The sequence below is a fragment of the Acinetobacter nectaris CIP 110549 genome, from assembly GCF_000488215.1.
Lineage (GTDB): Bacteria > Pseudomonadota > Gammaproteobacteria > Pseudomonadales > Moraxellaceae > Acinetobacter > Acinetobacter nectaris.
Map to the genome: position 1 here is coordinate 222,308 of NZ_KI530723.1, position 115,343 is coordinate 337,650.

Sequence of the window (115,343 nt, forward strand, 5' to 3'; positions counted from 1 at the left end):
AATTCAGAATACTCTAGAAGTCCCTATCGTCTAGAGGCCTAGGACATCGCCCTTTCACGGCGGTAACCGGGGTTCGAATCCCCGTAGGGACGCCAAATTCTAAAAAAGCCACTGAGTCTTCAGTGGCTTTTTTTTATGTGTGTTTTTAATAAGAAGCCCTAGCAACTTGCTAAGGCCTCTTTGTAAACTTAACTAGAAATCAAATGACGTTTGCAAGAATACTGTTCTTGGCTGTCCTTCATATTTCCCATATATACTGTCAGATGAGCGCGTAAAATAGTTGGTATCAAATACGTTTTTAATACCTGCTGCAACTTTTAACCCTTTTAACTGCTGGCTAAAATCATAGGCTACTCTTACAGAAGCTGTTGTATAGCCCGGTATACGCCCAAAGCGCCCTTTATCATCCTCAATAACAAGGTCATCTTTATTTGTTGCAATTTGGCTAGATTGAGCAAATAAGTCTGTATTCACAGTCCATTGATTCACCTTATAACCTAAACCAAGGTTAGCCACCCAACGTGAATAAAGTGGAATATCCTTACCTTTACGTATGCCTGCTGCGGCTGTTGCATGCGTATACGTTAAATTACTATAAGCAGATAGCCCGTGCAGTACATCATACATCTGACCAAAGTCATAATTTACACCAAGCTCAAAGCCTTCATGTTTTGTAGCACCTAGGCTACTCCATTCTTCTACACCATTAATTTTTGAACGCTTCAACTCTTGATCAAAGTCAATATAAAATGCAGTTAGTTCAGCTTGTAAACCGTTTCCTAAGTAATGTGTTCCAAGCTCATAGTTTTTTGCCTTTTCAGGTCTTAGACCTTGAGTTTGAGATACTGCTGTGTCCCCATCAATTTTTGCCATTTGGCTATATTGTTGTGGTCCAAATGAAATTCCATAGTTTGCAAATACATTCCACTGATCATTAACTGCATATTTCACTGAAAAATTTGGTAAAACTTCATTCGACTTTACAACAGGGGTAATAGAGCTTTTTACACTATTATTGGCATTTAAACGGTTAAAGTTTTCTGTGGTTTTAATTGACTCAAAACGCACACCCGGTGTCACAGACCAACGACCAATATCTGTTCTATTATCTAGATATACAGCATGTGCTGTTGTTTTACCATTGGCAGAAGAGTAACCATCTAATTGTGTAATTACAGGACTATTGGGCGCATAAAATGCACTACGTCCAATATATTCTTTACTGGTTTCATGCAAATAACGATATCCAACAGAAATTTCATTATTTACGTTACCTAATGCATAAGCATGAGAAAAACGAGGTTCAATCGCAGAGACTTGATAAGTCCTTGGCGCATTTCTTAACTGCATTTCCAACTTCTTGGTTTTTGCATTTTGTGCTTGATTTTCCATTACCGCATTACGGTAGGTATCTGTGTGATAAGCCAAAACTTCAAAAGTATTTACATCATCTTGATGAGTATACTTTAAAGCACCATCTGTACGATGCCCTTCAAAAAAGTCATTCTTCATCACAGATTGATTTGGATTAACCGCATACTGCTGTGGTGTCAAACCACCTGGCATACCTGCCTTTGCATCATAACGATGTAAACTAAATTCAAGCTTATCTGCATCGGTAAAGCTATACGCCGTTTTTAAGATAACATCATTAATATTGTTATGATCATTATCATCTCTATAACCATCACCTTGCGTACCTGAGTACATTAAGGCAATACCTAAACCATTTTCAAAGGTTGTACCAAGAAATGCATTCGGGCTTAACTTAACATTGCCATTTTTAGCAAACTCAGTTGTTAGCCCCACTGTACCTTTAAAATCTTTTGGAATCTCACGCGTATTAAAGTTAATAATACCACCCACATTTTGAGGTCCGAAGCGAACAGAGCCCGCTCCACGAATGACATCAATCGATGAAATATTACCTAAACTGGTTGGTGCCAATGAAAGCTGTGGCTGACCATAAGGAGCAAATGCCAGTGGTACACCATCCATAAGAACTGTTGAACGTGGAGAGAAACGTGAGGTTAAACCACGAACACCAAAACTTAAAGATAAATCACTACCTGCTGTTCCTGCATTGTCTTGGACTTGGACACTAGGAACCTGTCTTAAAGCATCTTTTAATGTTGTCGAAGCTGTTTCATCTAGTTGCTTACGATCTATAATCGTTCTTGCACCTGCATGCTCAAACACTTTTTTTGCTGTTACATCTTCAAGCCAATTTCCTTGTGCACGTAATTGAATTGTATTTAAAACTGCTGTTTTTGAAGAGTTTTCTTCTTCAGCATATGCAAATGAGGTAAAGCCAAATAAGGCAAGAAAAGTTGCAATAGCGACTTTCGATTGCTTAAACGAGTGTGTAGATACAAAGGACTTCTGCTGCATTTAAAATCTCTTGAAGTATAATATATTTAAAAATATGACATAAAATAATATTTCTTAATAACAAAAACAATAATTATTCGCATTTATGTTGATCGATATTTCTTGTAAAAGTCGAAAGAAGATAGGCAATAGACTTGAAAGTTTTTTATTTCGATATTATTTCGCTAGAATATACTTAAAATTATTTTGGAGTTTTCATGCAATACCGTTGCCCACAATGCCAAAGCCAAAAAGTCATGCCTATTGCCCAAGCAGGCAATACAACACGCCCAGATGTACCTAAAAGTCTTATGATTTTAGTCTTCTCTATTTTTCTACTTTTACTTTTAGTTATTTCTAATATTGCGATGTGGATTTTTAGCAAAGGCGCAGGCACAAATTTACAAATTGCAACTGCGGTTGTATTTGCTATTACTGCCATTTCAGGCGTTTTATTTTGGCGTGACTTACCAAACTTTAAAATTTCTATGCAAGCATTTATGCAATCACAGAAAGTGTGGAAATGCCGCGACTGTAATCATCAATGGCAAATTTAGACTTCAATTTTATTCATGAGTATGCCCATGTGTATGCTCATGATTCAAATGTTCATCTTCTTCAATTTACAAAGTTATTTCAGTAATACCATATTGGTGAGATAACATTTCTACAGCTTCACGATATAGCCCTGTTCTATCCTCTTTATGTGGTACAAATACATGCGCCGTTAAGTGAATATTTTTTGATGTAATTGCCCATATCTTTAGCTGATGTATACCCTCCACGCCATCTATTTTCAATAAACTCTGACGCAAAGCCTCTACATCAATTTCATCGGGTACACCTTCTAATAAAATATTTAAACTTTGCTTTAAGAGTATCCATGTTCTAGGAATAACCCAAATACCAATTAGAATTGCGACAGCAGTATCAACCCACGCCCAACTTGTCCAGTAGATAATAATTGCACCAATAATAACGCCTAAAGACCCTACAGCATCACTAAGTACTTCAAGATAAGCACTCTTTATATTTAAATTATGGTTTGCTCCTGAAACTAAAATTTTCATTGAAATTAAGTTAATTACCAAACCAAGTATTGCAATGATAAGCATGCCAATACTATGTACTTCAGGCGGTTGAGTAAATCTTAGATAAGCCTCATATAAGATATAAATTGCGACAATAAATAACATCAAGGCATTAAATAATGCTGCCAATATTTCAAAGCTTTGATAACCAAATGTCCGTTTATTATCTGCGGGTAACTTTCCTATTTTTATTGCAGCTAAAGCAATTGCAAGCGCGGCAACATCTGTAAACATATGTGCTGCATCTGAAAGCAATGCCAAACTTTGAGTTATAAACCCTGCAACAACCTCTATAACCAAAAATACTATACTGAGTATTAATGCTATTTTGAGTTTATTAGCATTTCCCTCAATATCTATTGCATGATGATGATCATGGCCACTCATTGTTGTTTCCTTATTCTATTTAATCTTTATATATCTATTGAAACTTCATAACAATTAAATAATAATGATTATCATTTAATTGTTGTTGTATTTTTAATTTACTATGAAAAAATTTATTTTACTTGGTTTACTCATTTCATCATCTTTATATGCACATGAACCTTTTGTCAGCACACCAACAAACATGACTACAAATAACCGTGTTCTAGTCACTTCAGGATATACTGAAGAAGCTCTCAATACAGAAGTTGCACTAAAAAATGTCACTTTTAATGTTGTTGAACCTAATAATAATATTCAAACTATTACACCTGAGTCGCAACTCAAATCTGCTACTGTTTTTGATCTTCCCCTAACTATAGATGGAACTTATCAAATTAGTTCAAAAATTTCTAAGCAACTTCAATATACTTATTTCAATCATGAATGGCGCCCATTTTTTGATATTGCTGCCGATAAAGTTGCACCTTTATCAGAACGTACATTTCTAATTCCGAGTGACTTTAAAACACCTCCACAACTCAGTGAGGTTACAAGAGAATGGACCATTCAAAACTATCTCTCTAAAAAACATAGCTCTGCTATTACCTACTCAGTAAACAACGCCATTGGAGTTCAATTTAGTACCAATCCAACAGAAATTAAGGCGCACCAACCTATTACACTAGATATTTCCTATGATGGAAAGCCATTAAATAATGCAAATGTGACATTAAGATCAGTTGGACAAACAACAAAACAAGCTCAACACTTTGTATCTGATATAGCAGGGAAAATTTCTATTACATTTCCTCAAGCAGGGCAATACTTGCTATCTGTAACACCAACAGTAGATGGAAAAGTTAAACCCTCTACTCAACGATATACGCTCATTAGTTTAACTGTTCAGTAAATATAAATACAAAAAAGCCAACTCACCTATGAGTTGGCTTTCTCTAAATCACTAATTAAAATTAGCCACCAATTTTTCTATATTTTTGGCGCTTTGGTCGAGCTTCATCACCTAATTTTTTCTTACGGAATGCTTCATACTCTGTGTAGTTACCGTCGAAGAACTCAGGGCCTTCATCTTCAAAAGCAAGAATATGCGTTGCAATACGGTCTAAGAACCAACGGTCATGCGACACAACCATTACTGTACCAGGGAAAACTAAAATAGCGTCCTCTAGTGCACGTAATGTTTCAACATCAAGGTCATTTGATGGTTCATCGAGTAAGATAACGTTTGCACCTTGCTGAAGAATTTTTGCAAGTTGTAAACGGTTACGCTCACCACCAGAAAGCTCACCTACACGTTTTTGCTGGTCTGAACCTTTAAAGTTGAAGCGGCCAATATATGCACGAGAAGCAATTTCGTAATCACCTACACGTAAGATATCTAAACCACCTGAAACTTCTTCCCAAACAGTTTTATTATCATCCAAGGTATCGCGAATCTGACCAACATAAGCCACTTTCACAGAGTCACCAACACTTACTGTACCTGTAGATGGCTCTTGCTCACCTGTCATCATACGGAAAAGTGTTGTTTTACCTGCACCATTTGGCCCCACAATACCCACAATCGATGCTGGTGGTACAGAGAAACTTAAGTTTTCGTAAAGTAAACGATCACCAAATGATTTACTGATATTGTTAACTTCTACAACCTTGTTCCCTAAACGAGGGCCAGGTGGAATATAAATTTCTGAAGTTTCATTACGTTCTTGGAATTCTTTAGAGTTTAACTCTTCAAAACGTTCCATACGTGCTTTATTCTTCTTCTGCTGACCTTTAGCATTTGAACGAACCCATTCAAGTTCTTTTTTCAATGCTTTCGCAAAAGATTCTTCTTGCTTATTCTCTTGCTCTAAACGTGCGTTCTTTTGTTCCAACCACGTTGTGTAGTTCCCTTGATAAGGAATACCATGTCCACGGTCAAGTTCTAAGATCCACTCAGCAACGTTATCTAAGAAGTAACGGTCATGGGTAATCGCAACAATTGTCCCTGCAAAGTCTTTTAAGAAACGCTCAAGCCAAGATACAGATTCTGCATCTAAATGGTTTGTCGGTTCATCAAGTAACAACATGTCAGGCTTAGATAAAAGTAAGCGGCAAAGTGCAACACGACGGCGCTCACCACCAGAAAGCTTATTTACATCTGCATCCCATGCAGGTAAACGTAGCGCATCTGCTGCTTGCTCCATTTGGTTGCTTAGGTTATGCGCATCCCAAGCATGAATAATTGATTCAAGCTTTTCTTGCTCTTTTGCAAGTGCATCAAAATCTGCATCTTCAGCAGCATATTCAGCAAATACTTCATCTAAACGTGCTAATGCATCTAGAGGCTCACGTAAACCATCTTCCACGTTACCACGAACATCTTTATTTGGGTCTAAAGGTGGCTCTTGTTCAAGATAGCCAATTTTAATACCAGGCTGTGCACGTGCTTCACCAGAAAAGTCTTTATCTACACCCGCCATAATGCGAAGTAGCGTTGACTTACCCGCACCATTTAAACCAAGTACACCAATTTTTGCACCAGGGAAAAATGATAAAGAGATATCTTTAAGGATTTCGCGCTTAGGCGGAACCATTTTAGATACTCGGTTCATTGTATAGATATATTGGGCCACGCGGACTCCTCAATTAAATAATGTACAGCTAAAAATCTTTGAAACTATTATACCTAAAAGTCTTCAGAAAATAAGGCTCTTGCCTTTTTATTATCATTGCTTGTTAGAGACAATGTAAGTGACCTTATTGTTCAACTTCATTGTGACAAAAGATCGTACCGTTTTCAAATCTGTTTAAAATATTGACAACTCGCAAAATAAGCCAATATTTTTCATATTTCGTCATTATCTTCTGTTTCTTTTTACGATATGCTTTGTTCGTTTTTTGATGAGGTACACTTCATCAAAACCATTATTACACCAAAACACATGCGCCAAGGTATCCTCTTGTGAAAAAAAAGTTAGAACACCTTTTTCAACAACGCGTTCAAGGAAAAACTGCTCTCATTACAGGTGCATCAAGTGGCATTGGTAGAACCATTGCCAAGCGCTTGGCCTCCGCAGGTGCGCATGTCTTATTGGTTGCACGCACAGAAGAAAATTTACGTGAAGTACAGCTAGAAATTGAAAAAGATGGTGGTCAAGCCTCTATTTTTCCATGTGACTTAAATGATATGGATGCTATAGATGCATGTTCTAAAAATATTTTAGCAAATGTCGAACATATTGATATTTTAATTAACAATGCAGGACGCTCTATTCGCCGTGCCGTTGAAGAGTCACTAGATCGCTTTCATGACTTTGAAAGAACCATGCAGCTTAACTACTTTGGTGCAGTACGTTTGGTACTAAACATATTACCGCATATGATTAAACGTCGTGATGGGCATATTATTAATATTAGCTCGATTGGTGTTCTGGCAAATGCCACGCGATTTTCTGCTTATGTTGCATCTAAAGCAGCACTCGATGCTTTTAGCCGCTGCCTCTCTGCAGAAGTTCATGCACATAAAATTGCCATTACTTCCGTGTATATGCCGCTTGTACGCACACCCATGATTGCACCTACAAAACTATATAACTATGTGCCAACCCTTTCTACAGATCAGGCAGCAGACCTTATTGCTCATGCCATTGTGAAGCGTCCAAAGAGTGTCGCAACCAATCTAGGTCGTTTAGCGTCTCTCACTTACTCTATTGTTCCAGATTTAAACAATAAACTCATGTCTATTGGCTTCAACTTATTTCCAAGCTCGAGTGCTTCTATTGGAGAGAAAGAAAAATTAACGCTTATCCAACGTGCTTATGCAAAGATTTTTCCCAATAATCATTAAACAAACATAAAAAAGCCTCCTAATTAGGAGGCTTTTTTATGTGAGTCAGTTATTTTGACCCTTTAATACCTGCTTGTAATAACAATGCACCTAAACCACCAATTTTTTGCTCTTGTGGTTTGTCTTGCTTCGCACGTTTAGGTTGATCTTTACGTGGTTGTGCTGGGCGTTTGTGTTGTGGCTTACGTTGCTCATCTTGCCCCTTATGCTCACGACGTGGTGCACGTTGTGGCTTCGCAGGCGCTTGTGAGCCTTCAGGACGCATACTCAAGTTGACACGCTTACGTTCTGCATCAACTTGAATAATACGCACTTGAACGATTTGACCCGGTTTCACAATCTTTTGCGGATCAGCAACAAATTCATTTGCCAATTCTGAAATATGCACTAAACCATCTTGATGTACGCCAACATCTACAAATGCACCAAAATTAGTTACATTTGTAACAACACCTTCAAGTTCCATACCTTCATGTAGATGCGCAACTTCAGTCACATCTTCACGGAATTTTGCTGTACGGAATTCAGGGCGAGGATCGCGTCCTGGTTTTTCGAGTTCGCTTAAAACATCTTTTACCGTTGGCAAACCAAACTGTTCATTTACAAACTGATCAGCATCAACTTGACGAAGAATTTCGCTGTTACCAATAATATCTTTTATCGTTGTCGATTTTTCAGCAACAATACTTTCAACTAAACCATAAGCTTCTGGGTGAACTGCTGAAGCATCAAGAGGTTGCTCACCATCATGAATACGTAAGAAACCTGCTGCTTGTTCAAAAGTACGCTCGCCTAAACGTGGCACTTGTTTTAATGTTTTACGATCATTAAAACGACCATGCTCTTTACGATACTCAACAATCTGCTGTGCAATCGCTTTATTTAAACCTGCAATATAGCCCAATACCGCAGGAGATGCGGTGTTTACATCAACACCAACCGCATTCACACAATCTTCAACAACAGCATCAAGTGCTTTTGCAAGACCTGCTTGATTGACATCATGTTGGTACTGACCCACACCAATCGACTTAGGATCAATTTTCACAAGTTCAGCTAGAGGGTCTTGTAAACGGCGGGCAATTGAAACAGCACCACGAATTGAAACATCAAGTTCAGGTAGCTCTTGTGAAGCAAGCTCACTTGCAGAGTAAACTGAAGCACCTGCTTCACTGACAGTAACACGTGTCAGTTTAAGGTCACTGTTTTCTGCCATCATTTCAGCAATAACAGTTTCTGTTTCACGACTTGCTGTACCGTTGCCAATGGCAATAAGGTCTACTGCATATTCACGACATAAACGTGCAAGTTCTTCTTTTGCACCTGCTTTATCTTCTTTTGGTGCAAATGGGTAAACGGTGCTATGTGCAACAACATCACCTGATGCATTCACAACAGCAAGTTTAACGCCTGTTCGTACACCCGGATCGACACCTAAAGTACAACGACCACCCGCAGGTGCTGAAAGTAACAAATGACGTAAGTTTTCTGCAAAAACTTGCATTGCTTCAGCTTCTGCTGCAAGACGCTTTTCAGTCAGCAAAGAGTGTTCGATTTGTGGTCTGATTTTACCTAACCAAAATAATTTTGCAGTTTGCTTCAAGAAGTCTTGACGTGCTTGCGGCTGAATACTGTCTAAAGCGTATTCTAATTCAACGCGTGAAAGTGGTGCTTCATCTTCACCATCTACTTTTAGACCCAATACGTTTTCTTGACGACCACGAAGCATTGCAAGTAAACGATGAGAAGGTACTTTATTTAGATTTTCTGAAAATTCAAAATAATCTTTAAATTTCTTACCAACTTCACGCTTTTCATCTGAAGCAACAGCACTTTTTAACACAGCCGTTTTAGCAAAAATTGTTTTTAGCTCAACAGACAATGCAATGTTTTGTGCCCAAGTATCAATAATAATATGTTGAACAGCATCAAGTTGACTTTCTGTATCTGCATAATCTTCATGAGCAAAACCATCAAGCGCAAGCGTTGGCTCTATTTCTTCTTGCAAAATACGATCTGCAATAGGCCCTAAACCTGCTTCTTTTGCCTTGAAAGACTTGCTTGTGCGCTTTGGACGATACGGCGCATAAATTTCTTCTAATGCATTTTTTGTTGTTGCAGTATTTACACGTGTAAGTAAATCATCACTCAATTTATTTTGTTCAGTTAAAGACTGAATGACTTTTTCACGACGCTCGTTTAAATCACGTAAGTAGCTCAAACGTGTGTCCAGCTGACGAAGTTGCGTATCATCCAAGCCTTGCGTCACCTCTTTACGGTAACGTGCAATAAATGGAACACTTGCCCCTTCATCAATTAAACGAATTGCGGCTTCTACTTGGTTCGGACGTGCGGCAAGCTCACTTGCCAACTGCTGAACGAGGTCAGTCATCGTATGGAATCCTACTTAAGGAACATAAACTAAAAGCAGAGATTATAAAGACCATGCTCGTAAAATCTACAGGTAGAAGCAGGAAATTTGAAATTTATCGCAATAAATGTGCACTTATTTTGTTTTTAAATGTATTTATAGGCATGTTTGCCTTGAATCTTGTTACTTTAACAACCATCTAAAGACGTATAATGGAAATCTGTCAAACAAATGATGTCACTGTAGATATTTGTAAAATTAGACAAATTAATACATAGCCAGACGTCGCTTGAAAGCATTATACTCGAATTATCTAATATTAAATAAATGATTAAAAAGGGAGCACTTTATGAGTTTAGTGGTACCTGCTGAAAACACGGAAAATGTTGTAGATACAGACCGTGTTGAACGTATTTTGGTAGTCGATGATGACGTACGCCTTCGCACACTTTTACAACGCTTTTTAGAAGATAAAGGCTTTGTTGTAAAAACAGCACACGATGCAACTCAAATGGATCGCTTACTACAACGTGAGCTATTCTCATTAATTGTTTTAGACTTTATGCTTCCAATGGAAGATGGTTTAAGCATTTGTCGCCGCTTACGTCAGTCAAGCATAGACACTCCTATTATTATGCTTACGGCAAGAGGAAGTGACTCAGACCGCATTGCAGGTTTAGATGCAGGTGCAGATGACTACCTACCAAAACCGTTCAATCCAAATGAGTTACTTGCACGTATTCGTGCCATCTTACGTCGTCAAGTACGTGAAGTGCCGGGTGCACCAAGCCAGCAAATGGAAGTGGTTAGTTTTGGCCCTTGGTCTTTAGACCTTTCAACACGCGCTTTAACACGTGAAGGTCAGGTTGTTACACTCACAACTGGTGAATTTGCTGTGCTCAAAGCACTTGTACAACACCCTCGTGAGCCTCTAACACGCGATAAGCTAATGAACCTTGCAAGAGGTCGTGAATGGGGTGCAATGGAACGTTCTATCGACGTACAAGTTTCACGTTTACGCAGACTTGTTGAAGATAACCCTGCGCGCGCACGTTATATTCAAACGGTTTGGGGTGTTGGTTACGTTTTTGTACCAGATGGTGCAGAATAATTGCCGTCATTATATTCAAAGTACGACTAGGAAACCTCAGTGACACTTGATCCAATAGACCCTAAAGAACTTGTTGACTCATCTGGCTATTACGCCCAAAAGCGTACCAAAATGGAAAAGCTGCTAGATAAAGTTAAACCACGTTCTGCTGCCATGCGTACAACAATTTTGGTTGCATTTGTGGTGTTCTTTAGCCTATTTATGTCGCTTTGGTTTTTCTGGCGAACATTGTATTTGCCTGAAATACAGCAACATGCTCGCTATCTTGCGATTGAACTCGACATCATTAACAATCCAAACTTTAGTATTTCTCATCATGGTAAAGATATAGATGTAGACACATGGCTACATCGGCGCTTAGGTGTTGAATACATTACAGACCCTAAAGAGTACCCTAACGTACAAGAAAAGCTAATCGCTGACTTTATTACCAGCCGTATAGAAAAGCGCCTTGCACAAGAGTTACAAGTTAACCGAGAACAAGTCACCGTTTATTTTAAATTTAAACCATCTCCAACAATTTGGGTGCAAACTCCCGATATGCATGGGCATTGGTTAAAAGAACCACTAACGACTTATGCAGATTACAAACCAGAACTCATTTTTGGTTGGCTATTTGGCATACCTATTCTTGCTTTTATTATTATTCTCACGCTTGTTCGTCAGTTAAATAGACCATTAAAACGTCTACAAAATGCAGCAAACTCATATAGCCAAACAGGCAGTGCACCATACCTCACCACCAACCACGGTCCACTTGAAATTCGGGAAGTAAACCAAGCATTTAACCATATGGTTTACAACTTAGAACAGATTGAAAAAGACCGTAAAATTATGTTGGCAGGTATTTCCCACGACCTAAGAACACCTCTTACTCGAATTCGTCTAACTGCTGAAATGTTGCCAGATGAGTTTTTAAGAGAGGGGCTTGTATACGATGTTGATGATATGGATGCCATTCTAAATCAATTCATTTCGTATATGCGTGATGGTTCTGATGAAGTACTATCAGATACAGATATTAATTGTCTATTACAAGAACTCATCGTTCAATTTAACCCACTTGAAATTATATTTACACCTCAAAATATTCCTATTATCCAAGCACGTAGTTTGTCACTCAAACGCCTTATTGGTAATTTAATTAACAACGCTAAACGCTATGGTGCAGAGCCTATTGAAGTCTCGGCAGAAGTCAATAATAAACAAATTGAAATTAGTATTGCAGATAATGGTGAAGGTGTTCCAAGTGATCAAATTGAAGCACTCATGCAACCATTTGTCCGCGGTAATACTGCACGAACCATTCAAGGTAGTGGTCTAGGATTGGCTATTGTTAAACGCATTGTAGACATTCATCAGGGTAAGCTTACTTTGAGAAACCGCCCAACAGGCGGCTTTGAAGTAATTATTGCTTTACCCATCTCGACAAAAAATACAAAATAGACATATATTATTGTTTTAAATAAATTATTTAAATACTTTAATAAGCATTAATATTTTTAATACTAATATTTATTTTAGATTATTAGACCTTAGACTAAGCTATTAGCAAATACTTATGTAGCAGAGTAGAATCTTTGCTACAGGAAAAAATAATGTTTGAAGGGATCAACATGTCATCTAATTATATTCGTTTTTCAGCACTTCAAGAACGTGTGATTTCAGCCGAAGAAGCAGCTTCCTTTATTCAAGATGGAATGGTCATCGGTATGAGTGGTTTTACTCGAGCAGGTGAAGCAAAAGCAATACCTTTAGCACTTGCAAACCAAGAGAGAAAATCCCCTCTAAAAATCACACTCGTCACCGGTGCAAGTTTAGGTAATGATCTCGATAAAAAACTTACAGAAAAAGGAATACTTGCTCGGCGTATGCCTTTTCAGGTCGACAGCACCTTAAGAAAAGCCATTAATCATGCAGAAGTCATGTTTATTGACCAGCATTTGTCAGAAACTGTCGAACAAATGCGTAACTTCACATTAAAACGTCCTGATATTGCCATTGTTGAAGCTGTTGCAATTTCTGAAGATGGCTTTATTATTCCGACAACATCTGTAGGTAATTCAGCAAGTTTCATCGAGTTAGCAGACAAAATTCTAATTGAAATTAACACCTCAGTGAACCCTGCATTTGAAGGGGCTCATGATGTTTATATTCCAGAAAAACGTCCAAACCGCGCACCTATTCCACTCACCCATGTAGATGATCGCATCGGTACCAAAGGAATTCCTTTTGACTCTGAAAAAGTCCTAGGTATTGTGTTTAATGACTTACCTGACTCACCATCTACAGTGACAGAGCCTGATTTAGAAACGCAAGCCATTGCAGATCATCTTATTCGCTTCTTTGAAAATGAAGTAAAGACAGGTAATTTACCCAAAAATCTTGGTCCCCTACAGGCAGGTATTGGGTCTATTGCAAATGCAGTCCTTACAGGCTTTAAAGATGCGCCATTTGAAGACTTGGTCATGTACTCTGAAGTTCTACAAGACAGCACCTTTGAGCTTATAGATGCAGGGAAAATGACTTTTGCTTCAGGCTGTTCAATTACACTTTCTAAAAAATGTAGTGACCGAGTATTTAACAACTTAGATAAATATAAAGATAAATTCGTCCTACGCCCGCAAGAAATTTCAAACCACCCAGAAATTGTACGTAGACTTGGCATTATTAGTATAAATACCGCTCTCGAATTTGACATCTATGGCAATGTAAATTCAACGCATGTAGGTGGTACAAAAATGATGAACGGTATTGGTGGTTCTGGCGACTTTGCAAGAAACGCGCATTTGGCTATTTTTGTGACCAAATCAATTGCTAAAGGTGGTGCTATTTCTTCCGTTGTACCTATGGTTAGCCATGTCGACCATACAGAACATGACACAGATGTTTTAGTCACAGAACAAGGGCTTGCAGACTTAAGAGGGCTTGCACCAAGAGAACGCGCAAAAGTGATTATTGAAAATTGTGTTCACCCTGACTACAAAGATGCTGTTGCTGACTATTTTGAGCGTGCATGTGCAAAAGGCGGTCATACACCACACTTGCTTAAAGAAGCTATTGAGTGGCATACCAATTTTGAAGAACATGGAACAATGCAACCAAAATCAATCTAATCATGAAAAGCTGCTGTAAAAGGCAGCTTCGATTTTTTAAATACACTTATTTTATGATGTGACAACTTATGTTTATCATTAGACCTATCGAAAATAGAGATATAGATACCGTTGTTGAACTTTGGGAAATCTGTAATATCACTCGGCCATGGAATCATCCTGAAACAGATATTTTTAGAAAAATGAACCAAAAAGATGATCTATTTTTAGTTGCCGAAAAAGATAGTCGAGTAATTGCATCTATTATGGGTGGTTATGATGGTCATCGAGGTTGGATTCATTATCTTGCTGTTCAGCCTGAGTATCAACGCTTAGGTATTGCAACCGCACTCATGCAAAATATAGAAAAACGTTTAATCGCAATTGGCTGCCCCAAAGTACAGCTTATGGTTAGACCTGAAAACACATCTGTGATTCAATTTTACGAAGAATTAGATTTTGAGGAAATTGAAAGCGTCTGCCTTGGCAAACGCCTCATTCAAGACTAAAGCTTAACTCAATAGTTTCTTAGCAGTTTCAATAATCAATTGAATATTCAAACCAATTAATAATGTTGTTGATAAAACCCCTAGTGCAATTGTCAACTTAGAGTTCACAAACTCGCCCATCCACTTTTTATTGGATGTAATCCAAATCAGTGGAATCATAGACACTGGCAACGCAATACTTAAAAATACTTGTGAGTAAATAAGTAGCCCTTCTATCACATCCTCACGATCTCCCCAAAAGTAAATCGCAAGAATGATTGGAAGTGTTGCCAACGCACGCGTAATAAAACGGCGTAGCCATGCGGGCACTTTTAAATGAATAAACCCTTCCATGACAATTTGACCTGTCAGTGTTCCTGTAATGGTGGAATTTTGCCCTGATGCAAGTAATGCAACTGCAAATAAGGTTGCCAATAAACCACTAGCAATACTCCCCACAATCGCAGGATTCTCTAAGGCATGGTAGAGCTGAGAGAAACGTCCAAGCTGCTCAGGGTCATGCCCAAAAAACAGAGATGCACCTAAAATAAGTAATAAACAATTAATCACAAAAGAGAATGTTAACTGTAAATTTGAGTCAAAAATTGAAAACCGAATCGCATCTTTAATTCCCTCTTTTGTTTTACGGTCGTATTGACGGGATTGAACCAAAGAAGAATGTAAATATAGATTGTGCGGCATCACTGTGGCACCCACAATACCCAAAGCAATGAGCAATGCAGAGTCTTGACCCGATAAAGATGCTGTAAATATTTCTTTTTGTGGAATGAATCCACGCACAATATCGCCCATTTGCGGTGATGCAAGCATGACTTCATAAGCAAAAATAAGAAAAATTGTCAAAATAAGCGTAAAAACAAAGGCTTCAATTTTACGTAACCCAAAAGACATACAAAGCAGCAGTAAAAAAACATCCAACAAAGTAATAAGCACACCTAACATGAGGGGCATACCAAAGAGCAAATTCAGGGCAATTGCTGTTCCAATGACTTCAGCAACATCTGTTGCCATAATTGCAAGCTCAGCAATGACCCATAAAATAAAAGACCCTTTTTTACCCGTCAAAGTCCTTGTTGCTTGAGCTAAATCCATGCCCGTCACAATACCAAGCTTGCTACACATTGCTTGTAATAACATTGCGATCAAGCTAGAAAGTAAAATTACTGATAGTAAAAGATACCCATAGAGTGCTCCACCCTGAATTGAGGTAATCCAATTTCCGGGATCCATATATCCTACTGCAACAAGTGCACCTGGCCCTGAAAATGCAAACAGTTTTCGAAAAAAAGAAGCATTTGAGCTGGGTATAGGTACTGTATTATTGACTTCTTGAAGACTTTTAGCCATTTTTTCTCGCATTCTCATCAATACCTTATATATACCCATTAATATATTTGAAAATGATTATCATTTAAATAATATTCTTGTATTTATCGCCTTATATTCGTATGTTTTTAACGATACTGACTATTTATAATTACAATAAACATAAAAAAAGCCCTAGATAATATCTAGGGCTTTTTTGAATATGGTGGCGTGAGGCAGGATCGAACTGCCGACACACGGATTTTCAATCCGTTGCTCTACCTACTGAGCTATCGCGCCGATGTGGTGTATTAAGCCTGAAATCTTAGATTGAGTCAACAAAAATTATTAGTATTTCAAACAATTGAACAATGTTTAGGCAAAAAAAATCCCTGATGGGATCAGGGATTGAAAACACAAATTTTGGTGGCGTGAGGCAGGATCGAACTGCCGACACACGGATTTTCAATCCGTTGCTCTACCTACTGAGCTATCGCGCCAATGTGGTGCGTATTAAACAACTTAACTAGCTAACTGTCAAGACTTTATTTAACTATTTTTCCATGTGCATAGAATTTATGCAAAAACATATCACTTTATGCTATTTAATCAAGACGCTGTAATATTTTATGTATGGCACTACATCCCGGTATAAATATGGTTGCCTTATTATCGAGTCTCTCCATACGACAAACCTCCGAAATCAGCCTTTGGGCAATACCCCTGCCCCGATTTGACGGATGAACAACTATATATTGTAGTTTACTTTCGACCTTTGCAGACTCTATGTTTCTAAAACACCAAATTGACGCAATAATCTTAGTATTAAATTCTGCAGTATATAATAATGTTTGATCACCTATCGCTTCTTTTAACTGTTCTACGGCATCTAAACCACTCATAAACTCAGGACTAGTCATATAAAGTCGTTCAAGTTGGGCTTCAATTTCTTTATTTTCTAAAGAAGAATAGGCATGAATTGTGATAGGCATTGATTAACCCTCCTGAGCAATCTAATATTGCTATAGTAAATACAGCCATTGTTATTAAAACCAGCCATTTATTAAGGAATGTGTCCATGACTCAACGTATCAGTGAAGTAGTGAGAAACACCAACGAAACCAAAATTCGCGTTCGTGTAAACCTCGATGGTACAGGTCAAGGAACATTAAACACTGGCGTTCCTTTTTTAGATCATATGATCGATCAAATCAAGCGACATGGTCTATTTGATATAGATATACATTGTGATGGTGATCTTGAAATTGATGACCACCATACGGTAGAAGACTGCGGCATTACACTTGGACAAGCTTTTGCTCAAGCGCTTGGCGATAAAAAAGGTATCCGTCGCTATGGTCACTTTTATGCGCCACTTGATGAATCTCTTTCTCGTGTTGTAGTAGATATTTCAGGGCGTCCGGGATTATTTATGGACATTCCTTTTACACGTGCACGTATTGGAACATTTGATGTAGATTTGTTCTCAGAGTTCTTCCAAGGATTTGTAAATCATGCATTGATGACACTGCATATTGACAATCTAAAAGGTAAAAATAGCCATCATCAAATTGAAAGTACATTCAAAGCATTTGCACGTGCTTTACGCATGGCATGTGAACAAGACCCACGTGCCGCAGGTACCATTGCATCAACAAAAGGAAGCTTATAAATGACACGTATTGCTCTTCTCGACTATGGTATGGGTAACCTTCACTCTGCTGCAAAGGCTTTAGAGCATGTAGGTGCAAACGTAGATGTAACCAATGATCCAAAACTCATTGCACAAGCCGACAAAATTGTTTTCCCCGGTGTAGGTGCAATGCGTGACTGTATTCTAGGTATGCAAGATGCAGGAATTGATGAAGTCATTAAACATGCTGCTTTTAATAAACCTGTTTTAGCAATTTGTGTAGGTATGCAAGCACTATTACAGCAGTCAGAAGAAAATGGCGGTAGTGATGCGCTTGGTATCTTTGAAGGAACCGTAAAGCGTTTCCCAGATATCGATCAGCTCAAAGTACCGCATATGGGTTGGAATCAAGTTCATCAAAACGAACCTGATCACCCAATGTGGAAAGATATTGCACAAGACTCACGTTTTTATTTTGTACACAGCTTTTATGTTGAACCGAAAGACACTGCCAATGTTGCTGCAACGTGTCATTATGGTTTAGATTTTTGTGCAGCAATTCATAAAGAAAATTTATTTGCGACACAATTTCACCCTGAAAAGAGCCATACGGCAGGCTTACAACTACTCAAAAACTTTGTAGAGTGGAATATCTAAACTCTACCTAAGGGGTCAAAGTTATTTGACCTCTTTTATTTTGTAAAAAACATCACATATAATTAAAAAAACACTTTAGAGATAACAAAAATGACTTCACCTTTTCCAGAAACACCACCACCTTTAGCACCACAACAGCAACCTAGCGTTTTTAGTGCACAAGGCCGTATGGGTAGACTCTCTTTTGCTGCTTGGAATGGTCTAATTTCAATATTTCTTGCTATAGCCATTGGTGCTCTTGCCTTTACCAATAATATTTCTTTGACAGATACCTCACAGTATCCTTTAGTATCTTCAATTATTGTTTTAATTATATATATTGCCTACATTTATTTTTCTTTTGTTTTTACTATAAAACGCGTACATGACTGTAACCAAAGTGGTTGGATGTCTTTACTTAGCTTAATTCCTGTTATTAATTTCTTTTTTTCAATTTACCTTTATTGTGCTGTTGGACACGTTCAAACAAATGATTATGGTATGCCACGTCATACACCTGCGTGGGAAAAAATAGTAGGTTGGCTTTATATTTTAGTTATCCCACTTGTAATTATAGGTGTTGTAGCTGCACTGTTACTTTCACCAGATACAGCAATATCACAGTTTTACCAAAATACCTTTTTTAGTGAAATTTCAAACATGGCATCTTCTACACATTAATGAAGATAAGATGCTAAATTATTTTAACCTATATACGCTTTTTCATAGACAACAACAGATAGTTTGTTAATATCAAACCGTATTTATGACTTTAACTGATAACAAGGTGCGACAGCATGTTAATCATTCCTGCGATTGACCTCAAAGATGGAAAGTGTGTTCGACTCAAACAAGGACGTATGGAAGACGATACCGTTTTTTCTGATGATCCTGTAGCAACAGCAACACATTGGGTAAATGAAGGTGCACGTCGTCTCCATCTTGTTGACTTAAACGGTGCTTTTGCAGGTACACCTATTCATAAAAATGTTGTTGAAGCTATTGCAAAAGAACATCCTGAACTTCCTATTCAAATTGGTGGTGGTATTCGCTCTTTAGAAACCATTGAACACTACTTAGAAGCTGGCGTATCTTTTGCCATTATTGGTACAAAAGCTGCAAAAGAACCTGAATTTGTCGAAGAAGCTTGTAAACGATTTGCTGGACATATTATTGTTGGTATCGATGCAAAAGAAGGCTATGTTGCTACTGATGGTTGGGCAAATGTACTCGATGTAAAAGCAACCGATTTAGCTAAACGCTTTGCTGATGCAGGTGTTTCAAGCATTGTATACACTGATATTGCACGTGATGGCATGATGCAGGGTGTAAACATCGAACAAACTGTTTCTCTTGCAGATTACTGCGGTATCCCTGTTATTGCTTCAGGGGGAGTAACTAACTTAGATGATGTACGTCAGTTAAAAGGTCAGCGTGGTATTTTAGGTGCGATTACAGGTCGTGCAATTTACGAAGGCTCACTCAACTTACGTGAAGCTCAAGTAATTCTCGATGAGAATAAACTCTAAATCTATTCAATAAAAAAGAGGTCTAATGACCTCTTTTTTATTTAGGAAATGGCTTTATTGTCATTCAAAACAATTAACCCTTTTATGGCTCTATAAATAATCCATATCCATGCAATAACCACAACAGCAATCCAAATAACTAGACCTATAGATGTAAATGCAAGATCAGTCCCTTCTAAGGGTTGAGGTATATCATTGGTTGTAAATAGAAATACAAAAAGCGGAACACCGCCCAAAATATTCCATAACAAATACAACCATACCGTACGAATTTGCCAACCAAAATGGCTTTCAAAAATTGTACCTTTTACATCGCTACGCTTTACATAGTTAATAATAAGTGCAACGACTGCTAAAATTCCCGCAGAGAAAATGGCAGCAATATATAAAACATAAAGTACAAACGTGAGTGTTTTATCTGACTTAAATTGTGCATCAAATGACATATGTCCCTCTTCTATTGTTCTAATAAGATGAGCATACCTATAGTAAACAATATATTGAGTATAACCGTACAGAAGAAAATCTTTTTAAATGGTTGCTTTTGTGTTTTATGCCGAAACTTTTGTTGTGCAAACCATGCAAAAGACCAACCACCTAATATAGCAAGAAGATGGAAAGTCAATTCAGGAATACGCTGTAAGCCAAATTGTGCCGCATTTTTATCACGGCGATATGCAAAATAAGTCAGTGCATTTACCAAGATTAACCACAAGAAATAAAAATGTGGCAATTTCCCAACATTTAATAGAATAAAAATAACCAACCAATAGAAAATAATTCCTATAGTCATTTTATCTAAATTCGAGTTTTGCTTAGAAAATGATTCGATCCGCGTATCAAATTTTTTCTGTGTTTGGGATGCTTTTAAATAGATAACATCCTTCGCACGAATACGCCCATCACTATCGACAGCAACAGTGTAATCCAATGCACATCCAACCAAAGGCCGTGGTCCTTTTTTTGCAAAGTCTTGAATATGCAAAAACACCTTATGTTCTTTATGGTGGTCTGACTGAATAAAGCCATAGCCTTTTTCATCAAACCATTCAACCAAACGACCTTGATCTCTTTTCATTTTTACAACTCAGTCACATGTGCTAAACGTTCAACCAGCATTGCATGCATTTGAGCAGGGTCTTTTTGGAAAACATCATCTCCCCCACGCCCTTCTAAACGGTTTAGTCGTGCAACATTTAAACGTAATAACCAAAAACGACATGCCATCATGGCTAAATAGATATTCATACACATTCGTTCATCTTCAGTCAGTGTACGTACCGCTTCATAGGCAGCAAGGTAGGCCGCGACACGTGATTCGTCTAAAGTGACACTTGGATATTGCGTACAAAAGTCATTAATTGTAATCGCAATATCAAACAGCAGCTCATCAAAATTCAATTCAAAGAAATCTAAAATTCCTTGTAAATTATCCCCTTGGAACAATGTGTTATCACGGAAAAGATCTGAGTGAACCCAACCTTGTACACGATTTGGATACTGTTGCTGATATTCAGCAAAAATTTGATAAACACGTTCAAACAATGCAGCATTTTCTACAGACATTTCTTCTTTCTGTAGTGTTTCTCCAATCTCTGTCCAATAGACATGTCCGCGACTATGGCTACGTTCGAGTGGAAAATCTTGTAGTGCAACATGTAACTTTGCCTGTGCTGTCGCAATCTGTTTGACTTGCTCTACAGTTGTAACTTCAGGATGTTCTCCCCAAACACGTGGTGCAATTTGTGCAGGCTTACCTACTAAGTAGTGAATGGCTTTACCACTATGTTCTAATGGTGCAGCAACAGGTACGCCATATTGTTGTAATTGTTTTAAAACAGGGACTAACTCACCCGCACTTTGTTCGGTTTCATTTTCAAAAACCGTTAAAACATATTGCGTCTCATCTTTACAAATAATAAAGTAGTTTGTGTTTTGAATACCACCTTGAATGGGAACAAGTGCAATAACATTTAAACCATAAGCCTGAGCGAACTGCTGGACTTCATCAACATTCAACGGTGTGTAAACAGACATAGAAAACCTGCGTGAAACAAAATAAGCTTGATAGAATACATGAAGTTTATCAAGTTTGTAGCCCTTCACGGGAACTTTATTTATAGACCATCGGACTACCATTATGCTTGCAAAACGAATCATCCCTTGTTTAGACGTAGATAACGGTCGTGTTGTTAAAGGCGTTCAATTCTTAGACATTCGTGATGCAGGTGATCCTGTTGAAGTTGCAAAGCGCTATAACGAACAAGGCGCAGATGAAATTACTTTCCTTGATATTACAGCAACGCATCATGGTAGAGACACAACTTACCGTACTGTAGAACGCATGGCATCTTCTGTATTTGTTCCACTCACTGTAGGTGGTGGTGTACGTAAAGTTGAAGATATCCGCTCACTTTTAAATGCAGGTGCAGATAAAGTCAGTATTAATTCTGCTGCTGTTTTTAACCCTGAGTTTGTACAAGAAGCTTCTTCACGCTTTGGTGCACAATGTATTGTTGCAGCAATTGATGCAAAGAAAGTTGCAGATAACAAGTGGGAAATTTTTACCCATGGCGGTCGTAAAGCAACAGGAATTGATGCCATTGATTGGGTTGTAAAAATGGCAGATTACGGCGCGGGTGAACTACTCATTACAAGTATGGATGCAGATGGTACCAAAGCAGGCTATGACATTGCGCTTATGCGTGCAATTAATGACCGTGTTTCTATTCCAACCATTGCATCGGGCGGTGTAGGTAACTTACAACATTTAGCAGATGGTATTTTACAAGGCGGTGCAGATGCTGTACTTGCTGCAAGTATTTTCCATTTTGGTCAACACACAATTCCCGAAGCAAAAGAATACCTTGCCGCACAAGGGATTGAAATGCGAATTTAAAAATCAAATGCCATAACAATAACTGTTATGGCATTTTTTTAGCGTGTTACTTGACACTCAGTATCTTGCACTTCTTCAATCGAACCTAAATTCATTTCTAACACATTAAATTTTGTTGCAAGCAATATCGCTTCATTATTCTCTACTGAAACCATGGCTAACCCATAATCACCCATTTTCGCCTTTGGCTGTGTTTTTACATACTGCCCTAGCTGTAAAAATGGACTTTGCTGATCCAACTCAGATATCTTAATTTTTTTAGCAATATAGGTATGACCCAACAGTTTATTTGGTAAAACAGACCATTGCTCATAGATATCATTACGGTACTTTTGAAGTTCTGTATAAACATTTTCCTTTAAGCATGATGAATGTATATGCAGTTGGTCTTGAGTCCGACCATGCTGAGAGTTCACAGAAAAAGATAGATACTTCGGATCAATCTCTCTCTTATTTTGCTGATTCAAAATCTGTGCATTAACCCAAGCATCATGAAAATAATTTGGTGTTTGTACATTCAGTAACTGTGCATCTTCAATTCCCGTCACTTTATGTGTAGGGATAATTAGCGTTTGTACAGGTCCTTTAATATCGCGCAATACCACATAGCCTTCTTGTTTGTTTACAACAAGACAGTCACCTTTCACATCTTGGTTTGTGCCACAACGTTCACTCACAATATGCCAAAGTATATTTCGCTTTGACGTCGGTTTAGAAATTTGCTGACACCCGATCAGACTTATACATGCAATACTAAATATTGCACCAACCCATGTTTTATATTGCATCATTTACTCTTTTGTAGGATTCACTTTTATATACTGTTTTTGAATATCTATATCTTGTGCATAGGGACTTGTCCAAAGTTGCGCATATAGCATATCTAGACGCTTTGCCATTCGTTCATCATTCATTACAACTTCTAAATTGCGAGAATGGTCAAAATACCCACCACTCCAATTCGATGTTCCCACCCATGCAGTATGATGATCTATCGTCATATATTTACTATGCACAACACGTGCAAAAGGAATAAAACCCTGTTTACTCTTGGGAATCGTCACAATTTTAATATGAATATTGGGTACAAGTGCCAAACTTTTCAACCATGATAAATCTGGCTCTTTCACATTCCAATCAGCAACCATTAAATTCACTTTAACGCCTCTTGCTGCTGCTGCACGTAAACTGTCATCAATTAATGGGTAAAACTCTCTTTTCCCCTTGGTCTCTGTAAAGCTTAATGGAACATACTGCATCACTTGTATATTTATTTCCGATGCTGCTGTTGCCATCAATTTCGGAAATGCATCTTCTGTTACGTACGTTTCACTCGGCGTCACTTGTGCAGGGCTTGAAAGTAAATATGTACCATCCTTTGGCTTTAACAATGTTTGATGCTGAGAAAAGGTATCAATCGGCTGTTGCTGAGCAAGCTGTGCTTGATTGTGCCAGTCAATATTAAAAATATGCCCAATTTGTTGAACAATTTTAGGTTGATGAATCGCTAAGCCTGTTTCATGGATATGCGCTAGTGCGCGCCAGTCAAAATTTTGACTACCCACAAAAGCATGCTTATCATCTACAATAAAGTATTTTGCATGAATAATTCCATTTTCTATTTTAGAAAAATCCATGATACGTAGTTCTAAATTAGGAATTGCTTTAATTTGTTCAATGGTGGCTGGGTTAGATATACCCACCCCTTTTTGGTCAAGTAAGAATCGGATTTTTACACCACGCTTTCCTGCGTCATACAATCCATTAAGTACCCGATCCAAACTAGAGTTCGGCTGGTTATAAACATAAAATTGTGCAATATCTATGGTCTTTTTTGCAGAAGAAAACATCTCCTCCCACACAGGTGCAGCACTGCGTAAATCATCATTCGGCAATTGTGTTTCTACAGGTGTATTTACAACAAGTTCCATACCCTCAGACTCAAATTGTGCATGGCTCATCTGTGCAATAAGCATAGAAAAAAGACTAAAAAAGCCCAAACGACAGAGTCGTTTGAGCTTTTGTGGTTGATTTAGCTTAAGCATAACGCTTATCACTAACAACTTCTGGCTTTGCCAATTTTTTCTCTTTACTGACTTGAATCAGTAAAATCTTAGAAAGCTCGTTAATTTTTTCCATACGACTTCCTAAGAAGTTATTTGCAATCAATGCAATCAGTGCAATCGCAATGCCTAGTCCTGTAGCATACAGTGCTGTACCCATACCACCCGATACCTTACTTGCATCCGATGTACCCGATGCAGCAAGAGCATGGAATGTATCTACAATACCAAGGATTGTACCCAAAAGACCCAATAAAGGTGCAGCAGTCACAATCGTTTCTAAAATCCAAATCCCTTTATTTAATGCACCCTTACTTTGTATGTATTGTTGCTCAACCATATCTGATTTTTCATTTTCAGAAGAAAAGTGAGCTGTAAGTAATGGTTGAACCAATGCATATGCAGGATTTTTATCCTTTTTCTCGACATGCTGTTCATCAATTTTTGCATCACGTTGTAGCTGATCATTGAGTTTCTTGCTTTGTTTCAATGTCCAAGAAAAATAGATCACTCGTTCAATAAAGATGACAGCCAATAAAACTAAAGAGGCATACATCACGTAAAAAATAAGATTATGGATCAATTCAGCATTCATTTTTAAGTCGCCTTTTTACATTTTTGCAGATAAAGAAATTACAAACGTACGCTCTTCACCAATAATATATTGCGGCGATGAACCTTTAGCTTGTCCGAGAGTTTTAGAGTTTTGTTTTACAGATTGTGTCGATGCTAAGTATTCTTTATCAAACAAGTTGTTTACACCAAAGCTAAGCGTTGCTTCTTTAATAAATTTCTTATCAACGGGTAAATGCACACCTGCCGAGAAGTCAAATACAGTACGGCCTGCGATTTTTTCATCGTTGGTCATATCACCATAAAATGGGCCTGTATAGTTTCCTTTGAAATTCCATGTCCAACGGCTGTCATCGTAGCCAATACCTGCTGTAAGCGCATTCTTAGATGTATTTGGAGACTGTTTACCACTTGTTGGTAAAGCAGCACCTTTAACCATTAAGTTATCTTTTTGCTCAGAATCTGTATAACTATATGATGTATAATAATTTAAGTTATATGGTAGCTTCCCACTCCACTCTAGCTCTAAGCCACGAGCGTCTACCGTTCCACCATTAATCATAATATTGTCGCCAGATATATTTTGCGTAGAAACCTGGCGGTTTTTATAATGCAAATTAAATACTGTCGCACTCACTAGCATTTTTTCTGTTTGGTAGCGCCACCCTAGCTCATTATTTAAACTAATTTCTGGCTTCAGACTTAAAGAATCATCTGCGTTATACAACACATAGTTTTGTGGTGCACGCATGTTTTTTGAGATGTTATAGAAGAATTGATTCTGCTCATTGAGCTGATACTTCGCGCTAAAGTTTGGTAAAAGCTCATTATATTTTGCTTGTTTTTGATATGTCGCTGTTGACAAGCTTCCTCTATTTTCACCTTTACGTTGTACACTCTCCCAAGCCAAACCACCTGCTAACGTTACCTTTGGAGAAACATACCAAGTATCTTGTAGCCAAACACGCTGTGCAGGTGTAGTCGTAAATTGATTACGTCCTTGCACAATATTTCCTTTTGCATCTACAACTTGGTTTGAAGCTGCCCACACATCTGCTGGCACACCATTATTTGCATAGATATATGGCTGTGTTTGTAACTGACGTGCACGCTCATACCAATAACCTGCCGAGATACTATGTTCATCCGTCACATCCCATTTTACTTTTGTAGTAATACCCGGACGCCACGTCGTGGTCATTGATGGTCTATAGTATGGTAGAGATCCTGTTAAATTACTTAAATCATATACATTCGATTTATTGGATGAGTTCGACAAAGTAGTAGATCCAATTGCACCACCACCATTACCCCAATAGTAGTATGGCTGAATCGTTGCTTTCAGGCGGTCGCTTAAAATCAGGTCTTGTGTAAATGAAATATTTAAATTTTCAAATGGGTTACGTGCATATTGATAGTATTGAGATTTCGTTGGATCTGATGAGAAATCAGCTTTATGTCCTGTTGTCCCATCTGAAAGCGCAGCATCATAATTCGCTTTTGTAATCGTTCCATACTGGTAATTATTTTGCTTATTATATTTAATAATTAAGCTACTTGTATTGCCATTATCTGCTTTATAAAAGGCATTTGCTTCAACTTTATTGCCCTCAAGATTACCAAGACCTTTCCACTTATCTGCTTCTGTATGAGATGCAGACAACCATGCACTAAAATTACCCATTTTGCCCGTTTCTAAACGTGCAAAGCTTTTTCTTAAATTATTACTACCAAATTTCTGCTCTACAAATACACCCGCATCACGGTCTGGGCGCTTGGTGACTAGCCCAATGTTACCGCCACTTGAACCAATATGTGGGCCATCTGCTTCAGATGAACCTTGAGTCACAAAAACTTGGCTTACATTTTCAGAATCGCCCAATAAATTTGGATAAACTGCATAGTTGCCTGAGTCATTGAGTGGAATACCATCTGCAGATAAACCAATTTGGTCTGCACCCATGCCACGCATCGTGTAGTTCAAACCGCTAATACCTGTCGAGTCATTACTCGTCATTTGCAGACCGGGAACATTTGCAATTTTATCGAGTGCATTCCCTGCACTTGGATCACTGTTCATCGCTTCTGCTGTAACCACAGAACGTGCTTTCGGCGTATCTTCCTGAACCATTAGGCCACCACCAAGTGACTGACCTTTGACACTGACTGTTCCTACATTCACCGCATTACTTTCGGCATGTGCTGTCACTGACATTAAAATAGATACGATAGAAACAGACAAAAGTTTCTTTTCAAACATTTTCATAAATTATTTCCCTAACGCAGGCAACATCAAGGTGCGCTATAGTTTAATGTGGCAATAAATTTTTTCTGACTTTCCCCTGCAAAAGCTTCTGCAGGAAATGGCTCAACTTGTTTAATATTTTGCAAACTTGATAGAGCTGCTCGGTTCAACAACATACTTTTCGATTTTTCTGAAATTCCTGAGTCTAAAACTTTCCCTGAACGGTCTACCTGTAACCACACCACTACATTTCCTTCAGGACGATCTAATGATGCTTCTCTCCCTGTTGGATAACGCTTTTGTTCTTCAACTGCAGCACGTACTTGTTTTAAATACCCTGCTTCAGCGGTAGGGTTCCCAGCAGCATGTTCAGCAGGAGGGGTTGGCTTTGGTTTTTCTACTACAGGTTCAACTTTTGGCTTTTCTACAACATCTGCTTTAGGTGCTTCAACCTTTGGGGTCTCGGTCTTTTGTGCAACTTCAGGCGTTGGCTTTTCAACCTCTTTTTCAACCTTCGCTTCAGCTTTTGGCTCAACCTTTTTTACTTTTGGTTCAGGTTTTGGCTTAATCGGTTCAGGTTTTGGCTTAGGTTGTTCTACCTTCACTTTTGGTTTTGGTTTGACCTGTTCAATTGCATCTTCAACTAGCACTTCTGGTTCGGGAGCAGGTGCTTCCTCAGGCTGTACTTGAGGCTCAATAACTTTAGGTGTTGGCTCAGGCATCGGTTCTGCTAAAGAAACCTCTATGGTTTTTTCATCATATTTCGGCTGAACTTTTAGCGCATCAGGCTGAGTTAAAAAAAGTAAATATGCCCCCATAAGAACAGCAGGACACCAACTTAAAATATGTCTGTTTTGGTAAACAAAGTATGTACTCATACTTAAGGTTTCCGTGCTGCTAAAGACACAGAGGTAAAACCATCGGCACGTAAACGATCCATGACTTGAACAAGTTGTTCTACAGCAACACCCTTGTCACTATTAATAATAATTGAAAGGTTTTGTCCTTGTTGTTTTTGACCTTTTAGATTCTGCAACAGTTGATCTATTGTTAATTTTTGACCATCGAGCTGAATTGTATCGGGTAATAACGTCACAATTGCTTTAGTTTGTGGTTTTAAAGCTTGAGCTGTTGTCGCTGAAGGGAGCTGTGTTTTCAATCCTTGCGAAGGAATAACATTCAAACTAATTAATACAAAGAAAACCAATAAAAACATCATCACGTCAATCATAGGAATGAGTTCTATATGTGGTTTTGCTTTTTTAGATTCACTCCAACTACGCATGAAATAAATACCTCACCATTCGATTCACGAAATGGTATAGGCAAATTATGACATTTAAGTGATGAATATATTAACATTACATTACTATATTTATTTTATTTTTTTAATTTATAAACAATATCTTATAAATAAGTTTATTTTATTTTTTACACAATTTAACTTTTAAACTTAAAAACAAATTACTTTTTAAAATAATGAATGTAAAAGAAAATATAAATATTTAAATAATAAAGTGAACTGAATTTTAAATATAACCCTTATAAGTTTATAAAATCATTAATTTATAAAATATCCGTATACAGGTTTACTCTTTAGATAAATGTATCTTTATTTTTTACTTTTTATTTTGATTGGTTATTTTTTAGCTTGACGTTTAGTATAAATAATATAGAATAGCCCCACGTTGCCGACATAGCTCAGTTGGTAGAGCAACTGACTTGTAATCAGTAGGTCCTCAGTTCGAATCCGAGTGTCGGCACCAACGAATTTTAAAAATCCTCTCATTTATTGAGAGGATTTTTTTATGCCTACTCTTCTAGATTGAGTTTCTCTGAAATTTCAGACCATGGAACATATTTAAAGTTTTGATGGTCTTCAGGCATAACCTTATGCCCATCTTGAACAACTAACATTCCTTTTTCCCAAACCCCGCCCAAATTATGACTCGTGACATCTAAACCATCCGTTTCAGATACAGCATCTATTTGCTCTACTGAGTTCATGACAATTTTAAAACTACCACGATAACGATACGGTGCATGTGCTTCCATCACGGCATAACTGTTATTGCCTTGGCTTGATACAACCAAATAACTTTGTTTTTTCCCATGGTACAGCCCCATACCTTCAATATCATCTTGAATTTGATTTTTCCCAACAGTCGCAACCTCTTGCAAATTACTATTATTTTGCAAAAGACTTTTTTGCCAAACTGCACGGTCTTCTTCACCAAGAAAAATTTGGTCATTTTTATCATCAACCACACAACCCTCAGGTTGAGTTTTTACAGAAAACTTTTGTATTTCTTTAGCATTTACTTTGTTTTTTAAGGCACTTAAATGGTATTGAATAAATGTTCCATCTTTATCATTGGGAATTGCATAAATATCACCTTGTTTATTTTGATATAAACATAAACCATAAATGTCTTTAAGTGATGTCTGTGCTTGGCCAATTTCTGAAACATGCCCTGTTTTCTTCTCAATCGCAAATAAATGCAGACTATTATGATCTCTATTTGTTGCAACAGCCAAGTCTACACGTTGTCCATCCCAATTAAAGTTTGGTCGAATATCCACATTATTGAGTCGCCCAACTGCTAAATATTGCTGCTCATTGCCATCCAAACTATAAACCTGTAATCCACCTTGTTTATCTGTACCTAATATTCTTGAGGCTGTTGGTATTTCTTCGTTATACCAAATGGCAGGATCATCAGCAGCATCACCTACATTAGGTACAGGTGTAGTTTGAACTTTTGCCTGAACAAATTGAAAGTGTTCATCTTTTTTCTTATCCTGATGAGCGGTTGTGTATGGCAACGATGCTATTTTCAATTTGTGATTATCATTTAATAATAGCTGTACTTTTTCCCCTTCTCTTTTTGCACTTAACTGCTCAGGTTTCTTTAATTCAGCTGTATTTAACTGATCGGAAATCTGCCAGTTTTTTCCATCATGAATATACTTATAAATAAAAGGTTGCTGCGTATCTACTACAAATAGCATATTATCTACTTGAGTAAATGCTCCAGGACTTCCCTCTATATGACCATAAGGTTTCACCATATCAACAATTTTTCTTTTAAAAGGTTGTTCAGCATCTGTTAAATACTCCCAAATACCAATTCCCTCTTCATTAATAAGCAATCGCTCCTGCTGATCTTCTACAACACAAGATTTACTACCTATTGGTATATTCAGATTTCTTACAAGCTGCATTGGCTGTTTTGCATTAGGAGTAGTATTTACTGCCCATTGCTGTGCTGAACCTTGCCCACCAATCACAAATGAATAAAGCTGCTGACTTTGATCTTGATACAAACAAACTGCAATCTTAAATTTTGTTTTTTCTAATAAAATAGAGGGCTGCCACTGTTTTGACTTCATATCAAAAATCAAAAGCGTTGGACGCTGTTGCTTTAAATCGACACTCTGTATAAATAGCAAATTATCTTTAATACGATAATCAATATCCCCAAAAGCACCATCAATAGACTGTAAAACATGATTTTGTCTGTTTAAAATCTGCAACCCTTGTGTCTTACTGGTTTGTATAAGATGTGCCTCTGACCAGTAAGGAATTGATAAAAGCTTGGCAGACTGTACTTTAAATACATCCTTAGTTCCATTAATAGAAATAGATTCAAACTGAATAGTCCCATCTTTAGATATAACTGACTTTTCAGGTACAGGCATCGTCTTTTGACCACACCCCATTAAACCCAATAAAACAATACTGACAAAACAAGTTTTTTTCAAAAAAATAATATTCATTATTTAAACCCTAATTACGCATAAAATTGAAGGCATCCATGCCCTTTAAGTTAGAAATTGGTATAGGTGATCCCTAACTTATAGGTTGGACCATACGTTTCATATTGCGCATTCAATGCTTTATTACCCGTATATGCATAATATTTTTCATTTGTAATATTTGCGACATCAAACTTCAATTTAAGATTTTTAGTCATATTAAAATAACTGCTAAAGTCGACAAATAATTGACGATCATTATAAATATCTAAATTTGGTTGATTTACAGCAGCAAGTTCATACAGCGCTGGTGTTTTATAATTTGCTGAGAACTTTAATCCTAAATGCTCGCCTTCCCAACCTAACATTGCATTGCCTACAAACTTGGCTTGGCTTGGGAAAGATGTTGTACGCTGGCTTCCCATTTCTTTAATTTTCTCATCTGAATGGCTAATAGTTGTGTTTATCCCCCAAATAAGACCATTCCATGGCGCACTTAAGCCATCCATTTTTTGAGAGTAAGCAAACTCTAAACCATACAAATTGGCATGTTCACCATTTTTATAGGTTTCTGCCTCTTCAAAATCACGCCAGACACCTTGCCCTGCAACATCCGTTTTATAAATAAAATTATTTATTTTTTTATAGAAAATATTTGCTGAGATTGTACCTGCTGTTCCAAAATAACGTTCAATGCTTAAATCTAGGTTGTGCGATGTAAGTGGCTTTAATTGTGGATTTCCAAATTCTGCTTCAAGCATATCGACTTTCATACCCGGTGAAGACTGAGCAAATGTTGGTCGAACTACTGTATTGGTATATGCCGCTCGTAAAAGCGTCTGCTTATCTATTTCATAACGTAAACTAAGGTTTGGTAACCAATGGCTGTAGCGTTGTTTTGCTGTTGTTGGGCTAACGTCACCATCTTTATATGCAAAACCATTGGCAGATTTATGCGTATCCTCAAAACGTAAACCTGCAATAATTCTCCAATCATGAATATCTATACTATTCATGAAATAAGCAGCATTAATATCTTCTCTACTCTTAAAGTCATTCACAACAGAAAGCTGACGGTCAATATTTTGATCTGAATTTAATCCTTTTAAGCGATCTTCAACATTACCCGTATTAATGAAAGGGCCAAACTGACCTAAGCTATAATCAGCATTTCCGTAAAAATCGGCACCGCCTTTTAACTTTTTATAGCTCCATGCATTTTCATCATTTGTTTTTTCTCTTTGGCTAACTTTTGCACCAAATTTAAACTGACTTGAATAGTTGTAAATACTGTAATCACGAGTAAAATCAAGTTTAATATTCTTTTCTTTATCTCTTGAAGATTCTTCTTTTTCCTTAATACTATTTAATGCAAAGCTCTTAGGATCATATAAAGAAGCATCTGCAGAAAATACTGGCTTCACCGTATCTTGATAACTTAGATTTTTAAACTTGCCTGTATACTCTGCTGCTGAAATACCACGAGGATCTTTCTCTTCTGCTTGACTATAAGCAATCTGCCCTTCAGCAACCCATAAACCAAGTTGTTGCTTACCACCAAAAACATACGATTGAATATTCTGCGCTTCTTCACGTGATTTTAGTGCTCGCGTTGCTTTTCCTGAACAAATCGCATTGGCTAAACATGAATTATCAAACTTTGCATTTAATGCATTTCTCGTTTCTGTATCTACAAAACGACTATATAAAGTTCTTAAGTAATATTGGCTAGACTCATTACGCCAATCAAAGTTTAAACCTGCGCCAAGACGCTCTCGTTGAATATCATAATAACGCATCGATATTTTATCTAATGCCTGTCCATTCCAAGCACCACCGGTTTCAACATTATCTGAACCAAATTTTCGATTTTGATAACTCAGTGCTGCTGCAAACCCAAAATTGTCTTCACCACCGAATATGTTAAAACGATTGCTAATTGCCCCTGAAAATTTAGGGCTATATTTATTTCTTAAATCATTATAAGCACCTTCTGCTGAGCCTGTATAAAACAATCCTTTATGGTCAAATGCAGAGAGGCTATTGACCTGAACAGTACCACCGAGTGAGTTGGCATCTAAGTCAGGTGTAAGCGTTTTAATTACAGCTAAAGACTGTACAAGCTCAGAAGGAAGAACATCTAAAGCAACTCCTCTACGCTTTGCTTCTGGTGCTGGCACTAACGTACCATTTATGGTTACTGCGTTTAAATCTGCATCTAAACCACGTACTGAAACAAATCGTCCTTCGCCTTGGTCACGCTCAATAGATACACCAGGCAAACGCTGTAATGCTTCTGCTGCATTATCATCTGGAAGTTGCCCAATAGCATCGGCATGTACAACACTACTAATTGAATCTGAAGCTTTCTGCTCACGAAGTGCAGCATTCATACTTGCTGCTTGTCCAACCCCAACTACCTCAATTGTACCAAGTGACTGTGCATCTGCGCTTTGTGCATATACATTGGACACCGCTGCCATTGCTAAAATAAGTGCACTTGGTTTTAATAAAATACGTACTGTATTATTTCTTTTTTTCACCACAATGTTCCCAAAAAATCAAAGATTTATTGGCAAGAACAATAGTAATTAACTATGAATAATATATGACATCATATTATTTATATATTTAATTTAACCTATTAAAACACAGAATTGAGCTCATTTGACCCCCAAAAAATAAATCAAAATCTAGGGTATTCATACCTTTTATCACTCTAATTAATGTTTTTTTAAATATTCATTATTATTTAAAAATATATAATGAACTTATTTGACTCAGTAGTCATGCCATCGAATTGTCACAAAAAAATGCTTATCTAGTGAAATTTTGAATACTCACTCATATATTTATATGGATACCTATTTTAGAAAGCCTTTATCTTATCTTTACTTCATTCTATTTATTTTTTGCACTATAGGATTTGGACTTTTTATCTATTTTGGCACCGCAAAACCACTCACCGAGTGGAACTGGATCGATATTTTAGGTGAAGGTCTTTCAACTATTTTTGTTGGTATTTGGCTAAGCTATTTAGTAAAAAGTCGACCATCAGGTCATATTACCTACTACATGTTCATCGGATTATCTTTTCTATTCTTTCATCTATGGATTGATACATTAGATGAATTTATTCGACTACCTAAATCTTCAGTTTTACATTCAGTATTAGAATCTGTTCCATTTCCAATTGGTATAATTATTTTAACCTATGGTATTTTTCATTGGCACAAAGAGCAAACTCTTATTTCTAAGCATATGATGAAACGTGAATGGAACTTTAGAGACTATCGTCTTTTCGATCTACTTACACCGCTTGCAAATGCACATTATTTTAAAATTCAACTTGAAGAACACATTCAATATAAAAACTTAGATCAAACACATGCTGTTCTAATTAATCTTACTGCCTTCAACGAGGTAAATAAAAACTATGGATTCAAAGAAGGTTCATCTGTTCTAAAATACATCTCTCAGGTCATTCTGTTAAATATTCGTCCTTGCGATTTAGTATGTAGGCTTGCTGGAGACCGTTTTGTTATCTTACTTCCTAAAACATCTAGACAACAGGCAAATCATATTGCGCAAAAAGTAATTCAAGCAATTCAATACTCACAATACTACGGCACAAAAAATACTACGCCTATTCCAATTAATGCAGAATATGTCCTGACTGACTTAAATCATGATAGTCCACAAAAACTATTAATTTCCCTCCAACAGCAATTAGAACTGGCCAAAAGGAGTTCAGCTCATTCCGTAGAGGTGACACCATGAGTTATGAAATTGATCATGAAGTCATCCCTGCACACCACCAACTTTCACTACTTATTGATCTTGCTGAGCAACATGGTATAGACCATCACCAACTTTTAAATGGCAGTCGTGTTTTTTTAGAAGATATTCTATTAGGCAATAAGCTAATTTCACAACTTCAACTCTATAAAATTGCTCATAATGCTTCATTAACAGGACAGCACTTACAATTTTTATTTGGCAAGGAGTGTTTCACCACTCCACTCAATCATGCAATTTCTTCACTTTTATATGCTAAAAATTTTGAAGAAGTACTCTCTCGCTTAACTGAACTCCATATTCTCATTTGTCCGTGGCTAACGCCTAAAGTTATGCGAACCAATGACCAGATCACTATTTACTGGTTAAACAGTAAGCCTATAGAGCAACTTTATTTTGTTGAAATGACAATGAGTGCAATTACTGCTCTATCTAAACACTTATTTCAAGAAAAACTTCCATGGAAATATGAATTTAGTACCACTGAGCCTCAATATATAGAACAATATTTAGGATATTTTGGTAGTCAACTCTCATTTAACTGCCCAATTCATTGTATGAAATTATCCTCTGAATATTTACAACAACCTCTCAAACAATATTCAGCAACTATGTCTTCAGTCCACTACGCACAGGCACAACACTATATTCAAAACCATAATTTACAAAAAAGCTTCTTAGAACACATCAATCTGTACCTTACTGAACATATTCAAGAAAATATCTCTCTTGAGAGTATGGCTCATGCTTTTTCAGTCAGTCCTGCAACACTAAAACGACGTCTTAAAAAACATTTAACACATTTCCAAGCGCAACGAGATCAAAGCCGACTACATACCGCATTAAAACTTCGTTATGTAGATCATTTTAATACAGAACAAATCGCAAATTACCTTGCGATTCATGACCGCAATAATTTTCGACGAGCATTTAAGCGTTGGACATATTATTCTTTAATTTAAACCATAACATTTTGATGTTGCGACATTCTGATCTGTTTCTGGGTTAGCAGGATAAATAAAACAGAGTAAGAATTTCTTTCCTTGCTGTAATGTAAATATTGGTCCACGCTCACCCATCTGTGTATTGATAATCTTAGCGCCATGATTTAAAAAATCAGTCATCGATTTTTGTTGACCACTTAAAGTAGTCGGATACTCAAGTGCATTTCCAACAACTTTTGCACCTGTTTCAGGTGGCCAAGAGGTTGCTGCGAAACCAGTCTGTAACCCTAAACACATCACAGCAAAGCATAAAACTCGTTTATTCAACATTTTTTAATACACCTATTTTTTCAAAATATTTAAAGCTCTTTATATAGAATTAGCCCCATTCTTACGAGAAACTCTACAATAAAACAGCAAAATACACCGATAATTTAACGTTTAAGATTTACTGCTCCCACTTAAAAATATATTCCAAAAAATAACCAATATGCTATAAGTTTAATAAAAGATAAAATTAAAATCATATAGAAAAAGGAATCCTCTATGACACCAAAAGATATTTTTTTGGCAATCATCATTATTTTTGCATGGGGATTCAACTTTGTTATTATCAAACTTGGTGTTCATGATATTCCACCTTTTTTATTAGGTGCATTACGTTTTATATGTGTGGCCTTTCCTGCAATTTTATTTATTCCACGCCCAAAAATACCACTACACCTCATCGCATTTTATGGACTTACACTCTGTTTTGGGCAATTTGCATTGCTTTTTTTAGCCATTCATCTTGGTATGCCAGCAGGTGTAGCTTCATTAGTTCTACAGTCACAAGCATTTTTTACTATTTTACTCAGTTATCTGTTTTTAAAAGAAGCTATAAAACTGCCACAAATAATAGGTATGTGTGTTGCTTTACTTGGTTTAGTTACATTGGCATCTAGTCAATATATGCAACATACACAAACGATCATTCCTATTTTTCCATTCTTTCTTGTTTTAACTGCAAGCTTTTCATGGGCTATGGGTAATATTTGCAATAAAATTATTCTCAAAACAGGTCAAACAAACACGCTTTCATTGGTTACATGGGGTGGTCTGTTTCCAATTATTCCGTTCCTGCTCTGCTCATTTATATTTGAAGGAAAAGCACAAATCTTACATAGCCTTAGTCATTTTTCAGTCAAAGACCTCATTATTGTGCTTTACCTTTCAATGATTTCATCTTTAATTGGCTATAGTTTATGGGGATACCTACTAAATAAATATGAAACGTGGAAAGTTGCCCCACTTACGCTACTTGTACCCATCATCGGCTTATTTTCTGCTTTTATATTCTTACATGAAGTGCTTTCAATACAACAACTCATCGGCACTTTTATTGTTATCTTTGGGCTTTGTATCAATGTATTTGGCAGTCGTATTCTTCAAAAGTTTAAGGCAATCTATGGCTAACCACTTGCACATAGCCCACAATTCCCGCTTTAAAAAGTTGATGGCATAACTTTGCTGTCAATTTAATTTTAAGTCCATCTATACCATAAATCGCATGATTTTCATGCTCTCTATGCTGAATATAACTTGAGAATCCACCAAACACAGGTTCAGTCAGTATTTTAATATTTGTATGATGCCAACCAGCGTTTTTAAGGACTTGGCAAAGCTGAGTTTGACTATATAACGCATTGATCTGAATATCTGCAAGAGCAAGTAAATATTGATACTTCTTTCTTTGCACAAAAGATAGTTTTTCCCACTGTGCTGTAACAGTTAAATAATGAAAACCTAAACGCGTTTTTTTATGTGCATTTACTGAAATTGAATTTAAAAATTGAGGTAGTGAGTGATGATATAAAGCATCTATACATAGAATAACATCATGTTTTAAATTCAAAGAAAGTGCTTTTAAATTTAAAAATGAACCTTGATAAAACTTCACGGTATTCAAACAATCTTGTGTTTTTAAATAACTTAAACAGCCTGTTTGTAACTCAACGGCGCTTATCTGCCGAACTGCATATTGCTCTTGCCATAAATTTAAACTTGCTCCCCAACCACACCCCAAATCTAATACTGCATCATCGCTTTTTAAAGCCAATGCTTCAGCCAAAGATATTGCTAAATTTTGACATGCTTCAGGATAAGTGACATGGGGCGTATGCCATAGACCTAAATTCGTCCATGGTAAAGCTGTATCATCTCCCAACATAGATGCATTAATAGCATACTTATGTTGAGGGATTTTTGTTTTTTGGCGCTGCATTATTACAATTCAGCGAGCTTAGTAACCTAACTCAGGTGCAACTTCTACTTTTGGTTTTAAACCTACAAAAGGTAAAGGTGCGCCCAAGTTTTTAGCAATTTGCATTGCAGATGTCACCGCAGACTCTAAAATTGGTAAACCATCACAAGACCATGAACCACAGAAATAAACTTTGCGATCGACTGCTTTTTGACGGCGTTGTAACTCATTATTTAACTCTACCGTTTGCCAATTCACCACAGCACGACTAAGTTTAACGGTAGATACCACTTTTTTCGGATCGATTGGTGTAACAGGACGCCATGTTTGGAATACCGCTTCCTTTCCAACCAATGTGGGTTCTACGGCATTCATCCATACCGTAAATTGTTGCTTGGTAAATTTACGATCCATCATATAACTTAAAACAGACCAATCTTTACGGCGAGGAGGCATCACACTTGAATCTGTATGAATAACTAAGTCACCTTCCTCAAATTTGAACTGCTTCAATAGCTCAATATCTTCAGCAAACTGGTCTTTATCTAAGAAATCTTCAAGCTTATTTGTTGGTGTTGCAACAATTGTACGGTCAAACAGTTGCTTAAAACCTGCCTCATTTTCAACGTAAACTTTTTCGCCTTGAAGCTCAACTTTTGTTACTGCCGAACCACTCTGAATGTCTACACCTTCAATCAGTTTATTTACAAAAGCAGGCGTACCACCTTTTAAACGGAGAAGCTGATCACCATTGGTTAATTGCTGTAAAAACACCAACAATGGTTTTGCAGGCCATTCACCAATCGTTTCAGGGTTACACGTACAAATGGTATAAAGTACAGGCATTACTGCACCATGCCAGAATACTTCTTCAATTTCATTTTTATTAATAAATTCAGTCAGCGTAATATCTTGATGCTTAGACTTAAAAAAACGATAAATCGCGCTTTTAAGCTGTAGCATGCCTTTAACTAATCGAACACCATACTGCTGTAAACCTTTACGGTTATTAATAATTGGAAAATTACCAATAGGCGCGCGAGATGTGGTCAGCCATGTTTCTGTTTTTTCTTCAAATAGCCAACTACAAGACATATAAGTGCGTACTGGGAAAGTATCTATGCCCAAGTGCGTTGCAAGACTCAGCGTGTTTTTCCATAAATACGGATTCATTACACGCAAAGGCACATCAATCATGCCACCATCAAACTCAATTGTGTGACTGTCCATGCCACGACCAGGAAGTGCTTCAAACACGGTTATATTGTGTCCTGCATCTTTTAGAATTCGTGCCGTAGCAAGTCCTGCCATGCCACTACCAATGACTGCAATATCCAATTTCTTATCCATTTTCAAAAAAGTTTTTTTTATTATGCGTGATAATGCCATGAAAAACTTTATTAAAAACTACCATTATTCATTGTTGTGTATGGTTTTCTTAACTCATATCGAGCTGTGCAATCATCAAATGAATACGCTTTCAAAAATAATTTTGCATTTTTATTCGTAGAATAAAATAATTTCAAATACTTAAATATATAATAGGCTATTGAAATCAATAGCCTATTTTATAGCAAGATTATTTAGAACTTAACCTGTAAATGTGCCCAATAGTTACGTCCAATATTATTGATTTGTTCTGTACCAATATTCCCTGCACTTGCAGCACCTAGCTTATTTAAGTGTTCTGTATAGTTACGATTCAAAACATTGTCTATGCCTAATGCCAAACTCATATCAGTGGTGATTTGATATGTTCCATTAATAGACAACACCCCAAAACCTCGACTCGAACCAAGGTCATACCCGACGACATTTCCTTCATTTTCACGATAACGATGCTGTGCATAAACCAAACGCCACAATGCGCCAAGACTATACTTTTCTGTGACATAGTTTAAATTCACACGTGCTTCAAATGGTGCAATTTGCGGCAAAGCCGTACGGTTCGTTGTATTTTCTCCCCAAGCATACATACCGCTCACATCTGCTTGAAGATGGTCTGTAAACGCATAATCCACCCCAAACTCGCCACCTGCAATACGTGCATTTACATTCATAACACTACGATTGGGTGCATAGCGCATCAAAATAAAATCATTCACTTGCCCAACATAAGCAGAAACCCAATGTGACAGCGCACCATGTTTATATTGATATCCTAAATCAATCTGCGTTGTTTTTTCAGGTTTTACACGATTAAAGACATCTTTCAATCCATTGGTTGCCATACTCATAGGCGAAAAGATTTCCCAATAATCTGGCATACGTTGTACATGTCCAATTCCAATATAAGTATTGGTATTCAGCTCAGGATATTGACTTTCTAAACGTAAAAAACCACTCGGTAAAATCGTATTTCGTGTTTGATTGAATGCTTGAGTTTTTGCACGAAAATCTTGTACTTGAACAGCATCAAAACGCGCACCAGATACTATTTTTTGATGATCGGTCAGTTGATATCTTCCCTCTGCAAAAGCACCATAAGACTCAAAAGTCATATCTTTTTGCCTTGGTATACTTGCATAATTCAGCCCGCCACGGCTTGTATGTGTATTATGCTGACTATCTACTCCTGTAAGTACTGTAAACCGATCTGTCCATATGGTCGTGAATTCCAAACGGCTATTTAATGTTTCACGTGCAACATTAGATAACATCTTCATCCCTTTCACAGGACGCATACGGTAGTTATCCATAATGTGATCATTAAAGTTATAATTCACTTGTGCATCAATTTTTTGAATAAACGTATTAATATTCTTTTTTTGAAGATGTAGCCCTAGACTTTCTCGCCCAAACTTGGTGCCATCCATACCACGCCCTGCGTAAGCAGCTTCACCATCGGCTTTTCCTGCTATTGCTTCAATCCATGTATCTTCATCGGGTGTCCAACCTGCCGATATATCTGTATTCCATTTCTCCCAATTTGAATGCACATTATGACCCTGACCATCTTTATAATCATTTGAAACAGAGCGATTTGCATTCACTCTCAAATACTTGGTACTGTCACCCATCGTAAGGTCTAAGTTATGATCCCATCGACCAAATGAACCCACGACTGTACTTGCCTGACCTTCAATATTTTTTCCTTCAGGCAAATGTACAGCATCTCGCTCAAACATCACCGTCGCTGCGGAACCGGGATTGGCAAATCGAACTATTTCAGGGCCCTTCACAACTGTAATTTTGTCAAAACTTTCTGGTGAAATATAAGAGGTTGGTGAGTCCATACGCCCACCACATGCACCCAGATTTTCAGAGCCATTGGTAAGCATTTTTATTCTTGAACCAAACATCCCTCTAAATGTCACATCGCTATTGGCTAAACCTGAGCTTTTCACTGCATTAAATCCCATAATGCTTTGTAAATAAGATGCTCCATCAATCGCAGGAATTGGTTGTATAGGTTGTTTTGGGTCTTTAACAACCACTAGCCCATTGGCTTCATTGCCTTTTTCTGCGGTAAGTACAATCGGTACTAAATGATGTGATGTATCCTGCTGTATATCTGCCATACTAGAGCCAGAATAAAGAACAATAGAGATGGCTACAGTCAATCGCTGCATAAAAAAGTTTGCATTTAACATAAATTACTCAAATTTCAGATAAAACAATGCTATAGGCACTTCAAAGCCCATAAAAATTAAATTTTCTGTGGTTTAAGTAAAAAGAGGTGGTGCGCGCCCTTGAGGAATTAAAAAGAGTCGTTGTAGTACAAAATAGATATGCTGAAATGCACGTGCAAATGCCAGTAATCTAATCTTTAAACGATCAAAAACTTCATCTATGCCTAAATCAACAAATGGAATAATATGATTATAAACAGTACAGAAAGGACATTGATGAGATGCATCATGGTGGCTGTTTTGATGTGTTTCTACCATATGCATTGACGTACTCATATGCATATGATGATCAGACATATTGTCACTTTGATCTTGCATTAAAGCAGTTGTGATTTGCTCACAAACAAGTGCAACCTGATATTGCTGAGGCAAAAAAGGCTGTAGAAAAACTGCAAGTTGTAAGATGATTGCTCCGAAAGAGAGAGCTAAACCAGACTTAAACAAGAGCATCACATGAATGAAATAATTGCGAAAATCATAGCATATACTGTCATAATTTATTCATAAAACTTTAACAATTTTCTCTATTTATTGATTTTTTTCATCTCATTTCTCATTGTATAAAATGTAATTATTGATAGAAACAAGGTACCTTATTATAAATAAAGTACCTTGGTTTTTTTCATTCTACATAAAACTAGAACTGATAGTTCATTGTTAAAAAGAGCTCACGCGGATTGCCCGGTGTCACCCAAAGGTCTTTTAAGCTTGAACTATAATATGTTTTATTCAATGCATTATTGAGCGTCATTTGGAAGCGTAATTTTTCATTAACTTGATAATAACCATTCAAATTGACCAAGGTATATGCAGGCAACTCAAAACCATCATCTGCCACATTACCAGAACGTGCAGACACATATTGAATATTACCGCCTATACCAACTTTTTGTGCACCTGATTGCCATACATCATACATTGCGAGTAAGTTTGCAGTATGCTTCGGTGTATTCAATAAGCGTGCTCCCTTATTAATTCCTTGAGAAGCATCACCTTGAGTCACAGCAGCATCTATATATGTATAGGCAAGTTTTACATTTAAAGCATCTGTTGGCTGTGCAGTCAAATCCAACTCTAAACCACGGCTTTTTTCGGCACCAGTCGTGGTCATATATGCACTATTATTCATATCTGTGCGTGCTACATTTTCTTTTTTCACGTGGAACACAGACATGCTTGATGTTAGCTGATCGTTAAACAATTTTGTTTTTAGACCAACTTCATACGTCCATGCTTTTTCAGGGTCAAGTGGTTGGTTTTGAATATTTAACCCCGAATTCAGATGAAAAGACTGCCCTACACCTGCAAAGACAGAAAACTGATCATTGATTAGATAGTTTGTTGCAAACTTAGGACTAAAGTGATTAAAGTCTCTAGAACCTGAAATCTTTTGTGATGACTCACTATAAGACTGCTGATAGACATCAAATCGTCCACCGAGCGTAACAGACCACTGATCGGTAAAATCAAGCATATCTGTAACAGATAAACCTAAATTTTTCTGCTTTTCGCTTGGGCTAAATGTTGGTTTAACATTCGGCAATGCACTGCCATATACAGGATTATAAATATTGACAATATCTACGGAGTTTGCACCTCTGACACGATATCGTTGTAAATTATTTTTAACATCTAAATAACTTGCTGTTGTTCCAATCACAAGTTTATTCGGTATACCCCATGTCTCAAACTGCCCCAATAAGTCATGATTAATTAAATAGCTTGTTGTTTTATAATCACGGTAACGGCGTTCTCTATTTAAGTCACCTTTTGAATTTAAAAGCTGAAATGCCTCAGAAGAAAAACCTGACCAATCATTTTCTTTATAATTAAAAGCGGCTTGGCTTGTCCACTGGTCATTCCATACCTGTTTAACACGTACCTGTTGTAAATAGTCTTTCATGATCATTAAACCATCAGCCTTTTCACCCAAAAAACGACTATTTGGAATAACACCTAATTGTTTATTTTGTGCCAAAACCCCACGATCAAACATGCTTCTTGTAAAAGAATATTCACTGTCATAATCGACTTGTGTGTTATCGGAAGGCTGCCATGTCAGTTGTGGTGCAAAAAATAAGCGGTTATTTTTTACATAGTCACGAAAACTATGGTTATTTTCATAAGCAAGACCAAAGCGATAAGCAACTGTATCAGTTAAAGCATTGGTTGAATCCACTGCCGCACGATATTGGTCATACGACCCACCACGCAGTTGTAAGCTATGCTGTGGCTCAAACTTCGGCTTCTTCGTAATCACATTGAGTGTACCGCCCGGATCACCAGCACCATACATTGCAGCAGCAGGACCTTTTAAAAACTCGATTTGTTCGATATTAACCATGTCTCGTGCCGCACTCATTCCCAAATTCGAATTAATGCCATTACGTAAACTTGAAGCACCTATGGTCTGGTCAGTATTAAAGCCTCGAACTGAATAGTTATCCCATAATCCACCCATTGGATTAAGTGCCGACACACCACTTACTATAGCCAATGTATCATTTACACGTTGTGCATTGGTGTCTTCTAAAACTTTATGACTAACCACATCGACCTTTTGAGATGCTTTCATTGGATCAATTTCAAACTTGGTTGCAACAGATGAGCTTTTACCTACATATGGTGCGACCACACTACCCGATGAAAGCTTAATTGTTGACAATGTTTCAACCGATTTGTCTTCGGCATTAGATATAGGACTGACGAATAAAAGTGCTAAAGGCACAACCCCTAAAGAATACTGTTTCATAGTAAAATAAAAACCCAAAAAAACCGTTATGTTATAACATTATTACACAATCGGTTTTTATTATTTATATTTTTAAAATATAATTTTTAAGAATATAAATAAAGCATAGCCTCTAGAGGTAATATCAGATACGAAAACAACCCTAATGGATTACTCTCATTCGCTATATATTTTTCATTTGTAAATATCTATTTTTCCAAAAATAAAATATGTCATATAAATTTTTAGTTTTTGATCTAGTCATCATTCTATAACAAAGCTGCAACATAATAGCGCCTTTTTTAGATTAGACTCTCTATATAACCACGCAACATGTCTGTTTAATATTTAACCAAATAAAAACATTTAATTATCAATTTTTCAATAAAACACCACCTAGAAATAATAACTTCTACGAATCACCACAGATCAAAAATAAAATATAATATCTATATATAATATATTTTTTAATAACAACTATTTTTAATTTTAATTTATAAATTAGTCACCTATAAAAATAGAAAAAAACATTAAAATGAAAAATCAAACTACTATTAAATGAATCTTAATTTATTTATATTTTTCAACTATATTTATTTTATAAGCAACTGTTTTAAAAAGAGAATTTAATAATATATTTCAAATAATACCGTCATCTAAATGTAATAAATAACTTCTAATTTAAAGTCAGTTTCGTCTAATACCATTCCTATATTTTTATCACCTAAAAATGTATGGGAAATAGAAAGTATCCACTTTGGGGAACATCCATGGCTTACCGTACAAAAAGACTTTTCAAGTCATCATTATTGGCTTTACTTGCACCACTTGCACTTTCTGTATCTGTCGCTCAAGCAGCTGAAATTACAGGTGCAGGATCAACTTTCGTTTATCCAGTATTATCTAAGTGGTCTGCTGCTTACAATACAAAAACTGGAAACAAAGTGAATTATCAGTCTATCGGTTCTGGTGGTGGTATCGCTCAGATTAAAGCAGGTACAGTTACTTTCGGTGCCTCAGATATGCCATTAACACCACAAGAGTTAAATACTGCGGGCTTAAAACAGTTCCCAGTAATTGTTGGTGGTGTTGTTCCTGTTGTAAACATTGATGGTATTGCACCAGGTTCATTACATTTAACAGGTGCCGTGCTTGCAGATATCTTCTTGGGTAAAATTACAAAGTGGAATGACCCTGAAGTTCAAAAACTTAACCCAAGCTTGAAATTACCAGATCAACGCGTTTCTGTTGTTCACCGCTCTGATGGTTCAGGTACAACATTTAACTGGGCAAACTACCTTTCAAAAGTAAGCCCAACATGGAAAAGCAAAGCAGGTGAAGGTACTTCAATTTCTTGGCCTACAGGTGTAGGTGGTAAAGGAAACGAAGGCGTTGCTGCATATGTAAAACAAATTAAAGGTTCAATTGGTTACGTTGAGTTAGCTTACGCTTTACAAAACAAAATGAGCTATACAGCACTACAAAACAAAGCTGGTAAGTTCGTACAACCAAGTACAGCATCATTCCAAGCAGCAGCAGCTGGTACAAATTGGAACCAAAACCCTGACTTCTACAACATTATTACAAATGCACCAGGCGAAAACTCTTGGCCAATTACTGCAACAACATTTGTAATTATGCACAAAGTACCAAAATCTGCGAATGAAAGCCGTGAAGCGCTTAACTTCTTTAAATGGTCTCTAGAAAACGGCCAAGCAGATGCGAAAGCACTTGACTATATTCCTTTACCAAGCAACTTAGTGAAGGAAATTGAAGGTTATTGGTCTAAGAACATCAAGTAATCCATGTTTGTTATCTCCCCAAATCCAACAAAGCAATTTTGTTGGATTTATTTCTTTTAAAAATGAAGCTCTTCGATGATGAAACAAAATAGTAATTCTGATTTTAAAGATCAACGTAACGATAAACTCTTTCATTATACCGTCAAAAGCTGCGCTGTTTTTGTTCTTCTCATTATGCTGGCTGCTTCTTTCTCAATGATTTGGGGAGGTAAAGAGGCATTTCAAACATTTGGTAGTTCATTTGTTTGGAGCAGTGCATGGGATCCTGTAACAAAGCAATTCGGCGCACTTGTTCCTATTTATGGAACATTGGTCACATCATGTATTGCCATGCTTATTGCGGTACCTGTAAGTTTTGGTATTGCTATTTTTATTACTAACCTTGCTCCCAACTGGTTAAAAACACCAATCTCAACTGCAATTGAGCTATTGGCCGGTATTCCTTCTATTATTTATGGTATGTGGGGACTTTTTGTTTTCGTACCATTTATGGCAGACCATGTTTACCCTTGGGTAGATGAACACATGGGTGCTCTTCCCCTAATTGGTCAACTTTTTCAAGGCCCGCCTATTGGCTTAGGTATGCTTACCGCAGGCATTGTACTTAGTATTATGATCATTCCTTTTGTTTCATCAATTATGCGTGAAGTATTTTCAACTGTACCAACACCGCTTATTGAATCAGCTTATGCTGTCGGAAATACTACATGGGAAGTCATTTGGGATATCGTTTTACCTTATACAAGATCATCTGTACTCGGTGGTATTTTCCTCGGTCTTGGTCGCGCACTAGGTGAAACAATGGCCGTTACCTTTGTACTTGGTAATGCACACCAACTCAGTATTTCTTTACTACAACCGGGCAACTCTATTTCAGCAACTATTGCCAATGAGTTTACAGAAGCAGATTCAAGCTTATATCTTTCATCGCTTCTTGCTTTAGGTTTTATCCTATTTGTCGTTACATTTATTGTGCTTGCTTTAGCACGATTCATGCTCGGCCGCCTAGCACGTCGTGAAGGAGCATAATCATGTCAAATATGCTTTGGAAAACTCGCCAAATTAAGAATGTTCTTGCAAAAGTATTCTCTCTCACAACGGCTGTAATTGGTTTATTTTGGTTAGTTTGGATTTTATGGACAACACTAACCAATGGTCTACCTGCAATAAATATGCACCTCATTACTGCAATGACTCCTCCACCTGGCGAATCAGGCGGGATGCTCAACGCAATTGTAGGTAGTATTATTATGAGTACAATTGCAATCTTAGTGGGTACACCTATTGGTATTGCAGCAGGTACTTATCTATCTGAATATGCAAGAGAAACTAAGCTTGGTTTCTGTGTGCGTTTCATTAATGACATTTTACTTTCTGCACCATCTATTGTTATTGGCTTATTCGTATATGAAGTTATGGTGAGACGTATGGGGCACTTCTCTGCTTTAGCAGGGTCAGTCTCGCTTGCATTCTTAGTACTGCCTGTTGTTGTGCGTACAACCGATGAAATGCTACAACTTGTACCAAATACAATGCGTGAAGCAGCACAAGCACTAGGTATTCCTCGTTGGAAAATCGTAAACCAAGTTTTATATCGTGCTGCGATGTCAGGTATCATCACAGGTATACTTCTTGCGCTTGCACGTATCTTGGGTGAAACAGCACCGCTACTATTTACAGCACTCAATAACCAATACTGGTCAACAGATATCATGCAACCAATGGCAAATGTCCCTGTGGTCATTTTCCAATATGCAATGAGTCCTTATGATGACTGGCATGCACTTGCATGGGCAGGCGCATTGGTTATGACATTATTTGTTCTCATTCTCGGCATCATTTCACGCTCACTCTTAGTGAAAAAGGAGAAATAAGATGGATATCAAAGAAGCAACAACTCCCACTGCAAATGCGAACCATCAGCATATTTCTACTCCTCCACATTCAGATATCATCCTCGATTCTATGAACACGACAAATCCGCATACTGAAAAAGCAAAGCTTGATGTACGTAACCTCAACTTTTATTACGGCGACACTCAAGCACTGAAAAACATTAATATGGTCATTCCTGAAAACCGTGTGACTGCACTTATTGGGCCATCAGGTTGCGGAAAGTCTACTCTATTACGTATTTTTAACCGTATTTATGATATTTACCCAAAGCTACGTGCTGAAGGTGAAATTATTTTTGATGGAAAAAATATCTTAAAAGATCAAATTTCAATTAACCAACTTCGTGCAAAAATTGGGATGGTATTCCAAAAGCCAGTTCCATTCCCAATGACTATTTATGAAAACATTGCTTATGCAATCCGTCATTATGAAAAACTTTCTAAGTCCGAAATGAATGACCGTGTTGAAAAAGCATTGCGTGATGGTGCACTTTGGGATGAAGTTAAAGACAAACTACATAAAAGTGCTTTAGGACTTTCTGGTGGTCAACAACAGCGTTTATGTATTGCGCGTGCTGTGGCACTTAAACCTGAAGTATTATTACTCGATGAGCCAACATCTGCACTTGACCCAATTTCAACTGCAAAAATTGAACAGCTTATTGAAGAACTAAAACAGCAATATTCTGTGCTTATTGTGACGCATAACATGCAACAAGCGGCACGTATTTCTGACTATACTGGGTTTATGTTTATGGGTGAATTGATTGAATTAGATCATTCAAATAACATCTTTACCAACCCACAAAAACAACAAACAGAAGACTATATTACTGGTCGTTTCGGTTAAGTCTCTCTTTTATGGAGTAAGTATCAACTTGCTCCATTTTTTCTCTTCTCTAGCTTATCCTTGGTAAATTCACTGCTTTAAGCTTCCAAGCCAGCCCATCTCTAGCAAAGTGAAAATATACAGGTTCATCCTGATCACCATTTTGTACACAAACAGAAAACTGATTTAATGAGTCATAATGTTTTTCATAAAGAACATCTGTGGTTGTTGGAATTTGTGCCTGAAAGAAAGAAAATTGATGATCAATCACATCACGATTTGTTAAGTAATGTCCCATCATCAGTAATGCTATATTTTGTGGGGTAAGGACTTGCTTAACTAAGTTATAAGTATATGAAGATGCAATCATTGAACCAAGATTTGCAAAGTTATTGTCTCCCGTCCCTTCTCTAGAGAGCTGATACATTAGATCTGTATCTATTTGGCTTTCCATATTTTGTTGTAAATCTGGCAGACTCATACTTTGAAATATTGCATTATAATTCCCCTGCCCAATCGCATGTTGTAACTCATAAAACATCACATACGGTGAAAAATACAAATAACCGAAACACAATAAACAGAACAAAATCGCAATTTTTTTTAGCCTTATTAGAAACACAGTTTCACCTATTGTTTTTTCTTGGCTTTATTAAACTGAGGCAAGCTTAAATTCGACCCAATAGATTGTTTATTTTTTGCTACTCTCACCTACTTATTTATATCTGCGTAAATATAACTTTTGCATTCAAACCTGATAGAACATCAGATGGCATAAATACAAGTTCACCATCAACCAATTTCAAAGCAGCATCAACAATAGATAAACCTAGACCACTACCAACCACTTGGTGTTGTGTATTTTCTAAACGTACAAAGCGTTGTTTTACACGGCTTAAATCATGTTGCCCAATACCTGGACCTGTATCATGAAACTCAACAATCGTTTGATTCGATGTACTATATACTTTAATAATAATTTGACCGAGCCGATTGGTATATTTCACTGCATTATCCAATAAATTTATAAAAATCGTTTCTAAAATTGCTTGAGTTGCAAATACATTTGCCTCACCACTTATCGTATTCATAACACATTGTATTTGAATACTTTTTTCTTTCGCACGTACATCTAATTGGCTCATTGAAGATCTAAGCACACCAATAACATCTATTTTTTCTAAAATATCTACTGCCATTTTATCTTGATGTGCAAGTTTCATTAGCTGATCAACAAGCCTTGTCATGCGTTGTACACTCAACTGAAGGTCATTTAGATTGTCATCATAAAGCTCTGTATGCTGATCAACTTTACTCAATAATTTAATTTGTAAATTAATTGCTGTCAGTGGTGTTCTTAACTCATGTGCAGCATTTGCAACGAATGCTTGTTGTTGTTCTCTTGCTTCTTCAATACGTTTAAATAGATAATTTAACTCATTAATTGCTGGCGTAATTTCTGTTGGCAATTGATGAATATATATCTCAGATAGATCTAAAGGATGACGCTTCGCGAAAGTCTGTTTCAAATCATATAACGGTCTGAGATGACGTCGAATAAGCTTATATAATCCAAAAATTCCAAAAGGAACAAACAACAAATAAGGCAATAACATATTAATTGCCAACTCTTTTGCAAGGCTCACTCGAACATGGTTCAACTGACTAATCTGTATTTGTTTATCGCCTATTGCTTTCGTATAGATAATCAGTGTGCCGCGTTCTGTTTTTGTTTTAGTGAATGAATTTGAATGACTATAAGGCATTAAATAACCATTTGTTAAACCTGATGTATTTAATGCCTTACTATCCACAATATCTATAAAAAAATCTGCTTCTCCATAATGACGTTTTGGATCAAATTTTGAAACTTTTAATGTCTGATTATGTACTTGCAAGAAGTCGGCCATATGCTGCATTTGACCATTAATCACTTCCTGAGATTCTTCAAGTGCAATTCTATATGCAGAAAACCCAAGTACCACCAATAGAAAAACACTGAATACAGATATTGACCATGACATCTGCGTACTTAATGATTTTCGTTTATAAATACGGCGAACTAGGATGCCAAGTGAATACATTGAGCGATTTCTACTCACTTTGGTTAGCACTTCCCATACAATACCCTAGTCCTCTCACTGTACGAATTGTAGTTTTTCCCAATTTAGAACGTAAGTTATGAATATGGACTTCAATCGTATTACTCTGAACGTCATCATTCCAATTATATAATTTTTGTTCGAGCATTTCTCTTGAAAAGATTTGATTTGGATACATCATCAATGGCTCTAAAATTGTCCACTCTTTCATAGAAAGAACAACGGGTTCATTTGCTTTCAATAACCGATGAGTACTTGGATACATCACCAGATCACCTACGGAGAAAGAAACTTCTTGATGACTATAATTGGCACTCCGACGAATAATCACTTCCATACGTGCTAGCAACTCATCAAAATCAAATGGTTTCACAAGATAATCATCTGCACCTAACCTCAAACCCTGAATTTTATCTGTGGTCTGATCTCTAGCACTAATAATGATAATACCCATTTTATTGAGTTCAGCTTTATGACGAATATGCTTAAGAACATCTAGACCCTCTAGCTCAGGAAGCCCTAAATCCAATAAAATTAAATGATATGTCTGCTTAAATAGATAGTCTAAAGCCTCTAGTCCTGTTCGTGCCCAGTCCACCTCATAGTTTTCATGTTTTAAGAGTTGAAAGGTTGTTTTACCAATCATTAAATCATCTTCAACGAACAGAACTTTTAGCACTTATTTTTTCCTAGGAAGTATAAATTGCAAAATATAAAAGCACATAATGCAAATAAAACAATATGCTACTATTTATCATAAGGTGAATATCATAGATATTATTCAACATTATATAATTTGTTATGTTTTTAAATAACTAATCATTTCTTCATATTCAAATAATTTAATAAATATATTTTTAATTAAAAAACAATCACTAAATAAGATAAATGATAGCTAAAACGCTCCTATAATGATCATTTTGTATTCTTATATATAAATCTTAATTCTTCAATTGCATGCTCTAGACCTTTCTCTGCAGCCTTGTAAAACCATGAATAGGCCGTTAAATAACTTTGCTCTGTACCTAAGCCATTTTTATACATCAATCCTAAATTATATTCAGCCTGATCGAAGTCTTGTTTAGCAGCCAAATAAAACCAATAGAATGCTTTTTGATGATTTTTCTGAACACCCAGTCCTGAAACATACATCATTGCAATACTATTTTGTGCCTCTGGTAAATTTTCCTGAGCAGCCTTATAAAACCAATAAAATGCTTTTCGATTACTTTGCTGTATTCCTAAACCTTCTTTATACATCAATCCTAACTGGTATTGTGCTTGGGCAAACTTTTGTATTGCTGCTTTATAAAACCAATGAAATGCTTTTTTATAATCTTGTTGTATACCAATGCCATCACTATACATTGCACCAAGGTTATACTGTGCTTGGTCTAAACCTTTCTCCGCAGCCTTATAGAACCAATGAAATGCTTGCAAATCATTTTGCTCTATATCTATACCATCCCTATAAGAGACAGCTAAGTTATATTGTCCAACTGCATTTTTATTTGAATATTCCTCAAATATATTTTTTTTATTCATGAGCTGTATCCCATGTCATTGTAGATTATTTTTATATTCCTATCCTTAGTCTAAACCAAATAGATACCATCAGTCTCGTTTTCCAAAAATATTTTTTATGCATATAAGTTACTAAAATTACGAGCTAAGTGAATTTTTGTAGCGCCATACATTACTTTTATATTAGGAACAACGCACTATTAATGATTGATATATCCCCTATATCATTTACAACAAATACAAGTCATATATTTACTTAGTTTTTATTTATCAAATTATATTTTAGTTATTCAATATGCCAATAATAAACATATATTAAATACAACTAATATAAATCATAAAAACAGTTTAAACCCATAATTCAAAATTAAATCTATCCCTTATTTATATACAATATCTATTGCATCGACTGAAAAACCGGGGCTTAAAAAATCTTGACCTTGTTGACCACTGATAACGCTAAGTTGTAATTGATTTTCCCCAAGCTTTAAAACATCTTGAGGGATATTAAATATAAACATTGTATTTTTTCCTCTATATGTACCAACCGTTGCAGTTCTTGTTTTCGGTTGCTCACTCATAGGTTGTAATTGACCTTTCCATCCATTTAATACAATAGCGGGACGCCCTCCAAACCAAGCATTCGTAATACCTATACGTAATTGAGAATTTTTAGGAACTTGCTTTAAATTAAAATGCAGCGCTATAGGAGTATTAACACTTTTCCACAAATAAGCAGGAAATTCTCTATCTGACTGTTGTCCAATCCTAAAATCTGTAACATGCCAGTTTTGCATTCTGAAATCACTAGGATGCATCCATGTAAGCTGACCACCATTTAAAAACTCTGTTGGCTTACCATCCCAATATCCTATTCGCCATAGAGCACTATCTTTTTCAGGATCATTTTCATTTTTAAAAGGTAAAAGTGTTGTTACTTTTTCAGGTAAAACTTCAACAGCTTGTGTAGCGACTGCAAGCTCTCCTTTATATAAAGTTGCTATATAATTCCCCGCAATAATATCTTTAATTATTGCATGACCTTGTAAGTCTATATCTCCCCAATACTGTGCTGTCGCATTATTCAGTGCCAAAGTCAGAGGTCTAGAGTCTTTGATGTTATCTACCGTATTGAAGGCAAGTTCTCCACGCTGATCTTTAGCAATATAATGGTCTAAGCCCATTCTTCTTAACCAAGATACATCTAACCCCAAAGGTGGTGCACCATTCGTAAAATAGAGTGTGTATTGATTTAATGTATTCATTCTAAATGGCTCAGTTTGTGCTTCACCATAATTAACAATATATGTGAGCTCCTGATCAGATGCACCTTGCATTTTTAAGCTTCTATAAAAGGGGCCACCTGAGCCACCCTCATTATTGTCTCTGATCATCCAAATACCGACATTCTTTCCCGTTGCACCAAAGTAAATCCAATCTTTTAAACGACTATTCGAGTAGTGTTTTGAATGAATTTCGCCATCTGACATCTCAAAAATATCGTGTGCTTCAACTGTTTTTATATTATTAGTAATCTCTGAACATTGTGCACCATTTGGCAGTTTGTTGTGTGGTACACGTACTACAAAACGAACTAAGTTAGGAATAGGCTCTTCACTAAATGTATCTGCCATAAAAATAGCAGGAACTCCCTGTCTAAATAGATAGTAGTGTTTCAATTTTCCTGCGTTTACAACCACTTTAATATGATTTTTATCTACATAACTTGCTGTTACTGTTGCAGGGTTCTGACTTGCATAGAGCTGATTAAAACCTGAATTAATTTGACTGCCTTTTAATGAATTTTGATATTCAACACCATGGTAGCGCATTGAAGAAATATCACCTGTACCTATATGTGTACCAAGTCGATTATGCTTTTGAACCTCAACAACAAGCCCTGCTCCTGTATTAATTTGATAAAAATCATTGGTTTCTAACAGTTGAAAAGGTGCTTCCTGTTTTATTTTTTCAGGCTCTCCAAACATTTGCATTGATAGTGGTGTACTCACAGCTAAGTCATGACCATCTGAAGCATTTGATGTACACATTTCAGCAGCATTTTGCAATGCAAATGCTTGCGTGTGAACTAAGGCTAGAGTAGCAATCAATATATAATGAAAGCCCTTTTTTTTCAGTTTCAGATCAGGAGAAAATACCATACAAATTGTTCTTTTACAGTAAGTATATTTAGTCTCGTGTATTTACCTTAATTTATGCTTGTCATATGAAATTGAAAAAAAATTTTTATTTATTTTTCACAATTTTATTTTTTATACCCTGTAATATTCTACGGCGGATTAAACCACTTATAGGCCGAATAATATACCAATATACTCTAAAGCGTTTATAGGCTTGACCATCTAAACACAATACTCGTGTTTCAGTCATAAGTTCTGTTTCTTTATCACTAATCTCTTTCAACTCAAAGACTAAAATAAGTTTGGCATAGCTTGGTTTTTTAAATTGATGAAATTCATCTGCATTTGCGATAGCTACCTGACCATAATTAAGCTTCCAAAACTGACCGACTAATCCGTAGACAATTTCATTTTTAGATGCCTCAAGTAATGTAAAGTTATTTAGACCAAAGGCTTCATTATTTGAAGAACTCTGCCCAAATAACTTTAAGACTCTCATTGGAAGCTCCCGTAACATAATCATATAACGGAAAAATTGATCATCTGCGGGGTCATAACTACGCACAGCGAAAAATACATCATCTATAGAGGCTTGAATAACCTTTCGATGAATTTCTTTAAACTGATAATGAGAAAGGTATTGATCTGCTGAACACATAAAGCGTACTTATTTTTATATAAAGAAATCACAATCTAAGCCACCAAGTTATAAAATACAAACCAATTGCTTAGATGTGATTTCCCATCACATACTACTTATTTTGTGTTGCATGCTGTTTATTATGAGAAATAGAAGAAAGGGTTGACCACCCTATAAAGAAAATACCAATAAGTCCTGTCACAACCTCAGAAATATGTAACCCTGTGCTTGCTGAAAGCATAATAAAAGCTAAAGCACCAATGGCATAGTGTGCACCATGTTCTAAATAAATATAGGCATCTAAAGTGCCTTTTTCAACAAGGTATACGGTAAGTGAACGAACAAACATCGCACCTATTGCAAGTCCAATCATAATCGTTACAACATCAGTGGTTACAGCAAATGCACCAAGTACACCATCAAAACTAAAGGAAGCATCTAAAATTTCTAAATATAAAAACCCGCCCATTCCACCTTTTACAATGGTTTTTCCTAGGTCAGCATTGGCATTACTATCAGAGTTTTCTTCCAATAAAGAGCTTACAACTTGCACACCAACATAAACCATAACGCCCCATAGCCCTGCCATAGTTACCGTATGATGAGCAGCACCAGTTACATGCTCACTTAACACCATTAAGCAGGCAATTGCGATAAAAATTGATATCGCAGGTGCTCTTCCTAAATTAGATAAATGTGATTCAATCCATTTAAACCAATGTGTATCTTTATTTTGATCAAAAATAAAATTCAGAAAAACAAGTAAAAGAAACATTCCACCAAATGCCACAATTTCAGCATGATGAAGGGTAAGCTGTTTTGAATATTCAATCGGATTATTTAATGCAAGCTTTGCAACATCTACCATTGCCATATCTGCTGTGAAACCAACAATTAATAATGGAAATAGAAGGCGCATACCAAATACAGCAACAAGTACACCTACTGTGAGAAAAAGCTTTCTCCAAAACGGATTCCAGTGCTTGAGTACAGATGCATTTACAACGGCATTATCAAAAGATAAAGAGATTTCCATGACAGCCAATAACAGAGTAATGGCAAGAACTTTGAACATGCCAGCAAAACCAGCATTTGCACCATGTGTATATCCCCAATATGCAGATACCACAAGACATATCAATGTAAAAAGAAGAGAAAATCGGAAGTGTTTTAACATGATGATGCCCTTTAGCTAGCATAAAACCAACGACTTACCTCCCCTGCTAGCCAAAGTGTTCTAATGCAGAGAGATAAATCAAAGGTCTTGCCAACAAAGGACTCTTGGTCTTTGCTATGATGGCCATGTTTGATAAAACAATTATGTTGACCATCACCCGTTTACCTAATGTAAACAGCGGCTACTCCCCAATGAAGTAGTCCCATTATATTTAATTTTTGGAAGGTGTCAAAATTTAATATCGAATATCAAATTTGATATATTTATAATCTTGCTTAAGAACCTACATACGACCATATTTATATTAAAAAAAAGAGAACCTAATTTTATTAGATTCTCTTCTATAAGCTTTATAAAACTACATCTCCAGTATGTGTCAAAACGGTAGATCATCATCTAAGTCATTTGGTGCAGGCGATGCAGGTTGCTGAGGCTTTTGCATTCCATTCCCTTGACCACCACCATTTTGTCCAGCAAAACCATTAGAGTTATAGCCTGTATTTTGTGGAGCAGCACCTTGGTTTCCATAACCACCACTATTTTGTTGCTGTGGCTGTTGGTTAAAACGCGGCTGTCCATATCCACCTTGGTCACCACCAAAGTTCTGAGCCTGATCACCCATTTGGCGAGAATCTAACATTTGCATTTGATCACCACGGATTTCCGTCGTGTAACGCTCTTGACCATTTTGGTCAGTCCACTGACGTGTACGCAAAGAGCCTTCAATGTATACTTTTGAACCCTTACGCAAATATTGCTGTGCAATTTCACCAAGACGGTTATTTAAAACAATACGGTGCCATTCTGTATTTTCTTTTCTTTCACCTGTATTTTTATCTACCCAGTTTTCACTTGTTGCAATAGAGAACTGAGTAATAGACCCACCATTTGGGAAACTTTTTGTTTCAGGATCACGCCCCAATGTACCGACAAGAATAACTTTATTTACACCACGCATTTCTACTGCTTCCTATATCTTTCTAAGGTTCACTTTATAAGAATTATACCTAAATAACTAGCTCTTTCCCAAACAACTGCGTTAAACGCTGTCGCCCATCTTCATCAATAACCTTCTTATCTAGCTTCACATAAGCAACTTTTTGCTCAGACATGATTACAACTTCTTCAACACCTTTTATTTCTAACAACTCTGTTGTTAAACCCTGTGTTGTCTGTTCCGCACTATCTTCTTCAGGTAACCGTATAATCAAAGATGATAAATAACGAGGTTGTTTTAAACCAAAGCCAATAATACACCAAAGTATAGCTATGGCTGTTAAGATTGCCCAACCTGTCGATGTACTATGTAATGTTAATAACTGCCCACCAAGTGTACCTCCCACAAAAGCACCTAAAAACTGCGCACTTGCATTCACACCCATAGCTGTTGCTTTTGACTGAATTGGAGCAGATTTAGACAACCATGAAGGAAGCAATGCCTCCATGACATTGAATGCAACAAAGAACAGCCCTAAACCAAGCAGTAAAAGATATTTTGATGTTGCTCCAAAGGTTAAAACAACCAACCCTAAAATAACACCAACAATCGCTGTAAGAAAAATTCCACGCATTTTGCGATATTTTTCTGCCAAGATAATACTTGGGAATGAGAAGATGATACCAAGGAGCAATAATGGCAGATACACCAAGCCATGTTTTGCTAAAGGAATACCTGCATACTGAATAAGCTGTGAAGGCACATAAATAAACATTGCTGTGAGCAACAGATGTAACGAGAAAATGGATACATGCAATCGATTTAAATCTGGCATTTGCAGTACTTGTTTAAGCTGATGCAAATAACCCTGCTGAAAATTACGGTGATGACGTGTTGTTTTTGGAACCAAAAGTAACGTAAAGATTGCCAAGACACCCATAATTGCAGTTACCCAGAATAACCCTGAAATACCCACAAGACCTGTCAACCAAGGACCTATACTAAATGCAACAACAAAAGAAAGCCCAATACTCATACCCATCGCAGCCATGGCTTTAGTACGATGCTCTTCACGAGTTACATCTGCAAGCAGTGCCATAACAACAGCCGATACTGCACCACCTCCAGCAATGGCACGACCAATAATCACACCATAAATTGTATGTGACATTGCAGCAACAGCACCACCAATTGCAAAAAGTAATAAGCCTAAAACGACTAAAGGTTTACGGCTAAAACGGTCTGCCCATAAGCTAAATGGAATTTGTAAAATAGATTGAGATAAACCATATACCCCCACTGCTAAACCAATGAGCGCTGGCGTCGCGTATTCATACGATTGTCCCTCCACAGCAAATACAGGAATAATCATAAACAACCCGAGCATACGAAGTGCAAAAATACTACTTAAAGCAAAGGTTGAACGGCGTTCTAAAGCATTCATCATATTCATTCTATCAGTGGGTTATGTCTTTCAGAGGCATTATAAGATGGCACATTGGCTGTCTATATATTTAAAAAAGAGGAAAACATCTACGTTTTCCCCTATATTCTATACAATTTCCTGAAAATTGACTTAATCTAATTTCTAATTGTGTTAATAACTATTTTGAATGTTGTCGGCTATAGCGACGAGAAGCAATGACTGACCAAATAATAAAAGCAATACCAATGAGTCCTGTTGCGACCTCAGGAACATGCATGCCCGCACCTGTCATAAACATAATGACTGCCAATGCACCAATGGCATAATGGGCACCATGCTCTAAATAAATATATGACTCAAGGGTCCCTTTATCTACAAAATAAATGGTAAGTGCACGTACAAACATCGCCCCAATGGCAAGACCTAGCATAATAATGACCACGTCTGTAGTAATTGCGAATGCCCCAATCACACCATCAAAACTAAATGAGGCATCTAGAACTTCTAAATATAAAAATCCACCAATCCCTGCTTTTACAAGACCTGAGCCCGCTTTACTCTCAGTTGCTTCAGATGCATCAATTTCAGGCTCTCCACCAAGCAAATGACCAAGTAGTTGTACACCAACATAAACCACGATACCCCAAATGCCAGACATAACAACAGCAAGTCGAATATCATCTGCAACATAATGAGACATAATTAAAAGCGAAATAAGCGTTATAAATACAGACATTGCAGGCACACCTGCTAAATGTGTAAGCTTTTGCTCTAACCATTGAAACCAATGGGTCTCTTTTCCCTCATCAAAGAAAAAGTTTAAAAACACCAAAAGTAAAAATGCGCCCCCAAAAGCTGAAATCTCAGGATGATGTGCCATTAACCGTGCTGAATATTCAGTAGGATTATTCAAAGCCAATTGAGTCACATCATACATACTCATATCTGCAGTGACAGCAACGATCACGATCGGGAAAACCAAGCGCATACCAAATACGGCAACGATCATCCCAACAGTTAAAAAAAGCATCTTCCAAAAATGATTCCAAGTCCGCAAGATTGATGCATTCACCACGGCATTATCAAATGAAAGAGAAACCTCCATCACTGCAAGCACTGCTGTAATCATGACCGCATTGAGCATGGCTTCTATTCCTGCATTTGGGCCATGAGAATATCCCCAATATGCGGCAACAACTAAGCATACGAATGTAAAAAAAATAGAAACCCGAAAATGCTTCATGAACTGACCTATACATATTAGAAGCCACTCGCTTCCAACATAAAATGAACTGTAATATAGTGAAATAATAATTTAATTATTATACCTTTTTTTAATTTGTCTCGCATAAGATGACTTTGCAAGAATATACACTACACCATAATTTTTTGGATTCACCAATGACATTTACACATCAGTTGTGGCAAAAAAATCTTGAATTATATGGGAAAATTCAAAACCACCCTTTTAATCAAGAACTTGCATCGGGCACATTAAAACCCGAAATTTTTCAGCATTATATTATTCAAGACTCACACTATCTTCTAGCATATGGAAGAGCTCTTGCTGTCGCTGCGGCAAAAGCATTTGAAGCAGATGATGTAATTCAATTTTCAGAAGGTGCAAAAGTTGCAATTATTGTTGAGCGTAGCTTACATAGCGACTTTATGACTCAATTTGGTATTACTAAAGAACAGTTTGAGCAAACACCGCTTACTCTGGCTTGCCATCACTATACATCTTTCCTCACAGCAACAGCATGGTCTGAAAGTTACCCTGTAGTGCTTGCCTCTCTGCTGCCTTGTTTTTGGATTTATGCCGAAATTGGGAAAGAAATTGTGCAGCATAGCCAAGAAAATAATCCGTACCAAGCATGGATTGATACCTATGCAGGGGAAGAATTTAATACGGCTGTGAACAATATTATTGCCACAGTTAACGATGTTGCTGCTCAAGCAGATGAACGAACACTCGAAAAAATGCATCAAGCATATCGTCGTGGTGCTGAATTAGAATGGTTATTCTGGGACAGTGCTTACCATCAACGCCAATGGCTCGGTTTAGATTAAAAGCGAGAAAGCCATTTTTATAAAATGGCTTTCTCTCAAGTTTCTACGCAGAAATGAGGTTGTCAAACCCACCTAATGCACGTGAAAACTCAACTTCAATCAGCTCATAATCTGCAATGGCTTGAAAAGGGTCTTGTTTCAATATATCTTCAATTTGTTCTTTTGCCATCGACTTTACAAGAATAACTCCACCTGTTCTCGGTACTTTTCTACCTGCGGCAATAAAGTCTTCTTGTTCAAAATGTTGTAATAACCACGCAATATGACCTTCTAAATAATTATCCACTTCATCTAAAGGTTTTGTATATTTTAAATTGACAATAAACACCGTATATATCCATTTTTATTTTAGCTACTTTTCAGATACTAACATGATTTACTCAGTAGTTATTAAAAAAACCGACAAAGCATTAATTAAATTAAAATATAAACCTAAGTTAATGTTAATTAAATATAAAATTATTAAAAGCTGGATAAATAATTTCAGCTAGACCTTTAAAATAAAATATGTAATGATAATCATTATTAAATAAGTAGCAGACTATAAATCCTATGAAACAACAACATTCTCAAGGTAGTGAAGCTCTCAGAGCAATGGTAACTTTACGCCAATGCTGGTTAGAAAATGAAGAAATTTATATCAATAAGGGCTGTCTACATTGCGGCTCAGCAGCCACCTATCTCATTTACTTTACCAATAAAAATATCCAAAACATGATGCTCGATTTTATATCGCGCTATAACTGCAATCATTCTAGTCGCTTCGACTTACTTGACATCGTACATTTTGAAAAAAAGTATGAGCAATTTTTATCCTCTCTCGAACAAGAGATTATTCACTATGCTTTTAAAGAACAAAAAAATCCTCGTAAACATATATTTGAAAATATCGAATCTATCTTTGAAAGAGAATTAAATATCGCCTGCTAAAGTAATTGATTTATATCAAGGAGAATCATTCATTTTTTGAATTCATAGTATGATAATAATTAACAATTCATCACGTAGTGATAAGCCCAAATTTCAGGCATATTGATATACACTACTTAAAGCTATTATTTATCAAAATTTAGGATTCTCCTGTTTATGAGCCAAAGTCATATCCGTATCCGAGGTGCACGCACACATAACTTAAAAAATGTGTCACTCGATATTCCACGCGATAAATTTGTGGTCATTACGGGGTTATCAGGCTCAGGAAAATCTTCCTTAGCATTTGATACTCTGTATGCCGAAGGGCAACGTCGCTATGTAGAATCCCTTTCTGCCTATGCTCGCCAGTTCCTATCACAAATGGAAAAACCTGAAGTCGATTCGATTGAAGGACTGAGCCCTGCAATTGCGATTGAACAAAAATCGACAAGCCACAATCCACGCTCTACAGTCGGTACAATTACTGAAATCTACGACTATTTGCGACTCCTTTATGCACGTGTCGGTACGCCATATTGCCCAGAGCATGACCTTCCTATGGTGGCACAGACCATCTCTGAAATGGTAGATGCTGTCAAAGTGCTTGAAGAAGGTACGGCGCTCATGTTACTTGCGCCTGTTGTTCGTGAACGCAAAGGTGAATACACCCAACTTTTTGAACAGCTACAAGGTCAAGGGTTTGTCCGTGCCCGTGTAGATGGTGAAATTATTGATATTGATACACCTCCTACACTCGATAAAAAGAAAAAACATACCATTGAGGTCGTGGTCGATCGCTTTAAAGTCCGAGATGATTTAGGTAATCGTATTGCGGAGTCTTTTGAAACTGCACTACGTTTGGGAGGTGACATTGCCATACTTTCTTGGATGAAAGGCGAACAGCCCGATCGTGTATTTTCTGCAAAACACTCATGTCCTGAATGTGACCGTGCTGTTGGAGAGTTAGAGCCTCGCCTATTCTCATTTAACAATCCATTTGGTGCTTGTCCTGTATGTGATGGTTTAGGAACACGCAGTCACTTTAGCCAAGAAAAACTTATTCCAAACCCTGAGCTTTCGATTAGCCAAGGAGCAATTCGTGGTTGGGATCGTCAAAAACCTTACTACTATGCCATGCTACAAAAAGTGGCTGCTCATTTTGAGTTTGATCTTGAACAGCCATGGCAGTTTCTAAGTAAAGAGGTACAGAAAAAGTTTCTTCAGGGCACAGGTCGTGAAAAAATTGACATGAGCTATACCGATGAACGTGGTCGTCACCACAACCGTGTTCAGGTCTTTGAAGGAATTCTGCCACATCTTGAACGCCGTTACCGTGAAACAGAAAGCAACTACGTACGCGATGACTTAGCTCAATACCTTTCAAATGCGGCCTGTGATGTATGTGATGGCTCTCGTCTAAATGAAATTGCACGTCATGTTCGTGTCAAAGATAAAACCATTGCCAACATTACACAAATGTCGATTGGCGATGCCGAAAACTACTATCAAGACTTGAACCTGATAGGTGCCAAAGGCGAAATTGCAGATAAGATTTTTAAAGAGATTCGTGAGCGCTTACACTTTCTTGTTAGTGTCGGACTCAACTATTTAAGCCTTTCACGCTCTGCAGAAACACTCTCTGGTGGCGAAGCACAACGTATTCGTCTTGCATCACAGATTGGCGCAGGCCTTATGGGTGTGATGTATGTACTTGACGAACCTTCCATCGGTTTACACCAACGCGATAACGACCGCCTATTACAAACACTTATTCGCCTAAGAGATTTAGGAAATACTGTTTTAGTGGTCGAACATGATGAAGATGCTATTCGTGAAGCTGACCATATTATTGATATTGGCCCAGGTGCAGGCGTACATGGTGGACATGTCATTGCAGAGGGTACAGCTAAGCAGCTCGCGAAAAATAAAAACTCTTTAACAGGGCAATACTTGGCAGGTAAGCTAAAAATTGAAGTGCCTAAAGAGCGCCTTAAACCGAGTGACCCTGAAAAAATGATTCAACTTATGGGTGCACGTGGTCACAATTTAAAAAATGTGGACCTCAAAATTCCACTTGGTATTATGACCTGTGTTACAGGCGTTTCAGGCTCAGGTAAGTCAACGCTGATTAACCGTACATTACTGCCATTAGCTGCAACACAACTCAATGGTGCAACAACACTTACACCTGAAAAGTTTGATTCAATTAATGGCTTACAATATCTAGATAAAGTGGTTGATATTGATCAGAGCCCTATTGGACGTACACCTCGCTCTAACCCTGCAACGTATACAGGTTTATTTACGCCAATTCGTGAGCTCTTTGCACAAACTCCTGAGGCAAAAGCACGTGGTTATGCTGCGGGTCGCTTTTCTTTTAACGTCAAAGGTGGACGCTGTGAAGCATGCGAAGGTGATGGCATGATCAAAGTCGCAATGCACTTTCTTCCCGATATGTACGTTCCGTGCGATGCGTGTCATGGGAAACGTTACAACAGAGAAACGTTAGAAGTAGGTTATAAAGGTAAAAATATTTCTGATGTCTTAGAAATGACCGTTGAAGATGCGGCCGAGTTTTTTAGTGCAATTCCTGTTATTCACCGCCGTTTAGAAACACTAACACAAGTTGGTCTTGGTTATATCCGTCTTGGTCAAGCTGCAACGACACTTTCGGGTGGTGAGGCACAACGTGTCAAACTAGCAAGAGAACTTGCAAAACGAGATACAGGACAAACCCTATATGTGCTTGACGAGCCAACAACGGGTCTACACTTCCATGATATTGCAAAACTGCTCGATATTTTGTATGAGCTACGCAGTAAAGGTAATACCATTGTAGTGATTGAGCATAACCTAGATGTTATTAAAACTGCTGACTGGGTTGTCGACCTTGGTCCTGAAGGTGGTTCAGGTGGTGGTCAAATTATTGCAGAAGGTACACCTGAAGAAGTTGCTCAGGTTACAGCATCTCATACAGGTAAATTCTTAAAATCAATGCTTCAATAAAACGAAAATCTACTTTATTGCGTTAGCCATTATAGCTAACGCAATAGCCTCCCTAAGCTAAACCTCATATTCATTTTATATAGTTTTAAGTGCATCAATCCTCAGAAAAACTCCATTAAAAAATGTTTTATAATTATTTTATTTGTCATAAAACTAGGTAATAATGTAACGCTTGAACTCGAAAAAAGTATATAATTTAATCAAAATTTCAAAAAATTAACAATCGATTACATAAAAATAAAAATGTAAAATTAGCTCAACTATTGATCAAATTACTTTCACCAAAACTTACAGTATAATTTTTATCATATTGTTAAATAATTATTTTTTTCTACCAATTAGAAATATTATTATTCTAAAATATAAAGATTATATTTTTTTTCTATCAACATAATCTAAAATCACGTCAATAAGATCATTGACTAAATATTTTGTAACAATAGAATAAATACCATTATCTACATAGATAACTTTGGACATTTATTATGAAAAAAATCGGTTTAGCAACAGCGGTTCTCTTAGCCATGACCGGCGCTCATGCCTACCAAGTAGAGCTACAAGGTCAATCTGAATTCCTTAAACAACATGGGGCTGAAGATACTTATACTGGCGATGCTCAAGGTACATTCTACTTCAAAGATGTAGACGCTTCTAAAGGCCCTCTAGCTGAAGCTGCGTTTTTAAACAAAGCATCTAATGTAAAATTAGGCTATCATTTCGATCGTCAAAAAGAGTTTAATAACTTTTCTACAAGCGATAAGACTCAGTCTTATGGCGCAAAAGCTGAAGGATATTATGAAACTTCATACATTCCTGTACCTGTGTACGGAAGTGTTTCATACAACCATACAGATGTAACATCGAAATACCAAGGCGATAAAGATAAAGACCACGGTGATCGTTACGCATTAGAAGTTGGTGCTCTACCAACAAACAACTTCTTAGTTGCTGTAGGTTATACAAACGTAACAAATGCTTATTCTTTAGATAACTTCAAAGCATTTAACAACGGTGTATTAACTGCACGTAATGAAGCTGCAACTGCAAATGCTCGCTATAAAACTGATGCTGTTACCGCACGTGCAAAATACGTAGGTAACATCGACAACACAAATATGGCTGTTGGTTTTGAAGTAGACAGTATTTTTGTACATGGTAGCGCAGCTTATGGTTTAGCAACTGATCTATACCTAACGCCACAACTTAGCGTTGGTGCAAACTATGCAGATACATCTGCGTTCAAATCAGGTACTGACCATATTTGGGGTGGTAACGTAAACTACTTCATTACACCAGCTATTTCTGTAGGTGCTACTTACACTAAAGCAAATGCTAAAGATAATGAAACTGATGATGCTCAAACAATTGGTTTAAACACACGTATCCGTTTCTAATCTAGCATTAGATTGATACACCAAAAAGGACTCAAATTGAGTCCTTTTTTTATTATTCTTCACTTTCAGGTACTGATGCCTTATGAATGTACTGTAGCGCGATTAAACGTGAAACAATCGTCGCCAAGTACATCACACCAACAAACATCTGTAAAATGGACAATACCTTTACAGCAGGTGCAAGAGGCAATAAATTAGAGAGTCCCGTTGCAGACTGCAAACTAAAACTAAAAAATAAAATGTCTAACCAAGATTGGATACTTGTTGGATGTATAGAATTACTAAAACTGTTCGGCACTAAAAGCTGACAAATATTATAAGCGTATGCAAAAGCCCAAGCGAGTAATGTAAATACAGCACCAGCGGCAAAAAGCTCATCCTTTGTTAAATAGCGATCTGCAAACATATATCTTAGTAAGCTGTATGCCGCAGAAATATATGCCCCTATTTCAAATATATGTGCCCCAACCTGTAAATATATGTTGTACCCTCCAACCATCATTAAAATAAGGCATAGAACAGCACCACCAATAAATAGCTTACCTAATGTATGAAAAGAAGCTGTCTGCTTAATTACTCTTGCTATAAGCAGCAATGCAAGTACACCACTCCCCCACATCACCAATTGATAATATAAATGGTCTACTGGTAGAAAAGTCATCATTAAAATAATAAGTTGAAATACCAACAACCATGCAGATGGCAATTGTTTCCAATGCTTTATAAATCGTTTTAAAGGAGAAAATGCCATAATGGGAAATAGCCTTATTATTTAACAAATATATTAAAATAAATACGTAAAGCGAATAGAGGTTTACGCTTTTAATATCATCCTCTTTTTTAAATATGCTAAATATAATATATCTATGAATCACTATTTTTTTCGTTTCAAAAGGTATTCTTATGAAATTATATCGCACGATTATTTTATTGAGCTGTAGTATTCCACTTATCGCCTGTGCCCAGACCAATAGTATTTTAAAAGGACAAGAAAACTTCATTGGACACTGGAAAGCGCCACATAGTGAAATTGTTGTTGACCGTAACGGTACATTTAAATATAGCAGTGCATATCAAACTGAAAATAAGACAGCAAACACTTTTGAACAGAGCAGCTCACAATCTAATATAAGCGCACCAATTAGCCAAATTAATAATCAAAAAATTCAAGTTGGTACTGGAGACTTCTCTACTACATTTAATGTAAACAAACCACCATACCAACAAAATGGGGCATGGCATATGACAATTAATAGTGAAAATTACTCCAAATAAACTTTAATCGTTAGAAGATTATTTCTATATTTTAGAGAATGCTAAAACAGCCTATAAAAATATAGACTTTTGTTACTGACTTTAGCGACATAGACTGTTAGCATTTTAGCGATATTATAACTTCTTACGACATATGGACATTATTAACTTCATCCTCCACATAGACCAACATTTACTCGATTTCATTCATCAATATGGTCGTTGGATTTATGCTATTTTATTTATGATCATCTTTGTAGAAACAGGGCTTGTTGTCATGCCATTTCTACCTGGTGATAGTTTATTACTTGCGGCTGGTGCATTAGCAGCATCTACAGGTGTGATGGAGCCCATTACGTTAATTGCTGTTTTATCTGTAGCTGCGATTTTGGGGGATACGGTGAATTACCATATTGGAAAATATATTGGTCCTCGTGTTTTTGAAATGGATTCAAAATTTGTAAAAAAAGAACACCTCCTAAAAACACATGATTTCTTCCAAAGACATGGTGGTAAAACCATAATTTTTGCTCGATTCCTTCCATTTATTCGTACATTTGCGCCATTCATTGCAGGTGCAGGTGATATGAACTATCGTCACTTCTTATTTTTTAATATTGTTGGTGCGCTTTTATGGATTAGCTCTTTGGTCACATTGGGCTACTTATTCGGCAATATACCCATTATCAAAGATAATTTTTCTCATGTAATTATTGGTATTATTATACTAAGTATTTTACCTGCTATTTTTGAATTTATCCATAATAAAATTAAATCAAAACAATAAACTACTCATTCCCCTCCATTTCATAGATATTCGATTTGGAGGGGAAAACCATACTACCTTTTTACAATTTGCATTGGACAATTTTTAAATTTAGCAGCTTGCGCCATTGCATCTTGTTGCCCTAATAGCTGTGATATCTCTGTGCGTTTTGTATTGGAAAATTGTCCCAAGTTAAATGAGATAGAAGGACCAAAACCCCATCCTCCTCTTCCCCAGCCCCCCCCCCAGTCCTAACCCAACCCCCATACCTGTTCTTTTAGGTGTTTCTACACCCTGTACCAAGTACTGTTGAATCCTATTATATTCAGCTTGTAACTGCATACAGTTAAAGCTCTGATACTGTGTTGGAGAGACATAAGCAGGTTTAACAGGCAAACTACTACACGCTGTTAAGCTTAAAATAGCAAAACATGGAAAGAAAACTTTCAATAAGTGCATATCAATTATCCTTTTGTTGTTTTTATCAGCCAAAAATAACTTACTTGTATTTTTGGCTTTTTTTATAGGGATAACAATTTTAATTTGTAATAGCTTACTAAAATAAATTTGGCTTAATTGTAACTAAAGTAAGTATCGCAACGAATGCAATCCAAGCAATAATGATTCCTCCTCGACGTTGCACCAGTAATATATTTTCAGCTTTTTTGAAAGCTTTAATGACAGAAGACAAGAGCACAATAAATAAAATTACTTTTGCATAAAACCAACTTTGTACATTAAATGATTTTAAATAAAGCAACCAACCACCTGTGATTAAAAAAATGCTAAATGTACTATGCTGTGCAATTAAAAGCATTTTTCTACTTTTCAAATGCGCAACATCTACGTCTTTATTCTTAAAAAGAATAATTGTCTGAATTACCAAAGTAATTAAAAGAATACAAATCGCAACGCCATGTAGTATTTTCAGTAATGTGAATAAAGTCATTTGCCTACAACCTACTTTTATTTAATTTTTTGGAGCATGTGCACATTCGGGACTATTAGGAAAATGCCCATCCCAATCACCTTCACTATATGTATGAAGTGCTAAAGCATGAATACCACCACCACCGGCAGCGAGTAGGCTTTGCACAGCTCCATAGACTTTTTGATGTCTTTGGACTGCACGCATACCTTGAAAAATTTGACTAACAATAATTACTTTAAAGTGAGACTCTTTCCCTGGATAGTAGCCACCATGATTGGCAGATTCATTAATAATTTCTAAATGACTTGGATTTAAAGTATCTAGACGTTCCATTAACTGTTGCTGTAAATTCATGCGATTCTATACACTATCTAAAATATACTTTTATTATAACCATAATATAATCTTGTAGATGTGAGTAATTTATTTATCCAAACTGTATATTTTTACAGCTAAATATTTCATTTTGATTTTATTTTACTCAATCAAAACGATTTTCTTCTTTTTTTTATTGATTCAAATAACATTTCAGGTATTATACATCTCACGCGGAAATAGCTCAGTTGGTAGAGCATAACCTTGCCAAGGTTGGGGTCGGGAGTTCGAGTCTCCTTTTCCGCTCCAGTTTATTTTTTAGTGAAAGTTTTAGTAAAAACTACTCAATATGCGGAAATAGCTCAGTTGGTAGAGCATAACCTTGCCAAGGTTGGGGTCGGGAGTTCGAGTCTCCTTTTCCGCTCCAAATTCTAAAAGCCCTCATCGAAAGATAGGGGCTTTTTTCTTGTTGATTTATATCAACTTTTAAGGCGGTTCGCCTATTTTTATTTTCAGCCACACCCTATATCATTTAAAGTATAACACTGAGGTTGTGACCAAGATGTGACCATTTAGTGCCCACACCTTGGAAATAACCTTAAACGACTTTAAAATAGCTTAATTTATATACAAAAATAATCAGCAAATAATATTAACGTAAATACAATAAAGTCTGCTACAAATAGATTGTGACCAAATACATTTTCTATGTGACCATTTGTGACCAAATAAATTTTTAAGTTGTTGTTTAATATATATTTAAATGAAAAATCAATGGTGACCACATAATTATTAACAAAACCTAAATAGCCAGTATTTTTGATTTTTTCACGCTCTAAATTACTAACAGCATACCTATTAAGTGTTCACAGACATGTTTAAAATCAAACTTCTACAATAGCTCTAGATCCGATCACTCTTTAGTCTCTTTATATTTATTAGTATTGTTGAATATCAATAAGTCACCAATTTCAACATCTAGTGCAATACATATTTTATCAATTGTATCAAAATCAATGCGTACAGACTCATCATTATAAAGCTTATGCAATGTGGATTTATTGATACCTGTACTACGTACCAGATCAGCAACTTTTAATTTACGTTCTGCTAGCAAAACTGCCAAGTTTGAATTAATCATATTTTTTCCTATTTAAATAATAAAAAATACTTGAAAGATCGTAAAAATATGATAAATTACGTTTATGGAATAAATATTCCTACTTTCCTAGTAAATATTATAAGGCTTTATTATGTCATACACTTACCTTACAACCCAGCAGTTGTCTGAAAAAATTCAATATGATGCTAGAACTATTCGTAACCAACTAAAAGACAGCGTATTCATCGAAGGTGTTCACTACATCCGCCCTTTTGGTGGTCGTAAAATTCTTTTTGTATGGGAGCGTATCGAGACAGAAATGTTAAAGCTTACAGGCTTAAGTATGGGTGCATTGCAATAATACTTTTATGAGGATTTTAATATGGCAACAATACGTGAACGCAGTGGAAAGCTCATTGCCGACTTTCGTTACATGGGTATTCGCTGTAGAGAAACGACCAACCTAGAAGATAGTACATATAACCGTAGAATTCTAAAGAAACGTCTTGAACAGCTCGAGGCAGAGATTACTTTGGGAACTTTTGATTATGAAAAATATTTCCCTAAAAGTAAGCGTATAGAAGAATTCAAGAAAAAAAAGCATCAACAAATATCGGTACAAACAAATGTGCCATTATTTAAAGATTTCTGTGAACTATGGTTTAAACAAAAACAAATTGAATGGAGAACATCTTATCAACAGAAGGTTTTAATCGTAATGAGGAACTACTTAATTCCAGCTTTTGGCAATCAAGTAACCTCTAAGATTAAGAAATCAGACCTGTTGAACTTCCGTGCCTCTCTCGGCAAAGTGACTCACGGAAAAGCTCAAACAAGTCTGAAAGCATCACGGATCAATCAAATCATGACACCTTTACGTATGATACTAAATGATGCGGCTGAGCGATATAGTTTTGACTCACCGTACAAGAATATTAACAATCTTAAAGAAAATAGGATTGAAGTCACTCCTTTCTCATTAGAAGAAGTATTTTCAATACTTAAGGTTGTTCGTGAAGATTTTAAACCGTACTACACAATTCGATTTTTTACGGGTATGCGCACAAGCGAAATAGATGGCCTACAGTGGAAAAATGTAGATTTACAACGACGTGAAATTCATATACGTGAAGCGCTTGTAAATGGGGTTTTAGGAGAAACAAAAACTTATGGCTCTAATCGAACAATAAACATGAGCGATCGCGTATATGATGCTTTCTTAAAGCAAAAAGACTTAAGCAAATCTAGATCTGCATTTGTATTTTGTAATCGAAAAGGTGATCCCTTAGATTACCGCTTGGTTAATAAGCGTGTTTGGCATCCTTTGTTACGTCACTTAGGCTTAAAACCTCGTAGAGCCTATCAAACTAGACATACTGCAGCAACGCTATGGCTTTCTGCAGGTGAAAACCCTGAATGGATCGCACAACAACTTGGCCACTCAACGACTGAAATGTTATTTCGAGTTTATAGCAGATATATCCCGAATGTAACACGAAGAGATGGCAGTGCTTTTGAAGACATGCTCAACAACCTAAATCAAGAAGGGGTTGAATTATGAATAAATCTTTCTTTGGTGGTGTCGTTGTCAGTGCAGAAGCCGATGCTGTTGCACGTGAATTGATTCAGGAATGGCATATCCCTAAGCTCTATAATTTAGCTTTTTTACTCAATATTAATCGTTGTTTTGATGATCACCAAGTCTTACGTCTTTGGGTTCAAAGCCTGATTGATAATGAACAAGTTGACTTAACTGATCTCTCTCAATATGCACGACTAAGACTCTCTAGCCTCGTTGCTTAATTTTCAAAAATACATAAGGTCATCGACTCTAAGGTGATCTTCCCCCCTTATACCTTCTGAAAGGTGAAAATAATGAATCATAAAATTTCAATTTGGATGCCAATTTACATTGGTGATTTACAGGCTAAATTCGCACGCATGACGTCAGAGCAAGTTGGTGCAACATTATTATTAATGATGGATTTTTGGAAAAATGGTGCAATTCCTCATGATTTAGCAACTGTCTGTAGTATTACAAAATTATCACAACGTACTCGAGCAAAAGCTCTACTGCAAATGCTTGTCACACTCAAATTATTTGAAGTTAGTAATGATCAAATTAATTCAGTATTTTTAACAGATTTAAAAAATCAGGCTTTACAGAATCAACAAATGAAATCAGATAAAGCTAAAAATGCAGCTCAAGCAAGATGGGGGAAATCCACAAGCAATGCTCAAGTATTAAATAAGCAAATCTCTAGCAATACTCAAGTATCGAACGAGCAGAGCTTAAGTATTACTCAAACTAAGCCCAAGCAATACCCTTCATCTTCATCTTCATCTTCATCTTCATCTTCATCTTCATCTTCATCTTCATCTTCAAAGTTTGAAGAAAATCAGAACACTTTGTTAGAAAACTCAAAATGGATTTAGGAGCATCACCATGAATACAATGTTTGAAATACTCCAAACTAAATCAGTAGAAACAGAGGCTTTTTGCCCAATCCATGATAAACCTATAGTCGAAATTGCAGGAATACGGATCTGTAAAGAATGTGCGAAAGAAACACTTGAAGAAGCACATTTGATTTATGAACAGGAGTTGAAACAACGTCTATCAAAACAGAAAATTAAAAACTCTGGGCTAACACAACGTTATCAAAATTGTGGATTTAAGAGTTTTGATATCACTTCTCCATCACAAGAAAATGCCATAAAATTATGCCAAGCATTTGCCCAACAAATTATTTCTGGTCTATCTCCAAATCTATTACTTGTTGGTACACCTGGTACAGGTAAAACACATTTAAGTGCATCTATCATTCGTAATATTTTACATAACAGCATGAAGTCTGCACGTTATTACACAAGTGCTGAAATTTCTCAAAAACTGATGGACACGTGGTCTGATCCATCACGTTCTGAAAGTGAACTCATCCATCACTTTACTAGCTTTGATTTACTGGTAATTGACGAGTATGGCTTGCATGATAGACATGAAAAGAGACTAGAGATGGTCCATAAAGTTTTATATAGTCGTTATGACAATATGAAACCTACAATGCTTATTTCCAATTTCACATTACAAAAAATGCAACAAAATTTAGGGATTAGACTTTGGTCACGCCTTCATGAGAACAACTTGATTGTTATTCCTTGTTATTGGGATGATCAAAGATTAATAGACTAGTACTAGCTCAGATTTGAGCTGACAGTTACCCATTTTTTAATGGTGACTGTCAGTTTAAATTTAAACTAAATTCTTCTAGACGCAAATTTATTTTCCATCAAGTAAATCATAATTTATAATTTCTCTTCACACTAGGTTAAACGATACCGATCACATTCGGCTGCTTGATTAGAGCCACAGGCTTTTCGATAGGTTTTGCAAAATACAGGTAAACCATCGCTATAATTGTAATTATCACCACTATACTTACACAAAAAACAACTCTTGACTGGAACCCTTTTCTCAACCGCCAGTTGTAGTTGAGTCATAAACATATCTCCATGTGCATACCCCATTAACACATTTGAATTTTCAAATTTTAGATCTGTTTCAATAATATTGCTATATTCAATTTTATCTTTATATTTTGATAGCTTAGCTTTAATATCAGACAAATATTCTAAGCCTAACCACGCCTTTCCTGAATCCCAAACGATAAACAAAAAATACCTTTTGTTCATACACTTGCAGTCAGCATCTACAATGGGTGCACTTTCTTGATTAAACCCAATAAAAAGAGCATCATTTTGTTTTAAGTCTGCCTTATAGATTTTTTCAACGTCTTCCTCACAATCCAATGGTATTTCAATAATTCGCTGACCTGAGCTTTCCTTTTTTTCACTTAAAAAATGAGTGACTGCTATTTCAATATAGATACTATCTTCAATGTTCATTTGGCGAGTCAGTAATATGTCTGGAATAAAAGAGTCATGCCTTTTTTCAACTTGTATTTTAGAAAAGTAGCTTGTTAAATCAAAGCATTTCTCTGTATATCCTAACTCACAATGCTTACGAATGATTCTTTTAAATTTGTGGCACTTTTTAGGCACATTAAAAGTAATATAAAATGGCGTATTATCAGCTAAACATTTTTGATAGGTCTCAAAAAAAGCGCTTTTACCCAACCGATGTAAATACGTTTCACCATTACACTCTAATAGAGTTTTATGGGCAAAATGTGGTTTTTTAATTTTTCCATTTACCTTAGCAATTAATGGATTATCACAACCCAAGCAAAGGTAGTCTATTCTTTCTTCTCGGCCAACTAAATCAACTGCTTTGACAATTTCACCATGTTCATTTTTTGCGTATTGATAACGTGCCATTTTTCTCACCTATAAACTTAACCCTTCCACATCAAATAATTATTTTCCTTCCCTTGGCTATACGCCCACTCAGCAACCTTATGTGACCGCTCTTTGTCAGTGAGAAAGCCAAGTATAGCTATACGGTCTATAATCATTAAATCGTGTTCGTGATTCCGCTCTTTCCACTTATGCAAAAACTCATTCGATGCAAGTAAATTACTTTTTTTAGAATTACAACGTATATCTGCAAGTACAAAATTATGCCCTGTATCCGAAGGATACATTGACCATGGAATAAAATGATCTACAGCATAACTCCCTTTCTTTATTGGCTTATTACAGTAAAAACATCTGCACTCTTGTAACTCAGCCAATACATTTGAAACGGCATTTAATTGATTTCTACTCGGCTCAAACATAAATTTCTCAAGGTTTGGTAGTTGATTCAGAATAGGTGCATTTATACTATTTTTACGAATATAGTCGATCCAACGTTTCTGACATAACTCTTCGATCACTTCATTAAACTGTCTTAAGCAATACATAACATTTGGTAAAAGATTTAGTTGTTTTCCACATCGATCAAGCTGATATAAAAACTCAAAATTTTTACCATTAAGGTTTTGTAAATATCGAACTGGCATATCTTTTACAGTTTTTGCAACATCTTTCAGTAATCTTAACCATACTATTGAGTCTCGTCTCAATAACCCAAGAGATGAATAATTTTGTCTAAACTGAAGGATTCGATTGACAATAGCAGCTTGCTTACCATTGTTCTGATTCAAAATGAGTTGATCTTCATGATTAAAGGCATATGGTACTGCTTGCTTCCAATACAACTCAATAAACTTCTCTGCAATATCTGTATATTCTAATGATAAACACTCACTAGAATCTTCTCCTCTTTCGATGGCCAATCGACTAAGACTCATCAAAAGTGCAAACTTATACGTGCTACTAAAGCTACCCGATTGTAAAATAAGTTGAATATTTTTCAGAAATTTTAATTGCTCTTGAGGGGTAGGAATACGATTATCCATGTTTTTTCCAAAGTAGATTAAGCCATTTTTCTTGATGATCTGACCTTTGATCTAACGTCACCCACTGCCTTAAAAGCTCTACATTGGTAAATTGACCTAACAACTCCTGTGCATAATCTTCATCTAAGTCTGTAAACGTTCGACCATTTTTTTCACGATCTGTATTGCCATACTTAAATGACATATACAACACACCCAAAGGTTTAAGTGCCTGAATCAACTTTCCAATAACTTCTCTAAGACGATAACGTTCGCAATGTAGTAATGATGCACATGCCCAAACCCCATCATACTTAGCATTTTCATCCAACTCATAAAAACTTTCATGGCGAACATAAATACCAGTCAGCTCCCTTGCTTTTTTCACAAGCTCAATAGAATAATCGATGGCTGCAACTTGGTAGCCTAGACTCTTAAATGCTAAAATATCTCGACCAGAACCACATCCTAAATCTAAAATTACAGCACCATCTGTTAGATGAAGAAGAAATGGAATATAAAGATTCTTCATTTCAATATCATAGGTATTGTCAAAAAAAGCCTGTGCATGTTCATTATAATAATTTGATTCTGTACTCATGATTGATTTAACTCCTTTTAGCTCTACTAAAAACCAAGGGTTTACACAGCAGTCTACTAAAAATCAGTTTATGCAGATTTGTGTATCACACTGTATATTAATTGTAAATCATTGATTATCTATGATAATTTTATATTGTTTCTTCTTTCTAAAAGCGCTAAAAACAACATGTAGCGTTATTTCTTCTTTGCTGTAATTTTTTATTTGCGGGGTGCTCATGATGAGCAACGTTATCAATTTTAGTACTGAATTCGGTATGTATAAAGAATCCGATTGCAAAAATTTTGATAAAATTAACTTGAGTATTCATCCAACATTTAATGGCATTTTTTACTGCTTTCTTGAGCTCTATAAAGGATTACAAGCAAATATTTCGCAAGTAATACAAAACCAAAAACTAATAGTATGGAAAGACAAAGATACCACCGGCTATCTCATTGCAAATTCAATGCATTGGTATTTATGTTTTAGCAAAAACCCTCCAGCTGATGTCACTTTACTTGTGTACCCATACCCCAAATCCCACAACAAAATTGAGCAATTAAAGCAAATTTCAAGTGATGAGTTTATTCATTTTATCTCAAGCTTTAGGTTTGATATCAACCAGATCAATCCAATAAAGTTACAAAGACTAATAAATGCACACATTTCATTTCAGACTATTCTTAAACTAAATAAAGAAAAATCGCAAAAACCACACAGCCAAATGAGTTTAGAATTGCTTGCTCAACTACTTCAATGTTCTCGCAATCAACTCAATCAACGAATTAAAAAAATTAATCAACAGCGCACACATGTTTTAAATGAATTATCACTCAATAGCAGCTGTGTAAAAGAGCTTATTGATCACCCTAATACAAGTCTAAATACTGAAAAAATTTGGAGATCATAATGACCCATAATTTAAATAATTATGTTGATCCATCTGCCATTTCACTCAAAAAAACGATTGAAAAATTATTCGGTGATGAGCAAGTTCAACGAGCAGAACATATCAACTATGTAATTCAACTATTGTTATCAGAGCCTGATCATAATTTTTTAATAGATTTAAATCTCGATTATTTTGACGTTGATGTAGAGTTTCTCCCAAATCTCAAAAAACCATCCATCATCTCTTTTTCTAAGAAAATTACAATTAGTGACCTTCCGGTCACGTCATACGTCAACTCAATTGTGCAATTGCAGGACTTCCAAGCTCGTGCATACAATTGGAATATTATAATTGTAAAAGCAGCAATTTATTTAATTGCGCTTCCTGAACTGAAACCTGATCTTTTTAAACAAGCGCACACAGAACACGTGAATACAATAAAACGTTTGTTTCAGCGTTTTAGAAGTGCAAATAGGATATTAGATACTGAAAAAATATATAATAATGCCAAAGCATATCAACGTTTTTGGAATATGTACCTAGGAGACCAAAGGCTAAGCTTAGAAGAATTTGTTAAAAAACTAATAGATCTAGGTTCAAATGAACTACCTGATTTTGATAAAAATCTGATTAACGATATTCGTATTACATTCAACTATGTTTTAAAAAATAAAGCCAAAATTGCACGTACAAGTATCGATACTAAACTCCAACATCAATTTTTAGATGAAGATCAACTCATCGAAGAAAGTATAGAAATAAAAAAAGGGACAAAATCTAAGGCACTCAATATAGAAAACTTAATTGATGAGCCTAGTCATCGACAAATAGTTGTTGATCCAATCAGCGTTACGCCACTCGCCACATACTCCGAAACAAGCCAAAGCTATGTTTTACCACTTGTAGCAAAACACATTCAACGTAAAGAACATCTATTCACATCGAGTAGTCTTTTTCCGAATCCATCTAGCATAAGCCATCTATTAAAAAAACTTCATGCAGACTATTTTGCCAAAAAAAATAAAAGTGCCCTAATTTTAATGCTCGCATTCTTAACAGGAAATAGCGTGAATGAATGGCTATATATGCAAAGCAAACGAGCTAAAAACTTAAATTCTCGACAAAAGTTAGTCTATAAAACTAATCAATTTTTCTTGAGCAGTAAATTTAATATATTTGAGAACCGAGATTTTGAGTATTCTAAGAGTCTTCTTAACCACACCATCTATTTAGATATTCCTATACCTAATATCTTTATTTCAGATCTACGTGAGATAAACTCAGTTAATTTTGATGATATACAGAAATACTTAGGTAAAATAAGACAAGAGCTACTGATTCCAAAACTATCGGTCATAAAGGTAAGTTCACTACTACACCATACAGTTCTTTCACAAACGGGGAACAAGCAATTCGCAGATCTAATCACAGGGATTGATGCAAATCAGTCGTCATCTCTCTCTTATTGTCATCAAAATATCCCAACGTTACATACACAATATCTCGATACTTTAAAATCAATCTGTGCAGATGTAACGAATAAATATGAAAGTGCTGTAAATATTTCACCACCTGATCCAACATTCAATTTTGGCAGCCGCAAGGCTCCGAAACCACAGATCATTACAGAGGTTTTTTCTGTATTAAAATTTAATATTTTTTCACCAGCAGAAGATGAGTTTATTTCAATTTTCAACAATTACAACATTTGGATGTGGCATACACTACTTCTTTTTACAGCAGCACGTCCTGTTTCTGAATTTCCAGGTTTTCTTAAAAACTTTAATCTAAACCGTCAAATTTTAATGGTTTCAGACAAAGAAGTTGGTGGAAGAAATGGATTCGGACGCCTCGTTCCACTTTGCCCATTTTTAGTTGAAGAGCTTAAAAAATTATTGAAATTTTTAGAATATTTTTCGATTCACATGATGATGGATCATTCGTACTTAGTTGATGTCATAGAGCAAATCAAAACAAGTAAATTACCTTTACTTGGTATCATCCAAAATGATGAATGGGTGCCATTGAGTCCTTCAGTAGTTAAAACATTTAACCCTGAATTCGGTTTTGAACATGCAAACTGGCATCGCCACACAGCACGGGCTTTTTTAACCAATAAAGTTGATGAGCCTGAAATTTTAGCGCTATTTGGACATGAAGCAATGCAACAAGAGGCTGCACATCCTTTTTCAAGTTTACCACTCTCTCAATTTTCTAGAATTTCCAATGTTTTAGAACAAATGAAAGATCACTTTAAAATTAGTGGGGTTGAACTACATGTTATCACTCAATAGAAAAAACTCAAAAAAATACTATGCTGAAGAGCGACGTCTATTAAAAAGAAATGAGTTAGAGAAAAATATACGAGCTGATGTTGAAAATGAACTTCAAAAATATTTTGAGCAACAAAATTTCTTAAGTAAAAATAACTTAATACAATTTTACCCTGCAATTTATGATTTCATTAAGCGTAAAGCACCAAGTTTGGTTTGGAAAAAATATGCACATGAATTTTTTAGAACATATATCAAAAACCTAAATAAAAGTCACCATCAGGACTTGCCACTGCCTCATCTAACTTTTGATATGAAGCGTGAAGAGCCAATTTTTACATTAGATTGGATGCAAGCTGGTCATGAAATTGATGTCATCATTGAAAAATTATGGGACTATTGGATTCTAGCTCAAGATAGTTTTGCCTTTTCTAATGATGAAATTATTGGCAATATTCTTTTTTGTTCAATGTTATATGGTGGACTCACTCAAACAGCAGCATTAAATTCCCTATTAGTCCATTTAAAAAATCCAGAAAAAATTCAAACAATTTGTGACTTAAATATCATTTTTTTAGAACCACTTTCACAAAGTTATGGCGATCTATTTATAGATGAAAAAACAATTCGAAAATCACGTAATTTTATCCCAGACCAGCTCACAAGACTTTGGCTCATTCATTTTAATACCAGACAAATTCGTAAAGTTACTCTAGATGTAGATGATTATCTAGAGCTCATTTTCCAAAAAATTAAACACCCATACACAAATAAGACATTTAAATTTCTACGTGATTACTCTAACTTTAACTGGCTACAACTTAAAAATGCGGACATTGACCCTGCCTTATCACAATGTTTATTAGAAAAGACTCTCAGCTGTGGTTTATCCGAACATGAGTTTGAAAAATTTGCTTTTCCAAAGTTTCAAACCAAGTTAGTGGATGAGCCCGAACAAAATCTATCATCCACACCTACTACTAGGCTACCTGACTCTAATCCATCAGAGGCTATTTCGAATGTACTCTTTATCCATAAAAACTTACTCAACCTGATTCGAACTTCAACGACAGAACAACCGATTTTCGAGCTCATTATTGATTTTTCTCTGATACACCAAACTCAGTTTAATGAATATTCAAAACGTATTATTTTATGGTTGATCAGTCTCTATCGACCAAAACCAGAGCATATAGCAGAACTTGCAATTGCATTTAACTTTGAGACGGTAAATTATCTTAAGTCATTTAAAGATAATCAAAAACTAGCAGATAGTTCAATTTATACATATTACACACGTATCGCAGAGCCTTTTTTAACCCATGCTTTACAGTACAGTGAGACTGACAATAACATTAATGATCTTTTAACTAATATCTATCAGCAAATGATTAGCAACACACGACTCGCTGATGAAGCAAATCAACCCGAATTTAAAAAGTCTAAAGACCAAACCATTCGTATGTTGAAACGTTTTCATACATTCCAACAAATTGTTTTTCAAGCAGAGGATTTTGAGCTTGAATTTATTGCTTCACAAAGCAGGCCACGTGCACGGATTGTTAGCCACGCGACATTCCAAGTAATATTAAAGAAATTAGATCACCTTTTACATGATAAATTTATTTCAGAGCATTATTATAAATTATTGAAAATAATTTATATTTTGGCATATCGTACAGGGATGCGTATTAATGAAATTCTAGGACTACGTGTTAAAGATATCGAAGGCTTAGAGCAACTTTCCATATGGATTCAACCGTACGGCTCAAAAAAACAAGGGAATCAGCATCTACTTAAGACAGACAGTGCGGAAAGAATTGTGCCAACGTATGTTTTACTCAAATCAGATGAATACACGTTTTTTCATAATTATGTTGTTGAGAAGCGCTTAGAAAATAAGAAAAATTCATACTTATTCAGTAATTTTAATGAAAATAAAAAGTTGAATAAACATACAGTCACTGCTCCGTTGAAACAGTTTTTTAATCAAATTTTTAAAGAACATCATTACTCATTTCACTCTTTTCGCCACACCGCAGCAAATCACTTATCACTTTTACTCAATTGCGAATATGCACCGCTTGTAAAGGAGCTGACAGACTATAGCGTAGATGAGTATCAAAAAATTCGACATGAGCTACTTCAAAATCAATATGGTCAAAATCATTGGTTCATCATCGCGCATCTGCTAGGTCATATAGAACCTATCGAAACTTTCAAAAGTTACATTCATTTAGGTTATCTGATTGGGGGGCAAAAACTTCTTAAATACTATCCAGATATGAGTAATGAGCTGGCGAAAAAAATTATGGGCTACAATGCAACATTTAAAAATTTAAAAATAACAAAAGATAATCAATTCTTTAATTTTGAAAAAAACCAAACCTTCTTAGCAACGAAATTATTGAATGATCAAACAGCCTGGCTAGAAAGTAATGGGGTTGATATTCTTAACGAACTAGCAGCACAAACACAAAAGCCTCATAACTTTTTTGATTTTTTTGCAGGAACAGAAGATTCTAAAATTTCACTTCAACGCTTTTATAAGACCCTTAATTCACTGGAGATTACGAACGACCCCAAAAGTACTTCTCAGCTTATGTGTTTACCAAAAGAACTAGTAAATTATTGGTATACAAATGCACAAAACTTAGCAAAACTTAAGTCAAGAAAAGGGAATCTTCGTTTATTTAGTCTGAATAGTTCAGCCCATTTAAAACCGGCAATGGTCGATACTAAAGAAGAACTAGAAGCTGTAAATTATTTTTTTGAAAGCTTACAGAAAGTCGCTCGAAACAATCCAGCACAAATAGAGTTTATTCTGAACATATTTTTAAATCGAGTAACTGCTTCCCATACTGGTATTTATTACCGTTGGAAGGATATAAACGAACTCGAATCTTTTTACTCCCAAATTAAAGATTTATTCCCTGCCAAATATTGGCACTTACTTGGGCAAGATTTACAGAAAAATTTAGATGCAAAAAAACAGCCTGAGCTTTTTAAATTAGCAAAAGCAGCAACAAGCAAACACTCATCGACTAAAGAGGATTTTCTTCGTCTACAACTATATTCAATAAAAGATGGGCATGCTCTTGCTGCGTTTAAATTTTGTTTGCATTTAACATGTATTGGTTACCCACGATCTATTTAACCTGAGTTTGATGTAAGAAATAGCTATAAAAAATCCTTAGACTTTGTAATTTATGTACGCAATGACTCACAAAGTGTCAAAATATCACTAAACATCAACTGCTTTAACGAAACTATCTATTTTAGAACACAACCCACTTTGACGTACTGTTTTTACAGATAATGCAGTTGTAAGTGATTGAGGATCAACAAATAAACTAACAACACGCTTCGCTCGTGTAATTGCGGTATATAACAACTCTCTACTCAACAGCCTTTGGGAACTTTCTTCAAGAACAACAGCAACATGCTCAAACTCTGAACCTTGTGACTTATGAATTGTCATTGCAAAAGCCGTCTGAATTGTTTGAGGTAATCGTGTCGCAACAACCCATTTATTTAAACTTGGAAAAAACACTTCATATTGTTTATGATCTTGTCGATGTCTAAAACAGATCCCAATATCACCATTTGAAATGCCCAATTGATAGTCATTTTCCATCACCATGACAGGCCGACCAACATACCAATCAATTTCACGCTTTGAATAGCCCAAAACTTCTTGTTTAAACTGCTGTTCGACATATTGATTCACTCGATTTACACCGAATACACCAACGTTCATTGCGGTTAAAATACGATAGTCATTAAAGCAATCTAGAACTTTTTGCCTTAATAGTGACAAGTCACTCTCGTCCTCACCTTCCACGAGGTTATATGCTTTAACAGCTTTTATATAGTCTGTATAACCTAAACAAAGCTGATCTAAGTTTTTTTCAAGTTCAGCCTCTGTTATTTTTTTAGGTAAATACGCAATTTGGAGATGATCTTCGACAATGGTATGCAGATCGACATATTCAATATGAGAAACTTGCACAACTTCATCATTAAAGCGCTTTAAGAGTTGTTCATGATCAAATAATGTAGATGTACTCACTTGCTGAATAAATTTTGCCATCTTTCCAATTTGTGCATCATCATTAAAACGACGGCTATGTACAAGATGAGTTCTGTAAGCTTGTAACGCCTCTACTTGCTGTAAATCTGCCAAAACAGATCCCACACCAACAGAAGCAAGCTGATTCGCATCGCCCAATAAAATAAGTTTTGCCCCATCTGCAACTGCCTCAAAAAGTGCAGTTGCAAGGTTTAAGTCAAGCATTGAGGCTTCATCTACAACAATGACATCAAAAGGTAATGGTTGCTTCAAATTAAATTTTGCAATGCCTCTATTTCCCATTGCAAGTAGACGATGTAACGTCACAGGTTGAACCATTTGCAGTGCTGGTGTAACTAGACCTTTGTCATTGAGTAACTTATCTTGAAATGCGCTTTGTAATGCCTCTTGCATTCGCTGTGCTGCTTTCCCTGTGGGTGCTGCCATTGCAATACGTAAGTCAGGAGTTTCTTTATTCAATACAGCAATAATACGAGCAAGCGTATAGGTTTTTCCTGTACCTGGTCCCCCTGTAATTATGCCCAAATGATGCTTCGCAACCATTTTCAATGCGAGTTGCTGATATTCGTCAACAAGTAAGTCCTTATAAGCGCTTATATCTAAATTTATCGAAGGTTGTTCGGTCAAACGCTTTACTTGCTTTGCCAGTCGTTGCTCTAATGCATAATATCTATACAAATAAACCCTTTTACCATCATAAATAAAAGGGCAAGTATGGCTTTTATCTCCAAAAGCCACTAGACTACGCAACCTCTCGACAGTGGCTCGGTCTATAGATAAGCAACTATTGCCCTGAGCATTGGACAGCAAAATGTTTTGTATAACTTCTTGCATGTTCTCTTTTTCACTACTTACAGTAAAATCGAGTGTATTGGCCAAATACTCAGACCACAGCACCATCCATTCTTCATATTTTTCCAGCTTATCCAACGGCTTACCCACAGAGTTATCCTCACATTTACTTACACAGATACCAATAGATTGATCTACTACTTAAGATACTATTTTTTAAAAACTTATACTTAATCTAAGCCAATTTCTGCACAGCATAGTAGCCCAACATTGCATCTAAACGCTGAATAAACTCTGGACTTGGTTGCCAATGACATACACCCATATTTTTTTGTCCTGTCATACCACGCAAATACAAATATGTTGCCCCACCTAAGTGTTGTTCTATGTCATAGCCATGTAAACGCTCTTTTAAATAACGATGCAACGCCACAAGATATAAACTTGCCTGTAACCAATAACTACTTTGCGACATATTTTTAGCAATTTCATTTTGCGTATAGCTCTGAACTGTTTCACCTAAAAAGTTACTTTTATAATCTGCAATATAATATTTGCCTTCAGACTGATACACCAAATCAATTGATCCATTCAAGAAGCGTGCTGACTCTGCACTATTCAGAGTAGGAATAAATATATCGTACTCTTGAAAAAGCTGATGGATACGCTGACTCGCAAATACCTGATCTGAAAGTGCCAAATAGAAAGGAAATTCTGACAGATATGTATTCGGTTCAAGCTGACCAAGCATAAACTCATTTCCAAATGGTGTAGACAGAATATCGTTTAACCAAGATTTCACATCTGCAATTAAACGCTCTTCACAATCCTGCTCACGAATACCATCACCGAGTAATGCTTGGTACTTTTCAAAAACTTGTTTCTTGAGTGTGCTGTAGTCATTTTTAAAACGGCGATAAATTTCTAAGTCCCATGAGCTTTGGTCTTGAAAATCGAGATGTTCAAAAATTTCATGTAAAAAATTACCTGCATGTGTTCCCATTGGGAAATTGCGTGCAATCCATGGTATTTTTTCCGCATCATTTGAGCTTACGTCATCTATATCATTAATAGATTCGACCACCAAAACTTCATCATCTGCTGCGGTTTCATTATTTGTATATGTTGCCAAAACATCTAAAGCTTGTTGCTTGGTTAAATGCTGTGCCAATGCAGAAAAACTGGTTTTTAATCTTGGATATAGCTTCAGTTGAGGCTGTAGTATTGCCGATAATTCAACAACCACTTCACGATCTTCTTTATAGGGTAAAGGTTTACTTGTCAGTAGTGGCTCATCTGTTGCCGAAATATGACTAAACAGCGTCGGCTGTACTCTCCAAAAATTAACCCCACTTGTTGTTTCAGTTTTGACCTTATTCAGCACAGTATAAATACGATGGCTTGCACGCGTAAGTGCCACATACCATAAGCGGTTTTGTTCTGCTTGCGCACGTGACTGATGCTGCTGTACCTCAATTTCACTCAAAGCTGTTTTATCATCTATTGCAATCACACGTTGTTGTTCAACTTGCTTGGTCATTTCATTTATTGTTTCTGTGGTAGAGAAATTCAGCGTTTTATTGATTTCTCGGAATGACCCATTGGCATTGAGTAGAAAAACTATTTTGAACTCTAAGCCTTTCGATTGATGAATCGTCATCAACTGTATGCCTGCATCGGTAGATAGACTTCGCTCTAATTCCCACTCTCGGTCACTCGGTGAAGCGACTTGTTTTAAGTACCAATTCAGTAGGTTTTTGGGCCCTTGATACTTCCCACTATGCTGACTGAGTAGGTCTGATAAATGTCTTAAGTTAACAACATTTCTTTCATTGTCTCGACTCTCAAAGCGAACTAAATTACGCCATACATCAAAATACCGTAAACAATATTGCCATGCTGCTAAAAAGTGGCGTTCAAACCAAATTTCACGAATTTCACTAAAGACCGAAATGAATTGTCCTAAACCATCTGTTTGACGTTCAAACTCATTTAAATTTGTAAGTGTGTAGCCCAACATTCGGCTAAGCAAAGCACGTTTTACCTTCTTTTCATCATAAGGGTTCATTATTGCTATGAGCACTGCTGCAACATCTTGTGCAAGTAAGCCATCAAAAACACTTCTTTTCGATGGTCGGTTTACTCGTATACCTAAACGTTCTAGCTCAAACTGTACTTTGTCTAAGCCATCATGATTTTTAGATAACACAGCAATATCATCTGCAATGATCGGAGTATTTGAATGATCTTTGGATAAATATAGTTGACCTTGCTGACTCTGCTGTAACAGCGTAGATATTTTCCATGCAACTTGAATTTCAGGCTGCACTTCACTTTCTATATGCAACCAACGCAATGGTTTTGGATTTTGTTCTTTCCCGTCAATAAGTTGTGGGTGTGGTCGTGTGCCTGCTTCTACAGGCTCATAAATGACGTGTTCACCAAAGTCAGGATGTTGCATAAAAAGTGCATCTACCGCTTCAACCAATGGCTGAATGGTTCTATGGTTGTACTTCAAACGATAGAAATGTCCTTTTTTAGAAAGAACATCATGATATGCACGAATAAAAGTAAGCATATCTCCACCACGAAATCCATAAATGGCTTGCTTACGATCGCCTACCATGATCATGCAGCCTTTTTCGTATTTCGTGGGTGCACGCCAAATGCTGGCAAGCATGTTGTCTTGCTCTTGGTTGGTATCTTGAAACTCATCGACTAAAATCAGTGGGTAACTGCTTTGTACAAAAGCCGCAAAATGCTCACCGTGTTCTCCTTGCAATGCTTCAGACAAGGTTTTTATTTGCTGTGCAAACGTCGTTTCGCCTTGCTGTTGGAGGAGTGCGGGTAAGCGCAGTTTGACCTGACTTGCAATATAGTATGAAATATAATGCTTATATCGGGTGAGAATATTCCCAATCTCTTGCAGTTTTGTAAGCACTTCCACCAATACAACTAATGAGGGGTCGGTATAAAATTGCTCGGCATTCTCTTTAGGTAAGTTTTTTTTAAGAGTTTTCTTGTTTGTAAATGACCCCACAAAAGATATCAGATATTCTTTTTCACTCTTTGGCAAAAGCACTAAAAACCCTTTTTCTTTAGATTGTAAAATCTTAAAGACTGCATTAGGAATAATATCTTCCATCAGCTGATTAAAAGTGATTGTTTTAAAGTATCTACCACTTTGATATTCTGCAAATCCTCCTTGTTCTACATACTTTCTTTTTAATTGCGTATAGTCAAACGCTTTTAATTTTTCTCTAAGTTGCAGATATTCTTCTACTTGTAGTTTGGGATGCGAAACCTCTGTAAACTGTGCATTGGGAAAGTTCAGTACATTTTCGGCAACGGCAAAATATTCTTTAGGGTCTAAACAACCGACCGCAAACAACCAATCAATGTCCTGTTGCGACTGTTGTTGTATCCATTCCCGTAGCACATCATGTATCAGTTGCTCGGTATACTGCTTTGACTGATCGGTAATCTCTACCCGTTCAATTTTACCACTTTCAAATGCAAACTCTCTGAGTAATTTTTGACTAAAACTGTCGAGTGTTCCTACAAATAGCTCATCAAGCTGTTCCAACACTAATTGTAAGCGACTACAAGCATAAGCCACTTGTGTAGAAAATTTTTCTAATAAAACAATTTTTAATGGGTCTTCATCAGCCGCTTTGAGTTGTTGTAAATGCTCAATATTTGCTTGATGATCAAATCCTATTCTCTCTTTAAAAAAAGATTGCATTTCAACAATTCGAGCGCGAATACGTTGTTTCAACTCAGCTGCAGCAGCACGTGTAAATGTGGTTGCCACAGCTTGTTTAGGTAAATACTTTTCTAGCAAGATACGCACAAGCAAACTAGACAGTGTAAAGGTTTTCCCTGAGCCTGCCGAAGCTTCTATCCAATGTAACCCTTGAAATTGAATATCTTGAATAGGATAAAAAGATACTTCAGGTTTAACTATTGTCATAATCTGTTTTCCGTTTCACTTATCCAATAGTATTTAAATGTTCATAAATTGGGGCATACAAACGATAAGCCCATTCACGACAGTGTTTTTCTAATAGGGCATTTGCATCTTGTTCCTGCAAAATAAATTGCCACTCTTGATGATACTTCGATGCTTTGTCTTCATCTGCTGAAATAGCCTTGTTATGTTTTTGAGGATCATTCCAATGTTTAGAAAGTGTTTGCCAAGTTTTTTTATCCAAACTCTTTTCTTCTGTCCATTCAGGTTGTTTATTTTTTTTACTAAGGGACAACAAAAGTTGAGCAGGCAGTACAATAGGCGTTACCATTGCTTGTTGCCATAAAGCCCACCAATCTTTGAGCAAGGTACAAGCTTTTGCTGAGCTTACGCCTTCATAAATCATGGTTTGATCACTAAATACCACAATATAACGGTAATCTTGACTCTGTTCGTCTAAATCTAAATACTGTAACCATAGCAAATAGTTAAGCCATTCTTGTGCACGTCGCTCAGGTTGCGAGCTTGAAAGCCGTAACACTACCCATTGCGTTTCACTGGCTTGCTTTGGCACAGTAATACGTAAGTATACATATTCTGAAATACATAACGTTTGTTGTGTCGTTTCTGTGGGCTTATCTGCATATGTATGCAAACGTTCTAATAATGTCAGATACTCTTGTTGCGACTGTTGCCAAGCACTTTGCTGTGTTTTCCCCACGGGCAATTGATCTAACAACATATCGGCATTATGCGTTAATGCCTGTTGTGACTGTAAGAAATCTCTAACTTTATATTTGGCTAAGCCATCAAGAAATAAGGGTTCTTCATCGCTATTTTCTGCTACTTTTTTTATATTTTCCACACCAAGCGCTCTTAAATAAAGCTGTGCTGGAAATGTAACATCCTTCACCCATTGATACGCATCTAACATCATTATATCTGTCACATTGAGTTGGTACGCCTGATCAACCCAAGGTTGTCTTTTGCCTGAATGATGTTGTAACTGCTGTGCAACTGCAAACCATTGATCTTGATAATGCCCTTTTTCCAAATCTATAAAGTTGACTGCATCAAAAGGTTGTAACGCATGAATATGGTAAATAGATGCAAGTTGTATAGGTACATTCATCTTTTCAAGGTGTTTCGATTTCTCTTGTGTAACCTCTATATTTTTATTTTCTTGTGTAATGAATGCCAAATGATCTATAAACTCTTGCAACACACTTGAGGGTTGCATCAGTTCATCACTTTTTTCATCAAAACCATTATAAAATAACCAAAAGTTGTCTTTTGCTAACAGTAACGCATCTAAAAAAGCGCCCTGATCATCTTCTAAACGTGAGCGATCGCCTAGAATTGGCTGTAAAACTTGCATTAGATCAAAAGGTATATGCCGATTTCGACTTGGAAATACACCACTGTCTAAGCCTAAAACTACGGTTAGCTGATAAGGAATTGGACGAATTTGCCCAATTTCACTAAATGTAATGTGCCCACTTGGTTCAGCATTTTCTAGCTGACTCTCTAAACCTTGTTCAATTTCAGAAATAACATAGGCAAGTGGTAAAGTGAGGTCATCTAACTGCCCCATTTTTTCTTGCTGATTACGCTTTTCATACGTGACTGAAAGGGTGAGCATACGAATATGTTTGTTAATCAGTTCAGCCACGGTACGTAAAATATCTTCACCCTGTTGTTGAAACAGTGCAATTTCATCAGCCAAAACAGTCAGCCAATATTCCACACTATAATGCTGTCCCTGTTCATGGCAAATAAGCCAATCACGACGATGGTCAAGATCATTATAAATTTGAATTAAACAACCAATCAGTGGGAAATCTTCAGGCTGTACTTCGGCATAACTTAAAATATCTCTCACAATGGTATGCTCAGGCACTGCAACTCCCATTGCTAAACGGTCTAACGCGAATTTAAAGCTAAAACGATAGTCTTGATCCTCTTCAAGTAAAAACCGCTTTAAGTGAGCCTCATCCAAACCACGTTTAAAGCCTGCTTTTTCAAGTAATGTCAACATTCGTGTGACTTGCTCATAGTCTAAGCCATAATAGCGTTGCGTAGGTAATAAACTGAGCCAATCTGCAAAATCACTATACTTAAAACGGCCTTGTGGCAATTGAATGCGACCAATGACAGCCAACCACGCATTGGTTAAATCGAACTGTGGTACACCTACAATTTTAATCGGTAAATAGCTTTCTTGACGTTGGCCTTGTGATCGTGGCGGTGGTGCAAATACACTACGAATCATCGGTTCAAGCGTGGTCAAGTCAGGTGCAACCACCAAAATATCATCTAAACGGCGTGGTGCTTCTTTTGTTCCTTGTGACAGCCAATAGATAAGCTGACCTTTTAATACCTCAAGTTGTCTTAAATTGGAGTGGCAGACATGAACTTGTATAGAGTAATCATCTTTAGCCAATGGATATACCTGTGCTTCAGGTTCCATCAAAAACAAAATATCGGATTGAATTTTACCCAACAGTGTGTCTTGATAATCATCAAAAAATAAGTCTTCCCATATCCCCTCTTCACCTGATGACAAACCTGCCAACAGTGAGAAATGATCACGCGCTTGCTTACCAAATCGAGTTAATAGCGGATGTCTAGACTCCCTTGCTTCTGCATTAAACGTTACATTAAAAGTTTGAATAAATGCTTCAATATCCTCATCTGTCAATTTTTTCTTTAAACGCTCATTTTTTTCTCTAAAACGCTGTATTGCTTGAGCATCATAGGTTTTCTTCCACTGAGGATCGACACTGTCTGCCCAGTACTCCTGCGAAGGATTATAATGATAAATCGTAACATCAATATACTGCCCTAAACGGCGCAAAAACTGTAATTGATTTGGCGGTAAATCTAAGAGCGTAAAAATGGTGACTTGTTGGGGTAAATGTTTTAATGCCGTTATTTTTGTCGCTTCCAAAATTTGCCAAAATTGTGCATCAATGGTTTTTATTTTTAAAAAATCGTCATGAAAAACTTCATGCCATAACCAACGTTGCCATGCTTCTAACGACTCGGCTTGTTCTAAGTTATATAAAGAAAGATTTTTTGACTGAGGTGAAATTAATTTTTCAATATCAATCGCTTGATCACGCCCCCACGCATCAAGCCAATTTTGCTTACAACTACATTTTCCCTCTACATGCCCCTCAAGGCAATAACCACGATACAACATATAATGACCAAACAAGCACGACACCTGTTCAGATACCCAATACAACATGCTTTGCTTTTTTATTTGTCGTTGTAATGGATCTGTTAAATGAATAGCACTCTCATAAATACGCGTTATCAGGTCAAATAAAGCATGTTGTTCTGACAACTCAACTTGAGCCGATGCAATAAAAGGACGTAAGGCTTCATAAATACGCCATTTCATCACCAAGCGAGGAATATTTGCCTGACGTACTTGGTCTTTATCTGTCATTACTTGCTGGTAAACATACCATTGAAAGGTTTGAATACGTTGATGATAAATCTGATTGGCACTAATGCCTTGTTGCTCTGCAATATATTGCTTTAACCATTGCTCAATCGCCTGATTCGGTACAATAAAATGCTGTGTTTCCAATACACGAAATGGATCATTCGTAACTTTCGATTGTTGCTCAAGTAGCATTTGTGCCAACACTTCAAGCTGTTGGCTTTGAAATACATGAATCCCCATTTCTTATATCCCTCTATTTTTCATTTCTAGTGTTAACATTCATTATTACAGCACAAACCTTGTAAAATGGTATTTTTCAAAATATTTACTCGCCAATAAAACCTGTACACTTCCCTTATGGAAAATTAAAAAATAAATACTTCAAATCAATAAGGATAATACCGTCACTTTATATTTTGATGTTTTTATAATTTCAAAATTTTCAGGGATAGATTTACGAGAAAAGTCTAATAACAAGTCATTTTCAGAATTAAAAAAGGTTGATTCTGTATTAAATTTAACTTTTTTACAGCTCTCAATCACACTATAAGTAAATTTAAAGTCCTGAAACTCACGGTTTGATAAGCGATCAAATTTTGAAAGAAAGTTTTCTAGTTTAGAAGATTTATCTAAAACAATATTGGTTGGGCTGTTAGGAAATGTCTTTCTAAATATAGCCTTACAGAACTGCCCTAAAGATCCTTGATGCTTATTTGTAATAATATCATTGATATCTCCTAACGATTTTACTCGTTCAATCAATACTTTATCTTTATTTACTTCAGCTAAGATTGAAACAGTATCTAAAGGTGTTTTAAATAGTACAGGAACATCTACCCATTCATAAGTAGGGACAACAATGTCGAGTGATGATTTTTGAGTACTGTCATTCTTAGAAATGATATCGCAAGAAATTCCTTTAATTCTTAAAAGTTTAGGTGTTTTTATACCATTTTTTGAATGTTGAGTAAGATATTGGTTTGCGAGATGCACCATTGCATCCTCTTCCGAATAAAAACTTCTTTCTTCATGCGTAAATTTTATCCTCTGAGCTATACGAGTAATAACACACTTAAGCTCATAAGTTTGGAATTCATTGCTAGACAAACTATCAAATTTTTCAAGAAATCTTTCTAAGCGATCTGCAGAGTTTTTTATTATCATAGCGTTCATCATACTGTTTATTTTTATATTATATTTTTTGCAATAAAAACCTTTGCAAAAACTATTTAACGAGCTGTTATATTCTGTTTGAATAATATGATCAATATCACCTAAGCTTTTCAGTTCATCCAAAACTTTTTTATCCTCAGCAATGGCTTCATCAAATTGTTGAGTGTATTCATTTATACTCATATATTTATTCGTATCTAGGTCTATACCTAGACGATATACTTTCCAACCTGTTTCGAATTCTGCTGGAACTTCAACCCATTCATATTTCGGTACAGGAATATCTATTGAAGTTAGTCTTATAGTTGACATAAAAACCTCTAAATTAATTAAAAAGAAAACTGATATTTTTACAGCCTATCCTATCGTCAAACGCTATTCTGAAGAATACAAATTAAATACAGTAGAATGTCTACTTATTTATTTTAAGCTAAGATTAGCTCTAATCCATTAGTACGTCAAGCATTTTTTGCAGTAGAATACCTACGATATAATTATATTAATTCATAAAAATATATAAAATCTGACAGAGTAGTTTAATATAGTCCTCCTTCAATGCTTTTCTCTTTTAATAAACAGTACCTATATCCTTCAAACAATTCTCTTCTACCCGTTAATTTATGAATGGGGTATATCCATAATTTTATCTAGAATCATGACAATCTTTTAACACTCTATGTCTCTATATATTTTCGTATTTAGGCAGTAGATTTGATTTTGAATGTAATTCATTACATAAATACCCCAATATAGCCAGACTTAAACCAAATTGAAAAAATGTGGTCTTAAGTAAATCTATTCAGAATAAATTGAAAGTCAAAGTGATTGATAATTTATTTAAAAGCTAATGTAATGATTGGTGGTATTTATATTTAAGTAATTGAAAAATAAATATAATTAATAGTTAAAAAAGATTGGTAGGCAAACTTTTGGTGGTATTGGCTGTATGAAAAATTAAGCTGTTTCGCTATAGCTATGTAAAACCACTCTGTCAGATTTTATATATTTTTATGAATTAATATAATTATATCGTAGATATTCTACTGCAAAAAATGCTTGACGTACTAATGGATTAAAGCTAACCTTATTTCAATATAAATTCGTAGACAATCTACTGCACAAAATTCTTGAAAAATAGAGTCTGACGACAGGCTGCAACCTATCACCATATTCTCAACTTAATTAACGATGTGAACCATTAAAGGCTGTGAACCATGAAAGTATATCAGATCAACTATAACCTTCGTAAACAAAGTAACTATGATGAACTTTATAAAAAAATTAAGTCTTACAGTAATTGGTGTCATCCATTAAATTCTTGCTGGATTATTACATCTAATAAAACAGCGCTTGAAATTCAAAATGATTTAACCACAATCCTAGATCATGATGATGGTTTGCTTATTACAAGACTACAAAACGAAGCTGCTTGGTGCAATCTTGATTTCCACGGAAGTAAAGTAAAGACTGACTGGTTAAAGATAAATTTAAGTTGTGCAACATAATTGATATAAACCATGAATTGGAATGGTTCAACTTTACTTTTGAGATGAAATGCATATGTCAAATACTAGAAAACGATTAAAGCTATCTGATGTTGCTGATATCAGAACAGGCTTTACATTTAGGGAGAAAATTGAGGAACTACCAGTTGGTAATGCTCATATCGTACAAATTAAAGATGTTCGTCATATTCGCGATATAACCCAATCTCAGCAGATATACACCAATCAATTACCTTTAATTGATTGGAAAGGAAAAGCACATTTGCTAATAGATAGTGAGTGTGTGTTACTACCTTGTCGTGGAGAATATATCAAAGCACATTATTTTGCAGGTAATCAAAAAGAATCGAAAGCATTACCTTTAATTGTGAGTAGTCAGTTTTTGATTTTGACATCAAATCAACATGTATTACCTGAATACCTATGTTGGTATTTGAATCAGCCTATTGTGCAATATGAATTACGTCAAATAGGTCAAGGTTCTAAAATACCTATGCTAAGCGTGTCAATGATTAGTAAATACGAGGTTGAGGTTCCAAGCTTAGATATACAGCAACATATAGTCGCATTACATCGTACTTGGGAACAAGAAAAACGCTTGACCCAACAATTAATTAAAAATCGTGAACAAATGATGCAGGGCATCTTTCAACAATTGCTCAAAGGACAATAAATAGTGGTTACTCAAATTAATCAAGATACTGTCAATCAAGCACTTTGGTCTGCATGTAATGTATTCCATGGCACAATCAGTACCGATATTTATAAAGACTTTATTTTAACGATGCTATTCTTAAAATACATTTCAGATGTATGGCAAGACCACTATGATAATTATAAAAAAGCGTATGGTGATGAGCCTGAACTCATCGAAGAAATGATGAAAAATGAGCGTTTTGTATTACCTCGTCAATCTAACTTTTATAGTTTATATGATCATCGTTATGAAGCAGGTAATGGCGAGCGTATCGATTTTGCTCTACATACACTTGAAGAAGCTAATGCGACTAAGCTTAAAGAAGTGGGAATAAGTGTATTCCAAGATATCTCATTTAATACCGATCAACTCGGTGAAGAAAAGCAAAAGAATGTAATCCTTAAAGATTTATTAGAGGCCTTTGCGTCTACCGATTTAGATTTAAAACCAAGTCGTATAAGTTCAATTGATGTCATTGGTAATAGTTATGAATTTTTGATTAAAAACTTTGCTGCTAGTGGTTCTCAAAAAACAAGGGAGTTTTATACCCCGCCTGAGGTATCTGACTTAATGGCTGAATTACTTGACCCACAAAAAGGAGATAGTATTTGTGACCCTGCATGTGGTTCTGGTTCGTTATTAATAAAGTGTGGTCGTAAAGTTGTTTCTAACCACAATAGTAAACAATATGCACTGTATGGTCAGGAAGTGATTGCTTCAACTTGGTCAATTGCCAAAATGAATATGTTCTTGCATGGTGAAGATAATCATAGAATTGAACTGGGTGATACCATTCGTAATCCAAAAATTTTGGATCAAAATGGTGCTTTGATGCTATTTGATATTGTAATCTCTACCCCCCCATTTTTATTAGACAATTGGGGGAGTGATACAGCAGAGAGCGATAAATTTGACCGTTTCCATCGTGGTGTACCACCCAAAACTAAAGGTGATTATGCATTTATCTCTCACATGATTGAAACATTAAAACCAACCACAGGACGTATGGGTGTTGTTGTTCCGCATGGGGTGTTATTTCGTGGCTCTTATGAGGGAAAAATTCGTCAAAAGCTCATTGATGAAAATTTATTAGATGCAGTGATCAGCCTACCTGAAAAGCTATTTTATGGTACAGGTATTTCTGCTGCGATCTTAATTTTCAAAAAACAAAAATCTGATGATACTGTTTTGTTTATTGATGCAAGCCGTGAGTTTAAATCTGGTAAGAATCAGAATAATTTAACCGCACAGAATATTACTAAAATTGTTGAAACCTACCGTACTCGTAAAAGCGTAGATAAATATGCTTATCTTGCGACTTTGCAAGAATTGAAAGACAACGATTACAACCTAAACATTCCTCGTTATGTAGATACCTCTAAAAAGGAAGAAGAGATTGATTTAATTGCTGTACATACTGAGCGTGAACAATTAAAAATTCAACTTGCTGAGCTTGAAGTCCAGATGGCGAAGCATTTAAAGCAGTTAGGTTTAACACATAATGGTTAGAAAGAAAGCTTATTAGTTGAAGGTATTGATTTAATTTCAGCGACTACAAAATTCATTGAAAAGGGTCATTGAGTTCAGTAAAGCATTACAAATTTTATTTATTATTTAGGATTTATCATGACGATGAAAAAAAAATTAGTTGTTTTAACAGGTGCAGGTATTAGTGCTGAAAGTAATATCTCGACATTTCGTGATAGTAATGGTATGTGGGAAAATCATAATATTGAAGATGTTGCTTCCATAGAGGGATGGAATAAGAATCCTGCTTTGGTAAATAATTTTTATAATCTACGTCGTCAAAATGTGCGTAAAGCAACGCCCAATATTGCACATGATATTCTTGCTGAATTAGAAAGTAAATATGATGTAACGATACTTACTCAAAATGTAGATGATCTTCATGAACGAGCAGGAAGTACAAATGTATTACATATGCATGGAGATATATTAACAGCAATTTCGAGTGATCCAAATCGTCAACTTAATGCTGATAATACAATATATCCAGTTACCAGTGACCTCAATCATCTCATAGACTTAGATTCTAATGGATACTCTCTTAGACCAAATATTGTTTGGTTTGGTGAGGAAGTTAGATACTTATTGTTTGCACAGGAAGCAGTTAAGAAATCAGATATTTTTTTAGTCATAGGTACTTCTTTAAACGTATTTCCTGTTGCAAGTTTGGTTAAATATGCTCAAGGTGATTGCTACAACATTAACCCAGATATAAATACACACATTGATGGATATATTAATATTCATCAGGTTGCATCTCTTGGAATGCTTGAGTTTAATGCAATTCATAGTTAAACCAATTTTGATGTGTGAATTGTTTTCTTTTAAACAATGAAAAAGCTAGATTCAAATCTAGCCCAAAGCGTTCAAATGAGCACACAAACTAGGTTGTAGTAAGAGCTATTCAAGCGAAATATTTTTATTGTATATCGACTAATTTTTTGTATGACCGTTTCGCAGTATTAGCTTATTCAAAGTAATAAATCCAAAATTTAGGAACCCTTATGAACCACACAGAAAATAAATTTCAGTATAAACAATCTATTTCAATAGAGAAAGCCATTGATACTATTAAAATAAAATGTACTAACACTATGAATAAGCCATTATGGAGAGGAATGCGTGATTCTGGTGACTCACTTATTATGGATAGCCGAAGTGGCGAAAGACTTCCAACGATTGCTAAAATAGCAGGAAATTATTCTGCCATGATTTTTAATACACAATTAACAAAGAAAAAACTACCACCTAGAACTCAATGTGTTATTACAACAGGTCATGAAACAAAAGCACATACTCAGGGTTTTGGTAATGGTACATGCTACGCAATTTTTCCATTTGATGAACACGTCTTTTGTGGCTCACAGAAGGACTTATGGGAGGTAAAATTCAGTATAAATAATCAAAAAATTTCATTACTTGATTTTCATAAAACTTTATATGCATTTGAAGTAGATGATAAAAATTTAGATACAATGGTACAAGACATTTACAGCATTACCTCTAATAACTTGAATAAGAATAATGATTTTAATAAAGCTTTTTACGAGCTATTTCATGGAAAGAATGAGGAGGAACTTCGCCACATGATATTAGAGTCATTAGATATAGATATACTATTCGATGTATATCAATCAGATAATATTAATCATTCAGTTACAGAAATCTGGTTTAATGGTCCATGCATCTGTTTAAGAGAAAATATTTATGAGCAAGTAAAGCAATATTTTTCCTTGATGTAGTTTGCTATGGCTTTTTATTATTCTAAATAATCTGTGATCCTATATAGTTAAATATCAAAAAATTTAGAGCATGCTAGTCAATCCTCATGCTTTTGAGAAAAAAGCATTTAAAAATTTAGAAGAGCAACCTGCCTAGGATCATCTAAAGCACTCATGAAATAATTTTTTTAGGTTAAACAATATTACAACACATAAGGAAAAAATTATGCCAGAAATAGTACCTTACATCTATGATATTGCGATTGAAAAAAATCGTGGCGTTTTATTTATTAGTTTTAAAGACTTAAACGCAAACGAGTTCATACGATTTAGATATCCAGACCACACTCCTCGTACCGAGTTAATAGATTGGCTTAAACACCAAAAAATAAATTTTTCAGCTGCCGTATTAGATTATTACAATTATCTAGGAGAGTTATATATAGATGTGCCTTATAACCCCAATGACCCGACCTATAAAACTCTGTCTGAACACTTAGAAACAAAAGATGGTCACCCAAAAATTGAAGGCGTTTATTTTTATTATTTACCCTTAGAAAAAGCCCTAGAGCTTCAAAAAGAGTATGAAAATTATGATTAAAAATCATTTAATAATAAAGCCGCCTCATTTCTAATTATTTCTACACAAAAGAATGCTAAAACTTTGCATACACGTATTCTGTAATTTTTGCTTGTATGCATCATTTTTTAGGGTTTTTATTACACCAGCATATCAATCAATAGAGGACGAGATTCAATGAATAAATTTATTGCTAAATTATTTAATGGACCATTAGATATTATTGGTGATGTACATGGAGAAATTGATGCCCTTAAAAACTTAATCCGTGTTTTAGGTTATGACGAGAAAGGCAATCATCCCGAACAGCGAAAACTTATTTTTGTTGGCGATCTATGCGATCGTGGCATTGATAGTATCGCCGTGATTCGCTTAGTCAAAGAAATGATGGATCTCGGAAATGCTCAGTGCGTATTAGGCAATCATGAATTAAATATTTTAACCTCATCAAAACGAGATGGTAATGGTTGGTTTTTTGGTTCACCACATGATGATGATCATTCAATACTTTCACTAAATGCTAAAAAAGCAACAAAAGAAGATAGAATCTTTATTTGTGACTTTCTCAATCAACTACCGCTAGTACTAGAATCGAGCCGCCTACGTATTGTTCATGCCTGTTGGGATACCCAAGCTATAAATAAAATTAGAGTTCAAAATGAAGAGCCTATTTGTAATAGTGTATTTTGACTACCAAAATAAAATTCAAGATGAGCTTATAGATACAGGTATAGACACACTTTCAAATATAGAAGAAAAAAACCATTCTCTTCATAATGAACATGCATCTATACCACTATTAAAAAATTTAGCCCTTAAAAAAATGTCTGAACAGATGGGCAATCCCATTAGAGTTATTACGTCAGGGGTGGAAAATATTACCGACTACCCTTTCTTTGCTGGTGGTAGTTGGCGAATGGTCGATCGTATTGCTTGGTGGGATAATTACGATGATCATATTCCTGTCGTCATTGGGCATTATTGGAGAAAATTTAACAACCAGACAGATGGACTATTTTTTCAAATACAGCCTAACCATTGGTTTGGTAAGAGAAAAAATGTCTTTTGTATCGATTTCTCAGTAGGTAGAAGATATGTAGACCGTATAGAAAAAAAAGAATTTGTCGATCTATTATGTGCTATACGCTTCCCAGAAAATATTTAGTATTTGAAAATAGTCATACTGTTATGGCCAAGTAAAAGCAGATAACCTCTCTATGCTTACATCTAATTTTACTTAACCATTACAAAATGAGCCACATCAATAAATAGGTTCAAACATATCGTATATTTCCATCCAAAGTATTTTAGAGAATCTAAAATTCACCATGATGCAAACTTAAAAATATGAGGTCTAAACCTCCTATATAATTTTAGGCCTAACCACCAACCCCTTTGAACTTTTCAACAAAAGTAGAGAGCTTTTGAAAAACAATTTGTTTTTTAGTTCTATACTGGGGATTTAACGGACTGAGTCTAGGTAGTGTTTCATTCAGTGCTGTTCCATTTTCAGTGGCATACCCGCGTTTTAAAGAGGCTTTGATATAGCGTGTGGTAGCCACTTCATTCAGATTTTCCTCTCTAATTAAGGCTGCTACTTCACGTTCTTGAGCTTCTCGTGCAAAGGCATAAAATTCCGCAATGACCGACTCTTTACTCTGTAACTCATTAATATCTGTCTGCTCGATAAATTTAACGACCAAGCTCTCTTTAGTACGGTTTTCAAGACTTGTGCGGATTACACGTTTGATTTCTTCCTTAACGGTTTCTTTATTACCGTGCTGCTTATTATATTCAAAAACCAACTCAAGAATGTAATCAAGATTAATTTCCTGTGACTTTAACAAATCAATCTCAAATACCACCTCATCCCAATCCAGGATACTATTATCCTTAGTATTAGTCTCGCGCTCACGACGTTGCCAGTCACGAATATCGTTATAGCTAGAGCGATAGTCTTGTACCTTACGCTCTGTGGGTAAGCGTAGAGTTTGTAATTCTACTAACTTCTCATCATCAAGATAATGCTCTGCTTTAAATGCTTCCACTGCTACAGGGTCACTCAGATTGACTGACTGCATAGCTTTTAATGTGGTAAATTCATCATAGTTTTGTAAGATATTCTCAGCTCTCAAGTACTCATTGAATAACTTAACGAAAGATTTCTTCTCTTTTTCAGACGTGATACTAGCTGGGTCAGGAAAGTGTGTTTCAAGTTCACTTACAATATCTATAAAACCTCGTCTAGCCTCGCCAGTGACAGCATCACTAAAACCGTTCATATACTCGCCATAACTCTTTTCTATGACGACACTTTTAGTATTACTTTTACCAAACAGCGTAATCGCATCGACGGTCGCTTGTTCTAAATCACGAAAGGTAACGATATTGCCAAAAGTCTTGGTGGCATTATAGATACGGTTGGTACGAGAGAATGCTTGCATCAAGCCATGATAGCGTAACGTTTTATCAACGAATAATGTATTCAATGCTGGTGCATCAAAACCTGTCAGGAACATTCCGACTACAATAAGCAAGTCGACATCTTGAGATTTCACTCGCTTAGCAAGGTCACGGTAGTAGTTCTGAAAACTCTTTCCTTCCGTACTAAAGCTCGTTTTGAATAACGTATTGTAATCATCCATCGCAGCATCTAAAAACTCTCGAGAACTGCTATTCATCGCTGATACATCAAAGCTTTCGTCATTGATATCGCCGACTGCATCTTGTTCTTCATTGGCAGAAAAAGAGAAAATGGTGGCAACAGTCAGCGGTTTGTAGCTGGAATTCTGTTCAGAAGCCTGACCTTGAATCGTTTTAAAGGCTTCGTAGTAAGCTTTCGCAGCATCAACACTGCTCACGGCAAACATGGCATTAAAGCCCTTTGCACCCGAAAATGCACGATGCGTTTTCTGCCGAAAGTTTTTTAAGATGTATTGAGTCACTTCATTAATACGTAGGGGGTGTAACAGTGCCTGTTTATTTTCAGCGGCACTGATTTTCTTTTCGTCTGTTTCAGTTTCGATGGCTTTAAATTGTGGACGAACATCATTGTAGTCGACCTTAAACTTTAGAACTTTTTCATCACGAATCGCATCGGTAATGATGTAAGAATGCAATTCATGACCAAATACACTGGCGGTATCCTCTGCCCCTAAAGCATTTTTCCCAGCAAAAATTGGTGTACCGGTAAAACCAAACTGATAGAAACGTTTAAATTTCTTCTTAAGGTTTTTTTGAGCTTCACCAAATTGGCTACGGTGACATTCATCAAAAATAAATACCACTTGCTTCTGGTAAATAGGTAGGTCCACTTCTCCTTTCATCAGGTTATTAAGCTTTTGAATAGTGGTGACAATAATTTTGTTATCGTCTTTATCTAGATTGCGTTTCAACCCCGTAGTGCTATCTGAGCCATTGACACTGTCAGGCGAAAAGCGTTGGTACTCTTTCATAGTCTGATAATCGAGGTCTTTACGGTCAACCACAAAGAAGACTTTCTCAACAAAATCAAGCTCAGTGGCTAGACGTGCCGATTTAAAGCTAGTAAGCGTCTTTCCCGAGCCTGTTGTGTGCCAAATAAAACCACCACTTTCGGTTTGACTCCACTTCTTCGCCTGATAGGCACTGTTAATTTTCCAAAGAATACGCTCTGTAGCAGCGATCTGATAAGGGCGCATAATCAGTAGGTTATTACTGATATCAAAGACACTGTAGTTAAACAGAATATTAAGCAAAGTATGTTTTTGAAAAAAGGTAGCTGTGAAGTCTTTTAGATCTTTAATCAGACTGTTATCAGACCGTGCCCAATTCATGGTAAAGTCAAAGCTGTTCTTATCACGCTTGGTAGTATTGGCAAAATAGCGTGTATCAGTACCATTTGAAATCACAAATACCTGTAAAAATTTGAATAACGAGTTATCGGTATTAAAACTCTCTTTGCTATAGCGGTGTATCTGGTTAAATGCCTCACGGATAGCCACACCACGCTTTTTAAGCTCGATTTGCACAACTGGTAAACCATTCACCAAGATTGTTACATCATAGCGGTTAGCATGTTTACCAGCTTGTTCAAATTGCTGAATCACTTGAACTTTGTTACGTACTAGATATTTCTTATCTATAAGAGCAATATTTTCTAAACGGCCATCATCGAAAATAAAATCGTAGATATGGTTATCGTGGATTTTACGTGTTTTATCAATAATAGAATCGCTTGGGTTATCGAGATATTCTTCGGTAAAACGATGCCATTCACTATCTGTAAAATTCAGGTTATTCAAAGCTTGTAGCTGGATTCTGACATTCGCTAGCATTGCTTGCTGTGAAGTCAGGTGAGGAACGAATTCGTAACCTTGATTACATAAATCTTGAATCAATTCATGCTCAAGTTCTGATTCGCTTTGGTAGTGGTCTCCTTTTTCCCATTCTGTGACATATTTGTCCAGAACGATAAAATTATTAGACTCTGTAATTGTTTTATAATGCGTCATTTTCAGCCTTCTGTGTCAAATAGCCATAATTATTTAGATTATCTAATAGATATCTCACCATCTCTTTTTCTGGCTCTGTCGGCTCAGCTATTTCTTCATTAGAAAGGGTATTATGGGGATAAAAGTTCATAATTCGCTTAGCATAAGCACTTTTATCTCCGGGCAGTAAATCTGACCACCGTTCATAACCTAAGAAATTTGCCGTTTTTTCATATAAGTTACGAAGCAGAGCAAAGTGATACCTTTGAACGGACTTTTGCTCGATGGCATTTTTGATATTATTTTTGATGTGAAGATGATAAGAAAAACTTTTATTAGAATCCCCTTTCTTTTCTTCTAATTGATAAGTGCCATCATCAAATTGGCTTAATATAAGCCCACTTTTAAGCCCAAGCTCGTTGTAAAGAACATTATAAAATATAGCACTATGAGTAGAGATAATAAATTTCACACCTTCTTTGCCATGAAAATAGCTGTTTTTGATAAGCGTTGCTAAGCCCACTGCCAATTCAATGAGATGGTTATCGTCTAAAGAACTAACTGGATCATCAATATAAATATATTGTAAGTGATCAAATTGGTTACTTTCCCGCTCGCTTAGCTCTGGTACATTGGTAATGCCAATGACTAAATCGAGTAACGTATAAAATATGCTCCAAATAAAATGACTCTCTTCGCCTTTAGAGATTTTTATCTTATCTGAGCGTTCGTCATTGCCACGCTGAAATGAGAAAGTAACTTCAGAGAAGACTTTGACTCTAATGCCGTCATGATTTGTATATTCAGCGTTGAACCGAGGTGTTAGCTTTCCGTTAGAAAAATGCTGAAAATAGTTAATCACATTTTGATCTTGACCCTGCTCGTTCAGAATCCAATCAGTAAAGGAATTGGGTTGTATCTTTAATTTAGGCTCGCCATCGTTATTCCATACAAAAAGGTCTTCTGTATAGGCATTGTAATAGAGAATTTTATGACCTACAGCCTCCCCTGCAACAACATGCCCATGCTCTAAAGGTTGACTTGTGATCAACTGGGTAAATTCCCGTGATAAGCGGGTTTTCCCAGTACCATTAAAAGCATAGATCAACTGTACCTTTTTATTTGTTTCTTTTAACTGCTGAGCAAGTTCGGCTAAGGTCTTACTCATCCTAGTTAGCTACCTCTGTATCGGATTTAGGAAAGCGAAATAATAGGTCACGGTAGTATTCATACTGCTTTTGGCGTAGCTCGATTTCACGAGGGAGACCTTCAGAAATGGAGTTAGTGAGCGTGTCGAATTTATCGAGTATTGAGACGATCCTAGATTGTTCTTTTAATGAATTTACTGTATCACCATAAAACGGAATAGGTACGGTGATTTTTTTAGCCATAGGAACAGTAATTTGAGGTATCCCTCCCCCGGTGCCGCCAATTGGAGTCATATCAAGAACATAATTAAGATATCGGGTACTTACCAGCGACTTATCAGCAATTAAAACGAGTAAACGAATAATGTGAGTAAACTTAGCTTCTCTCACTGTATGATATCCAACTTTTGCCCCCCTCGCCGAAATTGTCACTGCATCACTATCAATTTTATAAGAGTCGGTGTAACCATACAATCCATTTTCATCGGTTGCATTTGCATAGATGGGATAAGGATAGTTACTATTAGGTTTTAATTGTCCTTTGACACAATTCTTAGGAACATCACCGCCGGCAGAAATAGATTTACAAAGTTTATTCAGAGGCACCCACTCAACCTCTCCTTCCTCAAAACTCAATAAATGGTCACGATAGTAGTTGTACTGTTTTTTACGTGTGGTAAGCTCGGCGGTAAGCTCGGCGGTAAGCTCGGCGGTAAGAGCCGTAAATTTATCTAAAATACGGACAATTTCAGATTGTATTAACAGCGATTTTTCTGGATTATTGGGGCATGGGATAGGAATTTTAATCGGCGATATATCACGGGGATAAACATGAGGAACTCCACCGCCACATTTCATATCATGTATTTTTTCTTGCATGTTAAGAAGGAAGTGGTAGCAATATCTAGCCGACAAATTATTATAAGCTGTTACTGTAAAAGCGTCTGAAACAAAGATAGGTTGTTCCCACCAACTCACATATCCTGCATAAGCACCTGAACCAGCGATAACAATGGTTTTTCCATCACGATTACTGACATTATGATAGTATGCAGGAGTACGCCCTCCTGCAATAACGGGAATATTTCCATCCAGAACATTTTTTTTTGTAATCGAAGAGCCTCGCTTAATCTCAGCTACTTCACCTAACATTTTCCACTCAACCTCAATCCCATCCAACAGTTTTTCCAGATAGCTTAGTTCACTCATGCCTGTACCTCACGACCTTCAATCTCAGCCACAATCGCATCGATATCTGTACGTAACTGATCTATTTTACAAACGGTAGTTTTCAGCTCTGCATTAAGTGCAGTAATATCAATTACTTCACGATTATCTTTTGCTTCCACGTAGCTACTCACAGAAAGGTTATAGCTATTAGTGGCAATAATATCCATAGGCACAGATTTAGCTAAATACTCAACATCATCCTTACTGTCAAAAATCTGCATAATCTGTTCAATATGTGTATCGGTCAGAATATTGTTATTAGTTTCTTTCTTAAACAGTCCACTGGCATCAATAAACTGTACACTAGTTTCAGTTTTATGCTTAGACAGCACTAAAATATTGACTGCAATGGTTGTACCAAAAAACAGGTTTGGTGCCAAAGAAATCACAGTTTCAACATAGTTATTATCGACTAAATATTGACGAATTTTCTGCTCTGCCCCACTACGGTAAAAAATACCTGGAAAACAAACAATGGCAGCACGACCTTTAGCAGATAGGTAATTGAGTGCATGTAAGACAAAGGCAAAATCTGCCTTGGATTTTGGAGCAAGCACACCCGCTGGTGCAAAACGGTCATCATTAATTAATGTTGGGTCATCGCTACCAATCCATTTTATGGAATACGGTGGGTTAGATACGATTGCATCAAACGGTTTATCATCTTTAAATTCTGGGTTGAGCAGCGTATCACCTAACGCTATATTAAACTTGTCGTAATTAATGTTGTGCAAAAACATATTCATACGTGCAAGGTTAAAAGTGGTGTGGTTGATCTCTTGCCCCCAAAAGCCATCTTGAATAATGTGGTTATCAAAATGTTTTTTCGCTTGAAGCAGTAATGAGCCTGAGCCTGCTGCTGGGTCATAGATTTTATTGACTTCAGTCTGACCGTGCATTGCTAGCTGTGCAATTAATTTCGAAACATGCTGTGGGGTAAAGAACTCACCGCCCGATTTCCCTGCATTGGCTGCGTAGTTGGAAATCAGAAATTCATAGGCATCGCCAAACAGATCAATCTGATGTGCATCAAAATCACCCAGTTTCAGCCCTTCAACACCCTTGAGAACCGCAGCCAAACGGCTGTTTTTATCTTTAACTGTACTACCCAGACGATTACTGGTCGTGTCAAAGTCGGTAAATAGCCCTTTTATATCTGGCTCAGAGGGATAACCTACTGCAGAGCTTTCAATTGCTGTAAAAATACTATTTAAATCGGCATTTAAGCAATCATTGGTATTTGCCTTTGCAGCTATATTGCAAAACAACTGACTTGGATAGATAAAATAGCCCTTGGTTCGAATCGCATCATCTTTGATATCATCCGTAATAACGGAATCATCGAGCTTAGCATAGTTAATACTCTCATCACCACCTTCAATATAGTGAGAAAAATTTTCACTGATAAATCGATAGAAAAGTGCACCTAGCACATATTGCTTAAAATCCCACCCATCAACAGCGCCACGAACGTCGTTCGCAATTGTCCAAATTTGACGGTGTAGTTCAGCACGTTGTTGTAGGCTAGTCATTGGTATTCCTTATTAAATTCATTATATTAAATCGTGAAATTTAGTTCTAGCATATTAAAACTTGGTCGAGCTACTTTATCATCTATAAGCACTAAAAATTAGGTAGTATTCAAAATTAAGTATTTTTCACTAAGGTAGATTTAAACAAGAATAATACTTTAGAAAAAAAACTTTGATTTTTAAACTGAGTCTAAATAACTTTAAAAAGAACAAGATGGCATATTGATCCTAGACAAAAAGTGGACAAAGAGTCCCTTTAAAGCTAACGTAAAATTAACTTTAGAGATGAACAAATTAAACAAGAAATCCTGTAGGCGATACAAAACGAATTGAGCATATATCACTTAGAATTACAATAAAGAGCCTATACTGTGTAGCTCTAAGATAAATAAGTGAGCTATTTAAATCACTTCAAACTCTCTAAAAGTACCTCATTCTAATTTACCCCAAAGCCCAATTTTAATTCACCTTTAATAAAAATTACCTTTCAAATTTTACCATATGATAAATTTAATTAAAAATATATAATTTATGTCTGTTATTATTGTTGATTTCTATAAAAACATACTGACCATAATTTAAACTACAATACCCTACCTTAAATTACACCATTCAAAATAAAAAAACTATATACTTGTTATATATAGTATTTATTAAAAATATATTTATGTAATTTAATATCAACTATGTCGGTGACTCTTGCCAAGGTTGGGGTCGGGAGTTCGAGTCTCCTTTTCCGCTCCAAATTCTAAAAGCCCTCATCGAAAGATGGGGGCTTTTTCTATAATAATCCTATTTATAAGTAAGAGTGGCTATGTACCATCGTTGGTTCCCACTTATAAGCAGATCCTAAGCTTAAAGTTGCACAATTATAAACATCTTGTAAAAATCCTTTTCTTATTTCCTTTCTAAACCCTACTTGATTCATCAATGTTTCTCTCAAGGGATGATGACTTGTAATTAAATACTCATTTCTTTTATACAAACGCTCTAATAAAGATATAGAAGGTAATCGATCAAATTTACCCCTCTCACCTCTATTACATTCAGCACATGCCAACACTAAATTGGCAACGCCATTTATCGGTTTTTCAATATCGCATTGGCGTAATTTATGTGGAAAAAAATGATCTACTTCTGCTGAGTTTTCTAATAAAGGATCAATTCTTATAGGCTTAAAACAATAGAAACACTTACCTTTTTGATAACCATTTAATGCTGTTTTAGCAGAAGTTACATTTATACGGCGAATTTTATTCTCTGCAAATAAAAGACCATGATTATCATGTTTAATTTGTATCAAGTTTTTAGGTAAGTTCATATCCCAAGCTGTTTCAACCAATCGCCACCTAGATTCAGTTTCTTCAATTAAATCAAATGACTGTTGGTATTCAAACAACTGAAAAACTTCATCTGTCAAAACAATACCTCCATGTTCTTTTCTTTCATCGACAAAGAATCTTTTTGGGATTTCATTTCCATGGACATTATGAAAAGCATCAATTACATTCACAAAACCATATTGAACAGTCTTTTCAATTAAAAATTTTTGATCAATTTCTTGTGAGTTATATGCTCGACAAAAATCTAAAAATTTACTTGAGCTAGATGTCGATTGCTTATCTACAAATTTTAAATGCTCACAAATATTTTGACTAAATGGTTTAGCAAGTTGATCTAAAGTAATTAAACTATTCTTTTCAGCTTTTAATTCATAAAGAGACTTTGCCAATGCAAACTTATAAGAAGCAACATTACGGCCAAATAAAATAATTGAACGCCAGTAATTTTCTAAAGTTGGTTCAATTTCGTAAAACTCAGACATCATTACCTACGATTTAATCACTTATTTTTTTTACAATAATATTAAGCCATTCATGTACATGATCTGACCTCTGATCATTACTAACCCATTGTTGTAAGAGTAACCATTTTTTATTTCCCTTTAATAGGTCATTTGCTTGATCTTCATTCAGATCTGTAAAGCTTCTTCCTTCCACCTCTCTATCTCTTTCACCATATTTAAAAGACATATAGCAGATACCATTGAGCTTAAGTGATTTAAATATTCTTTCAAGTACTTCAGGCAACCTTTCTCTTTTACAATGGAGTAAAGATGCACATGCCCAAATACCATCATACTTATTACGCTCTTTTAAATCATAAAAACTCGCATGTTTCACATGTACACCTGAAAGAATTACTGCTTTCTTTACAAGTTCTTCAGAAGAATCTATCGCTTCAACAGTGTAACCCTTATTTTTAAATGCAAGTGAATCACGCCCCGAGCCACAGCCCAAATCTAGAATGAATGCATTCTCTTTTAAATACCTCAAAAATGGTTGATATAAAGTATTCATCTCTACACGATATGTACTATCAAAGAATAATTGTGCATTTTTATTATAGTAATTTAATAAATTATCCATCTTAATTCGAACTTTCTCTATTTCTAAAAATCAACTAGTTTTTATCATATAACATTCTACGCTCTTCTAACTATATAAAAAAACGCAAGCTATACTGTATTATCGAACTTATAGAATAGTCTGAAATTGGTATAAAAATTGCTTCTCTAATAAACATCACATAAATGATTTTATTTAGGAGCAGTTTTGCATGAGTGGTTTAAAAAATAAAATTCTAATCTCAACAGCTATAATACTTACAACGCTCACAGCACATGCTCAAGCAAAAGATTGGTCTACAATTCGCTTTGGTACAGAGTCATCCTATGCACCTTTTGAATATAAAACACCTGATAATAAACTTACGGGATTTGATGTTGATTTAGGTAATGCAATTTGTGCTCACCTAAAAGCAAAATGTGTATGGGTAGAAAACTCATTTGATGGCATGATCCCCGCTTTAAAAGCAAAGAAATTTGATGGCATTCTATCTTCAATGACAGTGACAGATGAGCGTGAAAAGCAAATTGCCTTCAGTAATAAAATATATAATACACCAACACGTATGATTGCAAAGGCTGGCTCACCACTTTTACCAAATGCAACTTCTCTAAGAGGAAAAAGAGTTGGTGTACAACAAGGAACAATGCAAGAAAGTTATGCCAAAACATATTGGGCATCAAAAGGTGTGACAGTTGTGCCTTACCCAACTCAAGATATTCTGTATCAAGATATGATTTCAGGACGTTTAGATGCCTCTCTACAAGATGCAATTATGGTCGACTCAGGATTCTTAAAATCGCCTAAAGGTAAAGGATTTGCATTTGCTGGTAGCAATATTACTGACACTAAAACACTCGGTGTCGGTGCTGCAATTGGCTTACGTAAAGAAGATAATGATTTACGTGAAAGCATTAATAGAGCATTAGCCGCAGTTATTGCAGATGGCACGTATAAAAAATTAGAGCAAAAATATTTCCCTTTCAGTATTTACTAATTTCAATATTAGAGTTGGTTCACAACTAACTCTAATTCTCACAAATATCAACTTACTGTTTTAATTAGAGCACATAAGTATGTTTTTATCTGGTTATGGTTCTGCGTTATTGAGTGGCACATGGATGACCATACAGCTCGCTCTATTGTCGCTCATTCTGTCAATCATTATTGGATTAATTGGTGCCTCATGCAAACTATCAAGCATTAAAATAGTGCGTTTTATAGCAACCTTTTATACGACTTTAATTCGAAGCATACCCGATCTTGTGATTATGCTTCTTCTATTTTATAGCTTACAAATTGGGCTTAACTCTATTACAGAAGCCTTAAATATTGACCAAATTAATATTGATCCCTTTATGGCTGGTGCAATTACACTTGCCTTTATATATGGTGCATATTTTACAGAAACATTTCGTGGTGCTTTTCAGTCCGTTCCTAAAGGACAAATAGAAGCTGCTACAGCTTATGGAATGACGCCTAGCCAAACTTTTCGGCATGTTTTATTTCCACAAATGATGCGATTTGCACTGCCTGGTATTGGTAATAATTGGCAAGTTCTCATTAAAGCTACTGCGCTTGTTTCACTTATTGGTCTTTCAGATATTGTGAAAATTACACAAGATGCTGGTAGAACAACCATGCAATTATTTTATTTTAGTGTTATTGCTGCTGCCATTTATCTTTTAATTACCACAGTTTCTCACCTCATTTTAAAATGGCTTGCATACCATTACTCTTCTGGAGTAAGGAAAGGACAGCTATGATCGAAATTATTCAACAGTATTGGAAATCATTCTTGTGGACTGATGGAATACAAATCACTGGCGTTGCGATGACAGCATGGCTCTTAGTTGCATCAATAGCTATTGGGTTTGTATTTGCCGTACCGCTATCAATTGCACGTGTATCGAGTAACAAATTTGTCTGCTCTCCTGTTTGGTTATTTACCTATATTTTTCGTGGCACTCCCTTATATATCCAACTTTTAATTATTTATTCAGGCATCTATAGCTTTGACTTCATTCATAATCATCAATTACTCAATGACTTTTTTAAAGAAGGGCTAAACTGTACAATTTTGGCTTTTGCCTTAAATACCAGCGCCTATACGACTGAGATTTTTGCAGGTGCAATACGTTCAATTCCGTATGGTGAAATTGAAGCAGCACAAGCTTTTGGAATGTCCCCATGGAAAAAGTACAGCCGTATTATTATTCCATCTATGTTACGACGTGCACTGCCTTTCTACAGCAATGAAGTTATTTTGATGCTTCATGCAACAACTATTGCATTTACAGCAACAGTACCTGATATTTTAAAAATCGCCCAAGACGTGAATTCAGCAACCTATGCAACATTTGATGCTTTTGGCATTGCAGCAGTTCTTTACGCCTGTCTTGCTTTTATTTTAATTGGTATTTTTTATAAATTAGAAAAACGTTGGCTTAAGTTTTTAAAGCCATCAAATCATTAGGAGCAATCATAAAATGGTAGATTCAGCAAAACTAGTGATTCGTAACTTACATAAAAACTTTGGTGAAAACGAAGTACTCAAGGGTATATCACTTGATGCAAAAGCAGGTGATGTGATTAGTATTATTGGTTCATCAGGCTCAGGAAAAAGTACTTTATTACGTTGTATAAACTTTTTAGAACAACCAAGTGATGGATCAATTAAACTAAATGGTGAAAAACTTGCCACTGTTTTCGATAAAAACAATAATTTAAAACCAACTGATCTAAAGCAATTACAAAAAATGCGTACCAAGCTTATCATGGTCTTTCAGCATTTTAACTTATGGTCACATATGACTGTTTTAGAAAATGTAATTGAAGCACCTATACATGTTTTAGGTATCAAACGTGCAGAAGCTGAAACAAAAGCCCGTGAATACTTAAAAAAAGTTGGTTTAAGTGAGGATTTTGAATCAAAGTATCCTGCCTTTTTATCTGGTGGACAACAACAACGCGTTGCCATTGCTCGTGCTCTCGCAATGGAGCCTGAAGTCATGTTATTTGATGAACCGACAAGTGCTTTAGACCCTGAACTTGTTGGAGATGTACTTAAAGTTATGCAAAACTTAGCTCAAGAAGGGCGCACAATGATTGTTGTTACACATGAAATAGGTTTTGCTCGGCATGTATCGAATCATGTTATTTTTTTACATCAAGGAAAAATAGAAGAACAAGGTTCTCCACAAGAAGTTTTAGAAAATCCTAAAAGTGAAAGATTAAGAAATTTTCTTAAAGGAAGTTTAAAGTAACAACTACTTTACTGCAAAACCGTTTTACTCATGTCTTTATCAATGTGCTTTTTAGTATTTCACATAAATTAAAAACACATTTTTATGGACACACATAATTAAATAAAAAACTAATGTGCATGATCTACTATAGATCTAGATACATTGCACAACGTGTTTCTTTAGAAAATCCATTTTGCTCTTCTCGCTTTAATTTCTCACATATATATTTTGGAAGGTTTGCAGTTAATATATTAAAACCAATACTTTCATAAAATGGCTTATTCCACTCTACATGCGTAAAGGTAGTCAAAGTCACTCTAGGAATACCAGCACATCTTGCGTATTGAATCACATGCGACATTAACATGCGTCCAATTCCTTTTTTTTGGAAAGCTTCCATGACATCAATTTCTAGAATATATAAATCATTTTCATATATTCTTGCATAAAGAAAACCAATAGGACTATTCGTTTGACCTATTGCAACAATAGAATAATAATTGTTTATAAAGTATAAATGTGTCTCATAAGAAATCGTTTTACTATCTTTTAGCCACATTAAATCAGTAGTTTTTGCAAATATCTGGTTTGCCGATTTTTCAATCTCAATTAATTGCTCAATGTCGGATAATATTGTGTTTCTAATTAAATAACTCATTTATTACTTTAGTAAAATTAGAATTATTATAAATAGCTGATGTACTAAATAAATACAATTACTTTTCATAAAAAAACTCGGCTTACGTATAAACCGAGTTTTCATTAGGTATTTAGATTTTCTTATCTAAAAAACGATTAATTAAAAAAGCGACTTTTTTTACTCCAATAAATCCAATAAATCCACCAATTGCGACAGTTAAATCTTGTGGAATATTAAAGTAATGCATCGCTGAAACTGCAGTTAGTGAAAGTGCTCCACATAATAGTCCCTCAAATATGGTGGCAGCCCACGATGCACCTGAGTACATCATTCGTAGAACAGAAATTACAACTGACAGTAAAATGCCCTTAAATGTAATATCTTCCTGCCACCATGCTCTAAGAAGGTCTAAGAGTTGCATATCATGAGATAACATCAGAACCTCCAAAGCCAATACACTTATGACTAGCCAAAAATTCCTTTAACAATCGAACCAAATATAGAATCTATATCTGAGATTAAATTACTTTTCTCTTTTAGCTGCACATCACGCATTGCTGGGATATAACCGAAATCTAATGTCTCTACAACAAAGGAACGATCACCCACCAATTCAATTCGCACCGTTGGTGCTTCCGTACCACCAATACGATATTGAAGATCTTTCGGGTTTGGTGTAGGTACAGGCACAGAGTCAATAAATGATGTCACTAAACCATTTGGCATTACATAATGTGAATACGTCTGAAACGGCTGTGATGATGGATTACCTAAAACAAGACCAGAACTGTTCATTGGACGGTATGGACCAGTAAGGTTTTCACTCACAAAACCATATACACCATCAGGACCCGTTAAACCATCGGCATAGGTATATTTATGACTGATGGTAAATAGATAGTATTTCCCATCTTTAAACACATAGTGTGGTCGTTCTGTTTGATCATTTACACCTACTGCAGTAACAAGTGGTGGTAATAGTTCCCAACTCTCACCAGATGAGTCTGTTGCAACAGCAATACCAATACATCCAGTTTGATAACGTGCGCCTCCTACATCTGTATGACCCGGTGGTACATCTCCCA

The 115,343-nt window shown here is 36.0% G+C and carries 98 protein-coding genes, 6 tRNA genes, 2 pseudogenes and 1 riboswitch (1 of these 107 cut by a window edge); of the genes and pseudogenes, 49 read left to right on the plus strand and 57 right to left on the minus strand.

All coding sequences use genetic code 11. The features are described from left to right. The first annotated feature begins 19 nt into the window (after nucleotides 1-19). Nucleotides 20-95 (plus strand) — tRNA-Glu (locus tag P256_RS07485). Nucleotides 96-192: 97 nt separating this feature from the next. On the opposite strand, the gene P256_RS07490 is transcribed toward P256_RS07485, so the two are convergent. Then, nucleotides 193-2,391, minus strand: coding sequence for a TonB-dependent receptor family protein (locus P256_RS07490; RefSeq protein WP_023273082.1), 2,199 nt, complete (start codon nucleotides 2,389-2,391; stop codon nucleotides 193-195). A gap of 197 nt (nucleotides 2,392-2,588) precedes the next feature. On the opposite strand from P256_RS07490, the gene P256_RS07495 reads away from it, so the two are divergent. Continuing rightward, nucleotides 2,589-2,927 (plus strand): zinc-ribbon domain-containing protein, encoded by a 339-nt coding sequence (locus P256_RS07495; RefSeq protein ID WP_023273083.1) that lies wholly within the window; start codon nucleotides 2,589-2,591, stop codon nucleotides 2,925-2,927. 66 nt (nucleotides 2,928-2,993) lie between these two features. On the opposite strand, the gene P256_RS07500 is transcribed toward P256_RS07495, so the two are convergent. Continuing rightward, nucleotides 2,994-3,848 carry a cation diffusion facilitator family transporter gene (locus P256_RS07500; RefSeq protein WP_023273084.1) on the minus strand — a complete coding sequence of 285 codons (855 nt, stop codon included), beginning with the start codon at nucleotides 3,846-3,848 and terminating at the stop codon, nucleotides 2,994-2,996. 103 nt (nucleotides 3,849-3,951) lie between these two features. On the opposite strand from P256_RS07500, the gene P256_RS07505 reads away from it, so the two are divergent. Next, nucleotides 3,952-4,740: a DUF4198 domain-containing protein gene (locus P256_RS07505; RefSeq protein ID WP_023273085.1), complete on the plus strand. Its 789-nt coding sequence runs from the start codon at nucleotides 3,952-3,954 to the stop codon at nucleotides 4,738-4,740. A 61-nt stretch (nucleotides 4,741-4,801) separates the two neighbouring features. Here P256_RS07505 and ettA read toward each other — a convergent pair whose 3' ends face one another. Next, a complete protein-coding gene (gene ettA / locus P256_RS07510; protein ID WP_023273086.1) occupies nucleotides 4,802-6,463 on the minus strand; it encodes an energy-dependent translational throttle protein EttA in 1,662 nt (553 codons plus the stop codon). 329 nt (nucleotides 6,464-6,792) lie between these two features. Between ettA and P256_RS07515 the strand changes: the two genes are divergently transcribed. Continuing rightward, on the plus strand, nucleotides 6,793-7,677 hold the full coding sequence (locus tag P256_RS07515) for an SDR family NAD(P)-dependent oxidoreductase (RefSeq protein WP_023273087.1): 885 nt from the start codon (nucleotides 6,793-6,795) through the stop codon (nucleotides 7,675-7,677). A gap of 49 nt (nucleotides 7,678-7,726) precedes the next feature. Here the strand turns inward: P256_RS07515 and P256_RS07520 are convergent, their stop codons facing one another. Continuing rightward, entirely contained in the window at nucleotides 7,727-10,069 is a 2,343-nt protein-coding gene (locus P256_RS07520; protein ID WP_023273088.1) for a Tex family protein, read from the minus strand. 328 nt (nucleotides 10,070-10,397) lie between these two features. Here P256_RS07520 and ompR point away from each other — a divergent pair, with 328 nt between their 5' ends. The 4 genes and pseudogenes from ompR (at nucleotide 10,398) to P256_RS07540 (ending at nucleotide 14,763) form a co-directional block, all read left to right on the plus strand. Next, nucleotides 10,398-11,159, plus strand: a complete 762-nt coding sequence (ompR, locus tag P256_RS07525; RefSeq protein WP_023273089.1) for an osmolarity response regulator transcription factor OmpR — start codon at nucleotides 10,398-10,400, stop codon at nucleotides 11,157-11,159. A gap of 39 nt (nucleotides 11,160-11,198) precedes the next feature. Continuing rightward, a pseudogene (locus P256_RS07530) lies at nucleotides 11,199-12,584 on the plus strand (ATP-binding protein); the annotation flags it as partial. A gap of 191 nt (nucleotides 12,585-12,775) precedes the next feature. Beyond that, nucleotides 12,776-14,275 (plus strand): acetyl-CoA hydrolase/transferase family protein, encoded by a 1,500-nt coding sequence (locus P256_RS07535; protein ID WP_040331996.1) that lies wholly within the window; start codon nucleotides 12,776-12,778, stop codon nucleotides 14,273-14,275. A 68-nt stretch (nucleotides 14,276-14,343) separates the two neighbouring features. Continuing rightward, on the plus strand, nucleotides 14,344-14,763 hold the full coding sequence (locus P256_RS07540) for a GNAT family acetyltransferase (RefSeq protein ID WP_023273092.1): 420 nt from the start codon (nucleotides 14,344-14,346) through the stop codon (nucleotides 14,761-14,763). Between the two features lie 3 nt (nucleotides 14,764-14,766). Here the strand turns inward: P256_RS07540 and P256_RS07545 are convergent, their stop codons facing one another. The 4 genes from P256_RS07545 to P256_RS07560 form a co-directional block, all read right to left on the minus strand. Then, a complete protein-coding gene (locus P256_RS07545) occupies nucleotides 14,767-16,110 on the minus strand; it encodes an Nramp family divalent metal transporter (RefSeq protein WP_155756752.1) in 1,344 nt (447 codons plus the stop codon). A 182-nt stretch (nucleotides 16,111-16,292) separates the two neighbouring features. Beyond that, a tRNA-Phe gene (locus P256_RS07550) sits at nucleotides 16,293-16,368 on the minus strand. Nucleotides 16,369-16,492: 124 nt separating this feature from the next. Beyond that, nucleotides 16,493-16,568, minus strand: a tRNA-Phe gene (locus P256_RS07555). Nucleotides 16,569-16,673: 105 nt separating this feature from the next. Further along, nucleotides 16,674-17,060, minus strand: a complete 387-nt coding sequence (locus P256_RS07560) for a GNAT family N-acetyltransferase (RefSeq protein ID WP_023273094.1) — start codon at nucleotides 17,058-17,060, stop codon at nucleotides 16,674-16,676. 86 nt (nucleotides 17,061-17,146) lie between these two features. Here P256_RS07560 and hisB point away from each other — a divergent pair, with 86 nt between their 5' ends. The 4 genes from hisB to hisA all read left to right on the plus strand — a co-directional run bounded on the left by hisB (nucleotide 17,147) and on the right by hisA (nucleotide 19,866). Next, the gene (gene hisB / locus P256_RS07565) at nucleotides 17,147-17,740 is read left to right on the plus strand and encodes an imidazoleglycerol-phosphate dehydratase HisB (protein WP_023273095.1); all 594 of its coding nucleotides are present in this window, start codon (nucleotides 17,147-17,149) and stop codon (nucleotides 17,738-17,740) included. Continuing rightward, nucleotides 17,741-18,358, plus strand: a complete 618-nt coding sequence (hisH, locus tag P256_RS07570) for an imidazole glycerol phosphate synthase subunit HisH (RefSeq protein WP_023273096.1) — start codon at nucleotides 17,741-17,743, stop codon at nucleotides 18,356-18,358. It abuts the gene before it with no gap. Nucleotides 18,359-18,448: 90 nt separating this feature from the next. After that, on the plus strand, nucleotides 18,449-19,018 hold the full coding sequence (locus tag P256_RS07575; RefSeq protein WP_023273097.1) for a DUF805 domain-containing protein: 570 nt from the start codon (nucleotides 18,449-18,451) through the stop codon (nucleotides 19,016-19,018). Between the two features lie 116 nt (nucleotides 19,019-19,134). Then, on the plus strand, nucleotides 19,135-19,866 hold the full coding sequence (hisA, locus tag P256_RS07580) for a 1-(5-phosphoribosyl)-5-[(5-phosphoribosylamino)methylideneamino]imidazole-4-carboxamide isomerase (RefSeq protein ID WP_023273098.1): 732 nt from the start codon (nucleotides 19,135-19,137) through the stop codon (nucleotides 19,864-19,866). Between the two features lie 41 nt (nucleotides 19,867-19,907). Here the strand turns inward: hisA and P256_RS07585 are convergent, their stop codons facing one another. From P256_RS07585 to P256_RS07595, 3 genes are read right to left on the minus strand one after another with little or no spacing between them, the layout of a single operon-like run. Further along, complete coding sequence (locus P256_RS07585) at nucleotides 19,908-20,312, minus strand: DUF4870 family protein (protein WP_023273099.1); 405 nt, start codon at nucleotides 20,310-20,312, stop codon at nucleotides 19,908-19,910. Nucleotides 20,313-20,323: 11 nt separating this feature from the next. After that, nucleotides 20,324-20,944, minus strand: a complete 621-nt coding sequence (locus P256_RS07590) for a DUF1294 domain-containing protein (RefSeq protein ID WP_023273100.1) — start codon at nucleotides 20,942-20,944, stop codon at nucleotides 20,324-20,326. A 2-nt stretch (nucleotides 20,945-20,946) separates the two neighbouring features. Continuing rightward, nucleotides 20,947-21,903 (minus strand): homoserine kinase, encoded by a 957-nt coding sequence (locus P256_RS07595; RefSeq protein WP_023273101.1) that lies wholly within the window; start codon nucleotides 21,901-21,903, stop codon nucleotides 20,947-20,949. 103 nt (nucleotides 21,904-22,006) lie between these two features. Here P256_RS07595 and hisF point away from each other — a divergent pair, with 103 nt between their 5' ends. Further along, nucleotides 22,007-22,765: an imidazole glycerol phosphate synthase subunit HisF gene (gene hisF, locus P256_RS07600; RefSeq protein ID WP_023273102.1), complete on the plus strand. Its 759-nt coding sequence runs from the start codon at nucleotides 22,007-22,009 to the stop codon at nucleotides 22,763-22,765. 38 nt (nucleotides 22,766-22,803) lie between these two features. On the opposite strand, the gene P256_RS07605 is transcribed toward hisF, so the two are convergent. The 6 genes from P256_RS07605 to P256_RS07630 are packed head-to-tail and all read right to left on the minus strand — an operon-like array spanning nucleotide 22,804 to nucleotide 28,931. Further along, the gene (locus P256_RS07605; RefSeq protein WP_023273103.1) at nucleotides 22,804-23,553 is read right to left on the minus strand and encodes a CDP-diacylglycerol diphosphatase; all 750 of its coding nucleotides are present in this window, start codon (nucleotides 23,551-23,553) and stop codon (nucleotides 22,804-22,806) included. 3 nt (nucleotides 23,554-23,556) lie between these two features. Then, nucleotides 23,557-24,810, minus strand: coding sequence for a phospholipase D-like domain-containing protein (locus tag P256_RS07610; protein ID WP_023273104.1), 1,254 nt, complete (start codon nucleotides 24,808-24,810; stop codon nucleotides 23,557-23,559). Next, the gene (locus P256_RS07615) at nucleotides 24,803-25,423 is read right to left on the minus strand and encodes a MotA/TolQ/ExbB proton channel family protein (protein ID WP_023273105.1); all 621 of its coding nucleotides are present in this window, start codon (nucleotides 25,421-25,423) and stop codon (nucleotides 24,803-24,805) included. Before P256_RS07615 ends, P256_RS07610 begins: the two co-directional genes overlap by 8 nt. A 15-nt stretch (nucleotides 25,424-25,438) precedes the next feature. Next, entirely contained in the window at nucleotides 25,439-27,667 is a 2,229-nt protein-coding gene (locus tag P256_RS07620) for a TonB-dependent receptor family protein (protein ID WP_023273106.1), read from the minus strand. A gap of 26 nt (nucleotides 27,668-27,693) precedes the next feature. Next, nucleotides 27,694-28,524 carry a TonB family protein gene (locus P256_RS07625; protein ID WP_023273107.1) on the minus strand — a complete coding sequence of 277 codons (831 nt, stop codon included), beginning with the start codon at nucleotides 28,522-28,524 and terminating at the stop codon, nucleotides 27,694-27,696. Between the two features lie 2 nt (nucleotides 28,525-28,526). After that, nucleotides 28,527-28,931 carry an ExbD/TolR family protein gene (locus P256_RS07630; RefSeq protein ID WP_023273108.1) on the minus strand — a complete coding sequence of 135 codons (405 nt, stop codon included), beginning with the start codon at nucleotides 28,929-28,931 and terminating at the stop codon, nucleotides 28,527-28,529. Between the two features lie 405 nt (nucleotides 28,932-29,336). On the opposite strand from P256_RS07630, the gene P256_RS07635 reads away from it, so the two are divergent. Beyond that, nucleotides 29,337-29,412 (plus strand) — tRNA-Thr (locus P256_RS07635). Nucleotides 29,413-29,458: 46 nt separating this feature from the next. Here the strand turns inward: P256_RS07635 and P256_RS07640 are convergent. Next, nucleotides 29,459-31,426 carry a phytase gene (locus P256_RS07640; RefSeq protein ID WP_023273109.1) on the minus strand — a complete coding sequence of 656 codons (1,968 nt, stop codon included), beginning with the start codon at nucleotides 31,424-31,426 and terminating at the stop codon, nucleotides 29,459-29,461. Nucleotides 31,427-31,476: 50 nt separating this feature from the next. Continuing rightward, on the minus strand, nucleotides 31,477-33,948 hold the full coding sequence (locus tag P256_RS07645; protein WP_040332001.1) for a TonB-dependent receptor: 2,472 nt from the start codon (nucleotides 33,946-33,948) through the stop codon (nucleotides 31,477-31,479). 289 nt (nucleotides 33,949-34,237) lie between these two features. On the opposite strand from P256_RS07645, the gene P256_RS07650 reads away from it, so the two are divergent. Further along, the gene (locus tag P256_RS07650; RefSeq protein WP_228130235.1) at nucleotides 34,238-35,185 is read left to right on the plus strand and encodes a GGDEF domain-containing protein; all 948 of its coding nucleotides are present in this window, start codon (nucleotides 34,238-34,240) and stop codon (nucleotides 35,183-35,185) included. Next, complete coding sequence (locus P256_RS07655) at nucleotides 35,182-36,165, plus strand: AraC family transcriptional regulator (protein WP_023273112.1); 984 nt, start codon at nucleotides 35,182-35,184, stop codon at nucleotides 36,163-36,165. The genes P256_RS07650 and P256_RS07655 overlap by 4 nt, the downstream gene beginning before the upstream one ends. On the opposite strand, the gene P256_RS07660 is transcribed toward P256_RS07655, so the two are convergent. Beyond that, on the minus strand, nucleotides 36,157-36,477 hold the full coding sequence (locus P256_RS07660) for a hypothetical protein (protein WP_023273113.1): 321 nt from the start codon (nucleotides 36,475-36,477) through the stop codon (nucleotides 36,157-36,159). The genes P256_RS07655 and P256_RS07660 overlap by 9 nt on opposite strands. 216 nt (nucleotides 36,478-36,693) lie before the next feature. Here P256_RS07660 and P256_RS07665 point away from each other — a divergent pair, with 216 nt between their 5' ends. Then, entirely contained in the window at nucleotides 36,694-37,602 is a 909-nt protein-coding gene (locus P256_RS07665) for an EamA family transporter (RefSeq protein WP_023273114.1), read from the plus strand. On the opposite strand, the gene P256_RS07670 is transcribed toward P256_RS07665, so the two are convergent. The 5 genes from P256_RS07670 to P256_RS07690 all read right to left on the minus strand — a co-directional run bounded on the left by P256_RS07670 (nucleotide 37,583) and on the right by P256_RS07690 (nucleotide 44,773). After that, on the minus strand, nucleotides 37,583-38,410 hold the full coding sequence (locus P256_RS07670; RefSeq protein WP_023273115.1) for an SAM-dependent methyltransferase: 828 nt from the start codon (nucleotides 38,408-38,410) through the stop codon (nucleotides 37,583-37,585). The genes P256_RS07665 and P256_RS07670 overlap by 20 nt on opposite strands. Before the next feature lie 18 nt (nucleotides 38,411-38,428). Next, nucleotides 38,429-39,727 (minus strand): FAD-dependent oxidoreductase, encoded by a 1,299-nt coding sequence (locus P256_RS07675; protein ID WP_212749981.1) that lies wholly within the window; start codon nucleotides 39,725-39,727, stop codon nucleotides 38,429-38,431. A gap of 245 nt (nucleotides 39,728-39,972) precedes the next feature. Further along, nucleotides 39,973-41,982 carry a TonB-dependent copper receptor gene (locus P256_RS07680; protein ID WP_023273117.1) on the minus strand — a complete coding sequence of 670 codons (2,010 nt, stop codon included), beginning with the start codon at nucleotides 41,980-41,982 and terminating at the stop codon, nucleotides 39,973-39,975. A gap of 72 nt (nucleotides 41,983-42,054) precedes the next feature. Then, nucleotides 42,055-42,471, minus strand: a complete 417-nt coding sequence (locus P256_RS07685) for a DUF2946 domain-containing protein (RefSeq protein WP_023273118.1) — start codon at nucleotides 42,469-42,471, stop codon at nucleotides 42,055-42,057. Nucleotides 42,472-42,658: 187 nt separating this feature from the next. Continuing rightward, nucleotides 42,659-44,773 (minus strand): TonB-dependent siderophore receptor, encoded by a 2,115-nt coding sequence (locus P256_RS07690; RefSeq protein WP_023273119.1) that lies wholly within the window; start codon nucleotides 44,771-44,773, stop codon nucleotides 42,659-42,661. 749 nt (nucleotides 44,774-45,522) lie between these two features. On the opposite strand from P256_RS07690, the gene pstS reads away from it, so the two are divergent. The 4 genes from pstS to pstB all read left to right on the plus strand — a co-directional run bounded on the left by pstS (nucleotide 45,523) and on the right by pstB (nucleotide 49,299). Further along, nucleotides 45,523-46,554 (plus strand): phosphate ABC transporter substrate-binding protein PstS, encoded by a 1,032-nt coding sequence (gene pstS, locus P256_RS07695; protein WP_023273120.1) that lies wholly within the window; start codon nucleotides 45,523-45,525, stop codon nucleotides 46,552-46,554. A gap of 78 nt (nucleotides 46,555-46,632) precedes the next feature. Beyond that, nucleotides 46,633-47,583, plus strand: a complete 951-nt coding sequence (pstC, locus tag P256_RS07700) for a phosphate ABC transporter permease subunit PstC (RefSeq protein ID WP_023273121.1) — start codon at nucleotides 46,633-46,635, stop codon at nucleotides 47,581-47,583. Nucleotides 47,584-47,585: 2 nt separating this feature from the next. Beyond that, nucleotides 47,586-48,428: a phosphate ABC transporter permease PstA gene (pstA, locus tag P256_RS07705; RefSeq protein WP_023273122.1), complete on the plus strand. Its 843-nt coding sequence runs from the start codon at nucleotides 47,586-47,588 to the stop codon at nucleotides 48,426-48,428. Nucleotides 48,429-48,519: 91 nt separating this feature from the next. Beyond that, a complete protein-coding gene (gene pstB / locus P256_RS07710) occupies nucleotides 48,520-49,299 on the plus strand; it encodes a phosphate ABC transporter ATP-binding protein PstB (protein WP_051353581.1) in 780 nt (259 codons plus the stop codon). A gap of 49 nt (nucleotides 49,300-49,348) precedes the next feature. Here pstB and P256_RS07715 read toward each other — a convergent pair whose 3' ends face one another. From P256_RS07715 to P256_RS07760, 10 genes are all read right to left on the minus strand, one after another. Further along, nucleotides 49,349-49,900: a DUF2939 domain-containing protein gene (locus P256_RS07715; RefSeq protein WP_023273124.1), complete on the minus strand. Its 552-nt coding sequence runs from the start codon at nucleotides 49,898-49,900 to the stop codon at nucleotides 49,349-49,351. A 97-nt stretch (nucleotides 49,901-49,997) separates the two neighbouring features. After that, a complete protein-coding gene (locus P256_RS07720) occupies nucleotides 49,998-51,380 on the minus strand; it encodes a sensor histidine kinase (RefSeq protein ID WP_228130236.1) in 1,383 nt (460 codons plus the stop codon). Next, complete coding sequence (locus P256_RS07725) at nucleotides 51,373-52,059, minus strand: response regulator transcription factor (RefSeq protein ID WP_023273126.1); 687 nt, start codon at nucleotides 52,057-52,059, stop codon at nucleotides 51,373-51,375. Before P256_RS07725 ends, P256_RS07720 begins: the two co-directional genes overlap by 8 nt. A gap of 236 nt (nucleotides 52,060-52,295) precedes the next feature. Further along, nucleotides 52,296-52,925 (minus strand): tetratricopeptide repeat protein, encoded by a 630-nt coding sequence (locus P256_RS07730; RefSeq protein ID WP_023273127.1) that lies wholly within the window; start codon nucleotides 52,923-52,925, stop codon nucleotides 52,296-52,298. Between the two features lie 359 nt (nucleotides 52,926-53,284). After that, nucleotides 53,285-55,015 (minus strand): rhamnogalacturonan lyase B N-terminal domain-containing protein, encoded by a 1,731-nt coding sequence (locus P256_RS07735; protein WP_171068516.1) that lies wholly within the window; start codon nucleotides 55,013-55,015, stop codon nucleotides 53,285-53,287. Nucleotides 55,016-55,151: 136 nt separating this feature from the next. Beyond that, nucleotides 55,152-55,703, minus strand: a complete 552-nt coding sequence (locus P256_RS07740; RefSeq protein WP_023273129.1) for a hypothetical protein — start codon at nucleotides 55,701-55,703, stop codon at nucleotides 55,152-55,154. A 94-nt stretch (nucleotides 55,704-55,797) separates the two neighbouring features. Then, nucleotides 55,798-56,862: a DUF475 domain-containing protein gene (locus P256_RS07745; protein ID WP_023273130.1), complete on the minus strand. Its 1,065-nt coding sequence runs from the start codon at nucleotides 56,860-56,862 to the stop codon at nucleotides 55,798-55,800. Continuing rightward, nucleotides 56,863-57,064, minus strand: a riboswitch (yybP-ykoY riboswitch). Between the two features lie 174 nt (nucleotides 57,065-57,238). Continuing rightward, nucleotides 57,239-57,820 (minus strand): single-stranded DNA-binding protein, encoded by a 582-nt coding sequence (gene ssb, locus P256_RS07750; RefSeq protein WP_023273131.1) that lies wholly within the window; start codon nucleotides 57,818-57,820, stop codon nucleotides 57,239-57,241. A gap of 49 nt (nucleotides 57,821-57,869) precedes the next feature. Next, nucleotides 57,870-59,246, minus strand: a complete 1,377-nt coding sequence (locus tag P256_RS07755) for an MFS transporter (RefSeq protein ID WP_040331957.1) — start codon at nucleotides 59,244-59,246, stop codon at nucleotides 57,870-57,872. Between the two features lie 157 nt (nucleotides 59,247-59,403). Beyond that, nucleotides 59,404-60,468 (minus strand): DUF475 domain-containing protein, encoded by a 1,065-nt coding sequence (locus tag P256_RS07760; protein WP_023273133.1) that lies wholly within the window; start codon nucleotides 60,466-60,468, stop codon nucleotides 59,404-59,406. 158 nt (nucleotides 60,469-60,626) lie between these two features. Here P256_RS07760 and tenA point away from each other — a divergent pair, with 158 nt between their 5' ends. Beyond that, on the plus strand, nucleotides 60,627-61,295 hold the full coding sequence (tenA, locus tag P256_RS07765; RefSeq protein WP_023273134.1) for a thiaminase II: 669 nt from the start codon (nucleotides 60,627-60,629) through the stop codon (nucleotides 61,293-61,295). Between the two features lie 43 nt (nucleotides 61,296-61,338). Here tenA and P256_RS07770 read toward each other — a convergent pair whose 3' ends face one another. Next, a complete protein-coding gene (locus P256_RS07770) occupies nucleotides 61,339-61,623 on the minus strand; it encodes a YciI family protein (RefSeq protein WP_023273135.1) in 285 nt (94 codons plus the stop codon). Nucleotides 61,624-61,847: 224 nt separating this feature from the next. On the opposite strand from P256_RS07770, the gene P256_RS07775 reads away from it, so the two are divergent. From P256_RS07775 to omp33-36, 3 genes are all read left to right on the plus strand, one after another. Continuing rightward, nucleotides 61,848-62,225: a hypothetical protein gene (locus P256_RS07775; protein WP_023273136.1), complete on the plus strand. Its 378-nt coding sequence runs from the start codon at nucleotides 61,848-61,850 to the stop codon at nucleotides 62,223-62,225. A gap of 156 nt (nucleotides 62,226-62,381) precedes the next feature. Beyond that, nucleotides 62,382-65,213, plus strand: a complete 2,832-nt coding sequence (gene uvrA / locus P256_RS07780; RefSeq protein WP_023273137.1) for an excinuclease ABC subunit UvrA — start codon at nucleotides 62,382-62,384, stop codon at nucleotides 65,211-65,213. A gap of 485 nt (nucleotides 65,214-65,698) precedes the next feature. Next, the gene (gene omp33-36 / locus P256_RS07785; protein ID WP_023273138.1) at nucleotides 65,699-66,607 is read left to right on the plus strand and encodes a porin Omp33-36; all 909 of its coding nucleotides are present in this window, start codon (nucleotides 65,699-65,701) and stop codon (nucleotides 66,605-66,607) included. Nucleotides 66,608-66,659: 52 nt separating this feature from the next. On the opposite strand, the gene P256_RS07790 is transcribed toward omp33-36, so the two are convergent. Next, nucleotides 66,660-67,358, minus strand: coding sequence for an ion channel (locus tag P256_RS07790; protein ID WP_023273139.1), 699 nt, complete (start codon nucleotides 67,356-67,358; stop codon nucleotides 66,660-66,662). A 152-nt stretch (nucleotides 67,359-67,510) separates the two neighbouring features. Here P256_RS07790 and P256_RS07795 point away from each other — a divergent pair, with 152 nt between their 5' ends. Both P256_RS07795 and P256_RS07800 read left to right on the plus strand, forming a co-directional pair. Then, on the plus strand, nucleotides 67,511-67,882 hold the full coding sequence (locus P256_RS07795; RefSeq protein ID WP_023273140.1) for a hypothetical protein: 372 nt from the start codon (nucleotides 67,511-67,513) through the stop codon (nucleotides 67,880-67,882). A gap of 133 nt (nucleotides 67,883-68,015) precedes the next feature. Next, complete coding sequence (locus P256_RS07800) at nucleotides 68,016-68,648, plus strand: DedA family protein (RefSeq protein WP_023273141.1); 633 nt, start codon at nucleotides 68,016-68,018, stop codon at nucleotides 68,646-68,648. A 53-nt stretch (nucleotides 68,649-68,701) separates the two neighbouring features. Here P256_RS07800 and P256_RS07805 read toward each other — a convergent pair. From P256_RS07805 to P256_RS07815, 3 genes and pseudogenes are all read right to left on the minus strand, one after another. After that, nucleotides 68,702-69,086: pseudogene (locus P256_RS07805) on the minus strand (hypothetical protein). Nucleotides 69,087-69,183: 97 nt separating this feature from the next. Then, a complete protein-coding gene (locus P256_RS07810) occupies nucleotides 69,184-69,576 on the minus strand; it encodes a SirB2 family protein (RefSeq protein ID WP_023273143.1) in 393 nt (130 codons plus the stop codon). Between the two features lie 21 nt (nucleotides 69,577-69,597). Next, nucleotides 69,598-69,912, minus strand: a complete 315-nt coding sequence (locus P256_RS07815) for a BolA family protein (RefSeq protein ID WP_023273144.1) — start codon at nucleotides 69,910-69,912, stop codon at nucleotides 69,598-69,600. 194 nt (nucleotides 69,913-70,106) lie between these two features. On the opposite strand from P256_RS07815, the gene P256_RS07820 reads away from it, so the two are divergent. Together P256_RS07820 and P256_RS07825 are read left to right on the plus strand one after the other, a co-directional pair. Then, nucleotides 70,107-70,182 (plus strand) — tRNA-Gly (locus P256_RS07820). Nucleotides 70,183-70,224: 42 nt separating this feature from the next. Further along, nucleotides 70,225-70,300, plus strand: a tRNA-Gly gene (locus P256_RS07825). A gap of 486 nt (nucleotides 70,301-70,786) precedes the next feature. On the opposite strand, the gene P256_RS07830 is transcribed toward P256_RS07825, so the two are convergent. Continuing rightward, nucleotides 70,787-71,014, minus strand: coding sequence for a helix-turn-helix domain-containing protein (locus P256_RS07830; RefSeq protein ID WP_023273145.1), 228 nt, complete (start codon nucleotides 71,012-71,014; stop codon nucleotides 70,787-70,789). A gap of 112 nt (nucleotides 71,015-71,126) precedes the next feature. Between P256_RS07830 and P256_RS07835 the strand changes: the two genes are divergently transcribed. From P256_RS07835 to P256_RS07855, 5 genes are all read left to right on the plus strand, one after another. After that, a complete protein-coding gene (locus P256_RS07835) occupies nucleotides 71,127-71,336 on the plus strand; it encodes a hypothetical protein (protein WP_023273146.1) in 210 nt (69 codons plus the stop codon). Between the two features lie 21 nt (nucleotides 71,337-71,357). Beyond that, nucleotides 71,358-72,536, plus strand: coding sequence for a tyrosine-type recombinase/integrase (locus P256_RS07840; protein WP_023273147.1), 1,179 nt, complete (start codon nucleotides 71,358-71,360; stop codon nucleotides 72,534-72,536). Further along, the gene (locus tag P256_RS07845) at nucleotides 72,530-72,778 is read left to right on the plus strand and encodes a hypothetical protein (RefSeq protein ID WP_040331959.1); all 249 of its coding nucleotides are present in this window, start codon (nucleotides 72,530-72,532) and stop codon (nucleotides 72,776-72,778) included. The genes P256_RS07840 and P256_RS07845 overlap by 7 nt, the downstream gene beginning before the upstream one ends. A gap of 72 nt (nucleotides 72,779-72,850) precedes the next feature. Further along, nucleotides 72,851-73,411, plus strand: a complete 561-nt coding sequence (locus tag P256_RS07850; protein ID WP_023273149.1) for a DUF1376 domain-containing protein — start codon at nucleotides 72,851-72,853, stop codon at nucleotides 73,409-73,411. A gap of 10 nt (nucleotides 73,412-73,421) precedes the next feature. Further along, the gene (locus P256_RS07855) at nucleotides 73,422-74,168 is read left to right on the plus strand and encodes an ATP-binding protein (protein WP_023273150.1); all 747 of its coding nucleotides are present in this window, start codon (nucleotides 73,422-73,424) and stop codon (nucleotides 74,166-74,168) included. Nucleotides 74,169-74,299: 131 nt separating this feature from the next. Here the strand turns inward: P256_RS07855 and P256_RS07860 are convergent, their stop codons facing one another. From P256_RS07860 to P256_RS07870, 3 genes are read right to left on the minus strand one after another with little or no spacing between them, the layout of a single operon-like run. Continuing rightward, nucleotides 74,300-75,313, minus strand: a complete 1,014-nt coding sequence (locus tag P256_RS07860) for a competence protein CoiA family protein (protein ID WP_023273151.1) — start codon at nucleotides 75,311-75,313, stop codon at nucleotides 74,300-74,302. A gap of 17 nt (nucleotides 75,314-75,330) precedes the next feature. Then, nucleotides 75,331-76,338: an HNH endonuclease domain-containing protein gene (locus P256_RS07865; protein ID WP_023273152.1), complete on the minus strand. Its 1,008-nt coding sequence runs from the start codon at nucleotides 76,336-76,338 to the stop codon at nucleotides 75,331-75,333. After that, complete coding sequence (locus P256_RS07870; protein WP_023273153.1) at nucleotides 76,331-76,918, minus strand: class I SAM-dependent methyltransferase; 588 nt, start codon at nucleotides 76,916-76,918, stop codon at nucleotides 76,331-76,333. Before P256_RS07870 ends, P256_RS07865 begins: the two co-directional genes overlap by 8 nt. 220 nt (nucleotides 76,919-77,138) lie before the next feature. On the opposite strand from P256_RS07870, the gene P256_RS07875 reads away from it, so the two are divergent. The 3 genes from P256_RS07875 to P256_RS07885 are packed head-to-tail and all read left to right on the plus strand — an operon-like array spanning nucleotide 77,139 to nucleotide 83,222. Beyond that, complete coding sequence (locus P256_RS07875; protein ID WP_023273154.1) at nucleotides 77,139-77,810, plus strand: hypothetical protein; 672 nt, start codon at nucleotides 77,139-77,141, stop codon at nucleotides 77,808-77,810. Continuing rightward, the gene (locus tag P256_RS07880) at nucleotides 77,810-80,086 is read left to right on the plus strand and encodes a hypothetical protein (RefSeq protein ID WP_023273155.1); all 2,277 of its coding nucleotides are present in this window, start codon (nucleotides 77,810-77,812) and stop codon (nucleotides 80,084-80,086) included. The genes P256_RS07875 and P256_RS07880 overlap by 1 nt, the downstream gene beginning before the upstream one ends. Next, the gene (locus P256_RS07885; protein WP_023273156.1) at nucleotides 80,070-83,222 is read left to right on the plus strand and encodes a site-specific integrase; all 3,153 of its coding nucleotides are present in this window, start codon (nucleotides 80,070-80,072) and stop codon (nucleotides 83,220-83,222) included. Before P256_RS07880 ends, P256_RS07885 begins: the two co-directional genes overlap by 17 nt. A gap of 87 nt (nucleotides 83,223-83,309) precedes the next feature. Here the strand turns inward: P256_RS07885 and recD are convergent, their stop codons facing one another. From recD to P256_RS07905, 4 genes are all read right to left on the minus strand, one after another. Beyond that, complete coding sequence (gene recD, locus P256_RS07890) at nucleotides 83,310-85,088, minus strand: exodeoxyribonuclease V subunit alpha (RefSeq protein ID WP_407637988.1); 1,779 nt, start codon at nucleotides 85,086-85,088, stop codon at nucleotides 83,310-83,312. A gap of 97 nt (nucleotides 85,089-85,185) precedes the next feature. Next, nucleotides 85,186-88,923 (minus strand): UvrD-helicase domain-containing protein, encoded by a 3,738-nt coding sequence (locus P256_RS07895; RefSeq protein WP_023273158.1) that lies wholly within the window; start codon nucleotides 88,921-88,923, stop codon nucleotides 85,186-85,188. A 19-nt stretch (nucleotides 88,924-88,942) separates the two neighbouring features. After that, nucleotides 88,943-92,617, minus strand: coding sequence for an exodeoxyribonuclease V subunit gamma (locus P256_RS07900; protein ID WP_023273159.1), 3,675 nt, complete (start codon nucleotides 92,615-92,617; stop codon nucleotides 88,943-88,945). Nucleotides 92,618-92,758: 141 nt separating this feature from the next. Beyond that, a complete protein-coding gene (locus P256_RS07905) occupies nucleotides 92,759-93,862 on the minus strand; it encodes a hypothetical protein (RefSeq protein ID WP_023273160.1) in 1,104 nt (367 codons plus the stop codon). 902 nt (nucleotides 93,863-94,764) lie between these two features. Here P256_RS07905 and P256_RS07910 point away from each other — a divergent pair. The 8 genes from P256_RS07910 to P256_RS13395 all read left to right on the plus strand — a co-directional run bounded on the left by P256_RS07910 (nucleotide 94,765) and on the right by P256_RS13395 (nucleotide 100,745). Next, complete coding sequence (locus tag P256_RS07910) at nucleotides 94,765-95,055, plus strand: hypothetical protein (protein WP_023273161.1); 291 nt, start codon at nucleotides 94,765-94,767, stop codon at nucleotides 95,053-95,055. A gap of 55 nt (nucleotides 95,056-95,110) precedes the next feature. After that, nucleotides 95,111-95,728: a restriction endonuclease subunit S gene (locus tag P256_RS07915; protein WP_040332008.1), complete on the plus strand. Its 618-nt coding sequence runs from the start codon at nucleotides 95,111-95,113 to the stop codon at nucleotides 95,726-95,728. Nucleotides 95,729-95,731: 3 nt separating this feature from the next. Beyond that, on the plus strand, nucleotides 95,732-97,261 hold the full coding sequence (locus tag P256_RS07920; RefSeq protein WP_023273163.1) for a type I restriction-modification system subunit M: 1,530 nt from the start codon (nucleotides 95,732-95,734) through the stop codon (nucleotides 97,259-97,261). Nucleotides 97,262-97,384: 123 nt separating this feature from the next. Continuing rightward, nucleotides 97,385-98,074 carry an SIR2 family NAD-dependent protein deacylase gene (locus P256_RS07925; protein ID WP_040332009.1) on the plus strand — a complete coding sequence of 230 codons (690 nt, stop codon included), beginning with the start codon at nucleotides 97,385-97,387 and terminating at the stop codon, nucleotides 98,072-98,074. A gap of 209 nt (nucleotides 98,075-98,283) precedes the next feature. Further along, nucleotides 98,284-99,021 carry a hypothetical protein gene (locus P256_RS07930; RefSeq protein WP_023273165.1) on the plus strand — a complete coding sequence of 246 codons (738 nt, stop codon included), beginning with the start codon at nucleotides 98,284-98,286 and terminating at the stop codon, nucleotides 99,019-99,021. A 205-nt stretch (nucleotides 99,022-99,226) separates the two neighbouring features. Next, the gene (locus P256_RS07935; protein ID WP_023273166.1) at nucleotides 99,227-99,601 is read left to right on the plus strand and encodes a hypothetical protein; all 375 of its coding nucleotides are present in this window, start codon (nucleotides 99,227-99,229) and stop codon (nucleotides 99,599-99,601) included. Nucleotides 99,602-99,757: 156 nt separating this feature from the next. Beyond that, complete coding sequence (locus P256_RS13390; protein ID WP_023273167.1) at nucleotides 99,758-100,270, plus strand: metallophosphoesterase; 513 nt, start codon at nucleotides 99,758-99,760, stop codon at nucleotides 100,268-100,270. Next, nucleotides 100,239-100,745, plus strand: coding sequence for a hypothetical protein (locus P256_RS13395; RefSeq protein WP_023273168.1), 507 nt, complete (start codon nucleotides 100,239-100,241; stop codon nucleotides 100,743-100,745). Before P256_RS13390 ends, P256_RS13395 begins: the two co-directional genes overlap by 32 nt. A gap of 214 nt (nucleotides 100,746-100,959) precedes the next feature. Here P256_RS13395 and P256_RS07950 read toward each other — a convergent pair whose 3' ends face one another. The 6 genes from P256_RS07950 to P256_RS07975 all read right to left on the minus strand — a co-directional run bounded on the left by P256_RS07950 (nucleotide 100,960) and on the right by P256_RS07975 (nucleotide 110,391). Continuing rightward, a complete protein-coding gene (locus P256_RS07950; RefSeq protein WP_023273169.1) occupies nucleotides 100,960-104,073 on the minus strand; it encodes an HsdR family type I site-specific deoxyribonuclease in 3,114 nt (1,037 codons plus the stop codon). Next, nucleotides 104,060-105,220: an ATP-binding protein gene (locus P256_RS07955; protein WP_023273170.1), complete on the minus strand. Its 1,161-nt coding sequence runs from the start codon at nucleotides 105,218-105,220 to the stop codon at nucleotides 104,060-104,062. Before P256_RS07955 ends, P256_RS07950 begins: the two co-directional genes overlap by 14 nt. Before the next feature lies 1 nt (nucleotide 105,221). Next, the gene (locus tag P256_RS07960) at nucleotides 105,222-106,409 is read right to left on the minus strand and encodes a restriction endonuclease subunit S (protein WP_023273171.1); all 1,188 of its coding nucleotides are present in this window, start codon (nucleotides 106,407-106,409) and stop codon (nucleotides 105,222-105,224) included. Beyond that, on the minus strand, nucleotides 106,406-107,962 hold the full coding sequence (locus P256_RS07965; protein ID WP_023273172.1) for a type I restriction-modification system subunit M: 1,557 nt from the start codon (nucleotides 107,960-107,962) through the stop codon (nucleotides 106,406-106,408). Before P256_RS07965 ends, P256_RS07960 begins: the two co-directional genes overlap by 4 nt. Nucleotides 107,963-108,758: 796 nt before the next feature. Then, complete coding sequence (locus P256_RS07970) at nucleotides 108,759-109,787, minus strand: HNH endonuclease domain-containing protein (protein ID WP_023273173.1); 1,029 nt, start codon at nucleotides 109,785-109,787, stop codon at nucleotides 108,759-108,761. Between the two features lie 13 nt (nucleotides 109,788-109,800). After that, a complete protein-coding gene (locus tag P256_RS07975) occupies nucleotides 109,801-110,391 on the minus strand; it encodes a class I SAM-dependent methyltransferase (protein WP_023273174.1) in 591 nt (196 codons plus the stop codon). Nucleotides 110,392-110,581: 190 nt separating this feature from the next. On the opposite strand from P256_RS07975, the gene P256_RS07980 reads away from it, so the two are divergent. From P256_RS07980 to P256_RS07995, 4 genes are all read left to right on the plus strand, one after another. Further along, complete coding sequence (locus P256_RS07980; protein WP_023273175.1) at nucleotides 110,582-111,367, plus strand: ABC transporter substrate-binding protein; 786 nt, start codon at nucleotides 110,582-110,584, stop codon at nucleotides 111,365-111,367. A 79-nt stretch (nucleotides 111,368-111,446) separates the two neighbouring features. Continuing rightward, nucleotides 111,447-112,136: an ABC transporter permease gene (locus P256_RS07985; RefSeq protein ID WP_023273176.1), complete on the plus strand. Its 690-nt coding sequence runs from the start codon at nucleotides 111,447-111,449 to the stop codon at nucleotides 112,134-112,136. Further along, the gene (locus P256_RS07990; RefSeq protein ID WP_023273177.1) at nucleotides 112,133-112,846 is read left to right on the plus strand and encodes an ABC transporter permease; all 714 of its coding nucleotides are present in this window, start codon (nucleotides 112,133-112,135) and stop codon (nucleotides 112,844-112,846) included. The genes P256_RS07985 and P256_RS07990 overlap by 4 nt, the downstream gene beginning before the upstream one ends. A gap of 13 nt (nucleotides 112,847-112,859) precedes the next feature. Continuing rightward, a complete protein-coding gene (locus P256_RS07995; RefSeq protein WP_023273178.1) occupies nucleotides 112,860-113,636 on the plus strand; it encodes an ABC transporter ATP-binding protein in 777 nt (258 codons plus the stop codon). 127 nt (nucleotides 113,637-113,763) lie between these two features. Here P256_RS07995 and P256_RS08000 read toward each other — a convergent pair whose 3' ends face one another. The 3 genes from P256_RS08000 to P256_RS08010 form a co-directional block, all read right to left on the minus strand. Continuing rightward, nucleotides 113,764-114,276 (minus strand): GNAT family N-acetyltransferase, encoded by a 513-nt coding sequence (locus P256_RS08000; RefSeq protein ID WP_023273179.1) that lies wholly within the window; start codon nucleotides 114,274-114,276, stop codon nucleotides 113,764-113,766. A 112-nt stretch (nucleotides 114,277-114,388) separates the two neighbouring features. Beyond that, complete coding sequence (locus tag P256_RS08005) at nucleotides 114,389-114,694, minus strand: phage holin, lambda family (RefSeq protein ID WP_023273180.1); 306 nt, start codon at nucleotides 114,692-114,694, stop codon at nucleotides 114,389-114,391. A 29-nt stretch (nucleotides 114,695-114,723) separates the two neighbouring features. Beyond that, nucleotides 114,724-115,343 carry the final stretch of a glycoside hydrolase family 68 protein gene (locus P256_RS08010; RefSeq protein ID WP_023273181.1) on the minus strand. It continues 703 nt past the right edge of the window, so the window shows 620 of its 1,323 coding nt (coding positions 704-1,323); its start codon lies off the right edge, out of view; its stop codon occupies nucleotides 114,724-114,726.

Excerpts from the sequence above, each read along its gene's own strand:
- P256_RS07490 (WP_023273082.1), bottom strand. The coding sequence starts at position 2,391 with ATGCAGCAGAAGTCCTTTGTATCTACACACTCGTTTAAGCAATCGAAA.
- P256_RS07495 (WP_023273083.1), top strand. The coding sequence starts at position 2,589 with ATGCAATACCGTTGCCCACAATGCCAAAGCCAAAAAGTCATGCCTATT.
- P256_RS07500 (WP_023273084.1), bottom strand. The coding sequence starts at position 3,848 with ATGAGTGGCCATGATCATCATCATGCAATAGATATTGAGGGAAATGCT.
- P256_RS07505 (WP_023273085.1), top strand. The coding sequence starts at position 3,952 with ATGAAAAAATTTATTTTACTTGGTTTACTCATTTCATCATCTTTATAT.
- P256_RS07520 (WP_023273088.1), bottom strand. The coding sequence starts at position 10,069 with ATGACTGACCTCGTTCAGCAGTTGGCAAGTGAGCTTGCCGCACGTCCG.
- ompR (WP_023273089.1), top strand. The coding sequence starts at position 10,398 with ATGAGTTTAGTGGTACCTGCTGAAAACACGGAAAATGTTGTAGATACA.
- P256_RS07535 (WP_040331996.1), top strand. The coding sequence starts at position 12,776 with ATGTCATCTAATTATATTCGTTTTTCAGCACTTCAAGAACGTGTGATT.
- P256_RS07540 (WP_023273092.1), top strand. The coding sequence starts at position 14,344 with ATGTTTATCATTAGACCTATCGAAAATAGAGATATAGATACCGTTGTT.
- P256_RS07545 (WP_155756752.1), bottom strand. The coding sequence starts at position 16,110 with ATGGCTAAAAGTCTTCAAGAAGTCAATAATACAGTACCTATACCCAGC.
- P256_RS07560 (WP_023273094.1), bottom strand. The coding sequence starts at position 17,060 with ATGCCTATCACAATTCATGCCTATTCTTCTTTAGAAAATAAAGAAATT.
- hisB (WP_023273095.1), top strand. The coding sequence starts at position 17,147 with ATGACTCAACGTATCAGTGAAGTAGTGAGAAACACCAACGAAACCAAA.
- hisH (WP_023273096.1), top strand. The coding sequence starts at position 17,741 with ATGACACGTATTGCTCTTCTCGACTATGGTATGGGTAACCTTCACTCT.
- P256_RS07575 (WP_023273097.1), top strand. The coding sequence starts at position 18,449 with ATGACTTCACCTTTTCCAGAAACACCACCACCTTTAGCACCACAACAG.
- hisA (WP_023273098.1), top strand. The coding sequence starts at position 19,135 with ATGTTAATCATTCCTGCGATTGACCTCAAAGATGGAAAGTGTGTTCGA.
- P256_RS07585 (WP_023273099.1), bottom strand. The coding sequence starts at position 20,312 with ATGTCATTTGATGCACAATTTAAGTCAGATAAAACACTCACGTTTGTA.
- P256_RS07590 (WP_023273100.1), bottom strand. The coding sequence starts at position 20,944 with ATGAAAAGAGATCAAGGTCGTTTGGTTGAATGGTTTGATGAAAAAGGC.
- P256_RS07595 (WP_023273101.1), bottom strand. The coding sequence starts at position 21,903 with ATGTCTGTTTACACACCGTTGAATGTTGATGAAGTCCAGCAGTTCGCT.
- hisF (WP_023273102.1), top strand. The coding sequence starts at position 22,007 with ATGCTTGCAAAACGAATCATCCCTTGTTTAGACGTAGATAACGGTCGT.
- P256_RS07605 (WP_023273103.1), bottom strand. The coding sequence starts at position 23,553 with ATGCAATATAAAACATGGGTTGGTGCAATATTTAGTATTGCATGTATA.
- P256_RS07610 (WP_023273104.1), bottom strand. The coding sequence starts at position 24,810 with ATGCTTAAGCTAAATCAACCACAAAAGCTCAAACGACTCTGTCGTTTG.
- P256_RS07615 (WP_023273105.1), bottom strand. The coding sequence starts at position 25,423 with ATGAATGCTGAATTGATCCATAATCTTATTTTTTACGTGATGTATGCC.
- P256_RS07620 (WP_023273106.1), bottom strand. The coding sequence starts at position 27,667 with ATGAAAATGTTTGAAAAGAAACTTTTGTCTGTTTCTATCGTATCTATT.
- P256_RS07625 (WP_023273107.1), bottom strand. The coding sequence starts at position 28,524 with ATGAGTACATACTTTGTTTACCAAAACAGACATATTTTAAGTTGGTGT.
- P256_RS07630 (WP_023273108.1), bottom strand. The coding sequence starts at position 28,931 with ATGCGTAGTTGGAGTGAATCTAAAAAAGCAAAACCACATATAGAACTC.
- P256_RS07640 (WP_023273109.1), bottom strand. The coding sequence starts at position 31,426 with ATGAATATTATTTTTTTGAAAAAAACTTGTTTTGTCAGTATTGTTTTA.
- P256_RS07655 (WP_023273112.1), top strand. The coding sequence starts at position 35,182 with ATGAGTTATGAAATTGATCATGAAGTCATCCCTGCACACCACCAACTT.
- P256_RS07660 (WP_023273113.1), bottom strand. The coding sequence starts at position 36,477 with ATGTTGAATAAACGAGTTTTATGCTTTGCTGTGATGTGTTTAGGGTTA.
- P256_RS07665 (WP_023273114.1), top strand. The coding sequence starts at position 36,694 with ATGACACCAAAAGATATTTTTTTGGCAATCATCATTATTTTTGCATGG.
- P256_RS07670 (WP_023273115.1), bottom strand. The coding sequence starts at position 38,410 with ATGCAGCGCCAAAAAACAAAAATCCCTCAACATAAGTATGCTATTAAT.
- P256_RS07680 (WP_023273117.1), bottom strand. The coding sequence starts at position 41,982 with ATGTTAAATGCAAACTTTTTTATGCAGCGATTGACTGTAGCCATCTCT.
- P256_RS07685 (WP_023273118.1), bottom strand. The coding sequence starts at position 42,471 with ATGCTCTTGTTTAAGTCTGGTTTAGCTCTCTCTTTCGGAGCAATCATC.
- P256_RS07690 (WP_023273119.1), bottom strand. The coding sequence starts at position 44,773 with ATGAAACAGTATTCTTTAGGGGTTGTGCCTTTAGCACTTTTATTCGTC.
- pstS (WP_023273120.1), top strand. The coding sequence starts at position 45,523 with ATGGCTTACCGTACAAAAAGACTTTTCAAGTCATCATTATTGGCTTTA.
- pstC (WP_023273121.1), top strand. The coding sequence starts at position 46,633 with ATGAAACAAAATAGTAATTCTGATTTTAAAGATCAACGTAACGATAAA.
- pstA (WP_023273122.1), top strand. The coding sequence starts at position 47,586 with ATGTCAAATATGCTTTGGAAAACTCGCCAAATTAAGAATGTTCTTGCA.
- pstB (WP_051353581.1), top strand. The coding sequence starts at position 48,520 with ATGAACACGACAAATCCGCATACTGAAAAAGCAAAGCTTGATGTACGT.
- P256_RS07730 (WP_023273127.1), bottom strand. The coding sequence starts at position 52,925 with ATGAATAAAAAAAATATATTTGAGGAATATTCAAATAAAAATGCAGTT.
- P256_RS07740 (WP_023273129.1), bottom strand. The coding sequence starts at position 55,703 with ATGTGTTCAGCAGATCAATACCTTTCTCATTATCAGTTTAAAGAAATT.
- P256_RS07745 (WP_023273130.1), bottom strand. The coding sequence starts at position 56,862 with ATGTTAAAACACTTCCGATTTTCTCTTCTTTTTACATTGATATGTCTT.
- ssb (WP_023273131.1), bottom strand. The coding sequence starts at position 57,820 with ATGCGTGGTGTAAATAAAGTTATTCTTGTCGGTACATTGGGGCGTGAT.
- P256_RS07755 (WP_040331957.1), bottom strand. The coding sequence starts at position 59,246 with ATGATGAATGCTTTAGAACGCCGTTCAACCTTTGCTTTAAGTAGTATT.
- P256_RS07760 (WP_023273133.1), bottom strand. The coding sequence starts at position 60,468 with ATGAAGCATTTTCGGGTTTCTATTTTTTTTACATTCGTATGCTTAGTT.
- tenA (WP_023273134.1), top strand. The coding sequence starts at position 60,627 with ATGACATTTACACATCAGTTGTGGCAAAAAAATCTTGAATTATATGGG.
- P256_RS07775 (WP_023273136.1), top strand. The coding sequence starts at position 61,848 with ATGAAACAACAACATTCTCAAGGTAGTGAAGCTCTCAGAGCAATGGTA.
- uvrA (WP_023273137.1), top strand. The coding sequence starts at position 62,382 with ATGAGCCAAAGTCATATCCGTATCCGAGGTGCACGCACACATAACTTA.
- omp33-36 (WP_023273138.1), top strand. The coding sequence starts at position 65,699 with ATGAAAAAAATCGGTTTAGCAACAGCGGTTCTCTTAGCCATGACCGGC.
- P256_RS07790 (WP_023273139.1), bottom strand. The coding sequence starts at position 67,358 with ATGGCATTTTCTCCTTTAAAACGATTTATAAAGCATTGGAAACAATTG.
- P256_RS07795 (WP_023273140.1), top strand. The coding sequence starts at position 67,511 with ATGAAATTATATCGCACGATTATTTTATTGAGCTGTAGTATTCCACTT.
- P256_RS07800 (WP_023273141.1), top strand. The coding sequence starts at position 68,016 with ATGGACATTATTAACTTCATCCTCCACATAGACCAACATTTACTCGAT.
- P256_RS07810 (WP_023273143.1), bottom strand. The coding sequence starts at position 69,576 with ATGACTTTATTCACATTACTGAAAATACTACATGGCGTTGCGATTTGT.
- P256_RS07815 (WP_023273144.1), bottom strand. The coding sequence starts at position 69,912 with ATGAATTTACAGCAACAGTTAATGGAACGTCTAGATACTTTAAATCCA.
- P256_RS07830 (WP_023273145.1), bottom strand. The coding sequence starts at position 71,014 with ATGATTAATTCAAACTTGGCAGTTTTGCTAGCAGAACGTAAATTAAAA.
- P256_RS07835 (WP_023273146.1), top strand. The coding sequence starts at position 71,127 with ATGTCATACACTTACCTTACAACCCAGCAGTTGTCTGAAAAAATTCAA.
- P256_RS07840 (WP_023273147.1), top strand. The coding sequence starts at position 71,358 with ATGGCAACAATACGTGAACGCAGTGGAAAGCTCATTGCCGACTTTCGT.
- P256_RS07850 (WP_023273149.1), top strand. The coding sequence starts at position 72,851 with ATGAATCATAAAATTTCAATTTGGATGCCAATTTACATTGGTGATTTA.
- P256_RS07855 (WP_023273150.1), top strand. The coding sequence starts at position 73,422 with ATGAATACAATGTTTGAAATACTCCAAACTAAATCAGTAGAAACAGAG.
- P256_RS07860 (WP_023273151.1), bottom strand. The coding sequence starts at position 75,313 with ATGGCACGTTATCAATACGCAAAAAATGAACATGGTGAAATTGTCAAA.
- P256_RS07865 (WP_023273152.1), bottom strand. The coding sequence starts at position 76,338 with ATGGATAATCGTATTCCTACCCCTCAAGAGCAATTAAAATTTCTGAAA.
- P256_RS07870 (WP_023273153.1), bottom strand. The coding sequence starts at position 76,918 with ATGAGTACAGAATCAAATTATTATAATGAACATGCACAGGCTTTTTTT.
- P256_RS07875 (WP_023273154.1), top strand. The coding sequence starts at position 77,139 with ATGAGCAACGTTATCAATTTTAGTACTGAATTCGGTATGTATAAAGAA.
- P256_RS07880 (WP_023273155.1), top strand. The coding sequence starts at position 77,810 with ATGACCCATAATTTAAATAATTATGTTGATCCATCTGCCATTTCACTC.
- P256_RS07885 (WP_023273156.1), top strand. The coding sequence starts at position 80,070 with ATGTTATCACTCAATAGAAAAAACTCAAAAAAATACTATGCTGAAGAG.
- P256_RS07895 (WP_023273158.1), bottom strand. The coding sequence starts at position 88,923 with ATGACAATAGTTAAACCTGAAGTATCTTTTTATCCTATTCAAGATATT.
- P256_RS07900 (WP_023273159.1), bottom strand. The coding sequence starts at position 92,617 with ATGGGGATTCATGTATTTCAAAGCCAACAGCTTGAAGTGTTGGCACAA.
- P256_RS07905 (WP_023273160.1), bottom strand. The coding sequence starts at position 93,862 with ATGTCAACTATAAGACTAACTTCAATAGATATTCCTGTACCGAAATAT.
- P256_RS07910 (WP_023273161.1), top strand. The coding sequence starts at position 94,765 with ATGAAAGTATATCAGATCAACTATAACCTTCGTAAACAAAGTAACTAT.
- P256_RS07915 (WP_040332008.1), top strand. The coding sequence starts at position 95,111 with ATGTCAAATACTAGAAAACGATTAAAGCTATCTGATGTTGCTGATATC.
- P256_RS07925 (WP_040332009.1), top strand. The coding sequence starts at position 97,385 with ATGAAAAAAAAATTAGTTGTTTTAACAGGTGCAGGTATTAGTGCTGAA.
- P256_RS07930 (WP_023273165.1), top strand. The coding sequence starts at position 98,284 with ATGAACCACACAGAAAATAAATTTCAGTATAAACAATCTATTTCAATA.
- P256_RS07935 (WP_023273166.1), top strand. The coding sequence starts at position 99,227 with ATGCCAGAAATAGTACCTTACATCTATGATATTGCGATTGAAAAAAAT.
- P256_RS13390 (WP_023273167.1), top strand. The coding sequence starts at position 99,758 with ATGAATAAATTTATTGCTAAATTATTTAATGGACCATTAGATATTATT.
- P256_RS13395 (WP_023273168.1), top strand. The coding sequence starts at position 100,239 with ATGAAGAGCCTATTTGTAATAGTGTATTTTGACTACCAAAATAAAATT.
- P256_RS07950 (WP_023273169.1), bottom strand. The coding sequence starts at position 104,073 with ATGACGCATTATAAAACAATTACAGAGTCTAATAATTTTATCGTTCTG.
- P256_RS07955 (WP_023273170.1), bottom strand. The coding sequence starts at position 105,220 with ATGAGTAAGACCTTAGCCGAACTTGCTCAGCAGTTAAAAGAAACAAAT.
- P256_RS07960 (WP_023273171.1), bottom strand. The coding sequence starts at position 106,409 with ATGAGTGAACTAAGCTATCTGGAAAAACTGTTGGATGGGATTGAGGTT.
- P256_RS07965 (WP_023273172.1), bottom strand. The coding sequence starts at position 107,962 with ATGACTAGCCTACAACAACGTGCTGAACTACACCGTCAAATTTGGACA.
- P256_RS07970 (WP_023273173.1), bottom strand. The coding sequence starts at position 109,787 with ATGTCTGAGTTTTACGAAATTGAACCAACTTTAGAAAATTACTGGCGT.
- P256_RS07975 (WP_023273174.1), bottom strand. The coding sequence starts at position 110,391 with ATGGATAATTTATTAAATTACTATAATAAAAATGCACAATTATTCTTT.
- P256_RS07980 (WP_023273175.1), top strand. The coding sequence starts at position 110,582 with ATGAGTGGTTTAAAAAATAAAATTCTAATCTCAACAGCTATAATACTT.
- P256_RS07985 (WP_023273176.1), top strand. The coding sequence starts at position 111,447 with ATGTTTTTATCTGGTTATGGTTCTGCGTTATTGAGTGGCACATGGATG.
- P256_RS07990 (WP_023273177.1), top strand. The coding sequence starts at position 112,133 with ATGATCGAAATTATTCAACAGTATTGGAAATCATTCTTGTGGACTGAT.
- P256_RS07995 (WP_023273178.1), top strand. The coding sequence starts at position 112,860 with ATGGTAGATTCAGCAAAACTAGTGATTCGTAACTTACATAAAAACTTT.
- P256_RS08000 (WP_023273179.1), bottom strand. The coding sequence starts at position 114,276 with ATGAGTTATTTAATTAGAAACACAATATTATCCGACATTGAGCAATTA.
- P256_RS08005 (WP_023273180.1), bottom strand. The coding sequence starts at position 114,694 with ATGTTATCTCATGATATGCAACTCTTAGACCTTCTTAGAGCATGGTGG.